General features: G+C 62.5%; 102 protein-coding genes and 1 pseudogene (1 of these 103 only partly in view). 44 read left to right on the top strand and 59 right to left on the bottom strand.

The genetic code is table 11. The features are described from left to right. A protein-coding gene (locus ACQKPZ_RS07390) for an SDR family oxidoreductase (protein ID WP_427536535.1) crosses the window boundary here: on the top strand, positions 1 to 529 show its 3' portion. The gene continues 203 nt to the left of window position 1, outside the view; the window shows 529 of its 732 coding nt (coding positions 204-732); its start codon lies beyond the left edge, outside the window; it ends in the stop codon at positions 527 to 529. Between the two features lie 29 nt (positions 530 to 558). Next, positions 559 to 1,158 (top strand): 2-hydroxychromene-2-carboxylate isomerase, encoded by a 600-nt coding sequence (locus tag ACQKPZ_RS07385; RefSeq protein WP_427536533.1) that lies wholly within the window; start codon positions 559 to 561, stop codon positions 1,156 to 1,158. Between the two features lie 220 nt (positions 1,159 to 1,378). On the opposite strand, the gene ACQKPZ_RS07380 is transcribed toward ACQKPZ_RS07385, so the two are convergent. From ACQKPZ_RS07380 to ACQKPZ_RS07365, 4 genes are all read right to left on the bottom strand, one after another. Further along, complete coding sequence (locus ACQKPZ_RS07380; protein WP_391133318.1) at positions 1,379 to 1,924, bottom strand: cupin domain-containing protein; 546 nt, start codon at positions 1,922 to 1,924, stop codon at positions 1,379 to 1,381. An 80-nt stretch (positions 1,925 to 2,004) separates the two neighbouring features. After that, the gene (locus ACQKPZ_RS07375; protein ID WP_427536531.1) at positions 2,005 to 3,210 is read right to left on the bottom strand and encodes an MFS transporter; all 1,206 of its coding nucleotides are present in this window, start codon (positions 3,208 to 3,210) and stop codon (positions 2,005 to 2,007) included. A gap of 85 nt (positions 3,211 to 3,295) precedes the next feature. Continuing rightward, entirely contained in the window at positions 3,296 to 3,829 is a 534-nt protein-coding gene (locus ACQKPZ_RS07370) for a cytochrome b (RefSeq protein WP_427536529.1), read from the bottom strand. Next, on the bottom strand, positions 3,826 to 4,878 hold the full coding sequence (locus tag ACQKPZ_RS07365) for a catalase family peroxidase (RefSeq protein WP_427536662.1): 1,053 nt from the start codon (positions 4,876 to 4,878) through the stop codon (positions 3,826 to 3,828). Before ACQKPZ_RS07365 ends, ACQKPZ_RS07370 begins: the two co-directional genes overlap by 4 nt. A 124-nt stretch (positions 4,879 to 5,002) precedes the next feature. Between ACQKPZ_RS07365 and ACQKPZ_RS07360 the strand changes: the two genes are divergently transcribed. After that, positions 5,003 to 5,524 carry a sigma-70 family RNA polymerase sigma factor gene (locus ACQKPZ_RS07360; RefSeq protein WP_427536528.1) on the top strand — a complete coding sequence of 174 codons (522 nt, stop codon included), beginning with the start codon at positions 5,003 to 5,005 and terminating at the stop codon, positions 5,522 to 5,524. After that, on the top strand, positions 5,521 to 6,273 hold the full coding sequence (locus ACQKPZ_RS07355) for an anti-sigma factor family protein (protein ID WP_427536526.1): 753 nt from the start codon (positions 5,521 to 5,523) through the stop codon (positions 6,271 to 6,273). The genes ACQKPZ_RS07360 and ACQKPZ_RS07355 overlap by 4 nt, the downstream gene beginning before the upstream one ends. A 160-nt stretch (positions 6,274 to 6,433) precedes the next feature. Here ACQKPZ_RS07355 and xthA read toward each other — a convergent pair whose 3' ends face one another. Beyond that, positions 6,434 to 7,246, bottom strand: coding sequence for an exodeoxyribonuclease III (xthA, locus tag ACQKPZ_RS07350; RefSeq protein WP_391133333.1), 813 nt, complete (start codon positions 7,244 to 7,246; stop codon positions 6,434 to 6,436). A 162-nt stretch (positions 7,247 to 7,408) separates the two neighbouring features. On the opposite strand from xthA, the gene ACQKPZ_RS07345 reads away from it, so the two are divergent. From ACQKPZ_RS07345 to ACQKPZ_RS07335, 3 genes are read left to right on the top strand one after another with little or no spacing between them, the layout of a single operon-like run. Further along, complete coding sequence (locus ACQKPZ_RS07345; protein ID WP_427536524.1) at positions 7,409 to 8,059, top strand: GNAT family N-acetyltransferase; 651 nt, start codon at positions 7,409 to 7,411, stop codon at positions 8,057 to 8,059. 52 nt (positions 8,060 to 8,111) lie between these two features. Further along, positions 8,112 to 9,854, top strand: a complete 1,743-nt coding sequence (locus ACQKPZ_RS07340; protein ID WP_427536660.1) for an autotransporter assembly complex protein TamA — start codon at positions 8,112 to 8,114, stop codon at positions 9,852 to 9,854. Then, on the top strand, positions 9,851 to 13,525 hold the full coding sequence (locus ACQKPZ_RS07335; protein WP_427536522.1) for a translocation/assembly module TamB domain-containing protein: 3,675 nt from the start codon (positions 9,851 to 9,853) through the stop codon (positions 13,523 to 13,525). The genes ACQKPZ_RS07340 and ACQKPZ_RS07335 overlap by 4 nt, the downstream gene beginning before the upstream one ends. 19 nt (positions 13,526 to 13,544) lie before the next feature. Here ACQKPZ_RS07335 and ACQKPZ_RS07330 read toward each other — a convergent pair whose 3' ends face one another. The 4 genes from ACQKPZ_RS07330 to ACQKPZ_RS07315 form a co-directional block, all read right to left on the bottom strand. Beyond that, positions 13,545 to 14,099 carry a DUF2589 domain-containing protein gene (locus ACQKPZ_RS07330; RefSeq protein ID WP_427536520.1) on the bottom strand — a complete coding sequence of 185 codons (555 nt, stop codon included), beginning with the start codon at positions 14,097 to 14,099 and terminating at the stop codon, positions 13,545 to 13,547. A 76-nt stretch (positions 14,100 to 14,175) separates the two neighbouring features. After that, positions 14,176 to 14,820, bottom strand: a complete 645-nt coding sequence (locus tag ACQKPZ_RS07325; protein ID WP_427536518.1) for a DUF2589 domain-containing protein — start codon at positions 14,818 to 14,820, stop codon at positions 14,176 to 14,178. 52 nt (positions 14,821 to 14,872) lie between these two features. After that, a complete protein-coding gene (locus tag ACQKPZ_RS07320) occupies positions 14,873 to 15,253 on the bottom strand; it encodes a Mor transcription activator family protein (protein WP_427536517.1) in 381 nt (126 codons plus the stop codon). A 247-nt stretch (positions 15,254 to 15,500) separates the two neighbouring features. Next, entirely contained in the window at positions 15,501 to 15,959 is a 459-nt protein-coding gene (locus tag ACQKPZ_RS07315; protein WP_427536515.1) for a hypothetical protein, read from the bottom strand. A 149-nt stretch (positions 15,960 to 16,108) separates the two neighbouring features. Here ACQKPZ_RS07315 and ACQKPZ_RS07310 point away from each other — a divergent pair, with 149 nt between their 5' ends. Then, complete coding sequence (locus ACQKPZ_RS07310; protein ID WP_003248064.1) at positions 16,109 to 16,297, top strand: hypothetical protein; 189 nt, start codon at positions 16,109 to 16,111, stop codon at positions 16,295 to 16,297. A gap of 36 nt (positions 16,298 to 16,333) precedes the next feature. Here ACQKPZ_RS07310 and ACQKPZ_RS07305 read toward each other — a convergent pair whose 3' ends face one another. Further along, positions 16,334 to 16,708 (bottom strand): fe2+ zn2+ uptake regulation protein, encoded by a 375-nt coding sequence (locus ACQKPZ_RS07305; protein ID WP_391133353.1) that lies wholly within the window; start codon positions 16,706 to 16,708, stop codon positions 16,334 to 16,336. Between the two features lie 196 nt (positions 16,709 to 16,904). Here ACQKPZ_RS07305 and ACQKPZ_RS07300 point away from each other — a divergent pair, with 196 nt between their 5' ends. After that, positions 16,905 to 19,211 carry an acylase gene (locus ACQKPZ_RS07300; protein WP_427536513.1) on the top strand — a complete coding sequence of 769 codons (2,307 nt, stop codon included), beginning with the start codon at positions 16,905 to 16,907 and terminating at the stop codon, positions 19,209 to 19,211. Between the two features lie 123 nt (positions 19,212 to 19,334). Here ACQKPZ_RS07300 and ACQKPZ_RS07295 read toward each other — a convergent pair whose 3' ends face one another. Then, entirely contained in the window at positions 19,335 to 20,057 is a 723-nt protein-coding gene (locus ACQKPZ_RS07295) for a UDP-2,3-diacylglucosamine diphosphatase (protein WP_391133359.1), read from the bottom strand. Continuing rightward, on the bottom strand, positions 20,054 to 20,554 hold the full coding sequence (locus ACQKPZ_RS07290) for a peptidylprolyl isomerase (RefSeq protein ID WP_201203862.1): 501 nt from the start codon (positions 20,552 to 20,554) through the stop codon (positions 20,054 to 20,056). The genes ACQKPZ_RS07295 and ACQKPZ_RS07290 overlap by 4 nt, the downstream gene beginning before the upstream one ends. A 248-nt stretch (positions 20,555 to 20,802) precedes the next feature. Between ACQKPZ_RS07290 and ACQKPZ_RS07285 the strand changes: the two genes are divergently transcribed. Both ACQKPZ_RS07285 and cysS read left to right on the top strand, forming a co-directional pair. Next, the gene (locus ACQKPZ_RS07285) at positions 20,803 to 22,506 is read left to right on the top strand and encodes a glutamine--tRNA ligase/YqeY domain fusion protein (RefSeq protein WP_427536511.1); all 1,704 of its coding nucleotides are present in this window, start codon (positions 20,803 to 20,805) and stop codon (positions 22,504 to 22,506) included. 9 nt (positions 22,507 to 22,515) lie between these two features. Then, the gene (gene cysS, locus ACQKPZ_RS07280; protein ID WP_391133366.1) at positions 22,516 to 23,898 is read left to right on the top strand and encodes a cysteine--tRNA ligase; all 1,383 of its coding nucleotides are present in this window, start codon (positions 22,516 to 22,518) and stop codon (positions 23,896 to 23,898) included. 137 nt (positions 23,899 to 24,035) lie between these two features. Here cysS and ACQKPZ_RS07275 read toward each other — a convergent pair whose 3' ends face one another. The 3 genes from ACQKPZ_RS07275 to csiR all read right to left on the bottom strand — a co-directional run bounded on the left by ACQKPZ_RS07275 (position 24,036) and on the right by csiR (position 26,997). Beyond that, positions 24,036 to 25,427, bottom strand: a complete 1,392-nt coding sequence (locus tag ACQKPZ_RS07275; protein WP_427536509.1) for a sensor histidine kinase — start codon at positions 25,425 to 25,427, stop codon at positions 24,036 to 24,038. After that, entirely contained in the window at positions 25,405 to 26,085 is a 681-nt protein-coding gene (locus ACQKPZ_RS07270) for a response regulator transcription factor (protein ID WP_391133372.1), read from the bottom strand. Before ACQKPZ_RS07270 ends, ACQKPZ_RS07275 begins: the two co-directional genes overlap by 23 nt. A 216-nt stretch (positions 26,086 to 26,301) precedes the next feature. Continuing rightward, positions 26,302 to 26,997, bottom strand: coding sequence for a DNA-binding transcriptional regulator CsiR (csiR, locus tag ACQKPZ_RS07265; RefSeq protein ID WP_427536507.1), 696 nt, complete (start codon positions 26,995 to 26,997; stop codon positions 26,302 to 26,304). 195 nt (positions 26,998 to 27,192) lie between these two features. Here csiR and glaH point away from each other — a divergent pair, with 195 nt between their 5' ends. From glaH to ACQKPZ_RS07250, 3 genes are all read left to right on the top strand, one after another. After that, entirely contained in the window at positions 27,193 to 28,170 is a 978-nt protein-coding gene (gene glaH, locus ACQKPZ_RS07260) for a glutarate dioxygenase GlaH (RefSeq protein WP_391134775.1), read from the top strand. Between the two features lie 114 nt (positions 28,171 to 28,284). Then, positions 28,285 to 29,529 carry an L-2-hydroxyglutarate oxidase gene (gene lhgO / locus ACQKPZ_RS07255; protein ID WP_427536505.1) on the top strand — a complete coding sequence of 415 codons (1,245 nt, stop codon included), beginning with the start codon at positions 28,285 to 28,287 and terminating at the stop codon, positions 29,527 to 29,529. Positions 29,530 to 29,616: 87 nt separating this feature from the next. Beyond that, positions 29,617 to 30,510, top strand: a complete 894-nt coding sequence (locus ACQKPZ_RS07250; RefSeq protein WP_427536503.1) for a PA4780 family RIO1-like protein kinase — start codon at positions 29,617 to 29,619, stop codon at positions 30,508 to 30,510. A 34-nt stretch (positions 30,511 to 30,544) separates the two neighbouring features. Here ACQKPZ_RS07250 and ACQKPZ_RS07245 read toward each other — a convergent pair whose 3' ends face one another. Further along, positions 30,545 to 31,186 (bottom strand): TetR/AcrR family transcriptional regulator, encoded by a 642-nt coding sequence (locus ACQKPZ_RS07245; RefSeq protein ID WP_427536502.1) that lies wholly within the window; start codon positions 31,184 to 31,186, stop codon positions 30,545 to 30,547. A 126-nt stretch (positions 31,187 to 31,312) separates the two neighbouring features. Here ACQKPZ_RS07245 and ACQKPZ_RS07240 point away from each other — a divergent pair, with 126 nt between their 5' ends. From ACQKPZ_RS07240 to proP, 8 genes are all read left to right on the top strand, one after another. Further along, positions 31,313 to 33,349, top strand: coding sequence for an FAD-dependent oxidoreductase (locus ACQKPZ_RS07240; RefSeq protein WP_427536500.1), 2,037 nt, complete (start codon positions 31,313 to 31,315; stop codon positions 33,347 to 33,349). 105 nt (positions 33,350 to 33,454) lie between these two features. Next, the gene (locus ACQKPZ_RS07235; RefSeq protein ID WP_427536498.1) at positions 33,455 to 34,747 is read left to right on the top strand and encodes a M24 family metallopeptidase; all 1,293 of its coding nucleotides are present in this window, start codon (positions 33,455 to 33,457) and stop codon (positions 34,745 to 34,747) included. 23 nt (positions 34,748 to 34,770) lie between these two features. Next, a complete protein-coding gene (locus ACQKPZ_RS07230) occupies positions 34,771 to 35,562 on the top strand; it encodes an amino acid ABC transporter ATP-binding protein (protein WP_427536658.1) in 792 nt (263 codons plus the stop codon). Further along, entirely contained in the window at positions 35,562 to 36,203 is a 642-nt protein-coding gene (locus ACQKPZ_RS07225; RefSeq protein WP_427536496.1) for an amino acid ABC transporter permease, read from the top strand. Before ACQKPZ_RS07230 ends, ACQKPZ_RS07225 begins: the two co-directional genes overlap by 1 nt. Then, entirely contained in the window at positions 36,200 to 36,868 is a 669-nt protein-coding gene (locus ACQKPZ_RS07220) for an amino acid ABC transporter permease (protein ID WP_427536494.1), read from the top strand. The genes ACQKPZ_RS07225 and ACQKPZ_RS07220 overlap by 4 nt, the downstream gene beginning before the upstream one ends. A 33-nt stretch (positions 36,869 to 36,901) precedes the next feature. Beyond that, positions 36,902 to 37,735: a substrate-binding periplasmic protein gene (locus ACQKPZ_RS07215; protein WP_427536492.1), complete on the top strand. Its 834-nt coding sequence runs from the start codon at positions 36,902 to 36,904 to the stop codon at positions 37,733 to 37,735. A gap of 224 nt (positions 37,736 to 37,959) precedes the next feature. Next, the gene (gene hemB, locus ACQKPZ_RS07210; RefSeq protein ID WP_427536490.1) at positions 37,960 to 38,934 is read left to right on the top strand and encodes a porphobilinogen synthase; all 975 of its coding nucleotides are present in this window, start codon (positions 37,960 to 37,962) and stop codon (positions 38,932 to 38,934) included. A gap of 160 nt (positions 38,935 to 39,094) precedes the next feature. Next, positions 39,095 to 40,597 (top strand): glycine betaine/L-proline transporter ProP, encoded by a 1,503-nt coding sequence (gene proP, locus ACQKPZ_RS07205; protein WP_427536488.1) that lies wholly within the window; start codon positions 39,095 to 39,097, stop codon positions 40,595 to 40,597. 9 nt (positions 40,598 to 40,606) lie between these two features. Here proP and ACQKPZ_RS07200 read toward each other — a convergent pair whose 3' ends face one another. The 4 genes from ACQKPZ_RS07200 to ACQKPZ_RS07185 all read right to left on the bottom strand — a co-directional run bounded on the left by ACQKPZ_RS07200 (position 40,607) and on the right by ACQKPZ_RS07185 (position 47,610). Further along, entirely contained in the window at positions 40,607 to 41,233 is a 627-nt protein-coding gene (locus ACQKPZ_RS07200) for a riboflavin synthase subunit alpha (RefSeq protein ID WP_427536486.1), read from the bottom strand. 127 nt (positions 41,234 to 41,360) lie between these two features. After that, complete coding sequence (locus tag ACQKPZ_RS07195; RefSeq protein ID WP_427536484.1) at positions 41,361 to 44,345, bottom strand: autotransporter outer membrane beta-barrel domain-containing protein; 2,985 nt, start codon at positions 44,343 to 44,345, stop codon at positions 41,361 to 41,363. Between the two features lie 89 nt (positions 44,346 to 44,434). Continuing rightward, positions 44,435 to 46,501: a maltose alpha-D-glucosyltransferase gene (treS, locus tag ACQKPZ_RS07190; RefSeq protein WP_427536482.1), complete on the bottom strand. Its 2,067-nt coding sequence runs from the start codon at positions 46,499 to 46,501 to the stop codon at positions 44,435 to 44,437. Positions 46,502 to 46,683: 182 nt separating this feature from the next. Further along, positions 46,684 to 47,610, bottom strand: coding sequence for a LysR substrate-binding domain-containing protein (locus ACQKPZ_RS07185; protein WP_427536480.1), 927 nt, complete (start codon positions 47,608 to 47,610; stop codon positions 46,684 to 46,686). 142 nt (positions 47,611 to 47,752) lie between these two features. On the opposite strand from ACQKPZ_RS07185, the gene gtdA reads away from it, so the two are divergent. The 5 genes from gtdA (at position 47,753) to ACQKPZ_RS07160 (ending at position 52,841) form a co-directional block, all read left to right on the top strand. Next, on the top strand, positions 47,753 to 48,808 hold the full coding sequence (gene gtdA, locus ACQKPZ_RS07180) for a gentisate 1,2-dioxygenase (protein WP_427536478.1): 1,056 nt from the start codon (positions 47,753 to 47,755) through the stop codon (positions 48,806 to 48,808). A 17-nt stretch (positions 48,809 to 48,825) separates the two neighbouring features. Then, the gene (locus ACQKPZ_RS07175; protein WP_427536476.1) at positions 48,826 to 49,524 is read left to right on the top strand and encodes a fumarylacetoacetate hydrolase family protein; all 699 of its coding nucleotides are present in this window, start codon (positions 48,826 to 48,828) and stop codon (positions 49,522 to 49,524) included. A gap of 81 nt (positions 49,525 to 49,605) precedes the next feature. Continuing rightward, positions 49,606 to 50,958 (top strand): MFS transporter, encoded by a 1,353-nt coding sequence (locus tag ACQKPZ_RS07170; protein WP_427536474.1) that lies wholly within the window; start codon positions 49,606 to 49,608, stop codon positions 50,956 to 50,958. Positions 50,959 to 50,976: 18 nt separating this feature from the next. Next, positions 50,977 to 51,618, top strand: a complete 642-nt coding sequence (maiA, locus tag ACQKPZ_RS07165; protein ID WP_427536472.1) for a maleylacetoacetate isomerase — start codon at positions 50,977 to 50,979, stop codon at positions 51,616 to 51,618. 29 nt (positions 51,619 to 51,647) lie between these two features. Beyond that, on the top strand, positions 51,648 to 52,841 hold the full coding sequence (locus ACQKPZ_RS07160) for a 3-hydroxybenzoate 6-monooxygenase (RefSeq protein WP_427536470.1): 1,194 nt from the start codon (positions 51,648 to 51,650) through the stop codon (positions 52,839 to 52,841). Between the two features lie 8 nt (positions 52,842 to 52,849). On the opposite strand, the gene ACQKPZ_RS07155 is transcribed toward ACQKPZ_RS07160, so the two are convergent. Further along, on the bottom strand, positions 52,850 to 53,767 hold the full coding sequence (locus tag ACQKPZ_RS07155) for a LysR family transcriptional regulator (protein ID WP_391134818.1): 918 nt from the start codon (positions 53,765 to 53,767) through the stop codon (positions 52,850 to 52,852). A 120-nt stretch (positions 53,768 to 53,887) separates the two neighbouring features. On the opposite strand from ACQKPZ_RS07155, the gene ACQKPZ_RS07150 reads away from it, so the two are divergent. From ACQKPZ_RS07150 to ACQKPZ_RS07110, 9 genes are all read left to right on the top strand, one after another. Then, positions 53,888 to 54,646, top strand: a complete 759-nt coding sequence (locus tag ACQKPZ_RS07150; RefSeq protein ID WP_391134822.1) for a 5-oxoprolinase subunit PxpA — start codon at positions 53,888 to 53,890, stop codon at positions 54,644 to 54,646. An 89-nt stretch (positions 54,647 to 54,735) separates the two neighbouring features. Further along, complete coding sequence (locus ACQKPZ_RS07145) at positions 54,736 to 55,623, top strand: 5-oxoprolinase subunit B family protein (protein ID WP_427536468.1); 888 nt, start codon at positions 54,736 to 54,738, stop codon at positions 55,621 to 55,623. Continuing rightward, complete coding sequence (locus ACQKPZ_RS07140) at positions 55,620 to 56,591, top strand: biotin-dependent carboxyltransferase family protein (protein WP_427536466.1); 972 nt, start codon at positions 55,620 to 55,622, stop codon at positions 56,589 to 56,591. Before ACQKPZ_RS07145 ends, ACQKPZ_RS07140 begins: the two co-directional genes overlap by 4 nt. 194 nt (positions 56,592 to 56,785) lie before the next feature. Continuing rightward, positions 56,786 to 57,667, top strand: a complete 882-nt coding sequence (gene icmH / locus ACQKPZ_RS07135) for a type IVB secretion system protein IcmH/DotU (RefSeq protein WP_427536464.1) — start codon at positions 56,786 to 56,788, stop codon at positions 57,665 to 57,667. A 12-nt stretch (positions 57,668 to 57,679) separates the two neighbouring features. Next, entirely contained in the window at positions 57,680 to 59,758 is a 2,079-nt protein-coding gene (locus ACQKPZ_RS07130) for a type VI secretion system Vgr family protein (protein ID WP_427536462.1), read from the top strand. Then, complete coding sequence (locus tag ACQKPZ_RS07125; protein ID WP_427536460.1) at positions 59,755 to 60,678, top strand: hypothetical protein; 924 nt, start codon at positions 59,755 to 59,757, stop codon at positions 60,676 to 60,678. The genes ACQKPZ_RS07130 and ACQKPZ_RS07125 overlap by 4 nt, the downstream gene beginning before the upstream one ends. Beyond that, positions 60,675 to 63,887: a T6SS effector BTH_I2691 family protein gene (locus tag ACQKPZ_RS07120; protein WP_427536458.1), complete on the top strand. Its 3,213-nt coding sequence runs from the start codon at positions 60,675 to 60,677 to the stop codon at positions 63,885 to 63,887. The genes ACQKPZ_RS07125 and ACQKPZ_RS07120 overlap by 4 nt, the downstream gene beginning before the upstream one ends. Positions 63,888 to 63,918: 31 nt before the next feature. Next, on the top strand, positions 63,919 to 64,698 hold the full coding sequence (locus tag ACQKPZ_RS07115) for a DUF6708 domain-containing protein (protein WP_427536456.1): 780 nt from the start codon (positions 63,919 to 63,921) through the stop codon (positions 64,696 to 64,698). Beyond that, positions 64,695 to 64,949, top strand: a complete 255-nt coding sequence (locus ACQKPZ_RS07110) for a PAAR domain-containing protein (protein ID WP_427536454.1) — start codon at positions 64,695 to 64,697, stop codon at positions 64,947 to 64,949. Before ACQKPZ_RS07115 ends, ACQKPZ_RS07110 begins: the two co-directional genes overlap by 4 nt. A 95-nt stretch (positions 64,950 to 65,044) precedes the next feature. Here the strand turns inward: ACQKPZ_RS07110 and ACQKPZ_RS07105 are convergent. The 3 genes and pseudogenes from ACQKPZ_RS07105 to ACQKPZ_RS07095 all read right to left on the bottom strand — a co-directional run bounded on the left by ACQKPZ_RS07105 (position 65,045) and on the right by ACQKPZ_RS07095 (position 68,747). Then, a pseudogene (locus tag ACQKPZ_RS07105) lies at positions 65,045 to 66,404 on the bottom strand (IS3 family transposase). Between the two features lie 286 nt (positions 66,405 to 66,690). Further along, the gene (locus ACQKPZ_RS07100; protein WP_391134849.1) at positions 66,691 to 67,536 is read right to left on the bottom strand and encodes a TIGR03915 family putative DNA repair protein; all 846 of its coding nucleotides are present in this window, start codon (positions 67,534 to 67,536) and stop codon (positions 66,691 to 66,693) included. Beyond that, complete coding sequence (locus ACQKPZ_RS07095) at positions 67,527 to 68,747, bottom strand: putative DNA modification/repair radical SAM protein (protein WP_391134851.1); 1,221 nt, start codon at positions 68,745 to 68,747, stop codon at positions 67,527 to 67,529. The genes ACQKPZ_RS07100 and ACQKPZ_RS07095 overlap by 10 nt, the downstream gene beginning before the upstream one ends. 145 nt (positions 68,748 to 68,892) lie before the next feature. Between ACQKPZ_RS07095 and mqo the strand changes: the two genes are divergently transcribed. Further along, complete coding sequence (gene mqo, locus ACQKPZ_RS07090; RefSeq protein ID WP_427536452.1) at positions 68,893 to 70,470, top strand: malate dehydrogenase (quinone); 1,578 nt, start codon at positions 68,893 to 68,895, stop codon at positions 70,468 to 70,470. Between the two features lie 9 nt (positions 70,471 to 70,479). On the opposite strand, the gene ACQKPZ_RS07085 is transcribed toward mqo, so the two are convergent. Genes ACQKPZ_RS07085 through ACQKPZ_RS07065 form a run of 5 tightly spaced genes read right to left on the bottom strand, consistent with a single transcriptional unit; the run spans position 70,480 to position 75,350 of the window. Then, entirely contained in the window at positions 70,480 to 72,000 is a 1,521-nt protein-coding gene (locus ACQKPZ_RS07085) for an ArnT family glycosyltransferase (protein WP_427536450.1), read from the bottom strand. Between the two features lie 3 nt (positions 72,001 to 72,003). Continuing rightward, positions 72,004 to 72,276 carry a lipid-A-disaccharide synthase N-terminal domain-containing protein gene (locus ACQKPZ_RS07080; protein WP_043204254.1) on the bottom strand — a complete coding sequence of 91 codons (273 nt, stop codon included), beginning with the start codon at positions 72,274 to 72,276 and terminating at the stop codon, positions 72,004 to 72,006. Further along, positions 72,273 to 73,016 carry a glycosyltransferase family 2 protein gene (locus tag ACQKPZ_RS07075; protein WP_427536448.1) on the bottom strand — a complete coding sequence of 248 codons (744 nt, stop codon included), beginning with the start codon at positions 73,014 to 73,016 and terminating at the stop codon, positions 72,273 to 72,275. Before ACQKPZ_RS07075 ends, ACQKPZ_RS07080 begins: the two co-directional genes overlap by 4 nt. A 34-nt stretch (positions 73,017 to 73,050) precedes the next feature. Next, on the bottom strand, positions 73,051 to 74,025 hold the full coding sequence (locus tag ACQKPZ_RS07070; RefSeq protein WP_427536446.1) for an NAD-dependent epimerase: 975 nt from the start codon (positions 74,023 to 74,025) through the stop codon (positions 73,051 to 73,053). Then, a complete protein-coding gene (locus ACQKPZ_RS07065) occupies positions 74,013 to 75,350 on the bottom strand; it encodes a UDP-glucose dehydrogenase family protein (RefSeq protein ID WP_427536444.1) in 1,338 nt (445 codons plus the stop codon). The genes ACQKPZ_RS07070 and ACQKPZ_RS07065 overlap by 13 nt, the downstream gene beginning before the upstream one ends. 244 nt (positions 75,351 to 75,594) lie before the next feature. Here ACQKPZ_RS07065 and ACQKPZ_RS07060 point away from each other — a divergent pair, with 244 nt between their 5' ends. After that, a complete protein-coding gene (locus ACQKPZ_RS07060; protein WP_427536442.1) occupies positions 75,595 to 76,641 on the top strand; it encodes a class I SAM-dependent methyltransferase in 1,047 nt (348 codons plus the stop codon). A gap of 159 nt (positions 76,642 to 76,800) precedes the next feature. On the opposite strand, the gene ACQKPZ_RS07055 is transcribed toward ACQKPZ_RS07060, so the two are convergent. From ACQKPZ_RS07055 to ACQKPZ_RS07030, 6 genes are all read right to left on the bottom strand, one after another. Continuing rightward, the gene (locus ACQKPZ_RS07055) at positions 76,801 to 78,045 is read right to left on the bottom strand and encodes a saccharopine dehydrogenase family protein (protein WP_016394970.1); all 1,245 of its coding nucleotides are present in this window, start codon (positions 78,043 to 78,045) and stop codon (positions 76,801 to 76,803) included. 33 nt (positions 78,046 to 78,078) lie between these two features. Next, on the bottom strand, positions 78,079 to 79,176 hold the full coding sequence (locus ACQKPZ_RS07050) for a carboxynorspermidine decarboxylase (protein ID WP_060493713.1): 1,098 nt from the start codon (positions 79,174 to 79,176) through the stop codon (positions 78,079 to 78,081). Between the two features lie 188 nt (positions 79,177 to 79,364). Beyond that, positions 79,365 to 80,282: a pyridoxal-phosphate dependent enzyme gene (locus tag ACQKPZ_RS07045; protein ID WP_427536440.1), complete on the bottom strand. Its 918-nt coding sequence runs from the start codon at positions 80,280 to 80,282 to the stop codon at positions 79,365 to 79,367. Beyond that, complete coding sequence (locus ACQKPZ_RS07040; protein ID WP_427536438.1) at positions 80,279 to 80,953, bottom strand: helix-turn-helix transcriptional regulator; 675 nt, start codon at positions 80,951 to 80,953, stop codon at positions 80,279 to 80,281. The genes ACQKPZ_RS07045 and ACQKPZ_RS07040 overlap by 4 nt, the downstream gene beginning before the upstream one ends. A 174-nt stretch (positions 80,954 to 81,127) precedes the next feature. Then, positions 81,128 to 82,831, bottom strand: coding sequence for an amidase (locus ACQKPZ_RS07035; protein ID WP_427536436.1), 1,704 nt, complete (start codon positions 82,829 to 82,831; stop codon positions 81,128 to 81,130). Between the two features lie 152 nt (positions 82,832 to 82,983). After that, the gene (locus tag ACQKPZ_RS07030; protein WP_427536434.1) at positions 82,984 to 83,175 is read right to left on the bottom strand and encodes a hypothetical protein; all 192 of its coding nucleotides are present in this window, start codon (positions 83,173 to 83,175) and stop codon (positions 82,984 to 82,986) included. Between the two features lie 162 nt (positions 83,176 to 83,337). On the opposite strand from ACQKPZ_RS07030, the gene ACQKPZ_RS07025 reads away from it, so the two are divergent. Beyond that, a complete protein-coding gene (locus tag ACQKPZ_RS07025; RefSeq protein ID WP_427536432.1) occupies positions 83,338 to 83,697 on the top strand; it encodes a hypothetical protein in 360 nt (119 codons plus the stop codon). Between the two features lie 2 nt (positions 83,698 to 83,699). On the opposite strand, the gene osmE is transcribed toward ACQKPZ_RS07025, so the two are convergent. Further along, positions 83,700 to 84,056 (bottom strand): osmotically-inducible lipoprotein OsmE, encoded by a 357-nt coding sequence (gene osmE, locus ACQKPZ_RS07020; RefSeq protein ID WP_427536430.1) that lies wholly within the window; start codon positions 84,054 to 84,056, stop codon positions 83,700 to 83,702. Positions 84,057 to 84,065: 9 nt separating this feature from the next. Next, complete coding sequence (locus ACQKPZ_RS07015; RefSeq protein WP_427536428.1) at positions 84,066 to 85,307, bottom strand: NADH:flavin oxidoreductase/NADH oxidase family protein; 1,242 nt, start codon at positions 85,305 to 85,307, stop codon at positions 84,066 to 84,068. 110 nt (positions 85,308 to 85,417) lie between these two features. Here ACQKPZ_RS07015 and ACQKPZ_RS07010 point away from each other — a divergent pair, with 110 nt between their 5' ends. From ACQKPZ_RS07010 to ACQKPZ_RS07000, 3 genes are all read left to right on the top strand, one after another. Then, positions 85,418 to 85,828 (top strand): MerR family transcriptional regulator, encoded by a 411-nt coding sequence (locus ACQKPZ_RS07010; protein WP_427536426.1) that lies wholly within the window; start codon positions 85,418 to 85,420, stop codon positions 85,826 to 85,828. Positions 85,829 to 86,087: 259 nt separating this feature from the next. After that, positions 86,088 to 86,888, top strand: coding sequence for a lipopolysaccharide biosynthesis protein (locus ACQKPZ_RS07005; RefSeq protein ID WP_427536424.1), 801 nt, complete (start codon positions 86,088 to 86,090; stop codon positions 86,886 to 86,888). Between the two features lie 72 nt (positions 86,889 to 86,960). Next, positions 86,961 to 87,461 (top strand): methylated-DNA--[protein]-cysteine S-methyltransferase, encoded by a 501-nt coding sequence (locus tag ACQKPZ_RS07000; RefSeq protein WP_403203316.1) that lies wholly within the window; start codon positions 86,961 to 86,963, stop codon positions 87,459 to 87,461. Between the two features lie 4 nt (positions 87,462 to 87,465). On the opposite strand, the gene ACQKPZ_RS06995 is transcribed toward ACQKPZ_RS07000, so the two are convergent. The 3 genes from ACQKPZ_RS06995 to ACQKPZ_RS06985 form a co-directional block, all read right to left on the bottom strand. After that, entirely contained in the window at positions 87,466 to 87,708 is a 243-nt protein-coding gene (locus ACQKPZ_RS06995; RefSeq protein WP_427536422.1) for a hypothetical protein, read from the bottom strand. Continuing rightward, positions 87,705 to 88,448: a carbon-nitrogen hydrolase family protein gene (locus tag ACQKPZ_RS06990; protein WP_427536420.1), complete on the bottom strand. Its 744-nt coding sequence runs from the start codon at positions 88,446 to 88,448 to the stop codon at positions 87,705 to 87,707. The genes ACQKPZ_RS06995 and ACQKPZ_RS06990 overlap by 4 nt, the downstream gene beginning before the upstream one ends. 75 nt (positions 88,449 to 88,523) lie before the next feature. Next, positions 88,524 to 89,039: a DUF3016 domain-containing protein gene (locus ACQKPZ_RS06985; protein WP_427536418.1), complete on the bottom strand. Its 516-nt coding sequence runs from the start codon at positions 89,037 to 89,039 to the stop codon at positions 88,524 to 88,526. 75 nt (positions 89,040 to 89,114) lie between these two features. On the opposite strand from ACQKPZ_RS06985, the gene ACQKPZ_RS06980 reads away from it, so the two are divergent. After that, positions 89,115 to 89,846, top strand: a complete 732-nt coding sequence (locus ACQKPZ_RS06980; RefSeq protein WP_427536416.1) for a metallophosphoesterase — start codon at positions 89,115 to 89,117, stop codon at positions 89,844 to 89,846. Here ACQKPZ_RS06980 and ACQKPZ_RS06975 read toward each other — a convergent pair. Together ACQKPZ_RS06975 and ACQKPZ_RS06970 are read right to left on the bottom strand one after the other, a co-directional pair. Then, entirely contained in the window at positions 89,794 to 90,408 is a 615-nt protein-coding gene (locus tag ACQKPZ_RS06975; protein WP_427536414.1) for a LysE family translocator, read from the bottom strand. The two genes, ACQKPZ_RS06980 and ACQKPZ_RS06975, sit on opposite strands and share 53 nt — an antisense overlap. Positions 90,409 to 90,481: 73 nt before the next feature. Then, entirely contained in the window at positions 90,482 to 91,291 is an 810-nt protein-coding gene (locus ACQKPZ_RS06970; RefSeq protein WP_427536412.1) for a helix-turn-helix domain-containing protein, read from the bottom strand. 131 nt (positions 91,292 to 91,422) lie between these two features. Between ACQKPZ_RS06970 and ACQKPZ_RS06965 the strand changes: the two genes are divergently transcribed. After that, a complete protein-coding gene (locus ACQKPZ_RS06965; protein ID WP_427536410.1) occupies positions 91,423 to 92,046 on the top strand; it encodes a LysE family translocator in 624 nt (207 codons plus the stop codon). A 134-nt stretch (positions 92,047 to 92,180) separates the two neighbouring features. Here ACQKPZ_RS06965 and ACQKPZ_RS06960 read toward each other — a convergent pair whose 3' ends face one another. The 17 genes from ACQKPZ_RS06960 to ACQKPZ_RS06880 form a co-directional block, all read right to left on the bottom strand. After that, positions 92,181 to 92,948 carry an RHS repeat-associated core domain-containing protein gene (locus tag ACQKPZ_RS06960; protein ID WP_427536408.1) on the bottom strand — a complete coding sequence of 256 codons (768 nt, stop codon included), beginning with the start codon at positions 92,946 to 92,948 and terminating at the stop codon, positions 92,181 to 92,183. Between the two features lie 109 nt (positions 92,949 to 93,057). Continuing rightward, positions 93,058 to 95,469, bottom strand: coding sequence for an autotransporter outer membrane beta-barrel domain-containing protein (locus ACQKPZ_RS06955; protein WP_427536406.1), 2,412 nt, complete (start codon positions 95,467 to 95,469; stop codon positions 93,058 to 93,060). Between the two features lie 121 nt (positions 95,470 to 95,590). Next, positions 95,591 to 95,866 carry a peptidylprolyl isomerase gene (locus ACQKPZ_RS06950; RefSeq protein WP_167061156.1) on the bottom strand — a complete coding sequence of 92 codons (276 nt, stop codon included), beginning with the start codon at positions 95,864 to 95,866 and terminating at the stop codon, positions 95,591 to 95,593. A 214-nt stretch (positions 95,867 to 96,080) separates the two neighbouring features. After that, on the bottom strand, positions 96,081 to 96,560 hold the full coding sequence (gene eco, locus ACQKPZ_RS06945) for a serine protease inhibitor ecotin (RefSeq protein WP_427536404.1): 480 nt from the start codon (positions 96,558 to 96,560) through the stop codon (positions 96,081 to 96,083). A gap of 55 nt (positions 96,561 to 96,615) precedes the next feature. After that, a complete protein-coding gene (gene hbdH / locus ACQKPZ_RS06940) occupies positions 96,616 to 97,386 on the bottom strand; it encodes a 3-hydroxybutyrate dehydrogenase (RefSeq protein WP_427536402.1) in 771 nt (256 codons plus the stop codon). 25 nt (positions 97,387 to 97,411) lie between these two features. Next, positions 97,412 to 98,428, bottom strand: coding sequence for an ABC transporter permease (locus tag ACQKPZ_RS06935; protein WP_427536400.1), 1,017 nt, complete (start codon positions 98,426 to 98,428; stop codon positions 97,412 to 97,414). Beyond that, positions 98,428 to 99,486, bottom strand: coding sequence for a microcin C ABC transporter permease YejB (locus tag ACQKPZ_RS06930; RefSeq protein WP_427536398.1), 1,059 nt, complete (start codon positions 99,484 to 99,486; stop codon positions 98,428 to 98,430). Before ACQKPZ_RS06930 ends, ACQKPZ_RS06935 begins: the two co-directional genes overlap by 1 nt. Then, the gene (locus ACQKPZ_RS06925) at positions 99,483 to 101,282 is read right to left on the bottom strand and encodes an extracellular solute-binding protein (protein ID WP_427536656.1); all 1,800 of its coding nucleotides are present in this window, start codon (positions 101,280 to 101,282) and stop codon (positions 99,483 to 99,485) included. The genes ACQKPZ_RS06930 and ACQKPZ_RS06925 overlap by 4 nt, the downstream gene beginning before the upstream one ends. 154 nt (positions 101,283 to 101,436) lie before the next feature. Next, positions 101,437 to 101,718 carry a peptidylprolyl isomerase gene (locus ACQKPZ_RS06920; protein ID WP_003258780.1) on the bottom strand — a complete coding sequence of 94 codons (282 nt, stop codon included), beginning with the start codon at positions 101,716 to 101,718 and terminating at the stop codon, positions 101,437 to 101,439. 78 nt (positions 101,719 to 101,796) lie between these two features. Beyond that, entirely contained in the window at positions 101,797 to 102,858 is a 1,062-nt protein-coding gene (locus ACQKPZ_RS06915) for a 3-deoxy-7-phosphoheptulonate synthase (RefSeq protein ID WP_427536396.1), read from the bottom strand. 554 nt (positions 102,859 to 103,412) lie between these two features. Next, a complete protein-coding gene (locus ACQKPZ_RS06910) occupies positions 103,413 to 103,964 on the bottom strand; it encodes a YbhB/YbcL family Raf kinase inhibitor-like protein (protein WP_427536394.1) in 552 nt (183 codons plus the stop codon). A gap of 160 nt (positions 103,965 to 104,124) precedes the next feature. Continuing rightward, a complete protein-coding gene (locus tag ACQKPZ_RS06905; protein ID WP_427536392.1) occupies positions 104,125 to 104,433 on the bottom strand; it encodes a hypothetical protein in 309 nt (102 codons plus the stop codon). Positions 104,434 to 104,543: 110 nt separating this feature from the next. Further along, a complete protein-coding gene (locus ACQKPZ_RS06900; protein ID WP_427536390.1) occupies positions 104,544 to 105,842 on the bottom strand; it encodes an MFS transporter in 1,299 nt (432 codons plus the stop codon). A gap of 370 nt (positions 105,843 to 106,212) precedes the next feature. Continuing rightward, positions 106,213 to 106,806, bottom strand: coding sequence for a hypothetical protein (locus ACQKPZ_RS06895; protein WP_427536388.1), 594 nt, complete (start codon positions 106,804 to 106,806; stop codon positions 106,213 to 106,215). Between the two features lie 203 nt (positions 106,807 to 107,009). Continuing rightward, positions 107,010 to 108,143 carry an HlyD family secretion protein gene (locus ACQKPZ_RS06890; RefSeq protein WP_427536386.1) on the bottom strand — a complete coding sequence of 378 codons (1,134 nt, stop codon included), beginning with the start codon at positions 108,141 to 108,143 and terminating at the stop codon, positions 107,010 to 107,012. Next, entirely contained in the window at positions 108,140 to 109,789 is a 1,650-nt protein-coding gene (locus ACQKPZ_RS06885) for an MFS transporter (RefSeq protein ID WP_427536384.1), read from the bottom strand. The genes ACQKPZ_RS06890 and ACQKPZ_RS06885 overlap by 4 nt, the downstream gene beginning before the upstream one ends. 179 nt (positions 109,790 to 109,968) lie before the next feature. Continuing rightward, the gene (locus ACQKPZ_RS06880) at positions 109,969 to 112,380 is read right to left on the bottom strand and encodes a TonB-dependent siderophore receptor (RefSeq protein ID WP_427536382.1); all 2,412 of its coding nucleotides are present in this window, start codon (positions 112,378 to 112,380) and stop codon (positions 109,969 to 109,971) included. Positions 112,381 to 112,563: the final 183 nt, after the last annotated feature.

Below are 112,563 nucleotides of genomic sequence, written 5' to 3'. Positions count from 1 at the left end.
AGTTGCAGCATTGGTCGAGACTATCGAGCGCGATATCGGCCCGATCGAGGCATTTGTCTTTAATATCGGCGCGAATGTGCCCTGTAGCATTCTTGAAGAAACCCCGCGCAAATACTTCAAGATCTGGGAAATGGCCTGTTTTGCCGGCTTTCTCACCGCCCAGGCGGTTGCCCGGCGCATGGTTCAGCGTGAGCGCGGCACCATCCTGTTCACCGGCGCCACTGCGGGAACCCGCGGGGCGGCGGGTTTTGCGGCGTTCGCCGGGGCCAAACATGGCTTGCGTGCGCTGGCCCAGAGCATGGCACGCGAGCTTGGCCCGCGGAACATCCATGTTGCACATGTGGTGGTGGATGGGGCCATCGACACCGCCTTCATTCGTGACACCTTCCCCGAGCGCTATGCCCTCAAGGACCAGGATGGCATCCTCGCCCCGGCGCACATTGCCGACAGTTACTGGTTCCTGCACGCCCAGCCGCGCGACGCCTGGACCTTCGAGCTGGACCTGCGTCCCTGGATGGAACGCTGGTAAGCCCCTTTCACCGAGCAAGGACCGAAACCATGCACAAGACTGTCGATTTCTATTTTGACCTGGGCAGCCCGGCCAGTTACCTGGCCTGGACCCAGTTGCCCGGCCTGTGTGACCGCCAGGGCGCCACGCTGCGTTACCGGCCAATGCTGCTGGGCGGGGTGTTCCAGGCAACCGGCAATGCGTCGCCGGCCATGATCCCGGCCAAGGGGCGCTACATGTTCACCGACCTGGCACGCTTTGCCGCACGCTATGGGGTGCCGTTTGGCATGCCGTCAGGTTTTCCGGTCAATACGCTGAGCCTGATGCGCGGCGTGATGGGCACGCAGATGCATTCACCGGAGCGGTTCGAGGCGTTGTTGGCCACGCTGTTCAACGGGTTGTGGGTGCAGCGCCGCAACCTGAGCGACAGCGCAGTCCTGGATGAAACACTGGCCCAGGCAGGCTTCGATCCGCAGGCTTTTCATGCCGTGGGGGCGGACGGCGAAGTAAAAGCAGCGCTCAAGCAGGCGACCGAGGCTGCGGTCGGGCGCGGGGTTTTCGGCGCACCGACCTGCTTTGTTGGCGAGGCGATGTTCTTTGGGCAGGACCGTCTGGACTTTGTCGAGGAGGCGCTGTCGCATCCAGCTTGAGCGTTACGGCTGTACCTGTGGGGGCGGGCCAGCTGCTCTTCCATAGAACTACACATCACTTACTGATTTAGCAGGGACCCTGTGGGAGCGGGCGTGCCCGCGAACACCGGCGCAGCCGGTGCCATGCACCGCGTTGGATTCTTGGCGGCGGTTCGACGCCTCGACACGCCCGCTCCCACAGGGTACGCGGTGCACCCGCCATGCACTGCGCATCAAACAGTCAGAAATTCGCCGGCGTGTTTGCGCTGATGATCTCGGCTTCGTCCTGGCCGATGTTCTTGAAGCTGTGCGGCAGGGTAGTGGGGATGTAATACCCGTCGCCCGAATTCAGTACGCTGACCTGGCCATCGACCCACAGCTCAACGGTGCCCCGGGTGACCAGGCCACATTCCTCGCCCTCGGCGTGTACGATTGGATCGCCCGAGTCGGCACCGGGGGCATACAGCTCACGCAGCATGCGCATCTGCCGGCCCTCGACACTGGCACCCACCAGTAGCATGCGCAGGCCATTGCGGCCCAGGTCTGGCTGTTCGCCACCACGGAACACGTAGCGCTCCTCGCGTACCGGCTCGTCGAAGCTGAAAAACTCTGCCAGGCTCATCGGGATGCCTTCGAGCAGCTTTTTGAGGGAGCTGACCGAAGGGCTGACGCGATTCTGCTCGATCTGCGAGATCGTCGAATTGGTCAGCCCGCTGCGGCGGGCCAGTTCCCGTTGGGAGAGGTTGTTGCGTTCACGCACCAGTTTGAGTCGCGTCCCCGTGTCCATAGCCGCCTTGTAATCAGAGGTGTCAATAATAATGAGCGATGCGCATTAAAACACACTCTGGTCGCTTGCGCGCTGTGCTTTCAAACCCGCTGTTCACGCGGCATCGGCCACAGGCCGACCAGCAGCAACAGCACGGCCACGGCCAGGAATGGCAGGCGCGGATCGAGTGCATAGACCAACGTGCCTGCCAGCGGCCCGATCACTGCCCCCATGCCTTGGGCCGCGCCAATGGAGCCGGCTGTGGCCCCTTGCTCGGAGGCCTGCATGGCATTGGCTGCCAGCGCTGAAAACGATGGGAATACGAAGCCCATGCCGGCCGCTGCGACGAAGTAGCAGGCCCATAGCATCGGTGCGCTGGTAGCGAGCGAGCCGCAGGCAAAGCCAAGCGCCGAAACAGTGGCACCCACCCGGATCATTTTCAGCGGCGGCCATTCCAGTTTGCGCAGCAGCACCTGCGACAGCATCAGCGCCACGCCAACGGTGGTCAGCGCGATGCCGGCCGCCTGCGCAGCTTCTGCTGGCCCCAGGTGCAGGCGGTCGAGGGCGAAGAAGCCGACAATGATCTGCGAAACGGTAACACTCAGCATGGCGCTGAATGCCACCAGCAAGGGCCGGCGCAAGCGTGGGTCGTTCAACCGCACCGGGCTGGGGGCATGGTTGTGGGGCAGGGTCTGTGGCTTGAGGGTGAACAGCAGCACGAGAAACGCAGTAGCCGGCAGCAGTGACATGATATGGAACGGCAGGCTCAGGCTGTGCCGCGCCAGCAGCGCCGCCAGCGCCGGCCCGACCACCAGGCCGACGGCGTTGGCCGCCCCCAGCGAGGCCATGGCCCGTGCCCGGCGCTGCGGTTCGATGTGATCGGCAATCAGCGCGTTGCCGCCTACCGGGATGGCGGCATAGAAGGCACCGATACAGCCGCGTGCGACCATCAGACCTATGAATGCTGCGGTCGCCCCCGGCATCCAGCGCAGCGCACCTTCGACGAACAGGCACAGCAGCCAGTAGGCCAGGGTGAAGCCGGCGGTGCCCAGCAGCAGGATGCGCCGGCGGCCCAAGCGGTCAGCTGCACGGCCCCAGGGGCGCGCCAGCAGCACCCAGACCACGCCGGCGACCGTCACGGCGGCGCCGGCCTGCCAGGTGGCCATGCCGAGTTGGCGGGCAATCGGGCCGATCAGGGCGACAAAGGCCATCATCGACATGGTACAGGCCATGTTGGCCACCAGCAGCGGGCGCAGGTCCAGTGTATTAGCGGGTAAAAGTCTTGCAGGATCCTTTGCAACGTTCATGGGCAGTCCAGGGCAGTGCGGCAAAAAGAGCGCCGATCTTATTAAGAATGATTGTCGTTTGTCTAATGCCCCGGGCTGCTGCATGTCATTCGTTGCGGCGCAGGGGGCCAGGCCACATGCTACGCAACACGCCGTCACGGCGCACCCACGCGTGCATCAAGGCGGCAGCCACATGCACCAGTACCGTGGCGAAAAGCAGGTAGCCGGCCCAACCGTGCGCCATGCGCAGCACGGCATACAGTTGCAAGTTGTGCGGGGCGATGGCAGGCAAGCCCAACGGGCGAGGGTAGTCGCCGGCCGACAGCATGGCCCAGCCCAGTAGCGGCATGGCCAGCATCAGGCCATAGAGCACCAGGTGCGATGCGCCGGCGGCCCAACGCTGCAAGGCAGGCAGGTCTCGCGGCAAGGGCGGATGAGGCACGGCCAGGCGCACGCCAATGCGTAATAGCACCAGCATCAGCAGCGCCAGGCCGGTGGCCTTGTGTAGCCCGATCAGTACTGGGTGGCGTGTCGACAGGTCGGCAACCATGCTCACACCAATGAACAGCATGGCCAGGATCAGCACGGCCATCAGCCAGTGCAGCAGGCGGGCGAACGGGTGGAAGGCGTCGGGTTTCATGGGCGGGCTCCGGTGCCGAGCGATTCGCGGCTGCGGCGGTTGAACGATTCCGAATAGGCAGCCGAACGGGCGGCGAGGATTGGGTCGGCAGAGGCCTCGATACCCCTAGGCAGGATCAGCGGGTCAAAGTTGAGGTCTCGGCATGCTCCCTGTTCCGGGGCGTCGACCTGCTCCAGCACCAAGGTGCCGGCGTCTACACTGCGCCGCTCGGCAGGCCAGGGGCGGGCAGGGTCGTCCACCGCATCGCCGGGTTCGGCCAGCACCAGGCGCAGGGTCCAGCGCAGCGGGCCTTGGGCCAGGCGTTGCTGCAGGTCGTGTTGCAGGAATTGCTTGTCATCGACCTGACCGGGCAATGCGGCAAACGCAGCCTGGGGCTCAAGCTGCCAACGCACGGGGTGGCGCCTGCCGTCTGCGTCAATCAGCAAAAAGGCATTGATGCTGTGGTACTGCGTGCTGGCAAAGCTGTTACTGGGCTTGTAGCCCGCCGCCCATTGGCGAAACGCAGCACTTTCCGGGTGAGCGGCGAAGAACGCCTGCATGCTGGCAGGGTTCGGCTTGCCGGTGGCGGGGTCGGGCGTGCCCGCCAGTACTTGCTCGTAGAACCCTTGGGGCGTGCTGACCGCCAGCACTGGCGGGTTGTTCATGCCAGTGCGCCAGACCTGCCCGTCGTCAGTGCTCAGCTGGATGGCCAGGCTGCGCACGGGGATGCCGGTGTCCGGGGCGAACGGGTTGGCACCGCCAATGGCGAAACGGCCGATCACCGGCACGCGCGCCTGGCTGAACACGCGCGCCGTGGACAGGTTGGCAGCCTGCCCGCTGGCCTGGAAGTAACCGCTGACGCACAAGCCCTTGGCGTGGTTTTTTCGGTAGCCCGGGTAGTGCCCGGCCTGGGCCTCGAAGGTGTCGATGATGCGCTGTGGCGTCAGCCGGGTTTCGCCGAGCCAGCCGGCGGCATAGGCAAAGCCGGCGCCTGCGGCCAGCATCACGGCGCCGATGGCGGCCAGGCGCAAGGCTTTGGCCGGGCCGTGCAAGGGTGGGTTCATGGTTATCGTCCGGTTGGGTGAGTGTGCCGGTACGACGGCGCAAGGAAAAACTTATTCCATCGGCGGGAATAGATTTTCCTGCCGGGCGTCTGCCTTTTACACTGACAACCTCAACGCCTGGAACTTTGCCATGCACGATCTGGACGACCATCAGTGGCGCGAACTGCTGGCCCGCTTGCGCCGCTTTGCCGTGTGGCTGACCCGCGAGCCTGGCAGCGCCGACGACCTGGTGCAGGCCACGGTCGAGCGGGCGCTGAGCCGGCGCGACCAGCAACGTGACGCCGAGGCGCTGCGGGCCTGGCTGTTCACCATTCTCTATCGGCTGTTCCTGGATGGTAAGCGCCGCGACCGCCTGCATGCGCGGTGGCTGTCCTGGTTTGGGCGTGGCGAACGTGAGGAAGAACCGGCCGGCGACAACCTCGAATCCATTGTCCTGGCTCAAGCTGACTTACAGGCGTTTGCCCGGTTAACCACCGAACAGCGTGCCTTGTTGCTACTGGTGAGCATCGAAGGCTTGAGTTACAAGGAGGCCGCCGAGGCCTTGGGCATCCCCATTGGTACTGTGATGTCGCGCCTGTCGCGGGCCCGCAGTGCCTTGCGCGAACTGACCGAGGGCAACCCCCAGCCACCGGCCTTGCGGAGACTGAAATGACCCGTCTGATCCCCAGTGAAGACGAATTGCATGCTTACGTCGATGAGCGCCTGGAGCCTGTGCGTCGAGCCGAGGTGCAGGCTTGGCTGGCGGCGAACCCGCAGGTTGCCCAGCGAGTAGAGGGCTGGCGCGCCGATGCCCGACGGCTGCGTACGGCGCTGGCCGGGTTTGGTGAGCTGCCTGGGGCGGCGCAGCTGGACCTTGGTCAGTTGCGTCGGCAATTGCGCCAGCGTCGGCAACGGCGTTGGGCGGCGGCGGCGGTGCTGATGCTGGCAGTGGGCGTTGGTGGGGTCGGCGGCTGGCAGGTGCGCGATGCTTCCTTGGCGCGTGTCGAGCTACCCATGGCCGATGCCGTCCAGGCCCATCGTTTGTTTGCCGCCAGCGAGGCGCTGGATATCCAGGCCAGTGACCCGGGGCAGTTGCGTGACTGGCTGGGGCGCCATTTCAGCCGCGTGGGCCAGTTACCGGATTTGGCGGGCTATGGCTTCAAACCGGTGGGGGCGCGCTTGCTCAGCAACGAACAAGGGCCGGCGGCGCTGCTGGTGTTTGAAGATGGCAAGGGTCAGCGCATCAGCCTGTTTCTGCGTTCACCGGGCGAGCTTTACCGGCGCATGCCGGACGGGCAGCGGGTCGATGGGCAGTTGGAGGCGCGCTACTGGTCGCATGGGGCTTACAATTTTGCCTTGGTCAGTGCGGCGGATGATGTGCGTGGGGCGGGGGTGGGGGAGGCGTTGCGGTTGGGGTTGTGAATATTCGTTTCGCCGGCAAGATTGCCGGGGCCGCTGTGCGGCCCATCGCAGGCAAGCCAGCTCCCACAGGTAACGCGTCAGTCTCAGGAGTCGCGCGGTCCCTGTGGGAGCTGGCTTGCCTGCGATGGGCTGCAAAGCAGCCCCGATGGTGCCTCGGAGGTCAGCCCAGTTCCAGCCAGATCGGCGCATGGTCCGAAGGCTTTTCCATCCCGCGCAGTTCATAGTCCACGCCCGCCGCCTTGATCCGCGGTACCAGGTGCTGCGAGGCCATGATCAGGTCGATGCGCAGGCCACGCTTGGGATCGTCCTCAAAGCCGCGGCTGCGGTAGTCGAACCAGCTGAAACGGTCGGTCACGTCAGGGTGCAGGTGGCGGAAACTATCGACCAGCCCCCAGCCTTTCAACCGTTCCATCCACTCACGCTCTTCCGGCAGGAAGCTGCATTTGCCGGTCTTTAGCCAGCGCTTGGCGTTGTCCGGGCCAATGCCGATGTCGCAGTCCTGCGGCGAGATGTTCATGTCGCCCATTACCAGCAGTGGCTGGTCATTGCGGAACTGGCCCTCCAGCAGTGCCTGCAGGTCACTGTAGAAGCGCTGCTTGGCCGGGAACTTGGTAGGGTGGTCGCGGCTTTCGCCCTGGGGGAAATAGCCGTTCATGATGGTGATCGGGTTGCCATCGGCATCGGCGAAGGTGCCCCAGATAAAGCGGCGCTGTGCGTCTTCTTCATCAGTGGCAAAGCCCTTGTGCAGGCTCAGCGGTGCCTGGCGCGACAGCAGGGCCACGCCGTAGTGGCCCTTTTGGCCGTGGTAGTGCACGTGATAACCCAGTGCCTGTACGTCGGCGAGCGGGAACTGATCGTCGCTGACCTTGGTTTCCTGCAGGCCGATCACGTCTGGCTGGTGCTTTTCGATCAGCGCCGCCAACTGGTGCGGGCGGGCCCGCAGGCCGTTGATGTTGAAACAGACGATCTTCATGGAAAGACAATCCCGGTAAAAGGCGCGATGCTAGCCGACATCGCCCGTCATCACCAGCGTGGCAGCCTGGGTATTCAGCTGCTAACGTGCCAAAGGGGGTGAACGATACGCGGTGCGGCACCTCCAAGGCCTTGTACGCCCATTCCAGGAGGTCTGCCCGCAATGCCCGAAACCACTGCCGCCCCGGCTCGTATCTGCCTGCTCGATGACGGTTTCAGCCGCGAGGCGCGTTCGCTGCTGTACAACGCCTACCGCAACGAACCTACCTTTGCCTATATCTTCGAAGCCCAGCGCCCAGGGTATGAGCAGCGCTTGCGGGTGATGGTGCGCGAGTGGGTGCGCCAGCACTTCTACTTGCAACTGCCTGCCATTGGCTTGCTGGTGGAAGACCGCCTGATCGCCCTGGCCCTGATCGTGCCGCCGATGCGCCGGCTGGGCGTGGCCGACAGCTGGGCCTGGCGCCTGCGGATGATCCTGGGCACTGGCCTGCGCTGCACGCGGCGCTACATGGACTACCAGGCCGCCCTGGCCACGTGCTTGCCCACCGACCAGGTACATGTGTTGCCATTGCTGGGGGTGCACCCGCAATTCCAGGGCAAGCACTACGGCGAGCAATTGTTACAAGCGGTGCATGACTGGTGCGCGGACGACCCCGGTACCCAGGGCGTGGTGCTGGACACCGGCAACGAGCATTACCTGGCGTTTTACCAGCGCCAGGGCTATGAAGAAATTGGCGAGGTGGCTGTAGGACCAATCCGTGAAAGGGTGTTCTTCCATCCCAATCCGGTCTCATCAAATTCGGCTTTTGCCTGAGCAGGCGGCCAGGCTGCTCCCTTGAGCGCCTGGCTCTGGTAGCATGCGCCGCATGACGTATTCAGGAAGATTGACCTGGGGCCTGGTTTTCTGGGCCGCCAGTTTCGCAGCATGGGGCCAGAGCGAGTTGCTGGTGAAGGTTAAACCAGCCAACAAGGCGCTCAAGGCCAATGTCGAAGGCTATATAGGCACGTTGGGTGACCGCGACGAAGAAGCGCTGCTGCGCTTCAGTCGCGGGGCAGAGGAGCAGGCGCGCAAAGCCGCGCAGGCACTTGGCTACTATCAGGCGCAGATCGATACCGAGGTCAAGCCCCCCAAAGACGCCGACCACTCCCCACAACTGATCCTCAACATCAACCCGGGCGAGCCGATTCGCCTGCGTAACGTTACCGTGCGTATCGAAGGCCCAGCCAGCGAAATGAAGGCCTTCCGCGTACCCGACAGCAAGGCGCTGCGTGCGGGCGAACAACTCAACCATGGCCATTACGAAGATGCCAAGCGGCTGATCCAGAACCAGGCCTCGCGCTATGGTTTCTTCAGTGGCCGCTTCAGCCGCCAGCGCCTGGCGGTCGACCCGCAGGCGGGTGTGGCGGATATCGAACTGGTCTACCAGAGTGGCCCACGCTATCACCTGGGCGCCGTCACCTTCGGTGGCGACACACCGCTGGACGACGACCTGCTGCAGCGCATGGTCTCATTCAAGCCGGGAACGCCCTACGATTCGGAACTGATCGCCGAACTGAACAACGACCTGCAGTCAAGTGGCTATTTCGAAGGCGTACGGGTGGATGCTGCGCCGACCGCCGCCGTGGGCGAGGAAATCCCTGTAGATGTCCACCTGGAAACCCGCAAGCCACGCACCATGGGCCTGGGCCTGGGGTTCTCGACCGACGTCGGGCCGCGCGGCAAGGCCAACTGGACCCGCCATTGGGTAAACCCGCAGGGCCACAGTTATGGCTGGGAAACCGAGCTCTCGGCACCCCGGCAGAACGTTGGCCTGTGGTACGACATTCCCCTTGACCCGCCACTGACCGACAAGTTGCGCTTTGCCGGCGGCTACCAGAACGAGGAGATTGCCGGTACCGATACCCTCAGCAAGCTGTTGACCGTCGGCCCTGAGTGGCACAGCAAGCTGCCCAGCGGCTGGCAGCGTGTCATTTCGCTCAAGTACCAGCGCGAGGAATATCGCCTGGGTGACGACTCCGGGTTGAGCAACCTGCTGATGCCGGGGGTGAGCTATTCCTTCCTGCGCAGCGACAACCGTATTGACCCGCACAACGGCTACCGCCTGCAATTCGATGTGCAGGGGGCCAAGGAGGGGCTGGTTTCCGACACCAACCTGCTGCACGGCAACGTGCTGCTCAAGGGCCTTACAACGCTTGGTCACAACCACCGCCTGCTCGGCCGTGTGCAGTTCGGCGGCAGTGCGACCAATGGCTTCAAGAACAACATCCCGCCGTCGCTGCGCTTCTTCGCCGGTGGCGACCAGAGCGTGCGGGGCTACGACTATCAGACCCTGTCACCGAAAAACAGCGATGGCGACCGCATCGGCGGGCGCTACCTGGTAGCCGGCAGTGTCGAGTACCAGTATTCGCTGACCGAAAAGTGGCGTATTGCGACGTTTGTCGACCAAGGCAACTCGTTCAACACCCTCGAGCTACCCAGCCTCAAGACCGGTGTCGGTTTTGGTGTGCGTTGGGTATCACCGGTCGGGCCGCTGCGCCTGGACCTGGCCAAGGCGCTGGATGACGAAGGGGGCATTCGCCTGCACTTTTCCATGGGGCCCGAGCTGTGAAACGCGTGATCAAATACATTGTTACAGGCTTGCTCGGGGTCGTTGCCAGCCTGAGCCTGGCACTGGGCCTGTTGCTGGGTACCGAGGCCGGCAGCCGCTGGGCGCTGGGCAAGGTGCCCGGGCTTGAGGTAACCGACTTCCAGGGCCATCTGGCGGGCAGCTGGCAAGCCAGCACGCTGCGCTGGACCGATGGCGGCAGCACGGTAGAGGTGCAGTCGCCGCTGCTGGCCTGGTCGCCCGCGTGCCTGATGCGCGCCACGTTGTGCATCGACCAGTTGCAGGCACAACGCATCGACATGGCATTTGCACCAAGTGCCGAGCAAGCCGACAGTGGCCCGCTGCAACTGCCAGCGCTGCGCTTGCCACTGGCCATTGAACTGGGTGAAGTCAAGGTCGGCCAGTTGCGGCTGGATGGCAGCGACCTGCTTGGCGACTTGCAACTTGCGGCGCACTGGACCGGTACTGGCATGCGCATCGACAGCCTGCACCTGCAGCGCGATGACTTGCAATTGAGCCTGCAAGGCGACTTGAAGCCAGAAGGTGCCTGGCCGGTGCAGCTTCAGGCGCAGTTGCAGTTGCCTGCGGTTGAGGGCAAACCCTGGCAGCTGGCGCTGACCGCAACGGGCGAACTGCAACATACCCTCGAGCTTGCCGGCACCAGCAGCGGTTACCTCGATGCCACGTTGAGCGGGCAGTTGCAAGCGCTGGCAGAACACCTGCCCGCGACTCTGCAGATCCGCTCCGAGGCGTTCAAGCCGGCTGGCTCGTTGCCCGATACCTTGCAACTGAATCAGCTGAAGCTCGAGGCCAAGGGCGATCTGCTCAAAGGGTATCAATTGTCGGGTTCGGCTAGCCTGCCGGCTGAGCAGTCACCGATTGCGTTGGCGTTATCCGGATTGGTCGACAGCAAAGGGGCGAAGGTTGACGCCCTCGACCTGACCGCCAGCGACACTCAGCGCGTCAAGCTTCAGGCCACTGTGAACTGGCAGCAAGGCCTGACCGCTGATGCGCAAATGGACTGGCAGGATTTTCCGTGGCTGCGCTTGTACCCGCTGGAGACACCGCCTGAAGTTACCCTCAAGCGCTTCAATACCCAGGTGCACTACCGCGATGGCAACTACCAGGGCACCTTCAAGGGCGATCTCGACGGCCCCGCAGGTGCATTCAGCCTGGCCAGCCCGTTCGAAGGCGACCTGGGCCAGGTGAAACTGCCGCAGGTGGCGCTGACCGCTGGGCAAGGCAAGGCTGCCGGCAGCGTTGCCGTTCGCTTTGCCGACACCCTGGCGTGGGACGTAGACCTGCAGCTTTCGGCACTGGACCCTGCCTATTGGCTGGCCGAGCTGCCGGGCACCCTGGCGGGGCCACTGCGCAGCAAGGGGGAGATGAAGGGGGAAGTGCTCACCCTCGATGCCCAGCTTGACCTCAAGGGCCGCCTGCGCGGCCAGCCGGCCGTGCTCAAGGCCGAAGCCCAGGGGGCGGGGCAAAGCTGGACGCTCGGCGCCCTGGCGATCCAGCTGGGTGACAACCGTATCAACGGCAGTGGCAGTTTGCAGCAGCGCTTGGCTGGGCGCATCGACCTCGACCTGCCTCGCCTGGGCCAGCTATGGCCACGGCTGCAGGGCCAGGTCAAGGGCCGGCTGGATGTAGCGGGCACCCTGCAAGCCCCGCAAGGTACGCTGACCTTGCAGGGGCAGCGCCTGGCCCAGGCCGAAAACCGTTTGCAGCAACTGGATCTGGATGCCCGCCTGGACAATGCCCAGCGAGGCGTGATCGATCTCAAGGCCACGGGTATTCACCTGGGCGATACGGCACTCGGCACGCTACAGGCCAACGGCAAAGGGGACATTCGTCAGCAGGCCTTGACCCTGGCACTGGATGGCCCGCAACTGAAGCTCGACCTCGGCGTGGATGGCCAGCTGAGCAAGGGTGACTGGCGTGGGCGCCTGGCCAGTGGGCGCATCCGGGCCGGTGGCCAGGATTGGCAGTTGCAAGCGCCGGCACGCCTGCAGCGTCTGGCCAGCGGCCAGCTGGATTTCGGTGCCCATTGCTGGCGCTCCGGCCAAGCCAGCCTGTGTGGTGACGACCAGCGTCTGGCGCCTGAGCCGCGCTTGCGCTATCACCTCAAGCAGTTCCCGCTCGACAGCCTTGCTCAATGGCTGCCAAAGGATTTTGCCTGGCAAGGCCTGCTTAATGCCGATATCAACATGGATATCCCGGCCAGTGGCCCTAAAGGCAACATTGTCGTCGATGCCAGCGGCGGCACCCTGCGCGTGCGCGACAAAGGCCGCTGGGTCGATTTCCCTTACCAGACGCTGCGTGTGGACAGCACCCTGGCCCCACGGCGCATCGGCACCCGTCTGGCCTTCCGGGGGGAGCGCCTGGGTGAATTGAACGTCAATACTCGCCTCGACCCGCTGGGCAAGAACAAGCCGCTGTCGGGCGATTTCCGCCTGGCCGGCCTGGACCTGTCGGTGGCCCGTCCGTTCGTGCCGATGGTCGAACGCCTGGCCGGGCAGCTCAATGGCAGTGGTCAGCTGTCGGGCACCTTGCTGGCACCGCAGGTGAACGGCAACCTGGTGCTAAGCGGCGGCGAGGTCAGTGGCGTCGAGCTACCGGTGAGTCTTGAAGGCTTGTCATTGCAGGCGCTGATTGCTGGCGAACAGGTGCAACTCAATGGCAGCTGGCGCAGTGGTGATGCAGGCCGCGGCCAGCTTGCCGGCAACCTGACGTGGGGCCAGGCGCTGGGCATGGACCTGCGCCTGCAAGGCCAGCAATTGCCAGTCACGGTCGAGCCCTATGCAACGCTGGAGGTCGCCCCGGACCTGACCTTGCGCCTGGTCGACGACAAGCTGGCGGTGACCGGCAAGGTGCAAGTGCCCAAGGGCAAGATCACCGTGCGCGAGCTGCCGCCGTCGACCGTAAAGGTGTCGGATGACACGGTGATCGTCGGCCACCAGACTGAAGAGGGCAAGCCGCCCATGGCCATGGCCATGGACATTGATGTGGAAGTAGGCCGCGACAAGTTGTCGTTCAGTGGCTTTGGCCTGACCGCCAACCTGCTTGGCCACGTGCATATAGGCGACAACCTCGATACCCGTGGCGAGTTGAGCCTGGCCGACGGCCGCTACCGTGCCTACGGCCAGCGCCTGACCATTCGCCGCGCGCGCTTGCTGTTCGCCGGCCCGATCGACCAGCCCTACCTGGACATCGAAGCCATCCGTACGGTCGATGACGTAATTGCCGGTATCCGCCTGAGCGGCAGTGCCGAGCAACCGACCACCAAGGTATTTTCGGAACCTGCCATGAGCCAGGAGCAAGCGTTGTCGTACCTTGTGCTGGGGAGGCCCCTGGGCAACTCTGGCGAGGACAACAACATGCTGGCGGAAGCGGCGTTGGGCCTGGGGCTGGCCGGCAGCGCCGGCATTACCGGCAGCCTGGCATCGAGCTTGGGTATTGATGACTTCCAGCTGGACACCGAGGGTTCGGGCAATAGCACCAGCGTTGTGGCCAGCGGCAACATCACTGAAAAACTGAGCCTGCGTTACGGCGTAGGTGTGTTCGAGCCCGCGAACACCATCGCGTTGCGCTACAAGCTGAGCAAGAAGGTGTACCTGGAGGCTGCCAGTGGGCTGGCGAGCTCGCTGGACATCTTCTACAAGCGCGATTTCTGATGCGGTGGCGAGGTGGCCATCAACGCACGGTGGCCGCCTCGATAAATTCATTGGTGTCGGGCGAGGGTGGCAGTTTGGGCGTGCGTACTGGCACGATCAGGCCGGTGTATTCCTCGATTAACCGGTTCAGGGCTTCGGGGGGCTCGCTGGCCTGGAATTGCATGCGGATCTGCACTTCGTCCGGGTCACGGTTCTCACCCTGGCGGCCATGGCCACCAATAGTGACCTTGAAACTTGCGGCCTGGTTACCGTCTGCATTCATCAGCGCCTGCTGTGCTTCGGTGCCTTTGACCCGAACGGACAGGTCCACCTGCATGCGCTCCAGGGCCAGGCCTTTGGGCGACACCAATGCAAACAAGGGCACGCGCATGATGTGCTGCCCATCCATGGCCACTTCTACCATCTTGGCTTTCATGGGGGCGCCCAGCGCCTCGGGGTCACACTCGAAGAACTGGTCGAACAGGTTGATGTATTGCTGCGCAATCAGGCTGTTGGTGGCGCTTGCAGCTTCTTGCAGCCCGCGGGTGATCTCCCGCAGGTCAAGGGACGTCATGGGGGCAGGGGGCTTTTGCAATTGTTCCACTCCTCAAGCCGGATTGTGCCCCTCCGTTGGCCGTTCAGGAGGGGCTGTTGTATGAGGCCTTGGCGCGTTACGGGATCGGGGTGCTTTCAGGTTGGGGCCCTTTCAACCTGTCTGCCTGGGAAATCTCGTCCGGGCTTGCGAGTTCAGCCGTTTTGATCACGGTTGGCTTGGTCGCAGCATCGGTAAGAAACTCGATCACCCTCATCATCGCTTCAGGGGGTTCCTGGCGCCTCATTGTCGTGTTGAAGGCGTAGCGGGCGCGGGTGTCGGTTTTACGCGTCTGCGAGGACTTGTGGCTGACGCTGCCCCTTACGTTCAGCTTGAACGGCCCCCAGCCCAGTGAGCCGGTCACCTCGGCCCCCATTTCCGTGCTGGAGTTGTCTTCCGACATCTGGTTGATGATCAGTTCGAACTCGACAGTACCTTCATCGATGGAGATGTTCGGGTGGGTGATGGCGGCCAGCAGCGGCACTTTCATGGTCTTGCTGACCACACCTTTGTATTCGCCCTGTTCGTCGACGATGGTCTCGTCGTAGTCGAACTGGATGGCCACGGCCTTGCCGTCCTGCACGCACACCTGCATCAGGAAGTCGGCGTACGATTTGCTGGCTGTGACCTGCGCCTGCACCATGGCCTGTAAAGGGCCTGCGATCATGCGGTCCATGGGCAGGGCGTTGATGACGGATCCGATCAAGCTGTTATCTATCGACATGCTGGGTTGCTCTTGTTGTGTTGAGGGGGCGGGTGGTCAAAGTGCCCGGCTGTTAGCCGGTGCACGGATCCTGGCGCCGGATGTTGCCGATCTGGCGCAGGCTCAGGCCGTACTTGTTGGCCAGCAGGCTGCGTGAAAGGCCGTTGGCACTTTCTTTCTGGATCTGCTGGTTGCGGAGTTGGCGCAGGAAGTGGTCAGCCTTGGGGATCTCCAAGGCGACGCCGGCGTAGCGCTTGATCAGTGCGTCCAGTGCTTCGGCCGGCAGCACGTCGGCGAGCTTGGTGCGTTCGCGGTACTTGGGGATGTACTTGGGCCTGCCGCCGTAGGCGCAGGTCAATTGATAGGCGTTGTCCATGCCAATACAGTCGATCAGCGCCTGCAACGAGTGAGGCAGTTGGCTGATATCGATGTGGCTCAAGTCTGGTAATTGCATATGGCGCTCCTTCGGGATTGGGGGATGTGCGGCCCGATCACCCGCGGCGTTATGTCGAGGTGTGAGCAAATTCTGTGTGACAGCCACCGCGTGTCGCTAGGCGACATATGGGTTGAGGTTTGTAGCCTCCGTGAACAGGTTTTGCAGGCAGCGATATCCTGGGTTGTAGGAGATGCCTTCAACTTCTGGCGGTGGCAGTTGAATTCCCATCAGTAGGCTCACTGCATTGGGTAAGGGGGGCGGACCCTCAGTCGCAGGGATAGGTACTCAGCAAGCTGGCACTTTGCAGGTAGGCTCGGGGGGCGCCGACCATGTTTTGCGGCAGCGTTCGCCAGTCGACCAGCAGGCACAGCGTATGCAGTGGCTGTCCGCCGCGCTGGCCGATGACCGTGCCTGAAAAACTGCGACGGTAAAGTGCCTGGCTCTGCTGCAGCGCCTGCACGTTGTCGGCCTGGGCCAGGGTTTGCCGGGCCAGGTCGGGCAGTTGGGCCATGGGTACGCTGAAATGCAGCGGCGTACCGTTTGCCTGCAGGTAACCGGCCTGGCGCGCGCGCTGCCACAGCTGTTGCCACTGGCTGGTGCCGGCATGGCTTGCCAGGTCGCGACCAAGCTCAAGCAGCTGCGCCGGTGGCACCTGGCGGGTGTCCAGCGCAAAAAGGGGAAGGGGGGTAAAAAGCAGGGACGCAAACAGCAGCGGTTTGTACATGATGCCTCCGGCATGGGTGCTTGGATCCCCATGCTTTCAGGCAGTCGCCAGGCTACCCAGCAGGAAATGCAGCGCCGGGCCGTGTGGGCGTTGTATCATTGCCACCGCTCGTTGCGAGCTATTTGCCCCGATGTTGCAAGGAACCTTCGATGACACACGTGCAGCGCCTCAAATATTCCCTTCTGATCATCCTGGTGGTACTGGGCCTGATGCTGGGCCTGTCTCACCTTCAGAAGCAGGGCACGATCAGTGAGCAGACCTTCCAGATGCTGGCCATCGCCATTGCCGTGGTGGTCGTGGTGATCAACGGCATCCTGCGGCGCAAGGTCAAACCCTGAACTGTGCAGGCCGGCCAGGCTTGGCCGGCCATGCGCTCAGCGTAGGGGGGCTTGTTCCAGTACGGCGCGCGCCTGCGGGTTGAGGCTGTAGCACTTGTCGCTGCCCAGCTGGATGACGCCTTCGGCGCACAGCCGCTTGAGCACTTCGCGCACACTGAGAAACGACAGCGGAATATCCAGCTGTTCCAGTTGTGCGTGCACGCCGCGCACGCCAATGCTGCGGCCATTACGGTCTGCGGCGTGCAGGGCATCGATCACCTTGAGGCGGATCAGGCTGGTGCGCAAGCCAAAGGTGCGCAACAGTTCGCGGATCTGTTCGTTGCCGATGCGTTCGTCAGAAAAAACGTCCTGTCCCTTGGGCGCTTTGCCTGGGACGCGCCCAGCCTGGATCGAGGGTTGCGGGTTGTACATGTGAATGCTCCTTTTCGTGGACGAACCCGAAATGTGGTTGCCTCACTTACTAGGACGAATGAGAACGCAAAAACTGCAACCCACTCGTAAAAAAAATGCCTGTTCCTCTTCAAGACGTTCCATCGCGTTGTAATACGTAAAATTTTCATCTGGCCATTCGTCTGATCGGGATAAGCCCCGAACCCGAGGAGTGCCCGTGTTTCCACTTTCCCGTCCCATGACTTGCGCTGGCCTTGCCGCTGCCCTGGTGGCCTTCAGCGTTACCGTGCAGGCGCAGCCCACCCTTGATGCCAGTGCCCAGATCCGTCGAACCAGTTACGGGGTGCCGCACATCGTGGCCAAGGATGAGCGTGGCCTGGGCTATGGCGTCGGTTATGCCTACGCCCAGGACAACCTGTGCCTGTTGGCCAACGAGGTGCTGACCGTGAGCGGCGAGCGCTCACGCCATTTCGGTGCCAAGGGCAAGACCCTGGAACAACGTGACAACCTGGCCAGTGACCTGTTCTTTACCTGGCTCAACAGCCCGGCAGCGGTCAGTGCGTACTTGCAGGCGCAGCCGGCGCCGGTGAAGGCACTGCTGGAGGGCTATGCCACTGGCTACAACCGGGCGCTGGCTGAGCGCCGCAGCCAAGGTTTGCCCAAGGAGTGTGGCAATGGCGAGTGGGTGCGGCCCATCACCAGCGAGGACCTGGTGAAACTGACCCGCAGGCTGCTGGCCGAAGGCGGTGTCGGGCAGTTTGTCGAGGCGTTGGCAGGGGCGCACCCACCTGCGCAGGCCAATCAGCAGGCGTCGACGGGCTTTGCCGCTGCACTGGCGAGGCAGGAACGCTTTGCCACAGAGCGTGGCAGCAACGCCGTGGCGGTGGGCGCGCAGCGTTCGGCCAATGGTCGTGGCCTGCTGTTGGCCAACCCGCACTTCCCGTGGATGGGCGGCATGCGCTTTTACCAGATGCAGCTGACCATCCCCGGCCAGCTGGATGTAATGGGGGCCGCATTGCCGGGCCTGCCGGTCGTGAATATCGGTTTCAACAAGCACTTGGCCTGGACGCACACCGTCGACACGTCGAATCACTTCACCTTGTACCGTTTGCAGCTCGACCCCAAGGACCCGACCCGCTACCTGCTGGATGGCAAGTCGCTGCCGTTGGCGAAGCAAACCGTCAGCGTTGCGGTCAAGGCCGAGGATGGCAGCTTGAGCCAGGTAGAACGGCAGGTCTACAGTTCGCAATTCGGCCCGGTGGTGCAGTGGCCCGGGCGCCTGGACTGGGATGCACAGGCGGCCTACAGCTTGCGTGATGCCAACCTGGACAACACCCGGGTGCTGCAGCAGTGGTACCAGATCAACCGTGCCGACAGCCTGGCCGCGTTGAAAGGCTCGGTCGAGCAACTGCAGGGCATCCCATGGGTCAATACCCTGGCGGTGGACCAAGGCGGTCGGGCGTTGTACCTGAACCAGTCAGTGGTGCCCTACGTGGATCAGCAACTGCTGGGCGCCTGCAGCAACCCGAAAGCGCTGGGGCGCTTTGTGGTGCTGGATGGCTCGCGCAGTGCTTGCCAGTGGAAGGTGGATGCGCAGGCCGCGCAGCCGGGCATTTTCCCGGCGCGACTACTACCGAGCCTTGAGCGCGAAGACTTCGTGCAGAACTCCAACGACCCGGCCTGGATGGCCAACCCGGCGCAGCCACTGACCGGTTATTCACCGTTGGTCAGCCGTAACGACCAGCCACTGGGCATGCGCGGGCGCTTTGCCCTGCAACGCCTGCAAGGCACGGCAAAGCTGGGCGTTGATGACCTGCAGCGCATGGTGACCGATGACGAAGTGTACCTGGCCAGCCTGGTGCTGCCAGACCTGCTGCAGTGGTGCAAAGGCGCAGGCGCCGATGTGCAGGCCGCGTGCAGCAGCCTGGCGGCATGGAATGGCAAGGCTGACCTCGACAGTGGCATTGGCCTGGTGCATTTCCAGAACCTGTTCAACGCCCTGGCCGAACACCCGCAAAGCTGGCGGGTAGCCTTCAACCCGGCCGACCCGCAGCACACGCCACGTGGCCTGGCAGTCGAGCAGGCGGCCGTGCGCAAGCTGGTACACGAAGCGGCGCTGGCGTCGATCAAGCAGGTGAATGAAAGTGGTGTGGCGGGTGAGGCGCGTTGGAGGCAGGTGCAACAGGCGCTCGATGGCACCCCGGTACCGGGCGGCCCGCAGGCGCTAGGTGTGTATAACGCGATGTACAGCGTGCCGCACGGGCAGGGCAAGCGGTTGGTGGTCAGCGGTACCAGCTACCTGCAACTGGTCAGCTTCACCGACAAGGGGCCAGAGGCCCGTGGGTTGCTGGCGTTCTCGCAGTCGAGCGAAGCGGCGTCGGCGCATGCCAGTGACCAGACCAAGGCGTTCGCGGCCAAGCAACTGGCGGTGATTCCGTTTACCGAGGCGCAGATCAAGGCTGACCCGGAGTACCGGGAAGTGGTGATCAGTGAAGGGGACAAGGGGGCAGTAGCCCAGCAGTAAGGCATTGCGGCCCTTTCGCGGGCAAGCCCGCTCCCACAGAAATCCCACAAACATCAGCGTCTGTGGAATACCTGTGGGAGCGGGCTTGCCCGCGAAGAGGCCAGTGCTGGCAACCCTTTAATGTCAGGAAAACTCGAACGGCGCCAGCTGAAAACCTTGCTCATCCACCTGCAAGGCCCACCCCCGGCGGTCCCAGTCCCCCAGCACGATACGTCGTGCCGGCTGCCCGTCGACCACCAGTTTGTGTATCGCCGGCCGGTGGGTATGGCCATGCACCAGCGTACGCACGCCATGCGCCGCCATTACCTTCGGCACTTCCTCCGGCGTGACATCGACAATTTCGGTGGACTTCATCCGTGTTTGCGTGCGGCTTTCGCTGCGCAGCTTGCGTGCAAGCTTGTAGCGGGCCGACAGCGGCAGGTGGCGCAGGATCCACAGGCTCAGCGGGTTGCGCAGCAAACGGCGCATCTTCATGTAGCCCAGGTCGCGGGTGCACAAGGTGTCGCCATGCATCAGCAGCACCTGTTCGCCGCCCAGTTCGATCACGCTGGGGTCGTTCAACAACGTGCAACCGGCGGCGTCGCAAAAGGCCTGGCCTATCAGGAAGTCACGGTTGCCGTGCATCAGGTAGATGGCCGTGCCACTGTCGCTCAGCCGGCGCAGGGCCTGGCAGATCGACTGCTGGAAGGGCGTCATGGCGTCGTCGCCAATCCACGCTTCGAAGAAGTCGCCAAGAATGTACAGCGCCTTGGCGTGGCGTGCCCGGCCATCGAGCAGATCAAGAAACGCCCGGGAAATATCCGGGCGTTCTTCTTGCAGGTGCAGATCAGAGATCAGCAGAATCACTCAATGATCTCGGCTTTCTCGATGATCACGTCGTCTTTCGGTACGTCCTGGTGGCCAGCCTTGGAACCGGTGGCAACCTTTTCGATCGCATCAACCACTTCACGGCCTTCGATCACTTCGCCGAACACCGCGTAACCCCAGCCTTGCACGTTCTTGCCGCTGTGGTTGAGGAAGTCGTTGTCCGAGGCGTTGATGAAGAACTGTGCCGAGGCAGAGTGCGGCTCCATGGTGCGGGCCATGGCGATGCTGTACTTGGTGTTTTTCAGGCCGTTGTCAGCTTCGTTCTGGATGCTGGCGCGGGTTTTCTTCTGGGTCATGCCTGGCTCGAAGCCGCCGCCCTGGATCATGAAGCCCTTGATCACACGGTGGAACACGGTGTTGGTGAAGTGGCCGTCTTTGACGTATTGAACGAAGTTCTCAACAGTTTGCGGAGCTTTCTCGGCGTTCAGTTGCAGGACGATGTCGCCGTGGTTGGTGCTCAGTTTGACTTTGGACATGCTGAAATTCGCTCTTTCAAGGCATACGGAAATTAGGGTGCGCTGGGCGCGTGTTATCACCTGACGCAACATCAGGCGATCGCGACACATGGCGCGCACCGGCCATTTTGCCAGGCTGCGGCAAAAAGCCGTGATAAATCACGCCAGTTTGTCCGGGCCCGACTGTCAGCAGCTTGACTGCTTCGGCTATGATAGGCCCTTTGATTCAATCGGCCTACCCAGGCTGGACACATGCATTCAAGGATCCTATGAGCAAGCCCACTGCCGACAACGCGCCCAACGCCGCTGCCAAAGGCGCCCCCGCTGTCCCTGCGAACTTCCTGCGGCCGATCATCCAGGCCGACCTGGACTCGGGCAAGCACAGCAGCATCGTTACCCGCTTCCCGCCGGAGCCTAACGGCTACCTGCACATCGGCCATGCCAAGTCGATCTGCGTCAACTTCGGCCTGGCCAAGGAATTCGGGGGCGTCTGCCACCTGCGTTTCGACGACACCAACCCGGCCAAGGAAGACCAGGAATACATCGACGCCATTCAAAGCGACGTCAAATGGCTGGGCTTCGATTGGGCCGGCGAGGTGCGTTATGCGTCCAGCTACTTCGACCAGCTGCACGACTGGGCGGTCGAGCTGATCAAGCGTGGCAAGGCCTATGTCTGCGACCTGACCCCTGATCAAGCCAAGGAATACCGCGGCAACCTCAAAGAGCCGGGCAAGAACAGCCCGTTCCGCGAGCGCAGCGTGGAAGAAAACCTCGACCTGTTCGCCCGCATGAAAGCCGGCGAGTTCAAGGACGGCGAGTGCGTACTGCGGGCCAAGATCGACATGGCCTCGCCGAACATGAACCTGCGCGATCCGATCCTGTATCGCATCCGCCATGCCCACCACCACCAGACCGGTGACAAGTGGTGCATCTACCCCAACTACGACTTCACCCACGGCCAGTCGGACGCCATCGAGGGCATCACCCACTCGATCTGCACCCTGGAATTCGAAGGGCACCGTCCGCTGTACGACTGGTTCCTCGACAACCTGCCAGTGCCGGCACACCCGCGCCAGTACGAGTTCAGCCGCCTGAACCTGAACTACACCATCACCTCCAAGCGCAAGCTCAAGCAGCTGGTTGATGAAAAGCACGTCGACGCCTGGGACGACCCACGCATGTCGACCCTGTCCGGTTTCCGTCGCCGTGGCTACACCCCGGCATCGATCCGCAACTTCTGCGAAATGATCGGCACCAACCGCTCCGACGGCGTGGTCGACATGTCGATGCTCGAATTCAGCATCCGTGACGACCTGGACCGCACTGCGCCGCGTGCCATGTGCGTGCTGCGCCCGTTGAAAGTGGTCATCACCAACTACCCGGAAGGCCAGGTCGAGCAGCTCGAACTGCCGCGCCACCCGAAGGAAGACATGGGCGTGCGCGCGCTGCCGTTCGCTCGCGAGCTGTATATCGACCGCGACGACTTCATGGAAGAGCCGCCGAAGGGCTACAAGCGCCTGGAACCGGCCGGTGAAGTGCGCCTGCGTGGCAGCTACGTGATCCGCGCCGACGAGGCCATCAAGGACGCAGACGGCAACATCGTCGAGTTGCGCTGCTCGTACGACCCGGACACCCTGGGCAAAAACCCTGAAGGCCGCAAGGTCAAGGGCGTGATCCACTGGGTACCGGCTGCAGGCAGTGTCGAGTGCGAAGTGCGCCTGTACGACCGCCTGTTCCGCTCGCCTAACCCGGAAAAGACCGAAGAAGGCGGCAGCTTCCTGGACAACATCAATCCGGATTCGCTGCAAGTGCTCAAAGGTTGCCGTGCCGAGCCGTCGCTGGCCCAGGCCCAGCCCGAGGACCGCTTCCAGTTCGAGCGCGAAGGTTACTTCTGCGCCGACCTGAAAGACAGCCAGCCGGGCCGCCCGGTGTTCAACCGCACTGTCACCCTGCGTGACTCCTGGGGCAGCTAAGGAACCGCCGTGCTTAACATCTACAACACGCTGAGCAAAACCAAGGAAGCCTTCAAGCCGCTGGATGGCAACAAGGTGCGCATGTACGTGTGCGGCATGACCGTGTACGACTACTGCCACCTGGGCCATGGCCGCAGCATGGTGGCTTTCGACCTGGTCACCCGCTGGCTGCGCAAGAGTGGCTACGACCTGACCTACGTGCGCAACATCACCGACATCGATGACAAGATCATCAACCGGGCCAACGAGAACGGCGAAACCTTCGACGCCTTGACCGCCCGCATGATCGACGCGATGCACGAAGACGAGCGCCGCCTGAACATCCTGCCGCCAGACCAGGAACCGCGTGCCACCGACCACATCGCCGGCATGCACGCGATGATCCAGACCCTGATCGACAAGGGTTACGCTTACGCCCCGGGTAATGGCGACGTGTACTACCGCGTTGGCAAGTTCGTGGGCTACGGCAAGCTGTCGCGCAAGAAGATCGAAGACCTGCGCATCGGTGCGCGTATCGAGGTCGACGAGGCCAAGCAGGACCCGCTGGACTTCGTGCTGTGGAAGGGCGTTAAGCCGGGCGAGCCGAGCTGGGAATCGCCGTGGGGCCCGGGCCGTCCGGGCTGGCACATCGAGTGCTCGGTGATGTCTACCTGCTGCCTGGGGGAAAGCTTCGACATCCACGGTGGCGGCAGCGACCTGGAGTTCCCGCACCACGAGAACGAGATTGCCCAGAGCGAAGCAGCCACTGGCAAGCAGTACGCCAATGCCTGGATGCACTGCGGCATGATCCGGATCAATGGCGAGAAGATGTCGAAGTCGTTGAACAACTTCTTCACCATCCGCGACGTGCTCGAGAAGTACCATCCGGAAGTGGTGCGCTACCTGCTGGTGGCCAGCCACTACCGCAGCGCGATCAACTATTCGGAAGACAGCCTGCGTGACGCCAAGGGTGCGCTGGAGCGCTTCTACCACGCCCTGCGCGGCTTGCCACGTGTGGCGGCCAAGGGTGGCGAAGCGTTCGTCGAGCGCTTCAGCGTGGCGATGAACGACGACTTCGGCACCCCTGAAGCCTGCGCCGTGCTGTTTGATCTGGTGCGCGAGATCAACCGCCTGCGCGACAGCGATGTGGAAGCTGCCGCCGGCCTGGCTGGCCGCCTGCGTGAGCTGGGTGAGGTGCTGGGTGTGCTGCAACTGGAAGCTGATGACTTCCTGCGTGCGGGTGCCGAAGGCAAGGTTGATGCGGCCGAAGTTGAAAGCTTGATCCAGGCGCGGCTGCAAGCGCGTACGGATAAGAACTGGGCCGAGTCGGACCGTATTCGCGACCAGTTGACTGCCATGGGTGTGGTGCTGGAAGACAGCAAAGGGACGACTACCTGGCGCTTGGCTGACTGATCGGTGCAATCGGGGCCGCTTTGCGGCCCATCGCGACACAAGGCCGCTCCTACAGGTACTGCGCTGCATATAATGCTCGCCCAACCCCTGTAGGAGCGGCCTTGTGTCGCGATGGGCTGCAAAGCAGCCCCAAAAAGCTACTTGGCTAGCCCGGCCAACGGGCAATGCAATACCAGCTTCGCTCCACCCAACTCACTCTCGCCAATCTCCAACCCGAACCCATGCAGATCGACGATTGCCGCAACGATCGACAACCCCAGCCCGAACCCGGCATGGCGATGGCCTTCATCGCTGCGATAGAACCGCTTCAACACCGCAGTACGCTCTTCCTCGGGAATACCCGGCCCACTGTCCTCGATGGCCAGGTGCAGGCGGTTATCGTCCTGTATCGCGCTAATCCGCACTTGCCCGCCCTCGGGCGTGAACTTGATAGCATTGCCCACCAGGTTGGCCAGTGCCTCGAACAGCAGTTCGCGGTCACCGTGCAGTGCCGGTAATTGTGCAGGCTGGTGCAATTCCAGGTGGATGCCACCATCTTCGGCCAAAGGCAGGTAAAAGTCGTGCAGTTCCACGAGCAGATCATGCGGGTCAAGCTGGACGAAACCGGCCCGGCGCTGGCGATCTTCCAGCTCGCTGATGCGCAACAAACCACGAAAACGCGCCATCAAGGTGTCGGTTTCGCCAATGGCCAGGTCCAGCGCCTCGGCTTGCGCAGAATCCGCATCGCTTTGCTGGCGAATCCGGTACAACTGGGCGCGTAGGCGGGTGAGGGGAGTACGCAGGTCGTGGGCAATGTTGTCACACACGCCCTTGACCTCGTGCATCAGCCGCTCAATGCGGTCGAGCATGGCATTGACGATGGCGGCCAGCATGTCCAACTCGTCGCGCCGGGCCGACAATGGCAAGCGGTGGGTCAGGTCGCCGGCGACGATCAGCTCGGCCTGGGCCTGAATGGCGCGAATCCGCTTGAGTGGCCGGCGGCGTAGCAGGTACCAGCCGGCAAAGCCCGGGATCAGTGTCAGGGAAATACCCCAGAGCAGGGCATCGAGAATGATCCGGGTGACCACGAACAGCGAGCCGTTATCACGGAACAGGACCAGCCAGCGCCCGTCCTGTACGTTGATCGCCACCGCGTCGCAACTGTCGCGGGGCATGCGCGGGTCGTCGGCATCCAGGCAGCGTTTCAGTTCATGGATCTTGCCGTCCAGCCTCAGCTCCGGGGGCAGGGCGCGTACGCTGCCACCCAGCGGGTTGAGTTGGGCGTCGAACAGGCCATAGGCATCAAAGCTGCGTTCTTCAAAGGCCTGGCTGGCGACCAGGGCGTCGTCCAGCTGCTTGCCGCTCATGTGGGCGAACAGGTGCTGGCGTTGCAGCATGGAGTGGCGGGTAAGTTTGTTCAGGTAGCTGGATACCTCGAAATACAGCACCCCCATGAGGATGCTGCTCCAGGCCACGAACAGAAAGCTGTACAGCGCCAGCAGGCGGCTGGTGGACGAACTCCAGCCTTTAGACGGGTTCAGCAATGGCATAGCCGGAGCCCCGTACCGTACGGATCAGCGGTGACTGGCCGGGGGAGTCGATTTTCTTGCGCAGACGGCCGATGTGCACATCGATCAGGTTGGTGCCTGGGTCGAAGTGGTAGCCCCAGACCTCCTCGAAAATCATCATCCGCGTGATCACCTGGCCGCTGTGGCGCATCAGGTACTCCAGCAGCTTGTACTCGGTAGGCAGCAGGTTGAGCGTATTGTCACCGCGGCGCGCCTCGTGGCTGATCAGGTCCAGTTGCAGGTCGGCTACTTGCAAGCGGGTCTGGGTCATGGGCACGCTGTTGCGTCGCAGCAATACTTCGACCCGTGCGGCCATCTCGTCGGAGGCAAACGGTTTGGTCAGGTAGTCGTCACCGCCGGCACGCAGGCCGCGCACCCGCTCATCGACATCGGAGAGGGCGCTGATCATCAGGATCGGCGTGGCAATCTTGAGGCTGCGCAGGGTGGTGACGATGGTCAGCCCATCGACCTCGGGCAGCATACGGTCCAGGGTGATCAGGTCGTAACCGCCGGCAATGGCCTTGGCCAGGCCCTCACGGCCATTGTCGGCCCACTCCACGTCCAGGCCGTGGCTGGTAAGTTCGGCGACGATTTCCTGGCCGGTGACGGCGTCGTCTTCGATGGTCAGTACGCGAGGCATGCTGGTTCCTGGGCATCTAATAGAGATTTGATTGTGCCAAAGAATAGACAACAGGCGATTTAAGAAAAATTCATCTAGCTGATTCAGAAGCTCGCGCGGTCATTGTGGGAGCGGGCGTGCCCGCGAAGCAGGCAACGCAATGGATGGCACCGGCTGCGCCGGTGTTCGCGGGCATGCCCGCTCCCACACGGTATCGTGCGGCCTTGGAGTAACGCTTCAACGGGCCCCGATTCCTTCGGCATGCATGATCTGCGCGATGATCGGCACCGGAGTCATCAGGTGCGAGCGCATCATGCTGCTGGCGCGCTCGGCGTCCCGGGCGAGAATGACATCGACCAGCGCCGCATGCTCCTGGCGCTTGAGCTCCAGGGCCTGTTCGGAGAACACCGTTTGCGTCAGCCACAGGTGCCGGTAGCGCTCGGCCTGGTCGAACAGGTAGGTGCGCGCCTGCAGCAGGTGCTTTGAGCCGCAGCCCGAGGCAATGGCGGTATGAAACGCCTTGTGCCGCTCGTCCCACACATCCAGGCGCTGTTCGCGGGTTTTCACTTCCACCACCTTGGCCAAGGTGTGCGAGTGGGCGAGCACCGATGCCTCCCAGGCGTCGTCGCCGCGCTCGATGGCCAGGGCAATGATCATCGCCTCGAGGTTGGCGCGGGCATCGTAAATGTCGTTCATCTCTTCAAGCGACATGGGCGCCACCCGGTAGCCTTTCTGGCTGATCGCGTTGACCAGGTGTTCGGCCACCAGTTGCGACAGGGCTTCGCGCAGCGGGCCCACGCCCAGGTCGTAGCGTTCCTTCAAGGCGCTCATCAGCAGTTTCTCACCGGGCTTGAACACGCCACGGATGATGTCCTTCTTGAGCCTCTCATACCCGCTGAATGCTGAGTTTTGTCGGGGGGCGAGCGCTTCCAAGATCCTGTTCCTCAAAACGTTTTGCCGATCATACCGAAACCGCCTGTCGACGAAAAACAATGGACAAAGATCAGCATTGGCGACGAAAAACAAAAACGTAGACATTTTGCGTTTGTGGCGATATTTTTAGCTCGCCCGCACTGATCCAGGCCACCACTGGCCGGTGCCAACCCCCTTTCTTGCCAGGACACTGCCATGAACGCCTTTACGCAGATCGCCGACCTTGTAATGCCACTGCCGCTTGAACCGCATGGTTTCACCATTGCCCCTTCGAAGCAGTCGCCACGCCTGCTGGAGCTGACCTTCGCCCAGGAAGTCGTCGAAGCGTTTGTCCAGGCCGTTGCCCAATGGCCCGTCCAGGCGCTGGAGTACAAGTCGTTCCTGCGTTTCCGTGTTGGCGAAATCCTCGACGAGCTGTGCCAGGGCACCCTGCGCCCGGTGCTGCTCAACACCATTCTTGACCGCGCCACCGGTGGCATGCTGATTACCCCGCTGGGCCTGGACGATGTGAGCCAGGCCGAGGACATGGTCAAGTTCACCACCGCCTGCGCACACCTGATCGGCCGCTCCAACTACGACGCCATGAGTGGCCAGTTCTATGCGCGCTTCGTAGTGGTCAACACCGACACCTCCGACAGCTACCTGCGCCAGCCGCACCGGGTCATGGAGTTGCACAACGACGGCACCTTCGTGAACCAGATCACCGATTACGTGCTGATGCTCAAGATCGACGAAAAGAACATGGAAGGCGGTAATTCCCTGCTGCTGCACCTGGATGACTGGGAACAGTGTGAGGAATTCTTCCGCCACCCGATGGCTCGCCGCGAAATGCGCTGGACAGCACCGCCAAGCAAGAAGGTGGCCGAAGATGTGTTCCATGCGGTGTTCGACACCGATGGCGAAGGCCGCCCGACCATGCGCTACATTGATCAGTTCGTGCAGCCGGAGAACTACGAGGAGGGCATCTGGCTGAACGCCTTGTCCGATTCGCTGGAAGGCAGCGAGAAGAAAGTGTCGGTACCGGTGGGGGTGGGCAGCTTCCTGCTGATCAACAACCTGTTCTGGCTGCATGGCCGCGACCGCTTCACCCCGCACGAGGGCCTGCGCCGTGAGCTGATGCGCCAGCGTGGTTACGTCGCGTTCCCTAAACCGCTGTACCAGCGCGGGCAATAATGACAGGGCGCAGGGCGGGTGCCCGCCCATGCGTCCATGCAAAAAACGATGCCGCCAGGGCCCGTACGGGCTTTGGTGAGCCAGCCAGGCAATGCCTGCGTGTGAGGTAAGGCTGTGTACGATTTCATCATTATTGGCGGTGGCATTGTGGGCATGTCCACGGCCATGCACCTGATCAAGGTTTACCCGGACGCGAAGATTCTTGTGCTGGAGAAAGAGTCCGGGCCGGCCCGCCACCAGACCGGCCACAACAGCGGCGTGATACACGCTGGCGTGTATTACACCCCCGGCAGCCTCAAGGCGCGCTTCTGCCTGGAAGGCAACAAGGCCACCAAGGCCTTCTGCACCGAGCACGGTATCCGCTTCGATGAGTGCGGCAAGCTGCTGGTGGCCACCAACGACCTGGAAATGCAACGCATGAAGGCGCTGTGGGAGCGTACCGAGGCCAACGGCCTTGAGCGCTACTGGCTGTCGGCAGACGAGTTACGCGAGCGCGAGCCAAACATCGTCGGTATGGGCGGCATCTTCGTGCCGTCCAGTGGCATCGTCAATTACGCCCAGGTAACCGCTGCCATGGGCGCAGAATTCCAGCGCGCTGGCGGTGAAATCCGCTATGGCGCCGAGGTGGTCGGTTTGCAGGAGCAGGCCAGCGAAGTGATCGTGCGTACCCAGAACGACGAATTGCGCAGCCGTTTCCTGGTGACCTGCTCGGGCCTGATGGCTGACCGGGTGGTGAGCATGCTGGGGTTGCGTACCGAGTTCGTCATCTGCCCGTTCCGTGGCGAGTACTACTTGCTGCCCAAGCAGCACAATCAGATCGTCAACCACCTGATCTACCCGATTCCCGACCCTTCGATGCCGTTTTTGGGTGTGCACCTGACCCGCATGATCGACGGCACCGTCACGGTTGGCCCCAATGCCGTATTGGCGATGAAGCGCGAGGGCTACCGCAAGACCGACGTCAGCCCAGGCGACCTGTTCCAGACCCTCACCACCCCAGGCATCCTGAAGGTGCTGGCGAAGAACTTCCGCCCGGGCCTGATCGAGATGAAGAACTCGCTGTTCAAGGGCGGCTATCTCAAGCAGGTGCAGAAGTATTGCCCGAGCATCACCAAGGCCGACCTTACGCCTTACCCGGCCGGGGTGCGCGCCCAGGCAGTCTCGCGCGACGGCAAGCTGATCGACGACTTCCTGTTCGTCAATACCGCCCGCAGCGTCAATGTGTGCAACGCACCATCGCCGGCGGCCACCTCGGCGATCCCGATCGGCGCCTACATCGTCGAGAAGGTGTGTGAGCAGGTCAGTCTTCAAGGGGGCAACTTCCTCAAGGCAAACATCGCAGCCAGGCAGGGCGCCTGATCAGCCTGGGTTGAAGACAGACGAGCAAGTCGCATCCGGCTGTGAGAGGATGTCCACCATCACAGCCAGGACCCCGAACACAGCCTGATGAAGACACCCAAAAGAATAGAGCCCCTGATCGAGGACGGCCTGGTCGACGAAGTACTGCGGCCGTTGATGAGTGGCAAGGAGGCCGCCGTGTACGTGGTGCGCTGCGGCAGCCAGGTGCGCTGCGCCAAGGTCTATAAAGAAGCCAACAAGCGCAGTTTCCGCCAGGCCTCCGAGTACCAGGAAGGCCGCAAGGTACGCAACAGCCGCCAGGCCCGGGCCATGGCCAAGGGCAGCAAGTACGGCCGCAAAGAAGCCGAAGACGCCTGGCAGAACGCCGAAGTGGCGGCGTTGTTCCGTCTGGCCAGTGCTGGCGTGAGGGTACCCAAGCCTTACGACTTCCAGGACGGCGTGCTGCTGATGGAGCTGGTGACCGATGCCGATGGTGACGCCGCCCCACGCCTGAACGACGTGCACCTTGATGCCGAGGAAGCCCGCACATTCCACGCGTTCGTCATTCGTCAGATCGTGCTGATGCTGTGTGCCGGGCTGGTGCATGGCGACCTGTCCGAGTTCAACGTATTGCTGGGCCCTGACGGGCCGGTAATCATCGACTTGCCACAGGCAGTGGATGCCGCAGCCAACAACCATGCCTTCAACATGCTGCAACGTGATGTGGACAACATGGCCCACTATTTCGGGCGTTTTGCCCCGGAACTTAAAAGCACACGCTATGCACAGGAAATGTGGGCGCTGTTCGAGGCCGGTGACTTGCTTCCAGACAGCCCGTTGACTGGGGTGTTCGAGGATGATGAGCATGAAGCCGACGTCACCGGGGTAATGCGCGAGATCGATGCTGCCCGCATGGATGACGCCCGCCGCCGTGCGGCGCGGGCCGAGGCCGAGCATGGGCCGGCCAAGGCAGAAGAGCCTACACCGCCCTGGTTGCAGTAAGACGCTGCAGGTGCTCTAGCCTGCGGCGGGCTGATCAGCTTGCCGCAGGCACATAGCCGTTGCGCTGGTAGAACCGTTCCAGCTCATGCGCTGCCGGCTCTTCCCCGGTGAAGATGCGCAAGTATTCGGGTATGAAGCGCATGCGGTACTCCAGCGGCTCGACGGTTTTCATGCTGATGTAGCCGATCTGCGCCAGGTAGATGGACCGGGCACGGGTGGCGGCGGCGTCCTCGCTGAAGCCGAAGCGGTCGAACATCTGCTTCAGGGCGTCCATACGCACGGCATCGGCTTGCTTGATTTCTTCGGCCACTTGCTCTGACTGCAACGCCCAGCTGCGCATGGCGAATTCACACTGTGAGTCGAACAGCGCGCTGTTCAGCCAGCAATCGAAAACATTCAGGATTGCCTCGGTAATTGAGGCGGCATAGGCCTGCGTCTGGCTCACCAGGTTGTGGGTGTTCTTGTGCTTCCACTGCTCGATCAACGCCGCCAGCAGGGCTTCGCGGTCTTCGAAGTACCAGTAGAAACTGGTGCGGGCAAGGTTGAGCTTTTTCGCCAGCGGCAGCACGCGCACAGCATCCACCCCCGATTCCTTGAGGGCTTCGAAGGCCGCGTTCAACCAGCTTTCGATCGAGCCGCGGGCGCTGCTTTCTTGTGGAGTCGTGGTCATGTTCATAGGCGCATTGTTCCGTATCCATGGGGGCCTGGCAAGTTCAATGTACACCACTGTCGAATTTATTGACACCTGTGTACATGATGGCTAATGTCGATTTTGCCTGATGACCTGAATGCGAGAACGACCATGTCCAATGATCCGTTGCTTCAGCCTTACCAACTCAAGCACCTCACCTTGCGTAACCGCATCATCACTACCTCCCACGAACCGGCCTACCCGGAAGAGGGCATGCCCAAGCAGCTGTACCGGGCCTACCATGTGGAACGGGCCAAGGCCGGTGTGGCCATGACCATGACTGCGGGTTCAGCAGCGATCTCTCGTGATAGCCCGCCGGTGTTCAACAACGTGCTGGCCTACAAGGACGAAGTGGTCGGCTGGATGAAGGACCTGACCGACGAATGCCATGAGCATGGCGCGGCGGTAATGATCCAGCTGACCCACCTGGGCCGCCGCACCCGCTGGGACAAGGGCGACTGGCTGCCTGTGGTGTCGCCATCGCACAACCAGGAACCGGCGCACCGGGCCTTCCCCAAACGCCTGGAGATCTGGGACATCGAGCGCATCGTCAAGGACTACGCCGATGCTGCCGAACGCATGAAGGCCGCCGGGCTGGATGGCATCGAGTTGCAGGCATACGGCCATCTGATGGACCAGTTCTGGTCGCCGCTGACCAACGAGTTGCAGAACGTCTACGGTGGCTCGCTGGAAAACCGTCTGCGCTTTACCTTCGAAGTGCTCTCGGCCATTCGCCAGCGGGTGGGCAATGAGTTCATCGTTGGCATTCGCTACACCGGTGATGAAGTGCTGGCCGGTGGCCTGACCAAGGATGAAGGATTGCAGGTTTCGCAGTTGTTGAAAAACAGCGGCATGATCGACTTCCTCAACGTGATCCGCGGCAACATCGCCACCGATGCCGGCCTGACCGACATCATTCCGATCCAGGGTATGCGCAATGCGCCGCACCTGGACTTTGCTGGCGAAATTCGCTCACTGACCGGTTTTCCTACGTTCCATGCGGCAAAGATCCCGGACGTGGCCACCGCCCGGCATGCCATTGCCGCAGGCAAGGTGGACATGGTCGGCATGACCCGCGCGCACATGACCGACCCGCATATCGTGCGCAAGATCATCGAAGGCCGCGAAGACGATATCCGCCCTTGCGTGGGCGCCAACTACTGCCTGGACCGCATCTACCACGGTGGCGCGGCCTACTGCATCCACAACGCAGCCACTGGCCGCGAAACCAGCATGCCGCACGAGATCCCCAAGGCGGCGCAGCGGCGCAAAGTGGTTATCGTCGGCGCAGGTCCCGCAGGCCTGGAGGCGGCGCGGGTAGCGGGCGAGCGTGGCCACGATGTGGTGGTATACGAAGTGGCCGACAAAGCCGGTGGGCAGATTCGCCTGACCGCGCAATCAGAGCGGCGCAAAGAGATGATCAGCATCATCGACTGGCGCCTGGCCCAATGCGAACGCCTGGGCGTGACGTTCCACTACAACGTCTGGGCCGACAGCCAGATCATCCTTGATGAAGCCCCGGATGTGGTCATCGTCGCCACGGGCGGCCTGCCGCACACCGAGGTGCTGGAGCAAGGCAACGACCTGGTGGTATCGAGCTGGGACATCATCAGCGGCGATGTCAAACCCGGGCGCAACGTGCTGGTGTACGACGATGCAGGCGACCACGCCGCACTGCAAGCGGCGGAGTTCATTGCGCAGAGCGGTGCGCGCACCGAAATCATGACCCCCGACCGCACCTTTTCGCCCGAAGTCATGGGCATGAACCTGGTGCCCTACATGCGTGCCCTGCAACAGCTGGACACCACCTTCACCGTAACCTGGCGGCTAAAAGCGGTCACTCGCACCGCAGACGGCCTGCTGGCAACCATCGGCACCGATTACAGCGAGCTGCGCCAGACCCGCCTGGTCGACCAGGTGGTGGTCAACCATGGCACCCGGCCACTGGACGAGTTGTATTTCCAGCTGTGCCCGCTTTCGAGCAACGAAGGCGCGGTGCAGTACCTGGACCTGATCGCCGGCCGCCCGCAGGCTGTGGTACGCCGGGACGACGGCCGCTTCCAGTTGTTCCGCATCGGCGATGCGGTGGCCTCGCGCAACACCCATGCAGCCATTTATGACGCCCTGCGCCTGGTCAAGGACCTCTGACCCACGCGCCATAGCACAATAAAAAAACAGCAACGCCTGATTCGCGCTTACTTGTTACTGCCCTGGCTCCAAAAACGACAACGATATCCAGTGGAGAGTGTAACCATGCACATCGGTACCCGACCGAGCCCCGCGCCATCCCTGCAGTTTCGTGACGACCCCAGCGTAACCGGCCATGCCCTGGCCCCGGTGGACAGCGAGTTGCTTGCCGCCCAGGCCGCGATCGACCGCAAAGCCTTGCGCCGCTACCGGCTGGAGCGAATTCGCCAGCAACTGCGTGCCCATGACTATGGCGGCATCCTGCTGGCTGACCCGATCAATATCCGTTATGCCACCGATACCAACAACCTTGGCCTGTGGGTCATGCATTCGCCCAGCCGCTATGTATTCGTGCCCACCGAAGGCCCGTTGGTGCTCTTCGAGTTCACCAGCAGCCGGCACAACAGCGAGCATGTCGAAACCATTGACGAGATCCGGCCTGCGTTGCCCTGGCTGTACTTTCTCGCAGGGCCCCGCGTCGATGAAAAGGCGGCGTTGTGGGCGGCCGAGGTGGCCGAGCTGATGGTCCGCCATGGTGGCAGCAACCGGCGCCTGGCCGTGGACCGCTGCGACCCCTGGGGCGCCGACAAGCTCAAGGCCCGGGGCATCGAACTGTTCGACGCACAACCACTGATGGAGCAGGCCCGACTGATCAAGTCGGCCGAAGAAGTCGCCAGCCATCGGGTCTCGATGGCCGTTTGCGATTTGGCCATCGCCCGCATGCGGGCCAGCCTGCAGCCAGGCATTACCGAAAACCAGCTATGGAGCATCCTTCACGGTACCAACGTGGCCCAAGGCGGTGAATGGGCCGAGAGCCGGCTGCTCAGCTCTGGCCAGCGCACCAACCCGTGGTTCCAGGATGCGACCGACAAGGTCATCGAAGCCGGTGAGATGGTTTGCTTCGACACCGACATGGTGGGCCCCGGCGGCTACCTGTCGGATATCTCGCGCAGTTTTGTCTGCCCCGGCAAGCCCGTGACCGCGGCCCAGCGCGAGTTGCTGGACATCGCCAGCCAGCAGATCAGCCACAACGTCGAGCTGCTGCGCCCGGGCCTGTCGTTTCGCGAATTTGCCGAGCGTTGCTGGCCGGTGCCGCGCAAGTACGAGCACAACCGCTACATGATGATGCTGCACGGTGTCGGCCTGGTGGATGAATACCCCAGCGTGGCCTATGCCGTGGACTTCGCCGAATGGGGCTACGACGGCCTGTTCCAGGAAAACATGGTGGTCTCGGTAGAAAGCTACATCGGCGAGCGGGGTGGGCGCGAAGGGGTGAAGCTGGAGGAACAGGTGCTGATCACCGCCCACGGCGCGGTCAAGCTGTCGAGCACGCCCTTGGTCGATGACCAGCGGTCTTGAGCGGAGGATTGCACATGAACCCGATGAGTGTTCCCCTGCGCCAGGTACCGCCAGTGCCTGCTCCCAAGCCCGCATTCCTGCGCCTGGAGTCGATCCACAAGCAGTTTGGCCCCTACGAAGTGCTGCACGACGTCAACTTTGAGATGAGCAAGGGGGAGGTGGTGGCCATCATCGGCCCCAGTGGCTCGGGCAAGAGCACCTTGCTGCGCTGCATCAACCAGCTGGAGCCACCGACCCGGGGGCGTATCCGCCTCGACGAACTCGACATCGACGCCGCCACGCCGCTGCTGCGCGCTGACCTGCTGCAGCTACGCCGGCGCATTGGCATGGTGTTCCAGTCGTTCAACCTGTTCCCGCACATGACTGTGCTGCGTAATGTGAGCCTGGCGCAAATCCGCACGCTGGGGCGCAGCCAGCGTGAAGCCGATGCGCGCTCCATGCAGTTGCTGGAACGTGTGGGCCTGGCCGACAAGGCCGGGCACTACCCGGTACGTTGTTCGGGGGGCCAGCAGCAGCGCATCGCCATTGCCCGGGCATTGGCGCTGGAGCCCGAGCTGATGCTGTTCGATGAGCCCACCTCGGCGCTGGATCCGGAACTGGGCCTGGAAGTATTGGCAGTGATGAAGGAGCTGGCTGCCGAAGGCATGTCGATGATCGTCGTCACCCATGAGATGCACTTTGCCGAGACAGTGTCGGACCGCGTGGTGGTGATGGCCGATGGGCGCATCCTCGAGCAGGGGCCGAGCGCGCAGGTGATGCGCCAGCCGCGGCATGAGCGGGTGGTGAAGTTTCTCCAGGCCGTGAGGGACCGCTGATGAACGACATCCTGCTGATGTTGCTGGCTGGTGTGCCCTGGACGTTGGGGGTGACCCTGTGTGCGTTTGCGACCGGTGTGGTGCTGGGCTTTCCACTGTGTGCACTGCGCATGGCCAAGGCACGTGGGCTGGCGGCACTGGGGGCAGCCATCGTGCTGACCCTGCGGTCGATTCCGCCGATTGTCTGGCTGTTCTTCATCTTCTTCGGCATTGGGGGGGGCTATATAAGCCTGTCGCCGTTCGTGGCAGCGACGGTGGGCCTGGGCCTGATCACCGCGGCGCAGATGGCTGAAGTGTACCGGGGTGCGTTTGCGGCGATCCCCGATGGCCAGTACGAGGCGGCGCATGTACTGAACCTGTCATCGGCACAGCGCTTTTTCGATGTGGTGCTGCCGCAGCTGACGCGTATCTCCATTCCCACGGCGGCTACCTATGCCATCGGCCTGCTCAAGGATTCGGCGGTGGCTTCTACCCTTGGCGTGACGGACATCAGCTTCCAGGCCTACCAGGTGTCGCAGCAGACCTTCCAGGGCTTGGGCGTGTACAGCGCCGCCGCGCTGGTGTACCTGGTGCTGAGCGTGCCAGTGGCGCTGGCCTCACGCTGGTTGTCCGGCACCTTGCAACGGAGGATCAGCCTGTGAGCGAACTACTGAGCCTGTGGGCCGAATGGTTTCCAGAGCTGTGGAAGGGCTTTGTACTGTCGTTGCAGGTGACTGCCATCAGCCTGGCCCTCGGTGTGGGGCTGGGGCTGCTGCTGGCCCTGGGCGTAAGCGCCAAGGGCAGGGCGGTGCGCTACCCGGCGCTGCTGATCGTTGAACTGGGGCGTGGTGCGCCTGCCTTGATCCTGTTGCAGTACTTCTACTTCGGCTTGCCCTCGGCAAACCTCACCCTGAGCTCGTTCTGGGCTGCGGCCCTGGCGCTGGCCTACTGCACCGCCGCGTACACCAGCGAGATCATCCGTGGCGGGCTGGAAGCGGTCGCCCGTGGCCAGCACGAGGCCGCCGAGGTGATTGGCCTGGACCGCGTCGACGCGTTGCGTTATGTGGTCCTGCCCCAGGCCTTGCGGGTGGCGCTGCCATCGTTGCTGGGGTTCTCGATCATGATGTTCCAGGCCTCGTCACTGTGTTTCACCATCGCCTTGCCCGAAATCGTCAGCCGCGCGTCGGCCATCGGCTCTTCGACCTTCCAGTACATGCCGGTACTGGTGCTGGCGGGGCTGATGTATGCGGCCGTCTGCGCCCCGGCAAGCCTGGGTGTGGCCACCCTGGAAAGAAGACTGGCGACCGGCCAGCACGCACGTTCCTGAACCCTGCCTGCCCTTAACATTGCATAGGTACCCGTGATGAAACCATTCAAGCGTGTCACCCGTTGGTTGGCCCTGTGCGCCGCCGTTGCCGGCAGCGCACAGGCCATGGCCGAGTGCAAACCAAGCCACAGTTTCGAAACCCTTACGCCCGGTGTACTGACCGTGGCTGCGTGGGTGTTTCCGCCTTACTCCGTGCCTGGCCCGAACCAGGAGCTGGGTGGGGTGGACGGGGAGATTATCAAGCAGATCGCTGCCCGCGAGTGCCTGACCATCAAGGCCAGCGTGCTTGACCCGGCAGCGGCGATCCAGTCGGTGGTCACCCGGCGTGCCGATGTGGTGATCGGCGACTGGTACCGCACGGTGGAGCGTGGCAAGGTGCTGGGGCTTTCGGCGCCGCTGTATCTGGATGTGATGGGCATTATCTCGAAACAAGGCTATGCCACGGTTGGTGAGCTGGAGGGCAAGCGGGTCGGCACCGTGCAGGGCTACCTGTGGGTCAACGACCTGAAGAAGGTGCTGGGTGACAACCTGGTGCTGTACCCAAACCCGGTGGCCATGGCCCAGGATTTGGCGTCCGGGCGCATACAGGCTGGTATCGACAGCCACGCTGTGGCGGTGGTGTCGCAGCAGAAGGGGGCCTACCAAGGGGCGAGCATCAAGGTGTCCGCGCCTGACCCACGGGTGAAAGCCACCGAGCAGCCGGGGCAGACGGCGATTCCGTACATGCTCAGCAATGCCGAACTGGGCAAGGCGCTGGATGCCAACATCCAGGCATTGCATGGCAGTGGCGAGATTGCGCGGATTCTCGAAGCCCATGGGCTGGACCGGCAGGCGGCTGAGGTGGGGGCGCCGCGGCTGGTGGATTGAGTTTTCCTGTCCCGGCCCCTTCGCGGGCTTGCCCGCTCCCACAGGTATCGCGCCAGTCTTGAGAGCTACGCGATCTCTGTGGGAGCGGGCAAGCCCGCGAAGGGGCCAGCACAGGGGAACCCCGGCCTTTGCCATTGACGCAAGACATAATCTCGTCATTTGGCCTTTTCACTGGCGCCCGACAGGCATAAGGTATACGCCGTTCAAAATGCCCTGGAGCTGTCATGTCCAACCAATTCCCGTCCGTTCGTCCCCGCCGCCTGCGCCAGAACGAGTCCCTGCGCACGATCTTCCAGGAAACCGAATTCCGCCTGGAAGACCTGATCCTGCCGATCTTCGTCGAAGAGGGCATCGATGACTTCGTGCCGATCACCAGCATGCCGGGGGTCAACCGCATTCCCGAGAAACTGCTGGCCCAGGAAATCGAGCGCTATGCCCGTGCCGGTATCAAGTCGGTGATGACCTTTGGTGTTTCGCACAACCTGGACGCCACCGGCAGCGACACCTGGAACGAAAACGGCCTGGTCGCGCGCATGTCGCGTATCTGCAAGGACACCGTGCCGGAAATGGTGGTGATGTCCGACACCTGCTTCTGCGAATACACCAGCCATGGCCACTGCGGCGTGCTGCACGACCACGGCGTGGACAACGACGCCACGTTGGCCAACCTGGGCAAGCAGGCGGTCATCGCCGCCGCTGCCGGTGCCGACTTCATCGCCCCGTCGGCGGCAATGGACGGGCAGGTGCAGGCTATCCGTAGCGCGCTGGATGGCGCGGGCTTCTACGACACGGCGATCATGGCCTATTCGACCAAGTTCGCCTCGTCGCTGTATGGCCCGTTCCGTGAAGCGGGCGGTACCACGCTGAAGGGCGACCGCAAGAGCTACCAGATGAACCCGATGAACCGCCGCGAAGCGGTGCGCGAGTCGTTGCTGGACGAGCAGGAAGGGGCAGACGTGCTGATGGTCAAGCCAGCCGGCACCTACCTGGACGTGATCGCCGACATCCGCGCCGCCTCGCGCCTGCCGCTGGCGGCGTATCAGGTAAGCGGCGAGTACGCGATGATCAAGTTCGGCGGCCTGGCCGGCGCTATCGACGAAGGCCGGGTGGTGCGCGAAAGCATTGGTGCGATCAAGCGTGCCGGTGCCGACCTGATCCTGACCTACTTCGCCATGGACCTGGCCCGCGAAGGTATCTGAAGCCAGGCCTTCGGTTTACAAAGCCGCTGTAGTTGCAGCGGCTTTTCTTTGTGCGCTGTTGGTGAAGCGGCGCAAACGCACAAAAAATCAGTAAGCGCTGAATTATTTAGTGTCCCGTTGTATCTGATCCCTTAGAGCATTCATCGACAGGGATACGGGTATGAAACCTCGCAAGAAAAAAGTCCAGCCAATCGGCCTTAAGGACATCACCATTGTCGACGACGCCAAGATGAAAAAGGCGATCACCGCCGCTGCTCTGGGCAATGCCATGGAGTGGTTCGACTTTGGCGTTTACGGCTTCGTGGCTTATGCCCTGGGCAAGGTGTTTTTCCCCAACGCCGACCCCAGCGTGCAGATGATTGCGGCGCTGGCCACCTTCTCGGTGCCGTTCCTGATCCGGCCATTGGGCGGGTTGTTCTTCGGCGCCTTGGGCGACAGGTTCGGGCGGCAGAAAATCCTCGCGGCGACCATCGTCATCATGTCGCTCAGCACCTTCGCCATCGGCCTGATTCCGTCCTATGCCAGCATCGGCATCTGGGCACCGATCTTGTTGTTGCTGGCCAAGATGGCCCAGGGCTTTTCGGTGGGCGGCGAGTACACCGGCGCGTCGATCTTCGTGGCCGAATACGCCCCCGACCGCAAACGCGGTTTTCTCGGTAGCTGGCTGGACTTCGGCTCGATTGCCGGCTTTGTGCTAGGCGCGGGCGTGGTGGTGCTGATTTCCACCATTCTGGGCGAAGAAAAGTTCCTTGAATGGGGTTGGCGCCTGCCGTTCTTCCTGGCCCTGCCGTTGGGCATCATCGGTCTTTACCTGCGCCATGCGCTGGAAGAAACACCTGCGTTCCAGCAGCATGTCGACAAGCTGGAGCAGGGCGACCGCGAAGGCCTGGCCTCCGGGCCCAAGGTGTCGTTCAAGGAAGTGGCCACACAGCACTGGCGCAGCCTGGTGACCTGCATCGGCGTGGTGATTGCCACCAACGTCACCTACTACATGCTGCTCACCTACATGCCCAGCTACCTGTCGCACAACCTGCATTACAGCGAAGACCATGGCGTGCTGATCATCATCGCGATCATGGTCGGCATGCTGTTCGTGCAGCCCATGATCGGGCTGCTTAGCGACAAGTTCGGCCGTCGGCCTTTCATCATCGTCGGCAGTGTCGGCCTGTTCGCCCTGGCCATTCCGGCGTTCATGCTGATCAACAGCGGCGTACTGGGGGTGATTTTTGCCGGGCTGCTGATCATTGCCGTGCTGCTGAACTTCTTCATCGGTGTGATGGCCTCGACGCTGCCGGCGATGTTCCCTACGCACATCCGCTACAGCGCCTTGGCGGCCGCTTTCAACATTTCGGTGCTGATCGCCGGGCTTACCCCGACCCTCACCGCCTGGCTGGTGGAGAGCACGGGCGACCTGTACATGCCGGCCTACTACCTGATGGTGATCGCCGCTATTGGCCTGCTGACCGGCCTGACCATGAAGGAAACCGCCAACAAGCCGCTGCGCGGAGCAGCACCGGCGGCATCGGACATCGAGGAAGCGCGTGAACTGCTGCAAGAGCACCACGACAACATCGAGCAGAAGATCGAAGACATCGACGCGCAGATTGCCGAGCTGGAAGCCAAGCGCAAGGTGCTGGCACAGCAGCACCCACGCATCGAGTAAAAGGCGGGACTAGCGTGGCAGCTCGCGGGCCAGGGTGCCTTTGATGGTGCGCTCTACCACATCGACCAGCACCATGGTCTGGTGATCGACCTCGATATTGAGAAGCTCGCCGGCTTTGTAGCTGGCGAAGGTGGTCTGGCGCAGGGTTTCCGGGATCAGGTTGATGGTGATGACGTTGTCGTTGACATCGGCGACGGTAAGGCTGCAGCCATTGACCCCGATGAAGCCGCGCGGGAACACATACTTGCCCCACTCCGGTGGCATGCGGAACGTGATGAACGCGCCGGTTTCCTTGATCGACAGTTCGACGATTTCGGCGGTGGTGGCGATGTGGCCTGCCATCAGGTGGCCGCCGACTTCGGCGTTCATTTTTGCCGAACGCTCGATGTTGACGCCCTGGCCGGCCTTGAATTTGCGCAGGTTGGTGCGTTCAAGGGTGGCGGTCATGGCGTCGAACCTGACCTGGGTGCCGGCGATTTCGGTGACCGAAAGGCAAGTGCCCTCGACACTGACACTGGCACCGATCTTCAGCTCGTCGAGCAGCTCCGGGGTGAGGTCAATGGTGAACTGGTTGTGGCCAGGGTAGGTGGTCACATCAAGCAGAGGGCGGACGGCCTGGACGATGCCGGTGTACATGGAGTTGCTCCTGGGCACAAAAAGAAATCACCCGAAAGCTATGCTTCTGCAGCCTCAAAAGCAAGGTTGGCAGTGCTGGCCGCTTCGCGGGTAAACCCGCGAAGAGGCCAGAACAGGCGGCCAGGATCTAGAATTTCAACTGCCACTGCCCAACCACCGCATGATTGCGGCTGTTGCTGCCCAGTTCCCCGCTGTAGCCCAGGCCCACGCTCTGCCGCGCACTCAACCCCAGGTCCAGGCCGGCTTCGACCAGCAAACTGTCGCGATCTATCGCACTGCCCTCGACATTGAACGCATCGCCCCCGGCGATGAATGCCTGCCGCGTGCGGGTATCGAGGCTGCCATAGGTGTGCCGCCAGCCCAGCGTCGCACGTGGCGTCAGGCTCATGCCGTTGTCCAGCTGCCCCAGGTGCGCCAGGCGCACACCCAAGGTGCTGCTGAGGTTGTCCTGGGTATCGGCATCCACTGCCAGTGCCGCGTCACCGCCTTGTTCGCGGTAGCTGTCGCGGTGGTAGCGGTGGTAGCCCAGGTTGGCGAATGGCTCGGCGCTCAAGCGGCCGCTGCCCATGGCATAGCCCAGTTCGACGAAAGCTTGCTGGCTGTCGGCATCGTAGTCACCCTTGAGGCGCTCGTTGAAACCGGCAAAGGCCACATCACGCTTGCTGTCGCCATCATGGCGGCTGTACGCCGCCCCCAGGCGCAGGGCCAGCGGGCCGCGCTGGTGCTGGGCATACACCCCGGCGTGCCAGCTGCGCACAGTGCCATCCAGGCCGCTGCTGTCCAGGCGTGTATGCGAGTAACCGCCGAGCACACCCAGGCGCCAGTCATCGCCCAACGCCCAGTCGATGCCCAGCACACCACCCCCGGTGCGCTGCTCCAGTGCGCTGGCACCGTGGCTGCCATCCACCTTGCCGTAGCTACCCAGTGCCTGTGCCCAGACACGCCCCTGGGCTTTCGGGTCGTTGAGGTTGCGCGCCTCGCGTGGCACGCCAGTGGCGGCCAGCACCGGGTCGTCGTTATCGTTCAGGCCCGCAATCAGGCTGCCAGTACCGGCCATCGCCTGCATGGCACCCAGCATTGTATTGCCAACCTGTGATGTGCCAGCCAGGGTGGCCGCCGCCAGGTTGGCAGTGTTGCTGGCGGAGAGCTGGGCAATGGCATCGCCGGCCCCGGCAGTGGTTGTGCCAAGCACGGCGTTGTAAAGGTTGCTGTTCTGCCCGAGGCTGGCCAGGCTGCGTGCAGCACCGGCGGCGTTGTCAGACTGTGCATAATGCTCGAAGGCTACATCGTTGCGGTCGTAGGCCAGGCCTACCGAAGTACTGGTGTAGCTCAACGTGGGGGTAAGGAAGGCATAGTCACTGGTCACCTGGGTGAACGTGCCATTGACTGCGTTGGCCGTCAGAACGGTGTAGCGGCTTTGCCACGGGTACTCGCCAGGGGTGGGCTGCACACGCAGGGTGGCGCCGTTCAGGTTGGCCGTGCCGCTGACAGTGACCGGTGCGCTGCTGCCATCGGCATTTACGCCGTACACCAGGCTTGAGCCCTGACCGAAACTCAGGTCATCCGTAACCGTAGCCACACCCAGGCCCGTGTTGGTCAGCAGGGTGCCGTCCACGTGCAGCCCGCCGACCGAGCCACCGCCGGCATAGGTGGCGCCTTGCTCCACCCGCATCTGGCCGAGAATGCTGCCCTGGTTGATCAGCGTGGCGCCCGACGTGACCACGCCACCCTGGCTGAAGTCGTTGATGCTGCTCAGGGTCCAGCTGCCACCGGTGACGTTCAGGGTTTCGAAATTGGCGCTGTTGCCAAAGCTGCCGGTGCCGTTCAAGGTCACACTGTCGGTGCCTTCGCCGCCATCGACCAGGCCGTCGAACACGCCGCCGGTCAGCACCGTCAGGCTGTCGTTGCCCGCGCCCATGCTCAGTGCCAGGCCGTTGCCGCCCCTGATGGTGCCACTGTTAGTCAGGCTGTCGTCATACTGGCCGATCAGCTTGATACCAAAGCCACTTTCGCCTTCGATGCGCCCGGCGTTGTTGATGGTGGTGGCGGCTACCCCGGCACCTTCGGCACCGTCATCCACCAGGATGCCGTTGTCGACGCTGCGAATAACCCCCGTGGCCGTGTTGACGATGCTGCCACCGCCCATGGCAATGCCTTCGCTGCCGTTCGGCCGGCCGCCGCTGTCGACACCCTTGGCACCCAGGCCCTGGATGGTTCCGGCGTTGTACACATGGCCGATGTTGTCGATATCGACGCCATCACCATCGCCGTTGATCTTGCCATCGGCGATGGCACCGGTGATGGTGCCCCAGTTGTACACCGTGCCACTGCCGTCCGAACCGAAGCCCGAACCATTGCGCCCGGTAACGCTGGCGCCTGCGTAGTTGTAGAGCGTGGCATCGGTCTTCAGGTCGACGCCGTGGCGGTCGGCACTGATGGTGCCGTGGTTGTACACGGTGACGCCGGTGGAGGTGCCGATCTTGATGCCGTCGTATTTCTGGTCCAGGCCATTCTTGTCTTGCGCAGCGGTATCGGTGTAGATCAGCCCGTAGTTGGTAACGGTGGCGTTGGAGCCGGTCTTGACCGCGTCGTTGCCCACGGCATGGATCACGCCCGTGGCTTCGTTCACCAAGGTGGTGGTGAACGCCGGGTTGTTCAGGGTTTCGAGGTCGATGGCCTGGCCTTCGACGGTGGATTCGATCGTGCCAGCGTTGACGATGCTCAGGCTGCCACCGGCAGTGGGGTTGGTCTGGAAGCGCAGGCCGTCGTTGGTGCCCTGGATCAACGCCCCGGCGTGGTTGTTGATCACGTAGTGGCTGAGGTCTTCGCCGTCATCCTTGGTGTCGATGCCGCGGCCGTCGGTGGACCGGATGATACCGGCGTTGTCGACGCTCACGGTCGCACCGCTGGTGTGCTTGGGCAGGATTACGCCGTCGTCGTCACTGGCTACGATGCTGCCGGTCGAGGTCACCTTCAAGGTGTCGGACTTCTTCAGCTCCAGTGTATCGGTGGTGGCGCTGTTGATCAGGTAATCCTTGGCAAAGGCGGCTGGCGCGAAGGCGGCACAGGCGAGGGCGATGCACAGGGCCAGGCGGTTGGGCGTGAAAGGCATTGGGCGACCACGGGTTATTGTTCAGGGGCGCCCAATATGGCCATTCGATATTACGATTTGATTGATCGTGCAGGTGTTTTCATCGCTGATTACACATGTGCACTGCTGTTGACGATACGCAGGCAAAGCGCCTCATACGGGTCCAGGTTGATCATCAAGCGCCCATCCTCGGTCAAGTCGCCCTCGACCGTTTCGTTGATCATGTCCACAACCGGCCCCGGCGTGAACCCGGTCAGTTGCAGTTCCTCGGCAATTACCACCTGGCCAAAGTTCAGCGCGCTGATCTGGATACCGCGCCCGGCCGGCAGCTCGTGCACCATCACCAGCAACCCGGGGCTAAGCACTTCAGGCACCAGCACCTGGCGGCTGGTGGCAATGCCATAGGCCTGTCGCACGGCCAGCAGCTTTTTCACCTTGCAGGCGAACGAGTCGCTGTTTTCCAGCTGGCTGTCCAGGCTGCCGTACAGGGCGCGGGCACGGGGCATGCCACGCAACGACTCTTGTGCCTGCGGGTCGAGCCCGGCCAGGTCGTAACCGCCCCGGTGAATCCAGCGGGTATCGCCATCGAGCATGCGCTCGGCGACTGCTTCGGCGGGCAAGGGCAGCGCGCCGACCAGATCCCAGCCAGACAGGGCAACCACACCTGGCTGCATGGCGTTGTACATGACCAGCAGCAGGTGCACTTTCTGGATGTGCTCGATTTCTGCCGGGCCGATTTGCTCAAGGTCGCGGATGCCCAGCGCTGCGGCAATCAGGCTGGCCGTGGTGCAAGCGATGCCATTGGTGACGAAGCGCAGGTTGTAAGGCGCGTGCTCGCCCGATAGCCGTTCGTATATCTCTTCACGGATGTGCTCGCGCAGGATGCTCCCGGGCAAGGTCTGGCCTTTGTACAGGTACATGTCGTGGGCATGCAGGGTCCAGAAATGCACCAGTTCCACAGTCAGCTCGTCGTGGTTCTGCAGGGCATGGATCAGCGAAGCGGGGTCGATGCCGAAGGCGTGCATCTCTTTGAGCATCAGGCGCAGGAATTCGGTGTCACCGGTCAGCAGCGCATGCTGATAGGCCGGCCGGGTGATGAAGTCGTAGGACAAGTCGGCCCCGCCCTTGGACATTTGCGCGATGTCGTCCAGGGTCAGGTTCAGTTCCTGGAAGCTGAAGCCGCCAGCCTTGCGGATCATGCCGCCGATCAACTGGTTGCCGACAATCGACAACGGGTGGCTTTCCGACCAGGCGGAGCCGTTGGCCCGGGTTTCCACGCCGAGGAAACCATTGGCATCCAGGCGCAGGCCGCGGGCACCCAGGCAGTCCAGGGCGTGCAGGGCATCGCCAATGATCATCTGTTGGGCGGCGAAGGTCGGGTCCAGCCAGTTCAGCGAGGGCTGGCCTTCCTTGAAGTAATGCAGGTAGGCCCAGCGGCGGGTTTTGCCGTCGACGCCGGTGACGGGGGGCGTGACGCTCCAGTCGGTTTCCTTCACGCCGGGTTCGAAGAAGATCACCCGTTGCAGCTGGCCAACGATGTAATGGCGGGCCTTGAGCTCGTCGCACTGGGCCGGCAGCAGGTTCACCGCGTCACGGCCGGCAGGCACTTGCGGCAGCAGCGGCCAGTCTTCCTCGCGGATTTCGACCATGTGGTACAGCCCCGGGTAGGGGCCGTGGGCCATTTCGGCCAGGCGGAAGTCGGCGCCCTTGCCGGTGTGCGAGGGGATCAGGTCGTCGATGGTCACCGCATTGTGGGCCGCGGCCATGCGGCTCATCTGCACCAGTTCCTGTTCGCTGCCGTAGAGCGGGTCGATATCGAAGCTGATGCGGTCGAAGTTGCCGTCCACGCTGGGGGTGAGCTCGCGACCGCGAATGCCGCCGGAGAGCTTGATCGGACCGGTGTGCAGGCCCTGGATGCCGATCTCCGACAGGCGTTTCCACAGGGCTTCGTGGGCGAGGGCGCCGAGCACCGAGCAGCCTTGCGGGGCGATGATGGCGTCGGGGTATACCGTCAGCCATACCGAGGCGATTTTGGTGGCGCGTCGTGGTTGGGCTTCGGCGTAGGGCTGTTGCCACAGGCGTGACTGGCCTGAATACAAACTGGCGCGCTCCTGCGAAGCTTTGAGCATGGCGCGGTCTTCGAGCCATTTGACGTATGACGGGTCGGGCTGGGTCATTTCGCGTCCTCTTTGCGTGTCGGCACCGGCTCAGGTTATGACGGCATTGAGTTCTGATCGTTCGGCTCGAGGTCGGTTTAGCCCTTTTCGCGGGCTTGCCCGCTCCCACAGGTACTGCACAGGTTTTAAAGTACAGGGAGATCCTGTGGGAGCGGGCGTGCCCGCGAATGGCACACCACCGATCAGGGCTTGCGAATAGGCACCCGGGCGGCCTCGCGCAAGCTCTCCAGCAAATCCAGCACCGCCCCCTCGATATGCGGCTCATCCCGCCAGCACATGCCAATCGAGCCTTCCGCTTCCAACTCGAAATCCAGCCGCTGCAGCAAACCGCGCCCATGGAAATGCTCGGCCACCCGCCCGGACGCCACGCACAGCATGTCACTGTTCTGCATCAACCACAGGTTGGCCATCAGCGACGACGATTCGATACGGCACGGCAACGGCTTGCGCCCGGCGTTGCTCAGGGCGGTGTCCAGGCGGTTGCGAATGGGCGTGGCGGGCGGCCACAGCAGCCAGTCGTACTGGTACAGGTCGTCCCAGCTCAGGCCTTTTCGCCGGGCCAAAGGATGGTCGGGGCGGGCGACCACCTGCATCGGCTCGCGGAACAGCATCTCGCTGTGCAGGGCCTGGCTCGGCTGGTAATTGTCGACACGCCCCACCACCACGTCCAGCTGGCCCAGTTGCAAACGCTCCAGCAGCACGTTCATGGTGCTTTCCTGCAGCGATACCTGCGCTTTCGGGTGTTTATCCAGGAAATACAGGATGGCATCGGGTACCAGGCTCGGTGCCGAGGCCGGTGAGGTACCGATGGCCACATTGGGCGTATTGCCTTCGCGCAAGGCATCCAGGTTGCTCTGCGCCCGCTCCATCTCGCTAAGGATTCGCCGTGCATGGTTGACCAGCAAAGTGCCCTCGGCGGTCGGCCGCAGGCCACGGGCATGGCGTTCGAACAGTAACGCGCCGGCGTCTTCTTCCAGCTCCTTGAGGAACTTCGACAGGCCTGGCTGGGTGGTATAGGCCTGCCGGGCGGTGTCGCTGAGGTTGCCGGTTTCGGCCAGTGTCACCAGCAGTTGCAGGTGGCGCGGGCGCAGGCGTCGGGTCCAGTGCATGGCATGTCTCACATCATCTTTTTTATATGGATGCATATGAAAATATCATTTTTTTTGTATGTCGCGTGGGCGTTTAATCGCTCCCACAACGGGGGCGCTGCCACTGCCATTCGTCCCTATACAGCCCACCACAGGTGAAGCGATGCATAACAACGACAACATCGGCACGGCCCGCGCCGACTTCTATCAACGTATCGACAGCCAGGCGCTGTTCCCGCTGTGGGAGCAACTGCACAACCTGGTGCCGGCTCAGCCCACTACCTCTTGCGTTCCCGCGCTCTGGCGTTTCAGCGAGGTGCGCCCGTACCTGATGGAGGCCGGCCAGCTGATCAGCGCAGAAGAGGCGGTACGCCGGGTGCTGGTGCTGGAGAACCCTGGTATCCGTGGCCAGGCCTCCATCACCCCCAGCCTGTATGCCGGTTTGCAACTGATCCTGCCGGGCGAAATTGCCCCCAGCCACCGCCACAGCCAGTCTGCGCTGCGTTTCGTGGTCGAAGGCAAGGGCGCCTATACGGCAGTGGATGGCGAGCGCACCACCATGCACCCAGGCGACTTCATCATCACCCCGTCCTGGACCTGGCACGACCATGGCAACCTGAGCGAGGCCGAGGGTGGCGAGCCGGTGATCTGGCTGGACGGCCTCGATATCCCCACCGTGCGTTTCTATGGCGCCGGCTTTGCCGAGAACTACCCCGAAGCAGTGCAGCCCGTCAGTCGCCCCGAGGGCAACAGCCTGGCCCGCTACGGCGCCAACATGCTGCCGCTGCGTCACGAAGCACGGGGCGCCACCTCGCCGATTTTCAGCTACCCCTATGCTCGCACCCGTGAAGCCCTGGCCACCCTTGAGCGCCAGGGCGAGCTGGATGCCTGGGACGGGGTGAAGCTGCGCTACGTCAACCCGGTCACTGGCGGCTGGGCCATGCCCACCATCGGCACCTGCATGCAGCTGCTGCCGCGTGGCTTTGTCGGCAAGACAGCCCGCTGCACCGACGCCACCGTGTATTCGGTGGTGGAGGGCCGGGGCCGCGCCATCATCGGTGGGCAGGCCTTCAGCTTCGAACCCAAGGACACCTTCGTGGTGCCGAGCTGGGTGCCGTTGAGCCTGCAAGCCGACGACGAGTGTGTGCTGTTCAGCTATTCCGACCGGCCTGTGCAGGAGGCCCTTGGGCTGCTGCGCGAAGCCCGCGAAGACCATTGATCCAAGGAAACCCTGCCATGACCTACCTGTTCGAACCTGCCGCCACCACCAGCTTGCCGATTGCCGGCAGTGACCAGCGTTTCCCGGTACGCCGCGTGTACTGCGTGGGCCGCAACTACGCGGCGCACGCCCGCGAAATGGGCTTTGACCCTGATCGCGAACCACCGTTCTTCTTCTGCAAGCCGGCTGACGCCGTGGTACCGGTAGCCGAGGGCCAGACCCTGGAGCTGGCCTACCCGGCCGAGACCAGCAACTACCACTACGAGATCGAGCTGGTCGCGGCCATTGGCAAAGGCGGGCGCAACATTCCGCTGGAACAGGCCAGCGACCACGTCTGGGGCTACGCGGTAGGCCTGGACATGACCCGCCGGGACCTGCAAATGAAAATGCGCGAGATGGGCCGCCCTTGGGAAATCGGCAAGGCGTTCGACGCTTCTGCGCCCATTGCACCGCTGTACCCGGCCAGCGAGGTTGGCCACCCGGCGCAGGCACGCATCTGGCTGCAGGTGGAAGGTGCGGACCGCCAGCGCAGCGACATCGACAAGCTGATCTGGTCGGTGCCGGAAACCATCGCCTACCTGTCGCGTTTTTTTGAGCTGCAACCCGGTGACCTGATCATGACCGGCACCCCCGAGGGCGTTGGCCCGGTGGTGGCGGGCGAGTTGATGGTGGGTGGTGTCGATGGCCTGGGTGAAATCCGCGTCCGCGTCATCTGATAGCCCCGGGCCGGCGCAGTCGGCCCTTCCTCCCGGTTATACACGTGGCCTGCGCCTGGCGCCGGCCCGGAGGTTTCGCTCATGTCTTCCACCGACAAAAACAATACCGTGGATGTACAAGCCTTCATCGACAGCCAGCCTGTTGCCAGCTTTCAGTGGCGCATCCTGCTGCTGTGTTTTCTGGTGACAGCCATCGATGGCCTGGACACGGCTGCCATCGGTTTCATTGCCCCGGCGCTACGCGAGCACTGGCAGATCGGCGCTGCCGACCTTGGCCCGGTGCTGGGTGCCGCGCTGGTCGGTTTGATGCTCGGCGCCTTCATGGCCGGGCCGTTGGCCGACCGTTTTGGCCGCAAGCGGGTGCTGTTGTTGTCGGTGGCCTGCTTCGGCGCCTTCAGCCTGGCCGCTGCGTTCGCCCAGGACTTGCACAGCCTGGCGTTGTTGCGGCTGCTTACAGGGCTGGGGCTGGGCGGGGCAATGCCCAATGCCATTACCCTGACCTCGGAGTATTGCCCACAACGCCGCCGCTCGCTGATGGTGACCGGCATGTTTTGCGGCTTTACGCTGGGTTCGGCGTTGGGTGGCGTGGTTGCTGCGCAGCTGTTGCCGCTGTTTGGCTGGCGCAGTGTGCTGGCGCTGGGCGGCGTCTTGCCGCTGGCGTTGCTGCCGGTACTGGTGCTGGCCCTGCCCGAGTCGGTGCGCTTTCTGGCGCGACGCAACCCGTGTGACACCAAGGCACTGGCCATCTTGCAGCGTATCGGCGCACTGCCGAGCGGTTGCCAGGGTTTGCGCATCGACGACGTTGTCGAAGGCCATTCGCCTGTGCGCCAGATTCTGGCTGCGCCATTACGTCGTGGCACCCTGGCGCTGTGGCTGGCGTTCTTCATGAGCCTGCTGATCATCTACGGCATGACCAACTGGCTGCCGCTGCTGGTGCGTGACACCGGCCTGAGCCTGAGCCAGGCGGCGTTGATCAGTGCGCTGTTCCAGATTGGCGGCACCCTGGGGGCGCTGTGCCTGGGCGCGGCCATGGACCGCTTCAACCCGCACCGGGTACTGGTGCTGGCCTTGCTCGGCGGCGCAGCGTGCCTGTTTGCCATCGGCCAGAGCCATGGCGACTACGCACTGCTGGGCCTGACCGTGGCCGGCATGGGCTTTTGCATCAGTGGTTCGCAGGTAGGCGCCAATGCCCTGGCTGCTGCGTTCTACCCAACCAGCAGCCGCGCCACCGGGGTGAGCTGGGCGCACGGGGTAGGGCGCATCGGCTCGGTGTGCGGCACCTTTGGCGGCGCATTGCTGATGGATGCCGGGCTGTCCTTCGAGGTGCTGTTCGGTGTGCTCATGCTGCCCGCCGTACTGGCTGCTGCGGCGATTTTCTTCAAGGGCATGCGGCCGGCTGCCGTGCTGCACGCCAACCTCCACATCACGCTCTGATCCAGCAGGACTACTGCCATGCAGCTTTACAGCTTTTTCAACAGTTCCACCTCGTACCGGGTACGCATTGCCCTGGCACTCAAAGGCCTGGAGGTGGATTACCACGGCATCAACCTGCGGGCCGGCGAGCAACGCCAGGCGCAGCACCGTGAACTCAGCCCGATCGGTGGCGTACCCGTACTGGTCGGCAACGACGGCATCAGCCTGACCCAGTCGCTGGCCATCATCGACTACCTCGACGCGCAGTACCCCCAGGCGCCGTTGTTGCCCAGGCAGCCGCTGCTGCGCGCACGGGTGCTGGAAGTTGCACAACTGATCGCCTGCGATATCCACCCGTTGAACAATGTGCGTGTGCTGGGCTACCTGCAGCGGGTGCTGGAAGTGGGCGCTGAGGATAAAGACCGCTGGTACGCCCATTGGGTGGCCGAGGGCCTGGCTGCGCTCGAAGCCTTGCTCCAACGCCATGGCGCTGGCCCGTACTGCTTTGGTGAGCAACCCACCCTGGCGGATTGCTGCCTGGTGCCGCAAGTGGCCAACGCCGAGCGCATGGGCTGCGACCTGCAAGCCTACCCGCGGGTAATGGCGGTGTACGAGCACTGCCAGGCACAACCCGCGTTCGAGCGCGCGGCTCCAGGTCGCCAACCTGATTTCATCCAATAAGAAACGCAGCCTGTACGGAGACCCCAAACATGACTGCCAAACAACAAAAAATCATCCTCGTCGGCGGCGGCATCGGTGGCCTTGCAGCCGCCCAGGCCCTGACCGCGCAAGGTATCCAGGTGCTGCTGCTGGAGCAGGCCGACCATATCGGTGAGATCGGCGCGGGCATTCAGCTTGGCCCCAACGCCTATGCCGCGCTGGATGCCCTGGGCGTCGGTGATGCAGCGCGCAACCGCTCGGTGTTCACCGACCACCTGATCATGATGGATGCCATCGATGCCCACGAGGTGGGGCGCATCGAGGTGGGTGAGCGTTTCCGCCAGCGCTTCGGCAACCCGTACGGCGTGATCCACCGTGCCGACATTCACCTGTCGATCCTGCAAGCCGTGCAGCAGAACCCGCTGATCCGCTTCCAGACCTCGACCCACATCGCCGGCATGGAGATGGACGACCAGGGCGTGACCCTGACCGACAGCAAGGGCAACCGTTACCAGGCCGACGCAGTCATCGGCTGCGACGGCGTCAAGTCGGTGATCCGTGAGCGCATGGTCGGCGACCCGGCGCGGGTCACCGGGCATGTGGTGTACCGCGCAGTAGTGGATGTGCAGAACATGCCCGAAGACCTGCGCGTCAACGCCCCTATGCTGTGGGCGGGCCCCCGTTGCCACCTGGTGCATTACCCGCTGCGCGGCGGCCAGCAGTACAACCTGGTGGTGACCTTCCACAGCCGCAACGAGGAACAGTGGGGTGTGACCGATGGCAGCAAGGAAGAGGTGCTGTCGTACTTCGAGGGCATTCATGAACGGCCACGGCAGATGCTCGACCGGCCAACTTCCTGGCGCCGCTGGGCCACTGCCGACCGCGACCCGGTGGAGCAGTGGGGCGAAGGGCGGGCGACCTTGCTGGGTGACGCCGCACACCCGATGACCCAGTACCTGGCCCAGGGGGCGTGCATGGCACTGGAAGATGCGGTGGTGCTGGGGCAGGCAGTGAAGGCGTGTGAGCATGACCTGCAGGCGGCATTCCGCTTGTACGAGTCGATCCGTATTCCGCGTACGGCGCGGGTGTTGTGGTCGGCGCGGGAAATGGGGCGGCTGTACCATGCCAAGGGCGTTGAGCGGCTGGTGCGCAACCAGTTGTGGGCAGGGCGTTCGCAAGAGCAGTTTCACGATGCGGTGCAGTGGTTGTACGGCTGGAACATCGACAGCTGCCTGAAGCACTGATTGCAGGCTCAACGCCGGGCAGACAACTGCTGCGGCGCCAGAAATGCATCATGGAAGTAGTTGCGCACGGCCTGCATCGCCGGGCTGAACGCCCGTTCCCGATGCCAGGCCAGCCCTACGCTCATTGGCGTCACCGGGTCGCTGATGGTCACTGTCTCGATGCGCTTGCCCTCCAGAGACCAGGGCCTGTGCACCAGGTCCGACAGGATGGCCACGCCACTGCCATTGGCGACCATGCTGCGCACTGCCTCCACCGAACTGGTGCGCACCCGCACGCTCGGGCGCTGCCCGGCCTGCTCCCAATAACGCATGGCGCTCTGTTCGGCTTCGTCCACGGTCAGCAGGATGAACGGCTCGCAGGCCACATCGGCCAGGCTCACCGACGAGCGCTCGCACAGCGGGTGGTGGCCGGGCAGCCACAGCCGGCGCTCGGAGTTGAACAGCGTCTCCGAGACAATATCAGGGTGGGTGAGGTTGGCAGTGAGCACTACCGCCATGTCGAAACGCCCCTCCAGCAAGCCTTGTTCAATGGCGCTGCGTTCCTGCTCGTACAGCTCCAGGGTCACGTCCGGGTGCCAGTGCTCAAGCCGCTGCAAGTGGTGAGGCAGGAAGTAGCCGATCACCGTGTAACTGGCCGCCAGGCGCAGCAGGCCATTGGCACGCACGTCCGGCAGCGGGCTGTTCAGGGCGTCATCGACGCTGCGCAAGATCACATAGGCGCGGTTCAGAAAGTGCCGGCCGGCCTCAGTCAGGTTCATGCCCTGGGCCGAACGCTGGAACAGCAGCACACCCAGCATGGCCTCTAGCTCCTTGATCGCCGTGGTCACCGCCGACTGCGAAATGTTCAGGTGGATGGCCGCCTGGGAAATCTGGCCGATCTCGGCAGTGGCAACGAAATAGCGGACCTGGCGCAGGGTCAGTGACACGGTAGGCTCCTGGGGTATCTGATTTTCCGAAGACACCCTATCTGTTTATAGATCTTCCCAAGGGGGTGAGGAGAATCTAACGTGGCTGGCATGCAGTCACAAGCGCCAGGAGAAGCAGTCATGCAGGTGGTGGATTTCAACTCGGACATGGGCGAGGGGTTTGGCCCATGGACCATTGGCGACGGCGTCGATAACGAGCTGATGGGCTACATCAGCAGCGCCAACATCGCCACCGGCTTCCATGCCGGCGACCCCGGCACCATGCGCCGCACCGTGGAGCGGGCCAAAGCCCTGGGTGTGGCAGTGGGTGCGCACCCGGGTTTCCGTGATCTGGTCGGTTTCGGCCGCAGGCATATCAACGCGCCTGCCCAGGAGCTGGTCGACGACATGCTCTACCAGCTGGGCGCCCTGCGGGAAATTGCCCGCGCCCAAGGCGTGCGCCTGCAGCACATCAAGCCGCACGGCGCGCTGTACATGCACCTGGCACGTGACGAAGCTGCCGCGCGGTTGCTGGTGGAAAACCTGCGGGTGATCGAGCCTGAACTGCTGTTGTATTGCATGCCGGGCTCGGTGATTTGCCATATTGCCCAGGCGCTCGGCCAACCGGTGGTTCGCGAGTTCTACGCCGACCGCGAGTACGACCTGAGCGGCTCCATCGTGTTTACCCGCAATGTGCGTGGCTACGACCCCAAGGCTGTTGCAGACCGGGTATTGCGCGCTTGCCAGCAAGGCGTGGTACGCACGGTCGAAGGCCAGGACCTGGCCATCGCGTTCGATTCCATCTGCCTGCACAGCGATACCCCCGGTGCGCTCGACCTGGTCGAAACCACGCGCAAGGCGCTGGACGCGGCGGGGATCGTGGTGCGCGCGCCGCGCTGAGTCGAGAGGTATCCGGCCGGTACAGGCCGGAGCCCGTGCATTTTGTTTTCGCCTGCCTTTCTATAAAGATTCCAAGAAAAGGAACAGTCATGGCCGAACCGCTTGCTACAACCCCGATCCGCTACAGCTTCGGCGCCGACGAGCATCTGTTTGCCGAAGTCAGCGAAAGCATGTCGCTGGAAGCCTTCTTCAAGGGCATGGCCGTCACCCGCGCAGTGGAGCGGTTGGCCCTGGATGGCGTGCTGGACGTGTGCCTGGCCAACGCCTCGTTCCAGATCCGCTTTGACCCGGATCGCATTGCGCCGCAGGCGCTGCTCGAAGCGGTGCAAGGCGCCGAAGCGCAGGCGGTGGCCGAGCGCTCGTTGCAGACGCGGATCATCGAGATCCCGGTGCTGTACAACGACCCGTGGACCCATGAAACCCTGATGCGTTTCCGCGACCGCCATCAGGACCCGGACAGCACTGACCTTGAGTATGCGGCGCGTATCAACGGCCTGGCCGATGTGGACGTATTCATCGCCGCCCACAGTGGCGCGCCCTGGTTCGTATCGATGGTCGGTTTCGTGGCTGGCCTGCCGTTCATGTTCCAGATGGTCGAGCGCGAGCGGCAACTGGAGGTGCCCAAATACCTGCGCCCGCGCACCGACACCCCCAAGCTCACCTTGGGCCATGGCGGTTGCTTCGGTTGCATCTACTCGGTGCGCGGGGCAGGGGGCTACCAGATGTTCGGCGTCACCCCGGCACCGATCTACGACCCGCAGCAAACGCTGAATTACCTGAAGCAGCACATGGTGTTCTTCCGCCCAGGCGACATCGTGCAATTCAAGCCCATCGACCGCAGGGCCTACGACCAGGCGGTGGCGGATGTGGAGGAGGGCCGTTTCGACCTGCGCATTCGCCCGGTGGAGTTTTCTCTGGATGCCTTCCTCGCCGACCCGGTCGGCTACCCCAAATCGTTGCAGGAGGTGCTGGCATGATCAAGGTGATCAAACCCGGGCTGGCCACCTCGGTCCAGGACCTGGGCCGTGAAGGCTATTACCACCTCGGCATTCCGCCGTCCGGCGCGCTTGATCAGTATGCCTTGTGCGCTGCCAACCACCTGGTGGGCAACCCGGCCGGTGCGGCTGGCCTGGAGTGCGCGCTGGTGGGGCCGGAGCTGGAATTTCAGCAGGATGCGCTGGTGGCCGTATGCGGTGCACAGATGCCGGCGTTGCTGGATGGCCGCGAGCAACGCCCGGACACGGCGTTTGCCGTGCGTGCCGGGCAGGTGCTGCGCTTTGGCTTTCCCACCGCGGGGGCCAGGGCGTATGTGGCCGTGGCGGGCGGCATCGATGTGCCCGAGGTGCTTGGCAGCCGTTCTACCTACGCGCTGGGCGCCTTGGGTGGCTTGCACGGGCGCAAGTTGATGGCCGGCGACCTGTTGCCGGTCGGCGTCGCGAGTGGCAAGACCCGGGCCGGAGCAAGCTTGCCCATGGCCCTGCGCCAGGCTCTGGGTGGCGAGGTCGTGTTGCGGGTAGTGCCAGGGCTGTATTTCCATCGTCTGACCGAAGCTGCGGCGCAAAGCTTCTTTACCCAGGCCTGGACTGTCGGCTCCGAGGCGGACCGTATCGGCTACCGTTACAAAGGTGGCAGCGCCTTGAGCTTCCAGCCACGGGAGCAACCATTTGGTGCAGGTTCCGACCCTTCCAACATCGTTGACAGCTGCTACCCGATCGGCTCGATCCAGGTGCCTGCGGGCCTGGAGCCGATCATTCTGCACCGTGATGCCGTGTCCGGTGGTGGTTACGCCATGATCGGCACGGTGATCAGCGCCGACCTCGACCTGATCGGCCAGATGCAGCCCAACCAGCAGGCACGGTTCCTGGCGGTTAGCCTGGAGCAGGCACTGGAAGCGCGGCGCTCGTACAAGAAAAAGCTGGCGTGTGTTGCCAAGCTATTTGCCTGACTTTTATATAAACGGGCCCGCTCTCCCTAGGGGCCCATTGCGTACATGCATTTATCAAAATGTTGCCAGAGAAATGTCTGGTAACTCGAAGAAGAGACGGATCCTACAACCGTTTAGGAAGCCCCAGACTCCTTGAAGAATTGATTCCCCGATAGTGTTCGTGTCTTCAGCCTGCTGGTAGACAAGGACCCTTCATGCCCGGCCCAACCGATACCCCTCCGGTAAAACCCGAGGGCGCTGCCGATGCCCGCGATGTAACCGAAAACACCCTGCACGGGATGCTTGACGGCCCGCAGGATACCCTCTCGCCTTACCCGGCCGACGAGGGAAGGCAAGCCGATCAGCCGGACTACGAAGGCTACCCCGCCGACCCGGAGTTCCAGATACGTGGCGCCTTCAAAAACCTGATGCTCGACGCGGCAACTCCGCTGTTCGGCCTGGTCATTCGCCTGCGCACGCTGGATGACCTGCCCAACATCGCCTACGTGCACAAGACCGTGCAGCAACAGGTCCGCAACATCCGCGAAGAGATCCGCCAGCACGGCTACCCCATTGCCCAGCAGGAAGTCTATTCCTACGGCCTTTGCCTGTTCCTGGACGAGGCCGTGATGAGCCGCCCATGGGGCAACCCTTCGTGCTGGAGCCACGAACCGCTGCTCAGCATCTTCCACGACGAAACCCAGGGCGGCGAAAAGATCTTCGTGCTGATCGAACGGGTCCTGCAGTCGCCCAAGGAATTCCAGGATGTGCTGGAGTTCCTGTACTTCTGCATCTGCCTGGGCCTCAGGGGCAAATACGCCCTCGACCCCAAGTGCGATGACATCGCCGCTGCCCTGATCTCGCGCATGCACAAGGTGATCCGTGAGCTGCGCGGCCCCGTGCCGGAAGAGCTGTGCGACCCCTACAGCAACGTCGTCGATCGCCCCTACCGCGGGCCAGGCCGGGAATGGCCCTGGTGGAGCCCGCTGGTGCTCTCGGCCATCGCCATGGTCTGCGCCTACAGCTATTACAGCTACCGCCTCGACCTGATCAGCGCCGAAGTGCTGGAAGCACTCGACGCCATCATCCAGCAGTAGCGGGGATGCCACATGCCTAGCCAATCCGATTTGCGCTTTACCTTCCAGCCGCTGGTGGGCCGAAATGAGTTCGAGGTGGTGTCGTTCGAACTGGACGAAGCCATCAGCTCGCCCTTTCAACTGCAGCTGGAGCTGATCAGCTTCCAGGACGATATCGACTTCGGCCAACTGCTCGACAAGCCGGTGCTGTTCACGGTCTGGCGCGGTGAGCGCCCGCTGCGCTACGTGCACGGCCTGGTCAGCACCTTCAGCCAGGGTGAAACGGGTTTCCATCGCACCCGCTACCACGCCCTGGTCGAACCCACGCTGGCCCGCGCCGGGCTGCGCTCGAACTGGCGCATCTTCCAGCAGAAAAGCGTGCCGCAGATACTGGAAATCATGCTCGAGCGCCAGGGTATCACCGGCTACACGCTGAAGAGCATCGACAAACATGAGGTGCGTGAGTTTTGCGTGCAGGCCGGCGAAACCGACCTGGATTTCATCGCCCGGCTGGCCGCCGAAGAGGGCTTCGTCTACCGCTTCGAACACACGCCCAAACTGCACAGGCTGATCATCACCGACCGGCTGCTGGCCTTCGGGCAGATCAGCCTGGGCGCGATCAAGGCGGATGACGAGGACGAAGGTTTCTTCGCGCAGGACGACCTCGACCCCAACCAGGTGCTGTACCACGCCAACAGCGGCGGCGATCAGGCCCGGCCTTGTCTGCGCCGCCTGCGCTACAGCGAACAGGTGCGAACTACCCGCCAGGTGCAACGCGACTACACCTTCACCCACCCGGCTTACCGCCTGGAACAGCGTGCCCACGGCAGCGACCTGACGCAGCCGTGCACCCCCTACGAACGCTTCGACTACCCCGGCCGCTACAAACGCGAAGCGGTGGGCGTGCCCTTCACTGCCACCCGCATCACTGCCCTGCGGCATGACGCCCGCATGGCCGAGGTGGAAGGCGACGATGTGCGCCTGCAACCGGGGCTGAGCTTCACCTTGACCGGGCACCCGCGCGAAGACCTGAACCTGCATTGGCGGGCCAGCCGCGTGCACCACGAGGGCAGACAGTTCACCAGCTTGCAGGAGGAAGCGGCAGGTGCGCAGCAAGGCACGCGCTACAAGCAGGAGACCGTACTGGTACCCGGCAGAGCCGAATGGCGCCCGGCGCCCTTGCCCAGGCCACGCATCGACGGGCCGCACATGGCCACGGTGGTCGGGCCGAAGGGTGAGGAGATCTACTGCGACCAATGGGGCCGGGTGAAGGTCAGCTTCCCCTGGGACCGGGAAAGCCAGGGCAACGAGTTCAGCTCCTGCTGGGTGCGCGTGTCGCAGGGCTGGGCCGGCGGCAGCTGGGGTTCGATGGCCATTCCGCGCATCGGCCAGGACGTGATCATCCAGTACGTCAACGGCGACCCGGACCAGCCGATGATCACCGGGCGGACCTACTGCGGTGACCAGTTGCCGCCGTATGACCTGCCCGAGCACAAGACGCGCATGACCATCAAGAGCCAGACCCATAAAGGCGACGGCTACAACGAACTGCGTTTCGAGGATGAGCTGGGCAAAGAGGAAGTGTTCATCCATGCCCAGCGGGACCAGAACAATGTGGTCGGCCAGGATGAGACCACGCGTGTGGGGCGTAACCGTATCGAGCAGGTCGGCAATGATGAGCACCTGAGCATCGGCAACAGCTTTCGCCAGGAAACGGCATACAACCATACCCAGGTCATAGGGCAAAACAGCCTTTTGGACATCAAGTGCGATCTGGTCGAACAGGTGGGTAACAACCACACCGAAACAACGGGCGCCAACCATCGCGTTGTCATCGGTAACAACAGCGAGCTTGTGGTCAAAGGGGCTCAATCAATCAGCGTCGGGCAGGGGGTGCAGCAACGCACGACGGTCTTCAGGTTGCTGGCCAGTGAGCGTATCGAATTCACAAGCCCTGGGGGCAGCATCGTGCTGGATGCGCAGGGCATTAGAATCAATGGCCTGACACTTGACCTTAAAGGGCAGACCAAGGCTGTTGCGAAAGGCGATGGCAATAGCCAGTCACTTGAGCTTACAGCCGATGGCAGCAACAAGTGTGAGGTCAAGGCATGAATGTCGACAGCCTGGTCAGCCGCATCGAAGGGCATCATGCGGCGCACCTGCATTGCCATGTGCTGATAGACCCGCTGGTGATCGCGGGGAAAAGCGACCATGCCTTGCTCGCACACCTGCGCGAAACCTTGGGTGCGTCTGCATTGACACGCGTGTACAGGGCTGACCTGGCCCATGCACCTCACCTGCACCCGGTATTGGCTTGCCTGGCTTCACCCGGAACGAAGCCCAGCCGTGAGTTGCTGGAGCTGACTGCGCGTGCAGCGTACAAAGGGCTGCACCAGCACCGGCGCTACCTGTGTGGCTGGCTGCTCAGCGAGGCAGCTTCGGCCACGGTAGCCACCCATCTCACCACCATGTGCCGAATACCCGATGCCGAGCGGAAGTTCAGCATTTACCCGGTCTATGAACCCGTTCGCCTGGAGCTGCTCGCGGCGACGTTCAAGCACGTCGAGCATGGCCCGTGGTGGCCGATCAACAACTGGTTGTTCCTGAGCAGTGGTGGAAGGCTGGCTCACCTCAAGGGGCATGGGGGGCAGCGGCATTCTTTGCCGGGGCCTGCACTGCGTATTCAGGGTGATGTGAAGATGATCGAACGGGTGCTCGCGGCCTGGAGGGAGTTGAGGGCTGGTTCATCCCTGATGAACCAGCGCGAGATTCCGCCCTTCGCGGCCGTAAGCGCCTCCAACTTCATCGATGACGCTCGCATGCTGGGCTTGAACGCGACACATGACATTCAGGTGTTCGCCCTCTATCACCTTTGCCTTCACTCCCGCCTGCATACCGTACCCGCCGTTCGAAGCATGATTGACGCGGCTGCCAAAGGGCAACGGCCGCTCACGTCGATGTTTGCCCAGTACTCCGATGAGCAATGGCAACGCACGGTTTACAGCCTGCGTGGATCCGAGGAGCGCCAATGAGTATCAATGAAGCCGTAAACCTTGCGCTGGCAGAAGCTGCGCTCCCGCACGACCAGTGCATGGCCTGCGAACGGCAAGGCTTGCCGATCCTGCCCCTGCGCCGCGCCCTGGTGCCGGACACCCGACCGCAGTGCCTCACCACCGTGGCCGGCAGCATGCATATCTCGGCCAAACTGGGCGTACGCACGTTGCGCATGGGGTACCTGTACGTGCTGCTCGACCAGCAGGTCTGGCATGCCTACGAAGTCAGTGAGCAGGGTCACCTGCGCCGCTTCAATCCCTACGAGCCGTCAGACGGGCTACCCGCATCGCTGCCCGAAAAGTGCGTGAATGAAAACCACGACATTCCCTCGTCCTTCCTGAACATCGACACCGACCAATATGGCAGCGCCTGGCTGGCTTTCTCCAGCGACCCTTGGCCTGCAAGTGTGCTGAATGCCTACAAGAAGGGCCAGGCGCCTGCGCACCGCTTCGAAGGGGTGGACCTGAGCCAGGCACGCAACAATCCTGAGTTGGCAGGCATCGCCATGACGCCTGACAATTTGCAGGTCGACAAAGAGGTGTTCGAGTACGCGCAGCACGGGTGTTCGCCGTTCGACAGTGCGCATGGGTTTCACACGCGCTGGCTGCGCCGGTTTGCCCTGAAGGGGTATCTGGTCAATGCGATGAACCGGCACAAGCTGGAGAATGGCGTGCTGGCGGTGGTGCTCGATGACACCGTTGGTTTGATTCAGGAGTTCAACCACCAGCGTTTGAACTGGGTGGTGAAGCGCCAGGTCTGGCGCGAAGACCCGATGCGGGCCTATCAGTTACAGACCTCACAGATCTTGCAGGTCATCCGCGCCACGCACCGGGAGTGGGCGGCGCAGAAGGTACCTTCACTGGAGCCGATGGCGGGTAGAGGACCGTTTGTTCCTATCGATCCGACGCTGGACCGGCCGCGTATGGTCGAGCAGGCACAGAAGGACAGCGACGATAAACTCGAACAGCGCTACCACGAACCGCAACGGGCAGCGTTCCAGGCCGAGTACGATCAGCAGGAAGCTGAATTTCAGGGTTACATCGACAAGGACGCCCGGGCCTATGCCGCGCTGTTCGACACGCCTATGTTCAAGGTTGCCGAACAATACGACTACGACGGTGCGCATCGTGAGTCTGGCGTGGCGTATGCCAAGACCATGGCGCTGTGCCTGGGCGGCGGTATCACCGAAACCGTGGTGCCCGATGCAGCGCCCGCGGCCGGTACCAGTGAAACACTCTGGCTGAAATGGCTGCAAGACCCCGATAGCCCACCGTACCGCGCACTGCTGATGCGCGACCGTGCGTTGCTGGCCGGGCTACTCCCCAGCTTCGCCGCTGCCGAGGCTACTAACTGGAATGACAGCGACAAGCTCTACGGCATGCTGAGCAAGATCATTGCCAGCGACGACGCCGGCTTGCGCATGCGCAATAGCCTCAAGCAGGCCATCGCAGAAACCCAAGGAGGCCTCAACGCCGCCAGCCAGCGCCTGGCACCTCGCTTGCCAGCGGGTATCCAGAACGCTGTGCGGCACCTGAACAGCGCGACGCAGTTTCTCTACAACGGCGTGCACCTGATCGAACTGGAAGTGAAGATGAAGCTGGGCGAGTACTACGCCCTGCAAAGTGCCCACTTGCGCGAGTTGCAGCGCAAGGCCAATGCGTCGATTGCGGAAGCCAGGGACCGGATGCATCGCAATATCGATGACATTGACATTCATTCAACCAAGGCCTGGAACAAAGTGCGGCCGATCATTCAGCACGGGCTGATGAGCCTGGCCGTGCTTGATCCGCGGTTTACCTACACCATGATCAGTGTGTCGGTGTGGGTGGAAGGTACGGCAGCGCAGGTACACGGCCGGCTGTTGGATGAAGCCAGCATGAAGGTGACCCAGGCGAGCAGCTTGGCGCAGCGGACCTTGGTGGATATCTCGGTGGCGGCGGGGACGCTGGAAGCGGATGCGCGAAAAGTGTTCCAGGGGCTGCGCATTACTTCACATCAAGCAGCACAGCTGGTGCGAACCGGCTTTGGCGGGTTGCGGGGTGTGGCAGGCAGTTGGGAGCTGCTATTGGCGATAGGCGGGTTGTACTTGCAGCATGACAGTTTGACCAGAAATCACGAAAAAGCGGAAGTTGAAATTGGGCCGAAGGCTTACGAAGCAAAATTAGCGTTGCAAGGTTCGCAATTGGGATTATTGGGAGGGCAAGCTGAGGTGGTGGGGCTTCTATTGAGGTCAATTGCTGGCCCCATGGAAATGACGTGGGCAAAAGGTGCCGTAGCCACTGGAGAGACCTTCATAAAACTGGGTGCGGTAGTAAGTTCTGTTGCCGGATTTATCGAAGCTGCTCAGGCTATGTCTGCTGCTAAACGCGCCTCGGCAGCAGGGGACAGTGTAGCGATGACGTATTATTATTTTTCTGCAGCGTCTTTTGGTAGTGGAGCCATATTTTTTGCAAGAGCGGTATTAAACTCTGCTTTGATTGGCCCATTAGGTATTGCTATGATGCTGGTGCTGTTAGCATATGCACTTAGCAAACAAGCTGATAAAAATGAGTCAAGCCCGCTGGAGCGCTGGGCAAGGCGATGCTACTTTGGAAAAGCAGATGAAACGCCTGTTGTTCACTGGAAAACTCCGGAATATGCGGATATTGCATTTGCCGAACTCAATGCCGCCACGTTGGGCTTGCAGGCTCAGTTGCACTTTGAGTCAAATCTCACAACCGACCCTACCACTCCTAGGATAGGGGGGTTGGTCGGGTTAGAAAGAGAGCATAGACTGAAATTCCAGATCGTCTTGCCGAGGTATATGGAAAAAGATGCTGCTTATAGCTGGAGTTTAATAGTGCATCGCCATGGGGACGGAAGTTATCCAGATTTTTCAGGTGGGGAAACCCTTATCGGCGAAGATTGTCATGTTTCAGCTCTAAGTGCTATGTCCAAATCGGTTGACTATGCTGCGTTCGCTCCGCCGCACTTACCTGACTACAAGAACGGTATTGGTTTTGGTAAAAAGCAGCATGCCGCGGTGGATCAAGCGTTTTCTAACCTCGAGATTTCTGGGGTTGTCGAGCTTCTGCCCACTATAGGGAGTCACTCCATAGTGGCAGCGACATTACTAGTGATGTATTGGCCAGACCGCACTGTAGATAGTGCGTATTGCGAGGTGTGTAGTCGGGTGCAAAATGATTGATCGTAGGTCAAGGGCTTTATGGAGGCGAGCATTGGGCTGGAGCCACGATCTGCCGCACGTTGATGAAAAGCCAGTCCACCGTTTCAGCCTTGACGACATAAACCCGTCGCCGAACCATATTGATGAGGTGTATCTCGAGCTGCCCAGGGCTACTCTAATATTGCGTGGTGTTTTGGCCTTGCTTGGCATTCCTTTTTTACTGTTCTTATTTGGTTTAATGTTGTGGTTGTATTGGGTTGTCATAGGTTACGGTTTGACGCGTGAATGGATGATGTATGTTATGCTGGTTATTGGTCCGATTATTTGGTTTGTGCCTGTTATTTCGGTTATAAAGCTGGATTTGATGCTCCCGAGAGACGAACCAATCCGCTTCAATCGTCTGCGACGAAAAATTTATTTCTATCAATACCGATACCACTACATTTACTTGTTCAGCCGTAAGCATTGGGGTGTAAAACCTGTCGCCTATAACTGGGACGACGTAACCGCCGAGGTCTACCGCGTCTACGCCCCCGGCCACGGCGGCGTTATCGAAAACGTCAAGTTGTCTGTCCGCAACCCGGAAACCAATGAAGTCATTGATCGCGTGGAATTCGCCTCCAACCTATATAAGGGTGAAGCCTACTGGGCCATCGCCCGGCTGTTCATGCAACAAGGCCCCGAAGCGCTGCCAGCATTCGTGCACCCACCCCGTGACTGGAACGATGACGATGGCCTTAGCCACATGCATTGCCTGGCGCCGAAAGTTCACTGGCCAGTGGCGATTGATCTTGAATCCCGAACTGCACCGTCTGAAGGAGAAACCCTATGAGCCCGGTTGTACTTGTAGGCCATGAACACAAATGTCCGCTGCATGGGGTTAACCAGGTAGAGAGCGGCAGTCCTGCCTACACATTCAATGGCAGGCCGGTTGCCAGGGTGGGGGACCGGACCACCTGTGGTGCAGTGATCGAGAGTGGGGCTGAGCATTTCCTGATCGAAGGTGCGGCGGTGGCGCGTAAAGGCGACCGGACGGATCATGGTGGTGTGCTGGAGGAGGGGGATGCTGGGTGGTTGCTTTAACGGACAGGCATTGAAGTGGATGGCACCGGCTACGCCGGTGTTCGCGGCTAAAGCCGCTCCCACAGGTTGGACTGCCCCCGAAAAGTTGGACAGTTTCAGCTGGCAGCCTGTGCGGCCTGGACCCTGTACTGAACAGGGCTCAGGCCATTGAGCTTCAGCTTGATGCGATCATGGTTGTAGTAGTGGATGTACTCGTCCAGACCGGCCTTCAGCTCATCGATGCTCTCGAAGCGTTTCTGGTAGAAAAACTCGGATTTAAGCGTACCAAAAAAGCTCTCCATCGCCGCGTTGTCCAGGCAATTCCCTTTGCGCGACATGCTTTGCTTGAGGCCTTGCATTGAGAGTTTATGGCGGTACTGCGAGTGTTGATAGTGCCAGCCCTGATCCGAGTGAAGCACCAGTTTCGGTGTGGGTCCCAGGCGCTGGAAGGCTTTGTCCAGCATGTTCGTCACCAACTCAAGGCGAGGGCTGCTTGCCACCTCGTACGCCACGATTTCGGCGTTGTACAAGTCCATCACCGGTGAGAGGTAGACCTTCTGTTGGGCCACCTTGAATTCGGTCACATCGGTTACCCACTTTTGATTCGGGCGCTGGGCGATAAAGTTTCGCTCCAGCAGGTTAGGGGCGATTGTGCCGACCACGCCTTTGTATGAGCGATATTTTTTCGGTCGCACCAGCGAGCGAAGATCAAGTGCAGCCATCAGGCGCTCCACCACTTTCTTGTTCACTTGGGTGCCGCTATTGCAGATCGCCGCAGTGACGCGCCGGTATCCGTAGCGATCCTTTTGCTCGTGATAGACACGCTGGATTTGCTGCTTCAGAGCGACATACCGGTTGGGCCTGGCTTGCACCTGCAGTTGGTAATAGAACGTGCTGCGCGGCAAGCCAGCCAGCTTTAGGAGGGCGGGCAGGGAAAACCGGTTTTTGAGCCTGAAGATGATCAGGGCTTGTTCGCCTGCCTTCGTTTCTCCTCCCGTAGTTTTTTCAACTCCTTTAGGTAGGCGTTCTCCATGCGCATGTACTCAAGCTCAGCCAGCAATTGCTCGCGGGTTTTCTCCGTGTCATCGGAGGTGACAGGTTTGAGGGGCTTGGGCCTTTTAGTCATGGCAGCAGGTTTTCTTCTCGGGGGAACAGACAATACGGGGGTACCACTGTAGTGCCGCTGCGCCCAAATGCCTATCTGCGAGGATTGGCCTAGGCCGAAATAGGCAGCCGTCTGACGAAGAGAAAGCTGGTGCGTGCGCATGTATTCAAGGACTGACTGCTTGAAGGCAAGGCTGTGCCGCTGGCCCTTTTTCGCAGGCTGACGCGACCATGCTGCTCATAGGTTGCAACCCAGCGCCGCAGCAGGCTGACATCAACGTCAAACCGCTGAGCTATCTTCCTCAAGCCGTCACTGCCTTCCAGATAGGCCTGAACGGCAGTGAGTTTGAAATGCTCTGAATATTTGTTCATAGGGACACCCCCAAAATTTGGATTGGTGTCCAACTTCTTGGGGGCAGTCCAGGTACCGCGTTAACCCAGAGCCAGCGCAGTACCTGTGGGAGCGGGCATGCCCGCGAACACCGGCGCAGCCGGTGCCATGCACCGCGTAGGATTCTTCGCGGGCACGCCCGCTCCCACAGGGTACGCGGTGCGCCCGGCATCAGTTCTCTGCGCGACAGCGCAGCCCATGGGCTGGGCAATCTCCCACAGAGTAATCGCGTCAACTTTATAGATATTGCACGAGCCAATTGTGTGGTCAGCCACCTGCTGGTGCGTTGATCTGTTTGCCTGGTTTGGCGGCCACTTCCAGCGCCTGACCGTCCCGCTGCTTGCCTTGCCGGGCGAGGCCTTCAAGCTGTGGTATCAACATACCCTCCGGCAAGTGCCGCCAGAACCGCCCGGGCATGTGCAGGCGCAGGGCATCGGGGTTGAGGCGGGCGGGGTTGAAGGTGTGGCGGTAATAGGTGCGCCATAGTTCAGCGCCAGGGTCTTCAGCATTGCGCGCCCATTGCTGCCAGTGCTTGGGGCACTGGCGTTGGTAATCGAAAACCTGGCCATCGAAGCGAATGCCATCCTGTGGCGTGGCGATCAACCAGCGCAAACGCCCCAGGCGGTCGGCAAAATGTGCGCTGGCGCTCTCCAGAATGTCATGTGCCGGTTCGTGATAGGCCACCAGATCAAGTTGCAGGCGCTCTGCCAGAGGCTCTGGCAAGGGCACGAAGCGCACAAATGCATGCAGGTGATGTGCCTCACGGGTGACTTGCTTGATGCGCCGTTGCAATTCACTGCCCAACCGGTCGCCGGCCAGCATGGCCGTGCGGTCCCCATGGGCCACCCGCCACAGCACTTCGTATAGCAGGCTCCAACGTTGCTCGCCGCAGTAACGGGCAGCCTGTTCCAACTGACTTAGCAGGGCGGCAGGTACCTTGGCGCGGAAAGGGCCTGGGCCTTCAGGGGGCGGCGCGGGCACCGCCAGCAAGTCGGCCATCGGGCCATGTGACCAGGTAACCTGCGATGGGTCGATGCCGTGCCCCAGCAACACGCGGGCCTGGTCCCGCCAGGTGGCGAAGCGGTCATCGCAGTCGAGCGCAATCATCCCCACAATCCCATTTGCACCGGCGCCTGTGGCTCGCGCAAACGCGCCCGCAACAAGCCGCTGCGCAGCTCGGCCTGTGCCGGGCGGTAATCGCTGGTGACAATGAACGGCCGCGCCTTGTCCAGCACGCAACGCAACTGGATCAGGTCGTCATAGCGGATTCGCCGTTCCCGGCGCAGCGCGACCAGGCGCTGTACGCTACGCAAACCGATACCGGGAATGCGCGCCAGCAGTGCAGGTTCGGCGCGGTTCACATCCAGCGGGAAAACGTCACGGTTGGCCAGCGCCCAGGCCAGCTTGGGGTCGATGTCCAGCGCCAGGTTGCCGCTCTGGCCAAGCAATTCGCCCGCTTTGTAGCCGTAGCCGCGCAGCAGGAAGTCGGCCTGGTACAGGCGGTGTTCGCGCAGCAACGGCGGTGCAGCCAGGGGCACGCTGCCAGGGCTGTCGGGGATCGGGCTGAAGGCGGAGTAGTACACACGCTTGAGGCCGTAGCCCCGGTACAGCGACTCGGCATTGCGCAGCAGGGTGCTGTCGTCGGTGCTGTCGGCGCCGACGATGACTTGGGTACTTTGCCCGGCAGGGGTGAAGCGCGGGGCCCTGGGTTCGTTGGCCACCGCTTGTTGGCCCTGGTGAATCACGCCCATGGCCTGGCGGATGGTATGCGCGTGTTTTTCCGGTGCCAGGCGCTTGAGGCTGGCTTCGGTGGGCAGTTCTATGTTGACGCTGAGGCGGTCGGCCAGGCGGCCGGCCTCTTCGATCAGCAGCGGGTCGGCATCAGGGATCGTCTTGAGGTGAATGTAGCCGCGGAAGTTGTGCTCTTCGCGCAGTAGCCGGGCTACACGGATCAGCTGCTCCATGGTGTAGTCCGCCGAACGGATGATGCCCGAACTGAGGAACAGGCCGCTGATGCAGTTGCGCCGATAGAAATCCAGCGTCAGGCGTACCACTTCCTCGGGGCTGAAACGCGCGCGTGGCACGTTGCTGGAACGGCGGTTGACGCAGTACTGGCAGTCGTACAGGCAGAAATTGGTCAGCAGCACCTTGAGCAGCGAAACACAGCGGCCATCGGGGGTGTAGCTGTGACAGATGCCCATGCCATTGGTAGCGCCCAGGCCATTGCCGCCGCGCGAATTGCGTTTGGGCGCGCCGCTGCTGGCGCACGATGCGTCGTACTTGGCGGCGTCGGCAAGGATGCCGAGTTTGGCGATGAGTTGCATGGGTCTGTCTCTTGGTACTGAATATTCATACAGTATTTTGAGATTCGATTGATTGCAAGTGGTTGTACGTCAACCATACCCGACTAAATCTGTCAGCTAAGCTTGTGGCTGGACTTACAGATAGCAACGAGGCGCGGAAAAGGTTATGAAAATCACCCTGAAGCCGGAGCTGGCATTGGCCGGGCTGGCCTTGGCCTTTGGCATGCTCAACGCCCAGGCCGCGGAAACCAGGAAGGTCGATGTCATGCTGGTAGGCGGCGGCATCATGAGTTCCACGCTGGCGGTCTGGCTCAACGAGCTGGAGCCGGGCTGGTCGATGGAAATGGTCGAGCGCCTGGACAAGGTCGCCGAGGAAAGCTCCAACGGCTGGAATAACGCGGGCACCGGCCACTCGGCTCTGGCGGAGCTGAACTACACGCCGGAAAAAGACGGCAAGATCGATATCAGCAAGGCCGTGGAGATCAACGAGTCTTTCCAGATCACCCGCCAGTTCCTGGCCTGGCAGGTGAAGCAGGGGGTGTTGAAGAACCCGCACTCGTTTATCAACACCACCCCGCACATGAGTTTTGTCTGGGGCGACGACAACATCCGTTTCCTGAAAAAACGCTACGACGCGCTGCAGGCCAGCCCGTTGTTCAAGCCCATGCAGTACTCCGAGGACCATGAGCAGATCCGCAAATGGGTACCGTTGATGATGGAAGGGCGAGACCCCAACCAGAAACTGGCCGTGACCTGGACGCCAATCGGCACCGACGTCAATTTTGGCGAGATTACCCGGCAGTATGTGGGCTACCTGCAGACCCGGCCGAACTTCGACCTCAAGCTGTCGACTGAGGTGCAGGACATCACCCGTAACGGCGACGGCTCCTGGCATGTCGAATACAAGAACCTCAAGGACGGCAGCAAGGCGGCCACCGACGCCAAGTTCCTGTTCATCGGCGCTGGCGGTGCAGCATTGCCGCTGTTGCAAAAGTCGGGTATCGACGAAGCCAAAGACTATGCCGGGTTCCCGGTCGGCGGGTCGTTCCTGGTCACCGACAACCCAGCCATCGCCCAGCGCCACATGGCCAAGGCCTACGGTATCGCCGCCACCGGTGCGCCGCCGATGTCAGTGCCGCACCTGGACACCCGGGTGCTCGATGGCAAGCGCATGATCCTGTTCGGGCCGTTCGCCACCTTCTCGACCAAGTTCCTCAAGCAAGGCTCGCTGCTCGACCTGCTTGCCAGCACCAGCGTACACAATGCCTGGCCAATGGTGCGGGTGGGGGTGCGCGAGTTCGACCTTGTGCAATACCTGATCGGGCAGGTGCTGCAATCCGACAATGACCGCTTCGAGGCGCTGCGTACTTACTTCCCGGAGGCGAAGAAGGAAGACTGGCGGCTGTGGCAGGCAGGCCAGCGGGTACAGATCATCAAGAAGGACGACGCATTGGGTGGCGTGCTCAAGCTCGGGACTGAAGTGGTGACCGCCAAGGATGGCAGCATCGCAGGCTTGTTGGGTGCCTCGCCCGGTGCTTCGACTGCGCCACCGATCATGCTCGATGTGTTGAGCAAAGTGTTCAAGGACAAGGTGGCGTCGCCCGAGTGGCAGGCGAAGATCAAGCAGATTATCCCGTCCTACGGCACGCGCCTGAACGATCACCCCGAGCAAGTACAGAAGGAGTGGGCGTATACCAACGAGGTGTTGCAGCTTGATCCACCTGTGAGCGCCGTGACTCCTTGACTGACCGTGTTAAGGCGTATTCGCCCAGGCGAAGTGGTAGACGTGGCTGGGGCCGCTAGCCAGGCACTGGCCGTTGTCGGCACCGGCACCCACCACATACCACTCGGCCCGTGAAGTCTCACCTAGCCTGCGCGCCTTGTCGGCACTGAAGCAGCGGCCCAGCTCGGAGGCCGGAATCAGGGCGAAGGCGCTGGGGTTGTGGCGCAGCCAGTAGGCCGCCGCATCCGCCTTGGATTGGCCGGTGAAGCCAAAATGCACGATGGGCTGTCGGGCAAACAGCCAGTGGCCCTCGCGCCAGTTGACCAGTACCAGCTCGGCACCGCCGGTGGCGCGCGCAGCTTCGCTCATCAAGGTGTCGTGCGGGTTGCGTCCTTCCTTGAGCGGCTCGACAAAGCCACGCGCAAACCACAGGGCAAACCACACCACTGCCACGGCGGTAAATGCCTTGCGCCAGCCCGGCCGGCGCTGAAACCAGTGTTTGAGCAACCATGGCACCAGCGGAGCGATGGCCAGCACCAGGCCTGGCAAGGCCGGGAAGATGTACAGCTTGCGCTTGCCGCTGCTGAGGCTGAAAAACAGCAGCACCAGCGCTACCCAGCCGAGCAGCAGCAGAAAGCGGCCATCGTGCTTTTGCAACTGCCGGCGCCAGGCAGGCACCAGCCACGGCAGGGCCAGTATCAGCGGTAGCCAGTACTTGGGGATGACCTTGACGAAAAAGTACCAGAACGGTTCGCGATGGTCCCAGGCATTGGCATAGCGGCTGGCGGTCTGGCGCAGCAGGATTTCCTTCAGGTAGGCCAGCTCCGCAGCGCCACCGCCGTGGGCAATCGACACCAGCAGCGGCAGCAGCCACACTGCACAACCGGCCAGCAAGCACAGCAGCCCCAGGCTCCAACGCCACCCTTGGCCAGGCATGGCGACAACGCCGTGCCAGCGCTGGCGTACCGCCCAGGCATAAGGCAACAGCATCAGCGCCGGGACAAAGCCCACGCCTTTGCTGATGATGCCCAGCCCCATGGCCGCACAGGCCAGGTAGAACCATCCCCACGCGGGCCCTAGCAGCAGGTGGCGCACCATGCCGTAGAAGCCCAGCGCCACCCACAGGCACAGGAAACTGTCGATCTGCCCGGTGCGCAGGATGCTGTAGCTCTGGTAAGTGGCCAGGAACAGCAAGGCTGCAATCAAGCCGACACGCCGGTTCCACAGGCGCCGCCCCAGATCATGCACCACCCAGGTAATGGTCGCCGCCGACAGCAGCCCCGGGATGTAGAGGGCTACCTTGGGCGAGCCGGTCATCTGGCTGAACAGGGCCACGGTCCACATGAATAGCGGTGGTTTGTCGCCGTAGATTTCCCCAGCTCGGTGCGGGATGAACCAGTTGCCGCTCTGCAGCATCTCCAGGGCCACGCCCAGAAAGCGTTCTTCATCCACATTCATCGGCTGACGCCAGCCGATTCCTGCGCCTACCAGCAATACCGCGAGGGCAATCAGGGCCAGGCGTTCGGCCCCAAGCGTCTTGAAGCTTGGCAAGGGCTATTCCTTCTGTTCCTGGTTGCGGGCGATCAGTTGCAGGTTGCGCAGGTAAACCAGAAATCCGAAGCTCTGGCCGATGATGAACACCGGGTCCTGGCGGTAGATGGCGTAGGTCAGCAGCAACGCGCTACCAAGCATGCTGAGGTACCAGAACCCTACCGGGATCACGCTGCGGCGCTTGAACTCGCTGTACAGCCACTGCAGCACGAAGCGCCCGGTGAATACCGCCTGGCCGGCGAAGCCGATAATCAGCCACAGGGTTTCGCGGGTCATCCCTCAAGCTCCTGCGGTTGGCTGCCCAGGCGGGTGCGACGGATCAGCCACCACACCCCGAACAGGTCGACGATGCCAACCAACGCACGGTCCAGGTTGCCGTACTTGGACACCCCGGCATGGCGCGGCCGGTGGTTGACCGGGTGCACCAGCATGCGGCCGTTGTGGCGCAGGATCAGCGCCGGGATAAAGCGGTGCATATGGTCGAAGTAGGGCAGGCGCAGGAAGGCGGCGCGTTCGATCAGCTTCAGACCGCAGCCGGTGTCTGGCGTGGCGTCCTTGAGCAGGCGGCTGCGCAGCCCGTTGGCAAAGCGTGAAGCCCAGCGCTTGCTGGCGCTGTCGCGGCGGTTGACCCGGTGCCCGGCCACCAGCTTTACGCCGCCTGCCAGGTCCTGATTGGCACGCACCAAGGCCAGCATGCCGGGGATGTCGGCGGGGTCGTTCTGGCCGTCGCCGTCGAGGGTGGCCAGCCATTGGCCGCGGGCTGCCTGCGCGGCATGCCACAGGGCGGTACTCTGGCCCAGCGATCGGTCGTGACGCAGTATGCGCAGTTGCGTGTAGCCCTGGCTTTTCAGTTGCTGCAGCACGCTCAGGGTGCGGTCGCTGCTACCGTCATCGACCACCAGTACTTCATGGTTTACGGCTGCCAGCGCGGCGCGTATTTCCATCAACAGTGACGGCAGGTTGTCGACCTCGTTCCGGGCGGGGATCAGTACCGAGAGGTCAAGTGGATCTGTCATGAGGCTACCTGTGATCTTGTTGTGATTGCGTGGCTCAAACCCGGTAGAAATCCCGGTACCAGCCAACGAAAGCGTTAACGCCGTGTTCCAGCGACGTGCCCGGGGTGAAGCCGATCCAGCGTGCCAGTGAGCTCACATCGGCCCAGGTTTCAAGCACGTCGCCTGCTTGCAGCGGCAGGTACTCCCGCTGGGCCTTGATGCCCAATGCATCCTCCAGGCATTCGACGAAGTGCAGCAGCCGTACCGGTTGGCCGCGGCCGATGTTGAACAACTGGCAGGGCGGTTGCCCGTGGGCAGGCTGTGGCGGCTTCAGGCGCAGGCGCAGGATGCTTTCGACGATGTCGTCGATGTAGGTGAAGTCGCGCCCCATCAAGCCGTTGTTGTAGATTTCGATCGGGCGGCCTTCGAGCATGGCGCGGGTGAACTTGAACAGCGCCATGTCGGGGCGCCCCCAAGGCCCGTAAACGGTGAAAAAGCGCAAGCCGGTGGCGGGTAGCCGGTACAGGTGCGCATAGCTGTGCGCCATCAGTTCATTGGCGCGCTTGCTGGCAGCGTACAGCGATACCGGCTGCTCGACCGGGTCGTCGACGCTGAATGGCAACTTGGCGTTGGCGCCGTACACCGAGCTGCTGGAGGCGTAGATCAGGTGGCGTGGTGGTTGCTGGCGGCAGGCTTCGAGCACATTGAGAAAACCCACCAGGTTGGCCTGGCCGTACGCGCCGGGGTTGTCCAGCGAATAGCGCACCCCGGCCTGGGCTGCCAGGTGGATCACCTCGCTGAAAGCCTGCCCGCAGAACAGCTGTTGCAGGTCGGCAGCGTTGGCGATATCGAGGTGCTGGAAGCGGAAATGGGTGAAGCCGGTCAACTGCTGCAGGCGCGCCCGTTTCAGCTCGACGCTGTAGTAGGCATTGAGGTTGTCGATACCAACCACCTCGATGCCCGCCTCGCACAGGCGGCGCGCAAGATGGAAGCCGATGAAACCGGCCACGCCGGTAATCAGTACGGGCATGCTGGCTGCACCTGGCCACGGCCGATACCGTAGTAAGTCAGGCCGGCAGCGGCCATGTGCTCGGGTTCGAACAGGTTGCGCCCGTCGAACACCACGCGGTCTGCCAGCAGTTGCGGCACCTTGTCCAGGTTGAGTACACGGTAGTCCTGCCACTCGGTGACGATCACCAGCGCGTCGGCACCCTCCAGTGCATCGTCCTTGTACGGTACCAGTTGCAGGTCGGTACGCGGGCCGTAGTGCTGCTGTATCGCTTCCATCGCCTGTGGGTCGTGGGCCTGTACCCGCGCTCCAGCGGCCCACAGCGCTTCCAGCAAGACCCGGCTGGAGGCCTCGCGGATGTCATTGGTGTTGGGCTTGAACGACAGCCCCCACAAGGCAAATACCTTGCCGCGCAGGCCATCGGGATAGTGCCGCTGGATCTTGCTGAACAACCGGCCCTTCTGATGCTCGTTGACCGACTCCACCGCCCGCAGCAGTTGCGGCTCGAAGCCTTCCGCCTCGGCGCTACGGCGCAGGGCTTGCAGGTCCTTGGGGAAGCACGAGCCGCCAAAGCCGCAGCCGGCGTAGATGAAGTCGTAGCCGATGCGCGGGTCGGAGCCGATGCCGCGGCGCACCATCTCGATGTCGGCCCCCAGGTGCTCGGCCAGGTTGGCGATTTCGTTGATGAAGGAGATTTTGGTCGCCAGCATGCAGTTGGCCGCGTACTTGGTCAGTTCGGCGCTGCGTGCATCCATCACCATGAGCTTTTCGCGGTTGCGGCTGAAGGGCAGGTACAGCTCACGCAGCAGTTCCACTTCTGCCGGTGCTGCGCCGCCGATGATGATGCGCTCCGGGCGCATGCAATCATCCACGGCAGAGCCTTCCTTGAGAAACTCCGGGTTGCTGATGACCTGGAAGTGGCTGGCTTCGGCGCCAGCCTGGGCGATATGTGTCTTGATGCGATGCACCGTGCCGACCGGCACGGTGGATTTGTTGACGATCACTTTAGGCCCATCGGCATGCTTGAGGATGCTGTCGACCACGGCAAACACATGCTTGAGGTCGGCGCTGCCATCGGCTTGTGGTGGGGTACCCACAGCGATGAACTGCAACCTGGCGTAGCTGGCTGCTTTGCCGGCATCGGTGGTGAAACGCAGGCGACCGCAGGCCAGGTTTTTCTCCAGCATTGGCGCAAGGCCGGGCTCGAAGATCGGGCAGTGGCCGTCATTGAGGGTGGCAACCCGCTCGGCGTCGACATCCATGCACAACACTGAGTGGCCCACCTGGGCCAGGCACACTGCCTGGGTGAGGCCGACATAGCCGGTACCGAAAACCGTGACCTTCATCGTTCAGCTCCTTGATGAGAAAGCTGAAAAAAAATGTCACAGTGTTGTTTAGGAATTGTTACCTGAACGATGAACTCAACGGCCATGGAGTCCGGCCCCGGTGTGTTCCGGGCAGACGATCTAGACTTACCAACAGCTCGCGGTAACACGTTGTACAACGAGCCTAAACCCTTGAACCGACCACCGCCTCCCCGGAGCGGAGTTCCCTCGCTGGCGATGGCCTTCTTGCAGAGGAGGGCAGGTCATGGACGAGGCAAGGCTTCACGATTTCATGGGTAAGCTGGTAGGCGACATGGGCGCCGCAGCGACGCTGGCAAATGTCATTCTGGGCGACGAGCTGGGCCTGTATCGGGCCATGGCAGACAGCCAACCGACCACGCCCGAGGCGCTGGCGGCCAAGACAGGTTGCCACCCACGTCTGGTGCGCGAGTGGCTGAACGCCCAGGCGGCATCGGGCTACATGACGCATGACAAGGGCGTTTTCGTGTTGCCCGAAGAGCAGGCCATGGCGCTGGCACTGGAGGACTCCCCTGCGTACATGGCCGGCGGGGCGGCGGTGATCGCGGCGCTGTTCCATGACAAGGACAAGCTGGTTGCGGCCATGCGCGGTGACGGCGGCCTGGCCTGGGGCGACCACCACCCGTGCATGTTCAGTGGTACCGAGCGGTTCTTCCGGCCAGGGTATCGCACTTTCCTGGTAGCTGAGTGGCTGCCGGCGCTGGAGGGTGTGGTCGGCAAACTGCAAGCCGGTGCCAAGGTGGCAGACGTGGGTTGTGGGCACGGCGCTTCGACGCTGGTGATGGCCCAGGCATTTCCTGCGTCGACGTTTGTGGGCTATGACTACCACGCGCCATCGATCACCACCGCCAACCAGCGTGCGCGAGAAGCAGGGCTGGCGCAGCGGGTGAGTTTTCAGCACGCCAGCGCCAAGGACTACCCGGGGCATGACCATGACCTGGTGTGCTTCTTCGATTGCCTGCACGACATGGGTGATCCGGTGGGGGCCGCGAAGCATGCTTACCGCGCGTTGAAGGCCGATGGCACGGTGATGCTGGTGGAGCCTTATGCCGAAGATTCGCTGGAGGGCAACCTGACACCGGTGGGGCGCTTGTTCTATGCGGCGTCGACGTTTATCTGCACGCCGAACTCGTTATCGCAGGAGGTGGGCTTGGGGCTGGGGGCGCAGGCTGGGGAGGCGCGGTTGCGGGCGGTGTTCGAGGAGGCGGGGTTTAGCCGGTTCCGGCGGGCGACGCAGACGCCATTCAACCTGATTCTGGAGGCCCGCAAGTAGGGTGTAATCCTGTGCTGACCTCTTCGCGGGCACGCCCGCTCCCACAGGATTACCACAGGCCTGAAACTAACGCATAACTTGTGGGAGCGGGCGAGCCCGCGAAGAGGCCGGGCCTGAAAAGCAGAAGGGGCGCCATGTGGCGCCCCCTCTGTTTACCGCTTAGGCTTCAGCATCCCAAGGACGATCGCCTTTTTCATCTTTCACGCGGGTCGGCAGGCCCATCACGTCCAGCGCCTTGAGGAACGGCTCGGCTGGCAGCTCCTCGACGTTGACCATGCGTTTGGCATCCCACTCGCCACGGGCGACCAGCAGGGCAGCGGCCACTGGCGGTACGCCGGCGGTGTAGGAAATGCCCTGGCTGTCGGTCTCGGCGTAGGCTTCTTCGTGGTCGGCCACGTTGTAGATGAAGACTTCGCGCGGCTGGCCATCCTTGGTGCCCTTGACCAGGTCACCAATGCAGGTCTTGCCGGTATAGCCAGGTGCCAGCGAGGCCGGGTCTGGCAGTACGGCCTTCACCACCTTCAGCGGTACCACTTCCAGGCCTTCGGCGGTTTTTACCGGCTGCTCGCTGAGCAGGCCCAGGTTTTTCAGCACGGTGAACACGTTGATGTAGTGTTCGCCGAAGCTCATCCAGAAACGCACGTTCGGCACGTTGAGGTTCTTCGAAATCGAGTGAACTTCATCGTGACCCGTCAGGTACAGGTTTTGCGAACCTACCACGGGCAGGTCGTCGGTACGCTTGACTTCGAACATGGTGTTGCTGGTCCACTGGCTGTTCTGCCAGCTCCATACTTGCCCGGTGAACTCGCGGAAGTTGATTTCCGGGTCGAAGTTGGTGGCAAAGTACTTGCCATGCGAACCGGCATTGACATCGAGAATGTCGATCGAATCAATGCTGTCGAAATACTGCTGCTGCGCAAGTTTTGCGTAGCTGTTCACCACACCTGGGTCGAAACCGACGCCGAGAATGGCGGTAATGTTCTTTTGTTGGCATTCTTCGAGGTGTTTCCACTCGTAGTTGCCGTACCACGGCGGGGTTTCGCAGATCTTGCCCGGCTCTTCGTGGATGGCGGTGTCCAGGTAAGCAACACCGGTATCGATGCAGGCACGCAGCACCGACATGTTGAGGAAGGCGGACCCCACGTTGATCACGATCTGCGATTCGGTCTCGCGGATCAGAGCCTTGGTTGCCTCGACATCGAGGGCGTTGAGCGAGAAGGCCTGGATGTCGGCGGGTACCTTGAGGCTACCCTTGGCCTTGACGCTGTCGATGATGGCCTGGCATTTGGAGATGTTCCGTGACGCGATAGCGATACGACCCAGTTCGTCGTTATGCTGTGCGCACTTGTGGGCCACCACCTTGGCGACACCTCCTGCACCAATGATAAGAACGTTCTTCTTCAATTTACCTTTTGCTCCTTACTTGGATAGCCGGTCTTACGACAGGCTGGAAACGTAGTCTTCGAAACCGAACTCGCGAACAACCTCGACGCTGCCGTCGAGTTGCTTGACCACGATGGAAGGCATCTTCAGACCGTTGAACCAGTTTTTCTTGACCATGGTGTAGCCCGCCGTGTCGATGAACGACAGGCGATCGCCAATGGCCAACGGGCGGTCGAATTGGTACTCGCCGAAAATGTCACCGGCCAGGCACGACTTGCCGCAGACCATGTAGGTGTGCTCGCCGTCGTTGGGGGCCATCTTGGCGTTGAGGCGGTAGATCAGCAGGTCGAGCAGGTGCGCTTCGATGGAGCTGTCGACCACGGCCAGGTGCTTGCCGTTGTACAGCGTGTCGAGCACGGTCACTTCCAGCGAGGCACTGTTGGTGATGGCCGCTTCGCCCGGCTCCAGGTACACCTGCACGCCGTAGGTTTGCGAGAAGGCCTTGAGGCGCGCGCAGAAGGCGTCTACCGCATAGTCTTCACCGGTGAAGTGGATGCCGCCACCCAGGCTGACCCACTCGACCTTGTGCAGCAAGTGGCCGAAGCGTTCTTCGATGTGCGTAAGCATCTTGTCGAACAGGCCGAAGTCGCCGTTCTCGCAATTGTTGTGGAACATGAAGCCGGAGATCTGCTCGATCACCTGTTCGATCTTTGCCGGGTCCCATTCGCCCAGGCGGCTGAACGGGCGGGCCGGGTCGGCCAGCAGGTAGTCGGAGCTGCTGACTTGCGGGTTGACGCGCAGGCCACGCACCTTGCCTTCGGACTGTTCGGCAAAGCGCTGCAGCTGGCCGATCGAGTTGAAGATGATCTTGTCGCAGTTCTCGAGCATCTCCTCGACCTCGTCGTCGGCCCAGGCCACGCTGTAGGCGTGGGTTTCGCCGGCGAACTTCTGGCGGCCGAGCTTGAGCTCGAACAGGGAGGACGAGGTGGTGCCGTCCATGTACTGCTGCATCAGGTCGAACACCGACCAGGTGGCGAAGCACTTGAGGGCAAGCAGCGCCTTGGCACCGGAGTGTTCACGCACGTAGGCGATCTTCTCCATGTTGCTGAGCAGCTTGGTTTTGTCGATGAGGTAGTACGGCGTCTTGATCATTTAAAGGCCCCCGGCCAGGCCGGCCAAAAAAAGGACACGCATTGTGCCTTCACTTGCCGCAGACCGAAAGGGTGCGATACGCATTTCGTCAGGGTTGACGCCGTTGCAAAGGCATTTTTCCGGTTGCGGCGGGCTCAGTAGATCAGGCGCATGTGACTATCGTAATCAGCACCGACAAGTGGCAGGCCTCAATCGGCCTGCTGCAACCACGCCTGAATCTGTTCCAGCGTTGCCGTAGCGCCGCCGCAAACCACCACCAGCACGTTCTGGTATTGCGCCAGGGTGGCCGGTTCATAGGCCAGTGCCAACGCCGCTCCGCAGGCCGGCTCCACCAGCACGCGATGGTCCAGCAGGAACCGCTCGCAGGCCTGCAGCGCTGCGCGATCGCTGACCAGGTGGCTGTGCACCGGGTGCTGCTGTGCGCAGGCCAGCGCCTGGTTTGCGACGCGCTTTGCCCCCAGTGACGTTGCCACTGAAGCAATACGCTCCAGCTCCACCGAATGCCCCGCCTGTATGGCCGCATTCAGCGATGCTGCGCCGTTGGTTTCCACTGCCAGCACCGGTACATCAGCCCAACCATTGCGCTGCAACCCTTCGACCACGCCGCTGAGCAAGCCGCCACCGCCTACCGACAGCACCACCGCGTCGGGCTTCACGCCGGCTTGGGCCACTTCATCGATCAGGCTGGCATGCCCGGTCCACAGCAGTGGGTCGTCAAACGGGTGGATAAAGGCGTCATCCGGGCCGATGAGGGTCTGTGCCAGGGCGTTGGCTTCTTGCCAGGAGCTGCCATGCACCACCACCTTGGCGTCTTCCAGGCGCAGCAATTGCTTGGCCCGCTCTGTGGTGGTTTCGGGCACTACCACGGTTACCGGCACGCCCAGCTTGCGCCCGGCGTATGCCACCGCCAGGCCGGCGTTGCCACCCGAGGACGAGATGAACTGTTTGGCGCCGCGGGCCTGATGCACTTCGCAGGCATGGCCCACCCCGCGCAGCTTGAAGGAGCCGCAAGGTTGCAGGGCATCAAGCTTGAGCCAGACATTGCAGCCGGCGGCCAACGACAGCGGGCGCGATTCGATCAGGGGGGTGTGGATATGCAAGGTCATTGGCTGGCTCCGCGCAATTGTTCAAGGTAGTTGTAAATGGTGTAACGGGTCACGCCCAGGGCACTGGCAGCTTTCTCCACGCCGCCTTTGACGATGAACAGGCCGCGCTCCTGCATGACTCGAACAGCCTCGACTTTGGCCTGTTTGTTCATTCGCCCCTGGCCGGTACGCTGCAGCGAGGCCTGGATGATTTCACTCATCAGCAGTTCCATGTCGGCCGGTTCGCTGACGGTGGGTGTGGCCCCCAATGGCTGTAGCTGCTGGAGAAAACTCATGGCAGCGTCCAGGCCGGTGACATCGGTGTTGACGCAGAGGCTGGCGAAGGGGTGGCCGGTGCTGTCGCGGAAGATGGCGGTGGCACTGCGCAGCGTGCGGCCCTTCAGCGTGGTGGGGTAATCGGGGAGTACCACGGGCTCGCAGCCGCGCTGATCGGCCGAGGCCTGCATCAATGCCTTGAACCCTTGGTCCTGTTCCGGGGCGGCGAGAATCGGGCTGCCGACGCTACGGCCGGAAAGGTGGCCGTTGACGATCGCCACCACGGAGTGCTCCGGGTGGTCCAGGTCGTGCAGGAGGATTTCCATGTTGCGTGCAGCAACGCTACCCAGGGCCTGGATGGCAGCCTTGAGTACGGTGAGGGTGAGGTGGCGTTCTTCGCTGGGGGAGATGGGCATGGCAGATCAATAAATCAACATTTTGTGTATTTTTACACATTAGGTTGAATTATGCGATTTGCTTTTTCAGGCCCATTCGCGGGTAAACCCGCACAGGTACTCCACCGCTCTTGAATGCGCTGCAATACCTGTGGGAGCGGGTTTACCCGCGAATGGGCCGCAAAGCGGCCCCCTTCAGCCCAGAGCCGGGGTCCGTGGCGGGATCATGCGGCGCGAGCCGGTTGCCTCAAAGGCTGCACCAAAGCTCAGCAGCGCATTATCGCTGTAAGCCCGCCCGGCAAAGGTCAGGCCCACCGGCATGCCGATATCGGCCATCACGCCCATGGGCACGGTGACGGTTGGCACGCCAAGATGACGGATTGCCAGGTTGCCGTTGGCCACCCAGATGCCGTTGCTCCAGGCGATGTCTGCCGATGCCGGGTTGACGTCGGCATCCGCCAGGCCCACATCGGCCACGGTGGGGAACAGCACCGCATCCAGACCCAACGTGTCCATCCAGTCTTCCAGGTCCAGCTTGCGGGTCTGTTCCAGGCCGCGCAGGCCGTCAGGCAGGGTTTCGATCTGGTCCCAGGTCTTCAGCCCGCGCTTGGCCATGTTGACGTATTCGTCCATGCCGGCAGCCAGGTCGTCTTCGCGGTTGGGCAGGGTGCCCGGGTCGTGCGGGAAGATCCGTGGGCCGTCGACATCGGCCAGGCGGTTGAGCTTGGGGTCACCGTTGGCACGCAGGAAGTCGTCAAAGCCCCAACCGGACAGTTCCCACAGTTCGTCATGCAGGAATTCCTTGCTGACGATGCCACGGTTGTAAACAGTCGGGGCGCCTGGGCGGTCGCCCTCGCAGTTGGATACCAGCGGGAAGTCCACTTCCAGCACTTCGGCGCCGGCCGCTTCCAGGGCCTGGCGTGCCTGTTGCCACAAGTCGATCACGGTGGCGCGGGTGTTGATGCGCTGGCCGGTCGGGCCACCGATACCTGGCTTCTCGCTGGTGCCCGCTTCGGTGTCGGCATTGATATACATGCGCGGTACGCCAAAGCGCTTGCCCTTGAGTGCGCCGGCATCTACTGCCAGGTCCAGATACGACGCAGGGCGCACAGCCGATGCTGCCGGAATCGGCACCCAAGGCTGCAAGCGCCACAGGTCGCCGCGCTTGTCAGCGTCATCGGCTACCACCACGTCGAGGATTTCCAGCAGGTCGGCCATGGTGCGGGCGTAAGGCACCACCACGTCCATGGTCGGGGTCAGCGGCCAGTTGCCACGCACCGAAATCACGCCACGCGATGGGGTGTAGGCGCACAAGCCGTTGTTGGATGCCGGGCCACGGCCGCTGGACCAGGTTTCTTCGGCCAGGCCGAAAGCGCTGAAGCTTGCAGCGGTGGCGGTACCGGCACCGTTGGAAGAGCCCGAGGCAAAGGGCGCGGTCAGGTAGTTGGCGTTGTACGGGCTTTCGGCGCGGCCATACACGCCGCGCTGCATGCCACCGTTGGCCATGGGGGGCATGTTGGTCTTGCCCAGGCACACGGCACCGGCGGCGCGCAGGCGCTCGATGGTGAAAGCGTCGCGCTGGGCGACCAGGTCCTTGAAGGCAGGGCTGCCGGAAGCAGCAGTCAGGCCTTTGACCAGGTAGCTGTCCTTGGCGGTGTAGGGGATGCCGTCCAGCGGGCTCAGTACCTGGCCATTGGCGCGGCGGGCGTCGGAGGCCTCGGCTTCTTTCAGCGCCTCTGGGTTGCGCACTACCACGGCGTTCAAGGCCGGGGCGGTGTCGGCGCCATCGTAGGCGTCGATACGCGCCAGGTAGGCCTTGACCAGCTCGACCGCCGTCGTGCGGCCCGACTCGAGCGCGTCGCGCAGCTCGGCAATGGAAACCTCGGTTACCTCGATCATGCGTTCACCAAAAAATGTGCAGGTGGGGGCTAATGCGAGGAGTGTACAAGAAGGACCTGGCGGGCGCAGGTTTGCGCAGGAGCAAATGGCTTGATGCAGGCGGGCATTGTTGGCCCGGCAGGGTCTTCCCGCTTTGGGAAGACCGTGGCCGATCAATCCTTCAACCGCACTTCAAATACGGACCCTTTGTCGTCCGCAACCACCAAACCGCTGCCTTGCGCATGTTGTTCTGCAAGCGGCATGTCTGCATTTCGAAAGATGCTACGGCCTTGTTCTCCAGTCTTCAGGGTGACAAGTTTTCCGTTCTGGTAGAAAAATTGCGTGGTGTTGGCATTCTTTTGCATGGCGTGATGTTCCTGAAAGAGTCGTGGTTAGTTGCCGCTTGGGAGTTTCACTTTCCCAGCATTTACCAACCCGTGCCACTGGCAGAATTATCAGGTGCTGTTGCGCACGATGCCCGCAGCAAGACCTTGGTTGATTAGTAACTTCTCGCAACTATCGATAGAATGCAGCGTATCCTCAACGGCCAATTGCAAATGCCTACTTTTCGTATTCTGATCGGCGCTTTGTTAGCCGCCAGCCTTGCCGGCTGCGCAACGCCCGGCAACCCCACTGCCAGCAAGCTGACCAAGAAGTCACCGCAGCAGTATGCCGCCTGTGTCCTGCCCAAGTGGCAAGCGCTGGCGCCCCAGGCCACGCAGAAGTCAATCGCCCATGGTTATCGGCTCACGGCCCCCAGTGCAGTGGCCTCCGACGACGTGCTGGACGTAGTCGATTCTCGCGAGGGCAGCCGCGCAACGTTCTACAAAGGCAGCTTCCTGTCTGGCGACAAGTTGCGCCAGGCGGCCAGGGAATGCCTGGACTGAGCTCAGTAGCCCGAGCCGCTTGAACCGCCCATGCTGGGCAACCGGGCCTTGTGCTGAGCATTGCTCCACTCGGCGCAGGTCATGAAGGCGGTCTTGTCGACCTTGCCGGCGCCGTCGAAGCTTACACTGTAGGGTTGCCGGTTTGCGGCTTTGGTGAGCATGTAGTCATAGCAGGTGCCCGGCACGACGGTGCGGTCCGACTCGGCAGCGGGCTTGCCGCCGATTTGCACGACCTGGTCTTTGCTCATGCCCGTTTCAACATTGGCCACCAGTGGTTGGTCGTGATACTGCGCTGAGCTGGATGAGCAGGCAGACACCGCCGCCACGGCGAAGATCAGTGCGTGTAAGGGTTTGTTCATGACAGTGCCTCACCCTTGATTCGCTCGGCCTTTCATCATACGCCTGTACTGCCTTACCCGCAGTAATGTGCAGCCCTGTTCCAACAACAAGGCCCGCAACGGCGACGCGTGTGCTTTTGGCCTGTTGCCGGCCGCCAGCCGGCGCATCTGCAACTTCACCAGGGCCATGTAAGCCAGCGCGGCGAATGCCTTGCGCTTCCAGCGAATCGGCTGCAGCGCAGCGGTGGCCGCAAGTTCGCCTTTCTGCCAGCGCCGGGGCAGGGTGGGCTCCACGGCCAGGGCCGTGGCAATGCCGGCCATTGCCACACCACTGGCCAGTACCTGCTCGACCACCGGCAGGCGCCGAATGCCCCCGGTTACCATCACCGGCATGGTCGCGATGCTGGCGGTTTCCTGGGCAAACTCCAGGAAATAAGCCTCGCGGGCCAGGGTACGGCCGTCTCGCGCATCGCCCTGCATTGCAGGGGCCTCGTAACTGCCGCCCGAAAGCTCCACCAGGTCCACCGCCAACTCATTCAGCCACAGCACCACCTGGCGGGCATCGGCAGGTTCGAAGCCGCCGCGTTGGAAGTCTGCCGAATTCAGCTTGACGGCCACGCTGAAACCGGGCGAAACCACTTCGCGCACGGCTTTCACCACTTCCAGCAACAGCCGCGCGCGGTTTTCCAGGCTGCCACCCCAGCGGTCCTGACGCTGGTTGCTCAACGGCGACAGAAACTGGCTCAGCAGATAGCCGTGGGCGGCGTGGATCTGCACACCGCTGAAACCTGCTTCTTCGGCCAGCGCTGCGGTACGGGCGAAGCGCTGGATCACTGCGGCGATCTCGGCTTCATCCAGTGGCTTGGGCACCGGGAACAGCCTGGACAGGCCGCCCATGTCCAGGGCGACAGCCGAAGGTGCCACGGTGGGCTGGCCCAGGTTGGCCTGCATCTGCCGCCCGGGGTGGTTGATCTGCATCCAGAACTGCGCGCCATGGGCCCGACCGGTGCGGGCCCAGTCGCGAAAGGGTTGTAGCGGCTGGCTGTCGTCCAGCATCACGCCGCCAGGGCCAGTCATTGCGCCGGGGTCAATCATCACGTTGCCTGTCAGCAACAACCCGGCACCACCTTCGGCCCAGGCCTGGTACAGGCGCAGCAACTTGTCGGAAGGTGTCTGATCCGCGTTGGCCAGGTTTTCTTCCATCGCGGCCTTGGCGATACGGTTGGGAATGATGCTGCCATTGGGCAGGTGCAGGGGCTGGAATGGCGTCATGGCGATCTCCGAGATGGCTACCACGCATCGATTTGCGCAGGCGTGGGCTAGGTTCCCGAGAAGGCTAAGGTTAAAGTCAACTTTAAGGTCAATAGGGGAACGATGCTGAAATGAAAATTGGTGAACTGGCGCGACGTACGGGGCTCAGCGCCTCGCGGATCCGCTTTTACGAAGCCAGCGGGTTGATTGCCGCCCGGCGCCTGGGTAATGGGTACCGGGATTACCCCGAGCAGGTAGTTCGGGCGCTGGAGATCATCACCTGTGGCCAGCAGGCCGGGTTCAGCCTTGAGGAAATGCGCAAGCTGGGCGACGCCTCAGGGGCAACGGAGGCAGGCCATGGCCTGTTGTTGGCGAGCCTCAAGCGCAAGGTGACGGAAATCGAAGCCATGCAACAGCGCCTGGCGCAGAACCGCGCCCAGTTGCTGGCGGTTATTGCCGGTATCGAGGCCAAGCCACAAGGGATGGATTGCCGAACGAATGCCCAGCGTCTGCTTGCCGATTGGCAAACGGGCAATGGTTAACCTGCCAACCATAGGCATCAAGCTGGCTCATGAATAAAGCCGTCTGTCGTGTCGGCAGCTGCATCCTCTATTCCTCACGCAAAGTAGGGGAACTACTCTTTGTACAGGTGGTCCATGAGGGCTGCATCGCACTCTGAACCCCGCCAATCATGGACTCGCGGTCGACTACTGTTCAGTTGGGTAAAGTTAGGTAAAAGCGGCCACGGCACATACACGGATCAGTATTGTGGTTTGTACTGTCCAGTTATAGATGCCATTGATGAACACACTTCCGTCGCAGCCAAGCGCTGAACGCGGGGCGTTCTCCAGTTTCGAGGCGTGTCGCAATACCCGGCAGGGCCCTGTGGTGATTCTTGCCTCCGGCGCCTCTGCCAGGCATTTCCCGCTGGGCGAGTTCGCGCATTTGCCCATCATCGCCATGAACGGCTCGGTCGCCATGACTACCGAACATGGCATCAAGCCTTTCTTCTACGTGTGCACGGACAAAAGCTTCCGCCAGCAACAGCCGGCCCTGTTCGCCACCGCCTTGCGCGACAGCGAACGCCTGGCGCTCTGGCCCGAGCAATATGCCGGTGCCAATGTGCCAGCCAGCACCGAACGCTACGCCCTGCGCAAGGCCGACACCCCAGGCCTGCTGGACGGTTTGCGTGGCCACGGTGACAACTGTGTGTGCAACCGTGCGCTGTGGAGCAAACGGACCCGGTCGATCGCCTTCAGCAAAGACCTGGCATACGGGTTCTTTGATGCCCGGACTGTGGCCTATGTGGCGCTGCAACTGGCGTATCACCTGGGTTTTGAAGAAGTGTTGCTGGTCGGGGTAGACCTGGACCAGACCGTGGGGCGTTTCTACGAAAATGGCCAGGGCCCGTGTTCGCCTTGCGGGCTCGACCAGCATTGGGACAGCCGCATCCTGCCGTCGCTGACGCTAATGGCGCGGGAGGTGGTGAACGAGCACTTCCATGTCTACAACCTGTCGGCCAACTCGCGCATACCCACCGAGTTGATCCCCAAGGTCAACCTCAACGAGGCGCGGCAGATTGCCGGTTGTGCAATTACCTGAGCAAGAAAGCGGGTGCGTGCAGGGCTGTGGATGCGTACAGTACGCCCATCGTAAACAGCCAGGTAAACGCTTATGTCCAGCGCATTCACGCTCATGCAGTCGCCCGTCGGCACCTTGACCCTGGTGGCGCGTGGCGAGTGCCTGGCCGCCGTATTGTGGGAAAACGAACGGGAAAACCGCGTGCGTCTCGGCGCCTTGCACCGCGACGACCAGTGCCCGGTGCTGCGGGAAACCGCTCGGCAACTCGGCGAGTATTTTGCCGGCAAACGCCAGTGTTTCGAGTTGGCGCTGGACTTTGCCGGCACCGCGTTCCAGCGTCAGGTATGGGCCGCGTTGCTGGCGATACCGTTTGGTGAAACCCGCAGCTACAGCGACATTGCCCGGCAAATCGGCAACCCCAGTGCAGTGCGGGCGGTAGGCGCCGCCAACGGCCGCAACCCGATCTCCATCATCGCCCCGTGCCACCGCGTGATCGGTGCTTCGGGCAGCCTTACCGGCTTTGCCGGCGGCCTGGCGGCCAAGCAGTACTTGCTGGCGCTGGAAGGTCGGCAGAGCCTGGCACTGGACCTGTAAGGCGTCAGGCGAACCAGCTGGCGAGCAGGCAGGCCAGTATGGCCACCGCCGACCCGGCCATCAGGGTGTAGTGCCGGTGGGCCCTGCGTGCCTGGGGCCTGACCTCGCGCAGGTACTCGCCGGGTGTCGGCGCATCGGGCCGATGGCGCAACCCTTCGGCCACATCGGCAAGCTGGCCCTGAATCAGCAAGCCGACCAGGTAGTACGTGCCGCTGTAACTCACCAGCGCGATAAGCACATAGATCATGCCGGGTGTGGGTCCAAGGGCAGGGCGCTTGCGCTGGCGTTGCCGGTGTCCAGCAGGATCAGCCCTTCACTGTGGTCATCCAGGCTGGCCAGCAAGCGCCCTTGGCTGTCCCATGCGGCCGAACCGCCGGCACCGATGAAGGTGTCGGCGGGGCCCACGCAGTTGGCCATCAACACCGGCATGCCCAGCTCACGCGCTACATCGGGGTAATGCACGTACCCCTCGCGGATGCCCTTGGTGGTTTTCGCCACACTGACCAGGTACAGGTCCGCGCCAAGCTCGCGGGCAGCGGCCGCGTGCGCCATGAACATGGATTCGTAGCAGATTGCCGGTGCAACCCGGTGCTCACCCACCTGCAGCAACACTGCCTGGTCGCCCGGGATGAAGTACGGCAACTCGTCTTCATGCAGGCGCCGTTTGGCATAGGCCTGGCGGGCAGCCATGGGGCTGAGAATCGGCATGCCGATGCGAATGCCCTCGGGTGTCGGCAACGGCAGGCCTGCGGCCACGGTGATACCAAGCCGGTCACAGGCCGCCTGCAGCGGGTCCAGCCGTGCAGAGCTGACCGGCAGGGCGGTCTGGCGTGCCAGGGTAGGCTCATAGCCCGTCAGCGAAAGTTCGGGGAATACCACCAGCTCGGCGCCAAGGGCCGCGGCTTGCTCGATGCAGGCCAGGTGGCGCTGGAGGTTTCCTTGCACATCGCCCTTGAGCGAAGCCAGTTGTACGGCGCACAGTTTCATTTAAACCCTTCCCTGGTACAGGTTGAAGGGCCGAGCATACTACCGGCACCAACACCTGTACCAGTGAAGGGTTTTTCAGGTTGCCGGGTGCGGGGCGAAGCGCTGGCGGAACCAGTCGTTGAGCATGGCTTTCTCGGCATACAGGCGGTCGCTGCTGCTGGCGACCCTGCCCGGGCGGCTGAGGTACATCTTGTCGCTGACCCGCTCCTGCACCTGCTGGGCGGGCTTGCCCGCTTGGCTGAGGGTGTAGGTCAGGTCGATGGTCGGCCAGGTGATCTCGCGCATGTAGCGCACATCGTAGGCCTGGCTGTGCCAAGGCTCGAAGCGCCCGGCCAGGTCGATATCGCGGATGTCAATGACCAGTTGCTGGCCTGGTTGCAGGTAGCGCTGGCCGAGTTTCTGCAGGTACTGGGTGAGGGTTTTCATCACATAGTCATCGGCGCCACGCTCATAGCCATGGCTGTCCAGGCTGGCATCGCGGAATTTTTCCGGGTGGTCGAAACGCACCTCGACCTGCGCGGCCGGGGTACCTTGTGCCATGCTGTCCAGTGACAGCGCCATGAGCACGGCACACACAAGGGCGGTACGCATGATGCACCTCCGGGGTAGTTGGGGAGTGCTTCCATTTTACGCCCGCCATGGCGCCACCAGCAGAGGAAGATTGTAATGGGACGGTTTCGGCGGTTACTCGCCAATATCCGCGGGCGAGACCTGGCGGTAGGCGATATCCATGGCCACTTCCAACGCCTGGAGCAGTGCCTGGAAGCGGTGGGGTTCGATCCGGCCGTGGACCGCCTGTTCAGCGTGGGTGACCTGGTCGATCGCGGGCCGCACAGCGAGGCAGCATTGGAATGGCTTGCCCGGCCCTGGTTTCATGCGGTGCAAGGCAACCATGAAGCGCTGGCAATCACGCGCGTGCGAGGTGGGCGGCTTGACCTGGACATGTACCGTGCAGCGGGCGGAAGCTGGTTCCTCGACCTGCCGCGGGTCGAGCAATTACGCTACGTGGAACGCTTCGAGCAGCTGCCGATTGCGATCGAAGTGGAAAGTGCGGATGGTTTGGTAGGCCTTCTACACGCCGACAGCCCGTTTGCCGATTGGGCTGCATTACGTAGTTGGCTGGAACTGGAGCTGGACGACGACCCCAAAGTGCGGGAAGTGTGCCAGTGGTCGCGCCGCCGGCTGAAGGAAGGCGATACCCAGCCAGTGCAAGGCCTGCGCGCCTTGCTTGTCGGGCATACACCGGTGCTGGAGCCCAAGCTGCTGGGCAATGTCTGGCACCTGGACACCGGTGGTTGGGCCAGTGGCCACTTCAGTTTGATGGACATGCGCATGCTGAAACTGCTCAGCCCCGCGCCAGATGTATCACCAGCACCAGCCCCAATGCCACCAGCATGACGCCCGAGGCTCGCTCCAGCCACGGCAGGCTGCGGGCGAAGCGTCGCAACACCCGCTGGTTGCCGATGGCCACGGCAACCAGCAAGTCCCACAGCAGCACAATGCTGAACATCCAAAGGGCGTAGGCGGTTTTCCAGCCGGCGCTGGCGCTGGCAACCATGCTCGCCAGGCTGGCGTAGAACAGTGCATTCTTGGGGTTGAGGATGCCAGACAACAACCCCATGCCCAACCCACGCCACCAGCCTTGCACCTGCGGATTGCCCGCGACCATGCTCAGTTGGGTTTGCCCGGCATGGCGCAAGAACAGCATGCCGATGTACAGCAGGTAACAGGCACCGGCCAGTTGCAGGGTAGTAAACAGCACGCTGCCTTCCTGCAGTACGGCCAGGCCGGTGAAGGCCATGGCAATGAACGCGCCATTGGCCAGGGCTATCCCCAGGCAGGCGCCGCTGGCAAGCCGCCAGCCGCTGGTGATCGAGCTGCGCGCGACCAGGAAGAAGTCCGGGCCGGGCGAGAGCAGGGCGAGGAAGTGGGCGAGGGCGATGATCAGGAATTGTTGCATTGGGGCTGCTCAGGCGTAAAAACCGCACTTTGCCCCGCCCGGGCCACAGCGTATTGAACAATATTGCAGGCTATCAACGGCCCCGGTATTGCCCCGGTGTCACCCCTACATGGGCCTTGAATACCCGCTGAAAATGGCTTTGGTCCGCAAACCCGAGCTGGTAGGCCACTTCTGCCAGCGCTTGCCCTTCACCGAGCAACTGCCGCCCACGGTTGACCCGGGCATTGAGCAGGTAGGCGTGCGGGGTAAACCCGGTGGCGGTGCGGAACGTACGGATGAGTTGGTAGCGGCCAAGCCCAGCCTCGCGGGCCAGCACCTCCAGGCTCAACTGCGCAGGGTCCTGGCTTTCGAGGTGCGCGATCAACCCGCTCAATGCTGTGGCGCCCAAGGCAGGGGCTGCTGCCAGCGGTGCATGAGCGGCAAAGTCCAGGTCACCGAGAAAGGTAATCAATGCGGCATCTTTCTCACTGTTGCTGGCGCTGGAAAACAACAAGCTGTTGAGCTCGCAGAACTGTCCATACACCGCCGCTTCCCGGCAGATACGTGCCGGCTCACAAGGGCCGGCGCCGCCCAGCCCCGACTCTTGGCGCAGCTGGTTGAGCCATTCGGCATCCACATGCAGCATCTGGTAGCTCCAGGGCTGCCCAGGTTCGGGGTTGCAGGCATGTACGCGGTGGGCCGGCACCAGCACCAGCGTACCGGGCGTCAGGCGTTGCTGCCCGTGTGCGGCGCCGCTGAAATGACTATGGCCGGCATCCACCGCGCCGATGGAAAACGTCGGGTGGCTGTGGGCCTTGTAACAGGCCCGGCTATGGCAGGCACGGCGGCTTTCTACATGTGGGAGTGCCGGGTCGCGCCATAGCGCGTTTTGCGAACGGAGCATCTCAAGGTCCTCGGTGGCACCGCCAGCGTAACAGCTGGCGTGTACCCGTACAGTTTTTATCGCTGGCTGTAACTTGACCGCAAGGCCCCGCAACCGCCGAAATAGACAGCAGTTGCCAAAGGAAAACAACAATGGACCTTTCAAGCCTGCTGCTCTTCATTCCCGCCTGCTTCGCTTTGAACATGGCGCCGGGGCCGAACAACCTGCTGTCGTTGCACAATGCCAGCCGCTATGGCCTGCGCACCGCCTGCGTGGCCGGTGGTGGGCGCATTATCGCTTTCAGCGGCATGATCGCCCTGGCGGCCATGGGCCTGGCCGTGGTGCTGCACACCAGCGAATACCTGTTCCTGACCATCAAGGTGGTGGGTGCGGCGTATCTGTTCTATATCGCCTGGCAACTGTGGCGGGCACCGGTGGGCGAGGCCGTGGTGGCAACGGATCACCCGCGTGGCACCTGGCGCCTGGCACGGCAGGAGTTCTGGGTGGCAGCCGGTAACCCCAAGGCCATTCTGATCTTCACCGCTTTCCTGCCGCAGTTCGTATCGGTCGGTAGCGCCACCCCGGTGAGCGAGCAATTCCTGTGGCTGGGCGTGCTGTTCCTGCTGCTTGAATGGGCCGCCATTGCCATTTACGCAGGCTTGGGCGCCTACATGCAGCGCTGGTTCAGCCAGCCTGGCCCACGCCGCTTGTTCAACCGGGTCAGCGCCTCCCTGCTGGGCTGCGCCGGGCTTGGGTTACTGGCAGCACGACGTTAAGAAAAATCAAAACTCTGACTATGATCGTGGAAAAATGTACTGGCGCGCATCAATCTGGCCTGTACTGGGTTTGATTAAACAGTCTCTGCTGACGCGGTTTGAGTTGACCTTGCATTGAGTGCAGGCATTTGCACTCAATGCCTTCTGATGCTACTTCTTGCGTCTGTCGTGGCTGTTGCATCTGGATAGAATGTGACAGGTTTGAAGTTTTCATGAGTGAAGATGTTGACAAAGCCGTCGAATGAATTTTTTGTTCTGCGCGGGATTTTTGTTCTCGCCGCCACCACTACCCCCTTATATGAGATGGCTGGCTGGCCGGTAAGGTTAGCCCACTCCTGTGCAGCTGGCGTTTTATTGAAAATGGACGTGTCGGCCCCTCTGCATGAAACAAGATGAGTAGGGTAGCTGTCGACGGGGATGTTATTGTTTTTCATCGCCTGATACACTTTCTTGGCAGCATGGTATGGGCCATATTTTTTTCCCAGTTGTCCGGCTCCGTTGCCATGAGCCACAATGGTGATTATAGCGCCTGCTGGAACTTTATCTGAGGCAACTGTGAACACCCTTAGCCCCTTTATCAATTGTATCTTGCCTTTGAATGCAAGTGGGGGGCTAATCGGCAAGCCAGGGCCACGACCCGATGGATCTGATAGATTTATCGGGTCGCCGAGGACAAACGCATAGGCATTTATACCCCCTACCCCAAATGGGCTTTCTGTGTCAGCGCGTTCAAATCGTTTTAGCACTGGGTTGTAACGTCGATAGCCATTTCCAAAAAAATAACTGCCATCAATACTGTTGGGGTGTTCACCTTTGAATGAGATGATACACCTTTGGTTGTTGTGGGAGTAACCATATGAACAATAAGTCATGCGTCTAGCGAACTCGGTGCGGTTGTGCATGTTTCATCCATCCCTAGGCCGAGTTATTAAAATCTATTCTAAATCGGACCGTTACCAAAGCGTTCACAGGGAGGAACAGTAGTACAACCCTTCTGTGTGACGCGTAACCTCAGAACTGCCAGCGCACCCCCACGTTCACGCCGCTGGCTTCCTGCTGGCGGCTGTCCAGGTTGGCGGTGTACTGCACGCCGCCGTGCAGGCTCAGTGCCTCACTGACCTGCGCTACCACGCCGCCTTCCAGTTGTGCCGAGGTGTAGCGGTAGTCGGTCTTGATCTTGTCGACATCATCGAAGGTCAAGGTATCGCGGCCACCATCACCGTGCCACAGGTTGACTTGTGCGTAGGGTTGCAACAGGCGCCCGCTACTGCCCGTGAACGCACCTTCCAGACGCACGCCCAACCGCCCGGTCAACTCTACCTGGGCGTCATGACTGATGCTCGAGACACTGTCGCTTGCGCTGTCGAGCGATACTTTTTGCGCAATCAGCTGGGCTTGTGGCTCCAGGGTCCAGCGTTCGGACAGGGCGATGGGGTAGCCGGATTCCAGCGAGGCTGTCCAGGCGTGGCCATCGATGTCGAGTTTGTCGCCGCGATCCGAGCGGGCGCGGCCATCGAGGTGGGTGTACTGCAACACGGTATCCAGGTACGCGCCCTGCGGCCCGACCAGTGTCCAGTAGGCGCCCACGCTGTCGCCGTCGAGTTTCAGATCGCCGACGCTGCGGTCCTGAACGGCCAGGGCAAAGCCTTTTACGTCGGCGTCCAGGCGACTGTGGCTGACGTACAACCCGACATGCTGGCGATAGCCGTTGTCACCCACCTTGGCGTACAGGTCCTGGCCGACTTTGAATCCGTACAGGTCGCCATCCAGGCTCGGGCTGACCGTGCCGCTCCATTGCTGGCGCAATGTGCCGCCGTAGGCCTGGCCCCAACTGGCGGGCAGGCCGCCTTCGCCTTTGAGCAACTGTTGGTCGCCCTGGCGTTGGTGGAAGGTGCCCAAGGCCTGACGGGCGATGATCGCGGCGCCTCTTGGGGCTGCGGCGTAAACCGGGACTTCCGGGCGGTACAGGGGCAAACTTTCGCCTTGCACGGGGGCCGGCAGTTCGACCTGGCCGGGTGCCGGCGCCGCAACCGGTGGCGTTTGCGCCGGGGCGATCACCGGGGGCTCCCCCGGCTCGGTTGGCTGAGTTGGCGTTTCGGGTACAGGGGCCGGGGCGACCACCGTCGAGCGCAGGTACCAGCTGTTTTCGCTACCGGCGGTTACGCCGCCTTTGAACAGGCGGTAATCGTATGCGCCAACCGACAGTGTCTGTGTCTGCACGAAGGCAGTGGCAGTACTGGTGGCGCCGTCGCGGGCCTCAACGACCTGGATGCCATTCTGGGCAGTCGCTGCACCCGTGCCATTGAGGTTGTTGATGAGTAACTGGGTAGAGCCGCTGATGGCGCCCCGGCTGACCACCAAACGGTCGGAGGCGGCGTCATCGCCTGCCAGCACACTGTTCAGGCGCAGGGTGCCGTTGTTGCCGGTGTAGTCACCCTGGATGGTCAGCCGGCCCTGGGCGTCATTGCCACGGCTCAGGTCGATGGTGCCAGCGTTTACAACCGATACCTTGTTACCCGTCTGGGCACTGGTGATGCTGCCCTGGCGGCTGATCAGCGAGCTGTCTGCATCGATCAGCAAGGTGCCGGTGCCCGTGGCGGGGATTACGCGTGGTTGCTCGGCGCCCAGGTCGCCCAGGGTGAGAGTGTCGTCGAGGGTCAGCTGGCTGCCTTGGTTGAGGCTGATGGATTCCCAGTTGACGTACAAAGCACCTTTGCCAACCTTGCTCTGCTCGAATGCAAGCGTGTCCGTGCCAGTGCCGCCGTCCAGGGTAACGGTCGAGTTGCTGAGGTCGAGGGTGCGGACAGTAGCTGTGTCGTTACCGTTTTCCAGGATGACCCGTTTGCCGATCTCCCCCCCAGTCCAGGTAAACACATCATCATCGTTGCCAGTGCGTATTTCGCCTTTGAGCGTGCCGCCGCTGATGGTGATCTTGTCTACGCCGCTACTGGTGCTGATATCACCGCCGATGGTGCCGCCGGTCATGGTGATTGTGTCGTTGCCAAGGCCACTGACGACGTTGCCAACTACAACGGTTTCAATCCCGAGTTTCTGGGACATGGTTAGCACGTTGTCAGCGAGCTTGAGATCTATTCGGCCAATGCTGCCGCCTTGGAAGTCGGCGATGTCCCCGTCTTCAAATGCACCCGTAATAGTGCCGCCGGTCATGGTGAAGTTGTCCATGTCGCCGCCTTGGTTCAAGGAACCTAGCGTGCCTGCGGACATTGTGAAGGTGTCGACACCATTGCCTTGTTGCAATGACTGAACCGTTCCGCCACGGATCTCGAACGTATCCGCGTCGTTGGTTTGCACAAGCGCGCCCAGGGTCTCACCGGGGGTAACCGTCTGGGATTGGGAGTGAGCCAGTAAAGGCAGTGTCAGCAGCGGCAATGCAACAGGCAGTAGCAAGCGGTGGCAACGCATAGGCAGGTCTCCGTGTCCATTGAAGGGTCCACTACCTGAAGCGTCGCTTCGGACCTGCCTGTGTTGTAAGTAATGTGCCGTGACGGGACAACTGGCAAAAATGTCAGGTGGCCTGCTGATATCAATCGCGGTAGAACGTTTGCACCAGGTGGTAGCCGAACTTGCTTTTGATTGGCCCATGCACCACACGCAGCGGCTTCTTGAAAATCACCTGGTCGATGGCACCGACCATCTGGCCCGGGCGAATTTCGCCCAAGTCACCACCGCGCTTCCCCGAAGGGCAAATGGAGAACTTCCTGGCGAGCACGTCGAAAGCCTCGCCGTTGGCGATGCGCTGCTTGAGCTTTTCGGCTTCGTCAGCGGTCTTGACCAGGATGTGGCGGGCTTGGGCTTTCATGGGGTACCTGTGCTTCGTGGCGCAAAAAAGGGGCGCATTATGCCTGATTCATTCGCTTTGAAGCGATTGGGTGCTCTTTGTAGGAGCGGCCTTGTGTCGCGATGGGCCGCAAGGCGGCCCCAGATTTTCAGCTTCGCAGTGCAGATTCCGGGGCCGCTTTGCGGCCCATCGCGACACAAGGCCGCTCCTACAGGGACCGCGTAGCTTCCAGCTCTTACTCTGCTTTAGCGTTTTGCACATTCTGCGACGCCGACCAGACGCGGTAGCGCACTTCGACATCCTTGGGTACGTACAGCACCACCGGCAGCTTGCTGTTGTAGCGCAGCAGGAAGCCGTCACCCACCACTGGCACGAAGGCTTCGGTCTTCTTGCCGCCCGGGCATGCCATCATCGTGCTGACCGGGCCACTGACTTTGCCCAGGCGGTAGTAGTTGTAGCCCCAGCCTTCGAGGGTGCGCTCTTCCAGGCTGCCGCCCAGGTGTTGACGATTACAGTCGACCTGCAACGTCTTGCCAGCGAGGATTTCCAGTTTGAAAGCCGACTCATCGGCCTGTGCCGGCAGGTGGATCACCTGCCGGGTGAAGCCTTTTTCTGCCTCGGGGTAGGGCGCGACGTCCTTCAGGCTGGCAGCCATTGCAGGCGCGGCGGCAGCCAGGGTCAGGGCCAGGATCTCGGTGATCGGGGTTGGGCGCATAGGGCCTCCTTGCAGATAAACGAATGCAAGACCGCTGCCAGGCCCACGCCGCCCGTCATTGGGCCAACCAGCCACCATCGACATTCCAGGCGGCGCCGCGAACCTGGCTTGCGGCCTCGCTACACAGGAATAGTACCAGTTCACCCAGGTGCTCGGGGGTGACGAATGCCAGCGACGGTTGCTTCTCGGCAAGCAGATCATGCTGTGCTTGCAGTGGATCGCCACCGTTTGCAGCACGATCGTCGATCTGCTTTTGCACCAGAGGGGTCAGGACCCAGCCGGGGCAGATAGCGTTACAGGTGACATTGCTGGTGGCGGTTTCCAGGCCCACCACCTTGGTCAGGCCGACCACGCCATGCTTGGCCGCCACGTAGGCCGCTTTGCCTGATGAACCGACCAGGCCATGCACCGAGGCAATGTTGATGATGCGCCCCCAGTTGCGCGTGCGCATGCCCGGTAGCGCCAGGCGCGTGCCATGGAACACAGCCGACAGGTTGAGGGCGATGATCTTGTCCCAGCTTTCCACCGGGAACTGCTCCACCGGCGCTACGTGCTGGATACCGGCATTGTTGACCAGGATGTCGACGCCACCGAATTCTCGTTCGGCCAGGGCGAACAACGCTTCAATCTGGCTCACATCCGAAAGGTCTGCCGGGTGGTGAACAGCCTTTACCCCGTGGCGGGTGATCTCGGCCAGCGCCGCTGCCGGGTCGCCAAAACCGTTGAGCACGATGTTGGCGCCCGCACGGGCCAGCACCTGGGCAATGCCTAAACCGATGCCACTGGTGGAACCGGTGACGAGTGCAGTCTTGCCTTTTATGGTCATGCAAAGCTCCTGTCAACAAGGTGTCTTAGCCCCTGGGATCGAACGCCTCCCGTAAGCCATCCCCGATAAACACCAGCAGCGACAAGATCACTGCCAGTGCAAAGAATGCAGTAAAGCCCAGCCACGGTGCCTCCAGGTGCTGCTTGCCCTGGGTCACCAGCTCGCCGAGCGAGGCTGTGCCGGCCGGCATGCCAAACCCGAGAAAATCCAGTGCAGTGAGGGTGGTGATTGCCCCGGTCAGAATGAACGGTATGTAGGTCAGCGTGGCATTCATCGCATTGGGCAGGATATGCCGCAGCATCACCTGGCTGTCCGGCAAACCCAGCGCCCGGGCGGCGTTCACATACTCCAGGTTGCGCCCCCGCAGGAACTCGGCGCGTACCACGTCAACCAGCGTCAACCAGGAGAACAGCGCCATGATCCCCAACAGCCACCAGAAGTCCGGCTCGACAAAACCACTGAGGATGATCAGCAGGTACAGCACCGGCAACCCCGACCACACCTCCAGCAGCCGCTGGCCCAGCAGGTCGACCCAGCCGCCGTGATAACCCTGAAGCGCGCCAGCCAGCAAACCGATAAACACGCTGACCACGGTCAGGGCAAAAGCGAACAGCAGCGATACCCGCGTGCCATACAGCACTCGCGCCAACACGTCGCGGCCTTGGTCGTCGGTACCCAGCCAGTTGCTCGCACTTGGCGGGCTGGGGGTAGGTACTTGCAAGTCGTAATTGGGGGTGTCGGCGCTGAACGGGATGGGCGCGAACAGCATCCAGCCGCCTTGATCTGCTATCAGTTGGCGCACATAGGCACTGCGGTAGTCAGGCTGAAACGGCAACTGGCCGCCAAACTGCTGTTCGGTGTAGCGCTTGAGTGCCGGTACGTACAGCTCGCCTTTGTAGCCCAGCAGCAGGGGCTTGTCGTTGGCCACCAGCTCAGCGGCCATGCTCAGCAACAACAGCCCGGCGAACAGCCACAGCGAAACCCAGCCCAGGCGGTTGCGACGAAAGCGTTGCAGGCGACGGCGCGAGATGGGGGAAAGCATCAGTGCGCCCTCGTGTCAAAGTCGATGCGCGGGTCGAGCAGCGTGTACGACAGGTCACCTACCAGGCGGATGAGCAAGCCCGCCAGCGTGAAGATGAACAACGTGCCGAACACCACCGGGTAATCCCGCGATACAGCGGCCTCGTAACTCATGCGGCCCAGGCCATCGAGCGAGAAGATCACCTCGATCAGCAGGGAACCGGCAAAGAACACGGTAATTAGCGCCTGCGGCAAGCCAGCCACCACCAGCAGCATGGCATTGCGCAGTACATGGCCATACAGCACCCGGCGTTCACTCAGGCCCTTGGCCCGGGCGGTGACCACGTATTGGCGGGAAACCTCGTCGAGGAAGGCGTTCTTGGTCAGCAGCGTAAGCGTTGCAAAACCGCCGATCACCAAGGCCCCGACCGGTAGCACAAGGTGCCAGAAGTAGTCGGCGACCTTGCCCAGCAGGCTGAGTTCGTCGAAGTTGTCCGACACCAGGCCACGCACCGGGAACCAGTTGAGCGAGGTGCCACCGGCAAACAACACGATCAGCAGCAGGGCGAACAGGAACGAGGGCAGGGCGTAGCCGACCACGATCAGTGCGCTGCTCCAGGCATCGAAACGGCTGCCATGGCGCACCGCCTTGCGGATGCCCAGCGGGATCGACACCAGGTAGGTGATCAGCGTGGCCCACAGGCCCAGTGACAGGGTCACCGGCAATTTGTCGAGGATCAGGTCGGTGACCTTGGCCCCGCGAAAGAAGCTGGTGCCGAAGTCCAGCCGGGCATATTGGCCCAGCATCAGCCACAAACGCTCGGGGGCGGACTTGTCGAAGCCGTACTGGCGCTTGATCTCTTCGATCAGTTTGGGGTCCAGGCCCCGCGTAGCACGCGACTCGCCATGCACTACCTCGGCCCGTGCGCCGGGTGCGCCGCCACCAAGGCCTTGCAGGCGCGCCACCGCCTGCTCCACCGGGCCGCCTGGCGCGGCCTGAACGATAGCAAAGTTGACCAGCAGGATCGCCAGCAAGGTCGGGATGATCAACAGCAGCCGGCGTAGGATGTAGATAGTCATGGCAAGGCCTTTTTGCGTTCGGCCATTTGTGCGTTGGTCAGCGGTGTGGGGCTGACTTCCCACCAGGTGTCCAGGCCTTCGTCATAGGCAGCTTGCACCTTTGGCAGGCCGAAGCGGTTCCACCAGGCGGTGGAGCTACCCGGCGGGTAGTAGTTGGGGATCCAGTAGTAGTTCCATTGCAGCACCCGGTCCAGGGCACGGGCATGGTGCAGCATGTCGGCCTGGGTGTCGGCGCGTACCAGGCCGTCGATCAGGTGGTCCACGGCCGGATCCTGCAACACCATGAGGTTGTTCGAACCGGGGTCGTGTGCGGCGGCCGAGCCGAAGTAGTTGTACAGCTCTGCGCCCGGCGACAGGGTGACCGGATAACCGGTGACGATCATGTCGTAGTCCCGTGCCATCAGGCGGTTCACGTACTGGGCCGAGTCGACGTTGCGGATATTCAGGGTAACGCCGATCTGTGCCAGGTTGCGCTTCCACGGCAATAGCAGGCGTTCCATGCCCGACTGGCCGTTGAGAAAGGTGAACGCCAGTGGCGTGCCCTGGCTGTTGACCAGGCGGTCCCCCTCAGGATGCCAGCCGGCGCGCTCAAGCAGGGCCAGGGCCTGCAACTGCTGCTTGCGGATGATGCCCGAACCGTCGGTGACCGGGGCGGTGAAGACGGTGGTGAAGACTTCGTCTGGCACCTTGCCGCGCAGCGGCTCGAGCAACCTCAGTTCGCCAGCATCCGGCAGGTTGCGTGCCGCCAGCGGCGTATTGGAAAACACGCTTTGCTGGCGGATGTACATATTGCGCATCATCTGCCGGTTGCTCCATTCGTAGTCCCACAGCATGCCAAGTGCCTGGCGCACGCGGCGGTCCTTGAACTGCGGCTGGTCGAGGTTGAACACGAAGCCTTGGGCAACCTGTGGCTTGGCCGGGCCGAGGTGGGCGCGCTGCAAGCGGCCGTCGTCCAGTTGAGCGCCGCTGTAACCCAGGGTGTAGGCGGTGGCGGAGAACTCCCGGTTGTAGTCGTAGCCACCGCCTTTGAGTACTTGCCGGGCTACTTCGGTGTCGCCAAAGTACTCGATGCGCAGCTTGTCGAAATTGTAGCGGCCACGGCTGGCCGGCAGGTTACGTGCCCACCAGCTCGGGTCGCGTTCGAAGGTAATGCTGCGGCCGTTGTCGATGCGCCCGATGCGGTACGGGCCGCTGCCGACCGGCTTGTCGAAGCCTGCACCATTGGCAAAGTCGCGCTGCCCCCAGTCGTGCTCGGGCAGCACCGGCAGGCTGGCGAGGTCCAGGGCCAGGGTGCGGCCGTGCTCGGGCTTGAAGTCGAAACGCACACGCTGCGGGCCTTCCACGGTAACCCCGGTCACGTCGGCGAACTGGGTGCGGTATTTGAGGCTGCCTTTGCTCATCAACAGCTCGAAGGTGAAACGGACATCCTCGGCACGCACCGGCTTGCCATCGGCGAATGTAGCGCGCGGGTCTATCTCGAAACGCAGCCAGGCATCATTCGGGCCGCGCTCCATGCTGCGGGCGATCAGGCCATAGACCGTGTAGGGTTCATCGAACGAGCGCACGGCCAGAGGTGCGTACAGCAGGCCATCGACTTCGCTGACGCCGATGCCCTTGTCGATGTAGGGCAGGATATGGTCGAACTGGCCGATCTCGATGGCCGAGCGGCGCAGGATGCCGCCCTTTGGGGCGTTCGGGTTTACGTAGTCGAAATGCTGGAAGCTGGCGTTGTAGCGGGGGGCTTCGTCGTAGACGGTGAGGGCGTGGGTGGGGGCGGCTTGGGCATTGAAAGCCAGACAAAGCAAGAACAGGCTCCACAAACCCTGTGGGAGCGGCGGTGCGCCGCTGCGACGCGCCCGCGAATGCGTCGGCTCAGGCAACGAGGTTGTCTGGCCTGGCCTATTCGCGGGCACGCCCGCTCCCACACGGACTTTCATCAGCTGCGAGGGCTTAGTCCTGGCGGCTGGTCACTTCCAGCAGGTGGTAGCCGAATTGGGTCTTCACCGGGCCTTGCACGGTGTTGACCGGAGCGCTGAACACCACGGTGTCGAATTCCTTGACCATCTGGCCTGGGCCGAACGAACCCAGGTCACCGCCTTGCCGGCTGGACGGGCAGGTGGAGTTGGCTTTGGCGATTTCAGCAAAGTCGGCGCCTGCTTCGATCTGGGCTTTCAGTTCGTTGCACTTCTCTTCGCTGCTGACCAGGATGTGGCGGGCGGTTGCACGGGCCATGGGTACTGCTCCTTGGGGTAAAAAGGCAAGCCTAGCGCACTTGCTTGGGGTATGTCTCGCCAGGCTTGCAACCTTCGCTTACAGTTTTTGTGCCGCTTCACGCAACAGGGTTTCAGTCGAAGCCCAACCCAGGCAGCCGTCGGTGATCGACACGCCGTATTTCAGTGCGCCCTTGCCCAGCGCCTGACAGCCATCGAACAGGTGCCCCTCGATCATCACACCTACGATCGAGCGGTCGCCGGCCAGGCGCTGCTCCAGTACATCATTGAACACCGCGGGCTGGCGCTCCGGGTCCTTGCCGCTGTTGGCGTGGCTGCAATCGACCATGATGCGTGCCTGTAACCCAACCTTGGCCAGTGCCTGACGGGCCATGGCGATGCTGTTGGCATCGTAGTTGGGGCCCTTGTGCCCACCGCGCAGTACCAGGTGGGTGTCGGGGTTGCCCAGGCTCTCGATGATGGCCGGGTGGCCCTGCGCATCCATGCCGAAGTGGCGGTGCGGGTGGGCTGCGCTGCGCATGGCGTCGCTGGCGATGGCGATGCCGCCGTCGGTGCCGTTCTTGAAGCCGACCGGCAGTTCCAGGCCGCTGACCATTTCCCGGTGAATCTGCGATTCGGTGGTGCGTGCGCCAATGGCGGCCCAGGCCAGCAGGTCGTCGAAGTAGCCGGCGGCCATCGGTTGCAGCAGCTCGGTGGCAACCGGCAGGCCGCGTTCGATCATGCTGATCATCAGCCCGCGCGACAAGGCGATGCCCGAGTGCATGTCGTCGCTGCCATCAAGGTGCGGGTCGTAGGCGAGGCCTTTCCAGCCCACTGTGGTACGCGGTTTTTCGACGTAGGCGCGCATCACCAGCAGCAGCTTGTCGTCGACTTCGCGGCTGAGGGCGGCCAGGCGGTCGGCGTATTCCAGGGCCGAGCGGGGGTCGTGGATCGAGCAGGGGCCGACGATGACCAGCAGGCGCGGATCTCGGCCTTCGAGGATGTCACGAATGGCCTGGCGGTGAGCGTGGACTTGCTGGGTGAGTTCGCTGGTCAGCGGCATCTGCTGCTTGAGCAGGTGTGGGCTGGGCAGGCGCATGCTGACGGTGGTGTTGGCCGCTTGCGGCTGGGTCAGGGGCAGGGCGAGGCTGGAAGCTTGCATGGCTTTTTTCCCTGGGCGGACGGCGGGTTGTGGCCCGCGTGGTCGGCCCTATCGAGGTGTTCGACAGATCGTTGAATTCGTATTGGCTGCTGCATTGCCACCTATGGAAGACCGGTCGGAGGCGGCAGGCTGGCCCGAACGGGATTGGCTAAATCGCCAGGCATAGGTGTTTGCGTAGTAATAAGTGGCGTAGTTCATGAATCTGTCCTCAATGTGAATCGGTGTTGTTCAAAGGCCTGAAAAGCAAAACCCCCGGTCGGGGAGCCGACCGGGGGTTTGAGTATTCTCATGTTCGGCGGCCCCTCGAAGGTGGGCGCCGTGTGGGTATCGGCGCCTAGTGGCTAAACCAATACCCAAAGTAATAGCTGGCAGGTGCCACGCAGCCGGCAACAGCCTGCACAGGGCGCAGGTTGCGACCGGTGTGGTTGGCGTGGTTGCGGGTGTGTTTCGGCATGTTGCTCTCCAGTGAATGAGCCCGAGCTTACTTCACTTCGCCCGGGCCATTCAATGGATAAATGCTATTGGCTCGATCATTTGTTTTTGTACTGTTTGGTTCAATGCCCGTACCGCCCGACCAGGCTTTGCGCGCCCAGTGCGTGGCCTTGTAGCAACTGCAAAAGGCCGTTGCGGTCTAGCCCTTCGGGCAGGGTGCCCAAGGGCAGGTCGGTGGCGATCAAGGTCAGTGCGTAATGGTGCGGGTTATCGCCAGCGGGTGGGCAGGGGCCCCGGAAGCTGAGGGTGCCACGCGAGTTACGGCCCACGGTCACGTATTGCCCGCTTAGCCCGGCCGCACCCTCCTTGAGCCCATCCTGTTCCGGGTCGATGTTATAGGCTACCCAGTGCACCACGCCTATACCCTTGCCGCCGTCCGGGTCGAACATGATCAGCGCCAACGACCGGGTACCTGCGGGCAGGTTGTCCCAGCTCAGTTGCGGGGTACGCTCTTCCCCGGCGCCGCAGGCCGGGTCCGGTCCGACCTGCTGCAGGGCGATTACGCCACCATCGGTGAATGAAGATGAGTTGACGGAAAGCGCGCCTTGATTGTTAGCAGCGGCAAGGGCACTGCAAGGCAGCAAGGTAGCGAACAGCCAAACTTTGAGGTTCATGGCGACTCCATCGCAGGGTTGAAAAACACAGCTTACCGGCAAGGCGGTTGCTCAGCGTCCCTTCCGCAGGGCCATTGGGTTTCTCGATGTTGCGCCACTGATCAAGTTACATATCCGACCGGTCCTTCGGGCAACAGCTGCTGCTGCGTGCTGGCCTGGCTCAATGGCTGTCCTGGTCCTCGGCGGTACCGCCGGTGTGCCCGGCGCCAGACCCGGTGGCCTCACCCGTGCTGTTGGAGCCGCCACTGGCGCCGTCGGCGGCATCGCTGTTGCTGCCCGTATCGCTGCTGTCGTTGTTCTGGCCACTGCCGGGGCTGTTGACGCTGCTGCCGTCACCCGCGGTCTTGCCACCAGACTGGTCGGTTTGCGGGCGGCTGTCGGTGTTGGTGTCGGTGGCGGCGAAGGTGGTGCCGGTGAGGCTGGCCAGCGCGAGCGCCAGGCACAGGGAGAGGGGGCGAATGCGGGTCATGGGACGTCTCCTTTGCGGATGATCTGTCATTCGTTTGGCTGGGTGCCGGTGCCGGGGTGCCTTCGGGGCGACGAGTGGTGGGTTCTGGGGCCGCTTCGCGGCCCCAGGCATCAATGAGATTCCGAACGTTGCGCTGGCGCCGGGCTTTCCACCGGTTCCAACGGCGGATGCTCCTGCGCTGCGTGCATCAGGTCTTCGGTCACGCGCAGTTCAGCACCGGTTGGCGAGAAGGTGGTCGATGCGGTGAACGGTGCAGGGTGCTCTGCGGCCGGGCGCTTGCCGCGGCGCCACATGAAGAAGCACACCATGCCCAGGTTGACCACGGCAAAGGCCCAGAACAGACCGACCTCGCCAAACGAGGTCATCAGCGGCGAAATGGCCAGTGGCGCCATGGCCGAACCCAGCGAGTTGATCAGCAGCAAGCCCTGGATCATGGGCACCAACGCATCGGAGGGCGCACGGTCGGCGGCGTGGCTGACGGCTACCGGGTAAAGGGTAAACACGCCTCCACCCAGCAGGAACAGCACTGCAGGCAGCAAAAGCGAGTCCGATGCCAGGAACACCGTGATCAGTGACAGCACCACGCACAATGCAGCCAGGGCCAGCAGCACATCCAGGCGGTCCTTGCGGTCCGACCAGCGCCCGACCGGGTACTGCAACAACATCGCACCCAGGATCACCCAGGCCATCATCGTGCCGACTTCACCCACGTCCAGGCCGATGCGTTGCAAGTACAGGGGTAGCAAGGAATAGATGCCGGCAATGATCACACCTGAGCCAAAGCAGCCTACCAGCCCCGACGGTGCAACACCGAGCAGTTGGCGTGGCTTGAGCGGTTCGACCTGTTCCAGCAGTGGCGATACCCGCGGCAGGATCACGATGGGCAGTACCGACAGGGCAGCCAGTACGCCAGCCAGCATGAAGGGTGCAGAGTCGCCAAGCTGGGTGATTTCGCCAAGGCCTGCCTGGGCAATTACCCCGGCGCCGTAGAAGGCGATCATGTACAGCGCCAGCAGGCGGCCACGGATCTTCGCGTCGCCGGCCAGCAGCAGCCAGCTTTCGATTACCAGGAATACGCCGACCGCGGCCCAGCCGTTGATCAGGCGCAGCACCGACCACCAGGTGACGTCGTAGAACAGCCCCTGCAGCAGGATGGTCGCGCCGATCAGCGAAGCAAAGCTTGTGTACGCGCGGATATGGCCGATGCGCAGGATCAGCCGGTCGTTGAAGATGGCACCCAGGGTCAGGCCGATGAAGTAGCTCGCCGAGACGATACCGATGGTGGTGGCCGACTCACCGGCAGCGCCCAGGCGCAGGGTGGTCAGGGAAGACATGAAGCCGTTGCCCAGGGCAATGATGAACAACCCGAGCAGGGGCGCCAGCGCCATGGCCAGCAAACGCGGAGACATACGTACCTCTAGTTGGATGAGCGGAATGAGCGCCTTCTCGGACGCGCACATTGGCTCGACCCAAACATGGGCGAGTGTCTACACGGATGCGACCTGGGCAAGACTCAACCGCTTTGCCTGGCAGGAGCAGGGCTGTGCGGGGAGGGTTGAGCCTATTTCACATGTGCGTTCATGTGTTCAGGCACGGACTCTGTCGTTGCTGACGGTTGCCACCGTTAAAGGCGACGGGCGAAAAGGAGGCGCGATTCTACGGGCTTGCGAGGTTTTGCCCAAGGGGCTTTGGTATGCGACGAGACGCCGCAGTCTGTAGGCGACATGAATGTGTCTGTGACAGACAAGCCGGGGGCTGCAATGCAGCCCTCGCAACCCACTACTTCTCCTGCAACTGCCAACCTTGTGCGGTCAGCACCATTGCCCGGGTTTCCTTGAACGGTGTGTCATTACTGGCAACGGCCTTGCCAAGGTCGGCAATGCTGGCCTTGACCCCTTCATCATTGGCCCATGCCGGTAGCCCGGTAATCTTGTAGGCATAGGTCACATTCGAGGCTTTCTGCCCCGTTGCCTCGCTTGGTTCACTGAACTGCTCGATGGCTGTTACCTGTGCGGTGCCAAAGCACAGGCCCTTGTCGGCCTTGTAATACTTGCGCCCTTCGTCGGTAAGGTCATAGGCGTAGTAGATGTCAGTGCGTGCCGGCTGCCAAAGCCGGGCAGGCACTTCGGTACGCGAGACTTCCTTTTCACTGACCACGCCCACCCGGGCCAGGGCATGCAGCGCCTTGTTGGTGCCTTGGAGGTCGAAGTCCTGGGTTTTGGTGGGGAATGCGCTGTTGATGAAGCAGTGCGGGTAGCGGGTGTCGAGGTGGGCTTGGGCGGCCTTTTGGAAACTGGCCTTGCTGGTGTCCTCGCTGCCTGAGCAACCGGCCAGGGTTGCCAGCAGCGCCATCGGCACGATCTTCCTGTACATGGTGACACTTCCTTGAAAACGGATCGGTCGGGATTAAAACCCACGGGCCAGAGCGGCGCAATCGTGGCACGACGGCATCTCGGCATGTGCCCGCCCGGCCTCTTCGCGGGTAAACCCGCTCCCACAGGTACTGCATGGATTCCAAGCGTTGTAGCGGACCTGTGGGAGCGGGTTTACCCGCGAAGAGGCCGGCAGCAACAGCCTCAATCCTGGCTGCGGGTATCGATACTGACGACCACCGACATCCCTGGGCGCAGGCGCCTGGCTTGGTCCTGACCGGCATCCACGGTTATGCGCACCGGAATTCGCTGGGCAATCTTGACGAAGTTGCCGGTGGCGTTGTCCGCCTGCAACAAGGCGAACTCCGAGCCGGTGGCCGGCGAAACCTGCTGCACGTGCCCCTTGAGCTTGAGGTGGTTGAGCGCATCCACGGTGAACGTCACCGGCTGGCCGATGCGCACATTGGCCATCTGGGTTTCCTTCATGTTGGCGATAACCCACAACGTGTCGGGCACCAGTGCCATCAACTGCGCGCCGGAGTTCACGTAAGCCCCCAGGCGCGTGCCAATCTGGCCCAGTTGGCCGTCGCGCGGGGCGGTGACACGGGTGTTGTCGAGGTCGATACGCGCCAGCGCCACGGCGGCCTTGGCATTTTCCACCGATGCCTCCAGCGCCGCCCGGTTGACCACCACCGTTTCCCGGTCCTGACGGGCGATTTCCAGTGCTGCCTTGGCCTGGGCCAGGCTGGCGACTGCTGCGGCTTCACTGGCGCGGGCCAGGTCCAGGTCACGGCGTGACACCGAGCCGTCGTTGACCAGCGCCTGGTTGCGGCCCAGGTCGGCTTTGGCCTTGGCCGCCTGGGCCGCCGCATCACCGATGGCCGCCTGGCGCTGGGCAATGGTGGCTTCGGCGCTGTTGCGCTGTTGCAGGTTGTTGGCCAGGGCAGCCTGTTGCTGTTGCAGCTGGGCGATGGCCTGGGCCAGGCGCTGCTTGTAGATACGGTCGTCCAGTTGCACCAGCAGGTCACCGGCCTTGACGAACTGGAAGTCGTGCACCGGCACATCGACGATGTAGCCACTGAGCTGCGGGCCGATGATCGTCACCTGGCCGCGCACCAAGGCATTTTCGGTGCTTTCAATGGCGCTGCTGAACGGCGGCAGGCGCCAGGCATACAGCACCAGCAGGATGCCGGCCAGGGCCACGCAGGCGAAGCTTACCGATGACAGGATGCGCACCCGCCGCGAGCGCACCGGGCTGGTCGGCTCGCTGGGCGGTGTAACGCCTTCCGGGGTTTCGGCGATGGCGGTGGTGGTTGTGGTGCGGGTGTCGTCGGTCATCGGGTGGGCGCGCCGGGGCTGGTGTCAGTGGGGGTGGCCTGGCGCCTTGCGTACCAGAGCCAGGTACTACGGATGCAGATCCAGACCATGGTCAGGATAGCGATGCTGCCGATCAGTACGAACACATCGTTGTAGGCCATGATGTTCGCTTCGCGGGTGGCGGCGCTGGCCAGCAAGCGCATGCCGGCCTCGCTGCGCACTGCCGGGTCGGCAAAGATGCCGCCGTAGCCGGCGCCGCCACTCTGCACGCGGGCGGTTACCAGTGGCTCCAGGTAGCTGAGGCGGTCCATCAGGTGGCTGGAGTGGAATTTTTCCCGCCAGGTCTGGAAAGTACCCAGCAGTGCCGCACCAATCAGGCCTCCGAGGTTGTTGCAGATGCCGAACAGCACCGAGAAGCTCACCAGGTTGCGCGGGTTGGCGCGCACATGGCTGATGCCCAGGGCCATCGACGGGCCGAGGAAGAAGGTGCTGCCGAATGCCAGCAGGAACTGGCTGAAGTACATTTGCGCCGGGCGCGTGAGGTTGCTGGAACTGCTGTCCATGAAGGCGCCGGCCGCCATGGCCAGCAGCGAGACGAACAGCGGTATCACCAGGTGGTTGGGGTTGATGGTGAGGGCACTGCTGGCCAGGCCCGCCACCGCACCCAGCAGCATGACCCAATACAGCGTGCGCATTTGCTCGCTGCCCATGTTCAGCGCCTGTAAGAAGCCGACTGCGCCCGTGGACTGTTCGGACGTGACCATACGGATCAGTACCACGCAAAGGGCCAGGCGAATCACGGTACCGCTGCCCAGCCAATGGGTCATCAACAACGGGTTCTGGCGGTTGTGCTCGATGGCCAGGCCGCTGAAAATCAGGCCGATCGATGCCGCCAGCGCCACGCCGATCCACGGCGCCTCCAGCCACCAGTCGATACGGCCCAGCGACAGCGCGGCGCAGAGCAGGGCGGTGCCGCTGGCCATGAGGGTGAAGGTGAGGAAGTCCAGTGGTTCGAATGTCTTGAAACGGTCACCCGGTGGCAGCTTGAGCATCAGCACGCAGCCCAGTGCCGTCAGCGCCAGGCCGAGTTCGAACAGGTACAGGCCACGCCATTCGGCAATCTGCAGCAGGTCTTCGGAAAAAATCCGCGCCAGCGGCAGTGCCAGCTGCGAGGCCCCCAGGCCCAGCACCATTGCCTTGAGCCGCCAGCGCGCCGGGAACGCCTGGATCATGTAGTACAGCCCCAGCGAACTGAGCGCGGCGCCGACCATGCCATGGGCCGCGCGCACGGCGATGGCCGAGTTGAGGTCGTTGACCAGCAGGTGGGCGAAGGTGACCAGGGCATACAGCACCAGGAACACTTCGGTGAATGCGCGCAGGCCGAACTGCTGGCGAAACTTGACCAGCAGCAGGTTGATGGACACGTTGGTCATGACGTACGCGGCGGGCAGCCAGGCCATTTCGGCCGTGGTCGCGCCCAGGGCGCCTTGCAGGAACACCAGGTTGGCGGTGACCAGCGCGTTGCCCAGGCCACCGGTAATGGCCACCAGCAGGCCGACCACGCCGTAGGCCAAGCGCCTGGCGGGCGAATGCAGGGGCGTGGAGGGGGAGCCCGGCAGGCTGGGTTGCTCGTGGGGGAGCCATTGGCGGGGGGCGTACTTGTCCATGGGCAGACTGTACTTGAGCGGCGGTGGCAAAGAAAACAGTTGTGCCTGTGCCGGCCTCTTCGCGGGTAAACCCGCTCCCACAGGGATCGCATCAACCTTGAGGCTAGCGCAGTACCTGTGGGAGCGGGTTTACCCGCGATGAGGCCGGATCAGGCTATAACAGCTGCTGGCCTCCAGGCTCAGAAATCAACACTGGCCGACAGGCGCAAAACCCGCGGAGTACCTTGGGTCAGGTAGTTGTTGGATGTCGACGCCGACGCCCAATACGCCTTGTTCGCCACGTTCTCCACATTGGCGCGCAACGTCACCTGCTTGTCATCGACCTTGAAGCGGTAGCGCCCGCCAAGGTCCACCCGGGTCCAGGCCGGGATGCTCAGGCTGTTGGCCGCGTTCACAAACTGGCCCCCGGTGCGCAGCACGCGGGCGCTGAGCGCGGCGCCCTCAAGGCCAGGCACGTCCCAGTCGGCACCCAGGTTGTACTGGAAGCGTGGCACGCCGGCAGCGCGGTTGCCGTCGTTGCTGCCATAGGCAGTGTTCTTCTGTTCGGTGTGCATGAACACTGCACCGGTCAACAGGCGAAGGCCGTCCACCGGCTCACCGAACAGGTTCAGTTCCACACCCTTGTTGACCTGCTCGCCGTCCATGCTGAAGGTATCCAGCGTTGCACCTGGTGCGCGGTAGGTGACGCTGTTGGGCTGTTCGATGCGGTACACGCCCAGGGTGGCGCCGAAGCTGTTCCAGTCCAGCTTCACCCCGGCTTCGACCTGCTTGCTGCGCTTGGGCGGGAACACTTCGTTGGCGTTGGTCACGCTGGAAGGTGCAGTCGGGCCCTGGGCCAGGCCTTCGATGCGGTTGGCATAGAACGACACATGCTCCCAAGGCTTGATCACCAGGCCATACACCGGGGTGGTGATGGACTCGTCATAAGGCGTGTTGCGTGTACCGGTGGCGGTCGCCCAACTGTCCACGCTGATCGACTGCCGGCGCACGCCCACGGTCAGCAGCACTCGATCATCGAAAAAGCCCAGGGTGTCGGACAGCGCTACACTTTTGTTGCGGTTTTTGCCGACAATGCGCGGGTCATGCAAGTCGCTGCCAAAATAGGTGTCGGTCGGGCGCGGCACCTTCACCGGGTTGTACAGGTTGCTGTCATAGCGTTTGGCCGCAGCCAGCGCCTCATAGGCCGACCGCTGCTCACCCCACATGCCCGACAGGCCGAAATTGACGCGGTGGCTGACCGGGCCGGTGGCAAAGCGGCCATTCAGCCCGGCCACTGCGCTTTTGTTGTCTTCGTCATGGGGTGAATAAAGGAAGCCGCCACGGGCGGTGCCGTTGGCGTCGCTGACGTACAGCGAGGAATACTCACCATTTTCACGGGTGTGCTTGGCACCGGCGCCGGCATACAGCATCCAGTTGTCGTTCAGGTCGTACTCGGCGTTGACCATGCCGTAGGTGTCTTCGAGCTGCGACCAGCTCCAGCTTTGCGAGTAGTTGTCACGCGCCGACGGGGCGTGGGGCACTTTACTGCCGGTGGGGTAGATCACCGCGCGGCCCTGGTTGATGCGCTCTTTCTGGTAACCCAGGTCGGTGGACAGGCGCAGGCGCTCGCCACGGTAGTCCAGGGCTACGGCCACCAGGGTGGAGTGCTGGGCTTCGTCGTCCACGCCGGTGCCGCCGTCATGCTGGGCCAGGTTGATGCGTGCGCCGAAGCGGTTGTCTTCACCGAAGCGCTTGCCCAGGTCCAGGTGGCCGCCGATGTTGTCGCCCGTGGCGTAGTCAAGGGTGACATGCCGGGTGGGGGTGTCCTCTGCGCGCTTGGGCACCAGGTTGATTGCACCGCCAATGCCGCTGCCCTGCGGGGCAACACCGTTGATGAAGGCGCTGGAACCTTTGAATACTTCGACCCGCTCGAGTGCCTCGGTGGTCACGATCTGCCGCGGCAGTACCCCGTACAGGCCGTTGTAGCTGATGTCGTCGGTGTTCAGCGGCAGGCCACGGATCGTGAACACCTGCGAGAAGTTGCCGAAACCCGCCGACTGGCGTACCGACGCGTCGTTAAGCAACACGTCACCCAGGGTGCGGGCTTGCTGGTCGGCGATGGTCTTGGCGGTGTAGCTGGTAACGCTGAACGGCACGTCGCTGATTGCCTGGTCGCCAAGCACGCCCAGGCGGGCGCTGCGAGCTACCTGGCCGCCTTGCCAGGTATTGGCATTGGCGGCAAGGTCGCTGTTGATGGTGGTGGCGCCCAGTTCGAGGGCATTGCCCAGGTCGACCGTTGGCGCCAGTGTGTAGCCGCCGCTGTCGGTAGCTATCAGGCTGTAGCCACTGCCGGCCAACAGGCGAGCGAAGCCTTCCTGTACGCTGTAATTGGCCTCCAACCCCTGGCTTTGCACGCCTTTGAGCAGCGCCGGGTCGAACGACAGCGGCACCCCCGCGCTGGCGGCAAAGCGCGCCAGTACGTCGGCCAGTGGCCCGGCAGCCAGGTGATAAGCGCGTGCGGTGGCGTCGGCGGCCAGGGGTGCCTGAAGGGGCGCCAGGGCGCCGAGGGCGATGGCCAGGCTCAGGGCCTTGAGGCGGAAACGGGGAGTCATGCGAGGGTCCTGTGCTGCAGAAAATGAAGGTTCTGCACTCATCACCGGACGACGCAGGAAAAGGTATCACTGAAAACCTGAAGCTGGCGCGGCCCTGTGGGAGCGGGCGCGCCCGCGAAGCAGGCAACGCAGTGGATGGCACCGGCTTTGCCGGTGTTCGCGGGCACGCCCGCTCCCACAGGG

It is taken from the genome of Pseudomonas sp. NPDC089547 (assembly GCF_050280665.1).
Taxonomy (GTDB): domain Bacteria; phylum Pseudomonadota; class Gammaproteobacteria; order Pseudomonadales; family Pseudomonadaceae; genus Aquipseudomonas.
Note: the sequence above shows the minus strand (reverse complement) of the source record. Positions and strands in the feature narration are given on the sequence as shown.

Coding starts and splice junctions, on each gene's coding strand:
- ACQKPZ_RS06890 (WP_427536386.1), bottom strand. CDS start 108,143: ATGACCGACGACACCCGCACCACAACCACCACCGCCATCGCCGAAACC.
- ACQKPZ_RS07005 (WP_427536424.1), top strand. CDS start 86,088: ATGAACACACTTCCGTCGCAGCCAAGCGCTGAACGCGGGGCGTTCTCC.
- icmH (WP_427536464.1), top strand. CDS start 56,786: ATGCCCGGCCCAACCGATACCCCTCCGGTAAAACCCGAGGGCGCTGCC.
- ACQKPZ_RS07240 (WP_427536500.1), top strand. CDS start 31,313: ATGTCCAATGATCCGTTGCTTCAGCCTTACCAACTCAAGCACCTCACC.
- mqo (WP_427536452.1), top strand. CDS start 68,893: ATGAAAATCACCCTGAAGCCGGAGCTGGCATTGGCCGGGCTGGCCTTG.
- ACQKPZ_RS07175 (WP_427536476.1), top strand. CDS start 48,826: ATGACCTACCTGTTCGAACCTGCCGCCACCACCAGCTTGCCGATTGCC.
- ACQKPZ_RS07385 (WP_427536533.1), top strand. CDS start 559: ATGCACAAGACTGTCGATTTCTATTTTGACCTGGGCAGCCCGGCCAGT.
- hemB (WP_427536490.1), top strand. CDS start 37,960: ATGTCCAACCAATTCCCGTCCGTTCGTCCCCGCCGCCTGCGCCAGAAC.
- ACQKPZ_RS07290 (WP_201203862.1), bottom strand. CDS start 20,554: ATGTCCAAAGTCAAACTGAGCACCAACCACGGCGACATCGTCCTGCAA.
- ACQKPZ_RS06885 (WP_427536384.1), bottom strand. CDS start 109,789: ATGGACAAGTACGCCCCCCGCCAATGGCTCCCCCACGAGCAACCCAGC.
- ACQKPZ_RS07050 (WP_060493713.1), bottom strand. CDS start 79,176: ATGATCAAGACGCCGTACTACCTCATCGACAAAACCAAGCTGCTCAGC.
- ACQKPZ_RS07095 (WP_391134851.1), bottom strand. CDS start 68,747: ATGCAACTCATCGCCAAACTCGGCATCCTTGCCGACGCCGCCAAGTAC.
- ACQKPZ_RS07030 (WP_427536434.1), bottom strand. CDS start 83,175: ATGCAAAAGAATGCCAACACCACGCAATTTTTCTACCAGAACGGAAAA.
- ACQKPZ_RS07015 (WP_427536428.1), bottom strand. CDS start 85,307: ATGACGCCATTCCAGCCCCTGCACCTGCCCAATGGCAGCATCATTCCC.
- ACQKPZ_RS07110 (WP_427536454.1), top strand. CDS start 64,695: ATGAGCCCGGTTGTACTTGTAGGCCATGAACACAAATGTCCGCTGCAT.
- eco (WP_427536404.1), bottom strand. CDS start 96,560: ATGCGCCCAACCCCGATCACCGAGATCCTGGCCCTGACCCTGGCTGCC.
- gtdA (WP_427536478.1), top strand. CDS start 47,753: ATGCATAACAACGACAACATCGGCACGGCCCGCGCCGACTTCTATCAA.
- xthA (WP_391133333.1), bottom strand. CDS start 7,246: ATGAAGATCGTCTGTTTCAACATCAACGGCCTGCGGGCCCGCCCGCAC.
- ACQKPZ_RS06990 (WP_427536420.1), bottom strand. CDS start 88,448: ATGAAACTGTGCGCCGTACAACTGGCTTCGCTCAAGGGCGATGTGCAA.
- ACQKPZ_RS07345 (WP_427536524.1), top strand. CDS start 7,409: ATGCCCGAAACCACTGCCGCCCCGGCTCGTATCTGCCTGCTCGATGAC.
- ACQKPZ_RS07080 (WP_043204254.1), bottom strand. CDS start 72,276: ATGACCCGCGAAACCCTGTGGCTGATTATCGGCTTCGCCGGCCAGGCG.
- ACQKPZ_RS06915 (WP_427536396.1), bottom strand. CDS start 102,858: ATGCAAGCTTCCAGCCTCGCCCTGCCCCTGACCCAGCCGCAAGCGGCC.
- ACQKPZ_RS07320 (WP_427536517.1), bottom strand. CDS start 15,253: ATGCAATTACCAGACTTGAGCCACATCGATATCAGCCAACTGCCTCAC.
- treS (WP_427536482.1), bottom strand. CDS start 46,501: ATGACCCAGCCCGACCCGTCATACGTCAAATGGCTCGAAGACCGCGCC.
- ACQKPZ_RS07150 (WP_391134822.1), top strand. CDS start 53,888: ATGCAGGTGGTGGATTTCAACTCGGACATGGGCGAGGGGTTTGGCCCA.
- ACQKPZ_RS07275 (WP_427536509.1), bottom strand. CDS start 25,427: ATGCCATTGCTGAACCCGTCTAAAGGCTGGAGTTCGTCCACCAGCCGC.
- ACQKPZ_RS07325 (WP_427536518.1), bottom strand. CDS start 14,820: ATGTCGATAGATAACAGCTTGATCGGATCCGTCATCAACGCCCTGCCC.
- ACQKPZ_RS06985 (WP_427536418.1), bottom strand. CDS start 89,039: ATGCGTACCGCCCTTGTGTGTGCCGTGCTCATGGCGCTGTCACTGGAC.
- ACQKPZ_RS06935 (WP_427536400.1), bottom strand. CDS start 98,428: ATGCTTTCCCCCATCTCGCGCCGTCGCCTGCAACGCTTTCGTCGCAAC.
- ACQKPZ_RS07045 (WP_427536440.1), bottom strand. CDS start 80,282: ATGACCTTGCATATCCACACCCCCCTGATCGAATCGCGCCCGCTGTCG.
- ACQKPZ_RS07140 (WP_427536466.1), top strand. CDS start 55,620: ATGATCAAGGTGATCAAACCCGGGCTGGCCACCTCGGTCCAGGACCTG.
- ACQKPZ_RS07250 (WP_427536503.1), top strand. CDS start 29,617: ATGAAGACACCCAAAAGAATAGAGCCCCTGATCGAGGACGGCCTGGTC.
- ACQKPZ_RS07070 (WP_427536446.1), bottom strand. CDS start 74,025: ATGCCCGTACTGATTACCGGCGTGGCCGGTTTCATCGGCTTCCATCTT.
- ACQKPZ_RS07000 (WP_403203316.1), top strand. CDS start 86,961: ATGTCCAGCGCATTCACGCTCATGCAGTCGCCCGTCGGCACCTTGACC.
- maiA (WP_427536472.1), top strand. CDS start 50,977: ATGCAGCTTTACAGCTTTTTCAACAGTTCCACCTCGTACCGGGTACGC.
- ACQKPZ_RS07200 (WP_427536486.1), bottom strand. CDS start 41,233: ATGTACACCGGCATCGTCCAGGCCGTCCGCCCTCTGCTTGATGTGACC.
- ACQKPZ_RS07235 (WP_427536498.1), top strand. CDS start 33,455: ATGCACATCGGTACCCGACCGAGCCCCGCGCCATCCCTGCAGTTTCGT.
- ACQKPZ_RS06960 (WP_427536408.1), bottom strand. CDS start 92,948: ATGCACAACCGCACCGAGTTCGCTAGACGCATGACTTATTGTTCATAT.
- ACQKPZ_RS06965 (WP_427536410.1), top strand. CDS start 91,423: ATGGACCTTTCAAGCCTGCTGCTCTTCATTCCCGCCTGCTTCGCTTTG.
- ACQKPZ_RS07075 (WP_427536448.1), bottom strand. CDS start 73,016: ATGACAGATCCACTTGACCTCTCGGTACTGATCCCCGCCCGGAACGAG.
- ACQKPZ_RS07375 (WP_427536531.1), bottom strand. CDS start 3,210: ATGAACGTTGCAAAGGATCCTGCAAGACTTTTACCCGCTAATACACTG.
- ACQKPZ_RS07010 (WP_427536426.1), top strand. CDS start 85,418: ATGAAAATTGGTGAACTGGCGCGACGTACGGGGCTCAGCGCCTCGCGG.
- ACQKPZ_RS07185 (WP_427536480.1), bottom strand. CDS start 47,610: ATGCACTGGACCCGACGCCTGCGCCCGCGCCACCTGCAACTGCTGGTG.
- ACQKPZ_RS07120 (WP_427536458.1), top strand. CDS start 60,675: ATGAGTATCAATGAAGCCGTAAACCTTGCGCTGGCAGAAGCTGCGCTC.
- ACQKPZ_RS06910 (WP_427536394.1), bottom strand. CDS start 103,964: ATGAACCTCAAAGTTTGGCTGTTCGCTACCTTGCTGCCTTGCAGTGCC.
- ACQKPZ_RS07160 (WP_427536470.1), top strand. CDS start 51,648: ATGACTGCCAAACAACAAAAAATCATCCTCGTCGGCGGCGGCATCGGT.
- ACQKPZ_RS07195 (WP_427536484.1), bottom strand. CDS start 44,345: ATGCCTTTCACGCCCAACCGCCTGGCCCTGTGCATCGCCCTCGCCTGT.
- ACQKPZ_RS07035 (WP_427536436.1), bottom strand. CDS start 82,831: ATGATCGAGGTAACCGAGGTTTCCATTGCCGAGCTGCGCGACGCGCTC.
- ACQKPZ_RS07025 (WP_427536432.1), top strand. CDS start 83,338: ATGCAGCGTATCCTCAACGGCCAATTGCAAATGCCTACTTTTCGTATT.
- ACQKPZ_RS06975 (WP_427536414.1), bottom strand. CDS start 90,408: ATGCAACAATTCCTGATCATCGCCCTCGCCCACTTCCTCGCCCTGCTC.
- ACQKPZ_RS07380 (WP_391133318.1), bottom strand. CDS start 1,924: ATGGACACGGGGACGCGACTCAAACTGGTGCGTGAACGCAACAACCTC.
- ACQKPZ_RS07170 (WP_427536474.1), top strand. CDS start 49,606: ATGTCTTCCACCGACAAAAACAATACCGTGGATGTACAAGCCTTCATC.
- ACQKPZ_RS07230 (WP_427536658.1), top strand. CDS start 34,771: ATGAGTGTTCCCCTGCGCCAGGTACCGCCAGTGCCTGCTCCCAAGCCC.
- ACQKPZ_RS07145 (WP_427536468.1), top strand. CDS start 54,736: ATGGCCGAACCGCTTGCTACAACCCCGATCCGCTACAGCTTCGGCGCC.
- ACQKPZ_RS07340 (WP_427536660.1), top strand. CDS start 8,112: ATGACGTATTCAGGAAGATTGACCTGGGGCCTGGTTTTCTGGGCCGCC.
- proP (WP_427536488.1), top strand. CDS start 39,095: ATGAAACCTCGCAAGAAAAAAGTCCAGCCAATCGGCCTTAAGGACATC.
- ACQKPZ_RS07040 (WP_427536438.1), bottom strand. CDS start 80,953: ATGCCCATCTCCCCCAGCGAAGAACGCCACCTCACCCTCACCGTACTC.
- ACQKPZ_RS06995 (WP_427536422.1), bottom strand. CDS start 87,708: ATGATCTATGTGCTTATCGCGCTGGTGAGTTACAGCGGCACGTACTAC.
- osmE (WP_427536430.1), bottom strand. CDS start 84,056: ATGAACAAACCCTTACACGCACTGATCTTCGCCGTGGCGGCGGTGTCT.
- ACQKPZ_RS07370 (WP_427536529.1), bottom strand. CDS start 3,829: ATGAAACCCGACGCCTTCCACCCGTTCGCCCGCCTGCTGCACTGGCTG.
- ACQKPZ_RS07285 (WP_427536511.1), top strand. CDS start 20,803: ATGAGCAAGCCCACTGCCGACAACGCGCCCAACGCCGCTGCCAAAGGC.
- ACQKPZ_RS06980 (WP_427536416.1), top strand. CDS start 89,115: ATGGGACGGTTTCGGCGGTTACTCGCCAATATCCGCGGGCGAGACCTG.
- ACQKPZ_RS06900 (WP_427536390.1), bottom strand. CDS start 105,842: ATGTCTCCGCGTTTGCTGGCCATGGCGCTGGCGCCCCTGCTCGGGTTG.
- ACQKPZ_RS07060 (WP_427536442.1), top strand. CDS start 75,595: ATGGACGAGGCAAGGCTTCACGATTTCATGGGTAAGCTGGTAGGCGAC.
- hbdH (WP_427536402.1), bottom strand. CDS start 97,386: ATGACCATAAAAGGCAAGACTGCACTCGTCACCGGTTCCACCAGTGGC.
- ACQKPZ_RS06905 (WP_427536392.1), bottom strand. CDS start 104,433: ATGACCCGCATTCGCCCCCTCTCCCTGTGCCTGGCGCTCGCGCTGGCC.
- ACQKPZ_RS06970 (WP_427536412.1), bottom strand. CDS start 91,291: ATGCTCCGTTCGCAAAACGCGCTATGGCGCGACCCGGCACTCCCACAT.
- ACQKPZ_RS07245 (WP_427536502.1), bottom strand. CDS start 31,186: ATGAACATGACCACGACTCCACAAGAAAGCAGCGCCCGCGGCTCGATC.
- glaH (WP_391134775.1), top strand. CDS start 27,193: ATGAACGCCTTTACGCAGATCGCCGACCTTGTAATGCCACTGCCGCTT.
- ACQKPZ_RS07225 (WP_427536496.1), top strand. CDS start 35,562: ATGAACGACATCCTGCTGATGTTGCTGGCTGGTGTGCCCTGGACGTTG.
- ACQKPZ_RS06950 (WP_167061156.1), bottom strand. CDS start 95,866: ATGAAAGCCCAAGCCCGCCACATCCTGGTCAAGACCGCTGACGAAGCC.
- ACQKPZ_RS07355 (WP_427536526.1), top strand. CDS start 5,521: ATGACCCGTCTGATCCCCAGTGAAGACGAATTGCATGCTTACGTCGAT.
- ACQKPZ_RS07125 (WP_427536460.1), top strand. CDS start 59,755: ATGAATGTCGACAGCCTGGTCAGCCGCATCGAAGGGCATCATGCGGCG.
- ACQKPZ_RS07305 (WP_391133353.1), bottom strand. CDS start 16,708: ATGTACAACCCGCAACCCTCGATCCAGGCTGGGCGCGTCCCAGGCAAA.
- ACQKPZ_RS06955 (WP_427536406.1), bottom strand. CDS start 95,469: ATGCGTTGCCACCGCTTGCTACTGCCTGTTGCATTGCCGCTGCTGACA.
- ACQKPZ_RS06880 (WP_427536382.1), bottom strand. CDS start 112,380: ATGACTCCCCGTTTCCGCCTCAAGGCCCTGAGCCTGGCCATCGCCCTC.
- ACQKPZ_RS07315 (WP_427536515.1), bottom strand. CDS start 15,959: ATGTACAAACCGCTGCTGTTTGCGTCCCTGCTTTTTACCCCCCTTCCC.
- ACQKPZ_RS07360 (WP_427536528.1), top strand. CDS start 5,003: ATGCACGATCTGGACGACCATCAGTGGCGCGAACTGCTGGCCCGCTTG.
- ACQKPZ_RS07130 (WP_427536462.1), top strand. CDS start 57,680: ATGCCTAGCCAATCCGATTTGCGCTTTACCTTCCAGCCGCTGGTGGGC.
- ACQKPZ_RS07270 (WP_391133372.1), bottom strand. CDS start 26,085: ATGCCTCGCGTACTGACCATCGAAGACGACGCCGTCACCGGCCAGGAA.
- ACQKPZ_RS07310 (WP_003248064.1), top strand. CDS start 16,109: ATGACACACGTGCAGCGCCTCAAATATTCCCTTCTGATCATCCTGGTG.
- ACQKPZ_RS07065 (WP_427536444.1), bottom strand. CDS start 75,350: ATGAAGGTCACGGTTTTCGGTACCGGCTATGTCGGCCTCACCCAGGCA.
- ACQKPZ_RS06895 (WP_427536388.1), bottom strand. CDS start 106,806: ATGTACAGGAAGATCGTGCCGATGGCGCTGCTGGCAACCCTGGCCGGT.
- ACQKPZ_RS06930 (WP_427536398.1), bottom strand. CDS start 99,486: ATGACTATCTACATCCTACGCCGGCTGCTGTTGATCATCCCGACCTTG.
- ACQKPZ_RS06920 (WP_003258780.1), bottom strand. CDS start 101,718: ATGGCCCGTGCAACCGCCCGCCACATCCTGGTCAGCAGCGAAGAGAAG.